99 protein-coding genes and 2 pseudogenes (1 of these 101 running past the window's edge) are annotated in these 114,064 nt (G+C 72.1%); 51 read left to right on the top strand and 50 right to left on the bottom strand.

What is annotated here, in order from left to right; genetic code table 11:
* Positions 1–104 precede the first annotated feature (104 nt).
* The gene (locus J2S55_RS07375) at positions 105–1,568 is read left to right on the top strand and encodes a pentapeptide repeat-containing protein (RefSeq protein WP_306858230.1); all 1,464 of its coding nucleotides are present in this window, start codon (positions 105–107) and stop codon (positions 1,566–1,568) included.
* Positions 1,569–1,620: 52 nt separating this feature from the next.
* Here J2S55_RS07375 and J2S55_RS07370 read toward each other — a convergent pair whose 3' ends face one another.
* Positions 1,621–3,387 carry a DUF2264 domain-containing protein gene (locus J2S55_RS07370; protein ID WP_306858229.1) on the bottom strand — a complete coding sequence of 589 codons (1,767 nt, stop codon included), beginning with the start codon at positions 3,385–3,387 and terminating at the stop codon, positions 1,621–1,623.
* 165 nt (positions 3,388–3,552) lie between these two features.
* On the opposite strand from J2S55_RS07370, the gene J2S55_RS07365 reads away from it, so the two are divergent.
* The 8 genes from J2S55_RS07365 to J2S55_RS07330 all read left to right on the top strand — a co-directional run bounded on the left by J2S55_RS07365 (position 3,553) and on the right by J2S55_RS07330 (position 13,006).
* Positions 3,553–4,692 carry a substrate-binding domain-containing protein gene (locus J2S55_RS07365; RefSeq protein ID WP_306858228.1) on the top strand — a complete coding sequence of 380 codons (1,140 nt, stop codon included), beginning with the start codon at positions 3,553–3,555 and terminating at the stop codon, positions 4,690–4,692.
* Positions 4,693–4,835: 143 nt separating this feature from the next.
* Positions 4,836–6,158 (top strand): ABC transporter substrate-binding protein, encoded by a 1,323-nt coding sequence (locus tag J2S55_RS07360; RefSeq protein ID WP_306858226.1) that lies wholly within the window; start codon positions 4,836–4,838, stop codon positions 6,156–6,158.
* A gap of 134 nt (positions 6,159–6,292) precedes the next feature.
* Positions 6,293–7,255 carry a carbohydrate ABC transporter permease gene (locus J2S55_RS07355; protein ID WP_306858225.1) on the top strand — a complete coding sequence of 321 codons (963 nt, stop codon included), beginning with the start codon at positions 6,293–6,295 and terminating at the stop codon, positions 7,253–7,255.
* A complete protein-coding gene (locus tag J2S55_RS07350) occupies positions 7,252–8,094 on the top strand; it encodes a carbohydrate ABC transporter permease (protein WP_306858224.1) in 843 nt (280 codons plus the stop codon). The genes J2S55_RS07355 and J2S55_RS07350 overlap by 4 nt, the downstream gene beginning before the upstream one ends.
* Before the next feature lie 20 nt (positions 8,095–8,114).
* Entirely contained in the window at positions 8,115–9,125 is a 1,011-nt protein-coding gene (locus J2S55_RS07345) for a hydroxyacid dehydrogenase (RefSeq protein WP_306858223.1), read from the top strand.
* Between the two features lie 89 nt (positions 9,126–9,214).
* Complete coding sequence (locus J2S55_RS07340) at positions 9,215–11,326, top strand: right-handed parallel beta-helix repeat-containing protein (RefSeq protein WP_306858222.1); 2,112 nt, start codon at positions 9,215–9,217, stop codon at positions 11,324–11,326.
* A gap of 1 nt (position 11,327) precedes the next feature.
* The gene (locus tag J2S55_RS07335) at positions 11,328–12,218 is read left to right on the top strand and encodes a hypothetical protein (protein WP_306858221.1); all 891 of its coding nucleotides are present in this window, start codon (positions 11,328–11,330) and stop codon (positions 12,216–12,218) included.
* 104 nt (positions 12,219–12,322) lie between these two features.
* Positions 12,323–13,006, top strand: coding sequence for a permease prefix domain 1-containing protein (locus J2S55_RS07330; RefSeq protein WP_306858220.1), 684 nt, complete (start codon positions 12,323–12,325; stop codon positions 13,004–13,006).
* Here J2S55_RS07330 and J2S55_RS07325 read toward each other — a convergent pair.
* Positions 12,996–13,325, bottom strand: coding sequence for a PadR family transcriptional regulator (locus J2S55_RS07325; protein ID WP_306858219.1), 330 nt, complete (start codon positions 13,323–13,325; stop codon positions 12,996–12,998). The genes J2S55_RS07330 and J2S55_RS07325 overlap by 11 nt on opposite strands.
* A gap of 157 nt (positions 13,326–13,482) precedes the next feature.
* On the opposite strand from J2S55_RS07325, the gene J2S55_RS07320 reads away from it, so the two are divergent.
* From J2S55_RS07320 to cydC, 4 genes are read left to right on the top strand one after another with little or no spacing between them, the layout of a single operon-like run.
* Positions 13,483–14,667: a cytochrome ubiquinol oxidase subunit I gene (locus J2S55_RS07320; protein WP_306858218.1), complete on the top strand. Its 1,185-nt coding sequence runs from the start codon at positions 13,483–13,485 to the stop codon at positions 14,665–14,667.
* Positions 14,668–14,677: 10 nt separating this feature from the next.
* Complete coding sequence (locus J2S55_RS07315) at positions 14,678–15,445, top strand: cytochrome d ubiquinol oxidase subunit II (RefSeq protein ID WP_306858216.1); 768 nt, start codon at positions 14,678–14,680, stop codon at positions 15,443–15,445.
* A gap of 18 nt (positions 15,446–15,463) precedes the next feature.
* A complete protein-coding gene (gene cydD, locus J2S55_RS07310) occupies positions 15,464–17,191 on the top strand; it encodes a thiol reductant ABC exporter subunit CydD (RefSeq protein WP_306858215.1) in 1,728 nt (575 codons plus the stop codon).
* A gap of 5 nt (positions 17,192–17,196) precedes the next feature.
* Complete coding sequence (gene cydC / locus J2S55_RS07305) at positions 17,197–18,867, top strand: thiol reductant ABC exporter subunit CydC (RefSeq protein WP_306858580.1); 1,671 nt, start codon at positions 17,197–17,199, stop codon at positions 18,865–18,867.
* A 315-nt stretch (positions 18,868–19,182) separates the two neighbouring features.
* On the opposite strand, the gene J2S55_RS07300 is transcribed toward cydC, so the two are convergent.
* A complete protein-coding gene (locus tag J2S55_RS07300; RefSeq protein WP_306858213.1) occupies positions 19,183–20,499 on the bottom strand; it encodes a S1C family serine protease in 1,317 nt (438 codons plus the stop codon).
* Between the two features lie 286 nt (positions 20,500–20,785).
* On the opposite strand from J2S55_RS07300, the gene J2S55_RS07295 reads away from it, so the two are divergent.
* Complete coding sequence (locus tag J2S55_RS07295; protein WP_306858212.1) at positions 20,786–20,917, top strand: hypothetical protein; 132 nt, start codon at positions 20,786–20,788, stop codon at positions 20,915–20,917.
* Positions 20,918–21,299: 382 nt separating this feature from the next.
* On the opposite strand, the gene J2S55_RS07290 is transcribed toward J2S55_RS07295, so the two are convergent.
* Together J2S55_RS07290 and J2S55_RS07285 are read right to left on the bottom strand one after the other, a co-directional pair.
* Positions 21,300–22,190 (bottom strand): phosphotransferase family protein, encoded by an 891-nt coding sequence (locus tag J2S55_RS07290; protein ID WP_306858210.1) that lies wholly within the window; start codon positions 22,188–22,190, stop codon positions 21,300–21,302.
* 37 nt (positions 22,191–22,227) lie between these two features.
* Positions 22,228–22,629 carry a glycine-rich domain-containing protein gene (locus J2S55_RS07285; protein WP_503167699.1) on the bottom strand — a complete coding sequence of 134 codons (402 nt, stop codon included), beginning with the start codon at positions 22,627–22,629 and terminating at the stop codon, positions 22,228–22,230.
* Between the two features lie 270 nt (positions 22,630–22,899).
* Between J2S55_RS07285 and J2S55_RS07280 the strand changes: the two genes are divergently transcribed.
* Positions 22,900–24,285 carry an NsdA family TPR-like regulatory protein gene (locus J2S55_RS07280; protein ID WP_306858206.1) on the top strand — a complete coding sequence of 462 codons (1,386 nt, stop codon included), beginning with the start codon at positions 22,900–22,902 and terminating at the stop codon, positions 24,283–24,285.
* A gap of 95 nt (positions 24,286–24,380) precedes the next feature.
* Here the strand turns inward: J2S55_RS07280 and J2S55_RS07275 are convergent, their stop codons facing one another.
* A complete protein-coding gene (locus J2S55_RS07275) occupies positions 24,381–24,614 on the bottom strand; it encodes a GntR family transcriptional regulator (RefSeq protein ID WP_306858205.1) in 234 nt (77 codons plus the stop codon).
* Between the two features lie 324 nt (positions 24,615–24,938).
* Between J2S55_RS07275 and J2S55_RS07270 the strand changes: the two genes are divergently transcribed.
* The 4 genes and pseudogenes from J2S55_RS07270 (at position 24,939) to J2S55_RS07255 (ending at position 28,513) form a co-directional block, all read left to right on the top strand.
* A complete protein-coding gene (locus tag J2S55_RS07270) occupies positions 24,939–25,082 on the top strand; it encodes a hypothetical protein (RefSeq protein ID WP_306858204.1) in 144 nt (47 codons plus the stop codon).
* Between the two features lie 504 nt (positions 25,083–25,586).
* The gene (locus tag J2S55_RS07265) at positions 25,587–26,426 is read left to right on the top strand and encodes an IS5 family transposase (protein WP_306858579.1); all 840 of its coding nucleotides are present in this window, start codon (positions 25,587–25,589) and stop codon (positions 26,424–26,426) included.
* A 283-nt stretch (positions 26,427–26,709) separates the two neighbouring features.
* Entirely contained in the window at positions 26,710–27,549 is an 840-nt protein-coding gene (locus J2S55_RS07260) for an IS5 family transposase (RefSeq protein WP_306858579.1), read from the top strand.
* A gap of 87 nt (positions 27,550–27,636) precedes the next feature.
* Positions 27,637–28,513: pseudogene (locus tag J2S55_RS07255) on the top strand (IS982 family transposase).
* Between the two features lie 339 nt (positions 28,514–28,852).
* Here the strand turns inward: J2S55_RS07255 and J2S55_RS07250 are convergent.
* Positions 28,853–31,342 carry a tetratricopeptide repeat protein gene (locus J2S55_RS07250; RefSeq protein WP_306858203.1) on the bottom strand — a complete coding sequence of 830 codons (2,490 nt, stop codon included), beginning with the start codon at positions 31,340–31,342 and terminating at the stop codon, positions 28,853–28,855.
* 197 nt (positions 31,343–31,539) lie between these two features.
* On the opposite strand from J2S55_RS07250, the gene J2S55_RS07245 reads away from it, so the two are divergent.
* Positions 31,540–31,995: a carboxymuconolactone decarboxylase family protein gene (locus J2S55_RS07245; RefSeq protein ID WP_306858202.1), complete on the top strand. Its 456-nt coding sequence runs from the start codon at positions 31,540–31,542 to the stop codon at positions 31,993–31,995.
* A gap of 160 nt (positions 31,996–32,155) precedes the next feature.
* Positions 32,156–32,632: an iron chaperone gene (locus J2S55_RS07240; RefSeq protein WP_306858200.1), complete on the top strand. Its 477-nt coding sequence runs from the start codon at positions 32,156–32,158 to the stop codon at positions 32,630–32,632.
* A gap of 44 nt (positions 32,633–32,676) precedes the next feature.
* Here the strand turns inward: J2S55_RS07240 and J2S55_RS07235 are convergent, their stop codons facing one another.
* From J2S55_RS07235 to lon, 7 genes are all read right to left on the bottom strand, one after another.
* The gene (locus J2S55_RS07235; RefSeq protein WP_306858198.1) at positions 32,677–32,799 is read right to left on the bottom strand and encodes a hypothetical protein; all 123 of its coding nucleotides are present in this window, start codon (positions 32,797–32,799) and stop codon (positions 32,677–32,679) included.
* 268 nt (positions 32,800–33,067) lie between these two features.
* On the bottom strand, positions 33,068–34,603 hold the full coding sequence (locus J2S55_RS07230; RefSeq protein WP_306858197.1) for an acyl-CoA synthetase: 1,536 nt from the start codon (positions 34,601–34,603) through the stop codon (positions 33,068–33,070).
* A 93-nt stretch (positions 34,604–34,696) separates the two neighbouring features.
* Complete coding sequence (locus J2S55_RS07225) at positions 34,697–35,536, bottom strand: MetQ/NlpA family ABC transporter substrate-binding protein (RefSeq protein ID WP_306858196.1); 840 nt, start codon at positions 35,534–35,536, stop codon at positions 34,697–34,699.
* 70 nt (positions 35,537–35,606) lie between these two features.
* On the bottom strand, positions 35,607–36,263 hold the full coding sequence (locus J2S55_RS07220) for a methionine ABC transporter permease (RefSeq protein ID WP_306858195.1): 657 nt from the start codon (positions 36,261–36,263) through the stop codon (positions 35,607–35,609).
* Between the two features lie 55 nt (positions 36,264–36,318).
* Positions 36,319–37,281 carry a methionine ABC transporter ATP-binding protein gene (locus J2S55_RS07215; RefSeq protein ID WP_306858194.1) on the bottom strand — a complete coding sequence of 321 codons (963 nt, stop codon included), beginning with the start codon at positions 37,279–37,281 and terminating at the stop codon, positions 36,319–36,321.
* A gap of 309 nt (positions 37,282–37,590) precedes the next feature.
* Positions 37,591–37,734 (bottom strand): hypothetical protein, encoded by a 144-nt coding sequence (locus J2S55_RS07210; RefSeq protein WP_306858193.1) that lies wholly within the window; start codon positions 37,732–37,734, stop codon positions 37,591–37,593.
* Positions 37,735–37,858: 124 nt separating this feature from the next.
* Entirely contained in the window at positions 37,859–40,228 is a 2,370-nt protein-coding gene (gene lon / locus J2S55_RS07205; RefSeq protein ID WP_306858192.1) for an endopeptidase La, read from the bottom strand.
* A gap of 179 nt (positions 40,229–40,407) precedes the next feature.
* Between lon and J2S55_RS07200 the strand changes: the two genes are divergently transcribed.
* The 6 genes from J2S55_RS07200 (at position 40,408) to J2S55_RS07175 (ending at position 45,515) form a co-directional block, all read left to right on the top strand.
* Complete coding sequence (locus tag J2S55_RS07200) at positions 40,408–41,775, top strand: sensor histidine kinase (RefSeq protein ID WP_306858191.1); 1,368 nt, start codon at positions 40,408–40,410, stop codon at positions 41,773–41,775.
* A complete protein-coding gene (locus J2S55_RS07195; protein ID WP_306858190.1) occupies positions 41,772–42,428 on the top strand; it encodes a response regulator in 657 nt (218 codons plus the stop codon). Before J2S55_RS07200 ends, J2S55_RS07195 begins: the two co-directional genes overlap by 4 nt.
* A 104-nt stretch (positions 42,429–42,532) precedes the next feature.
* Positions 42,533–43,186, top strand: a complete 654-nt coding sequence (locus J2S55_RS07190) for a biliverdin-producing heme oxygenase (RefSeq protein ID WP_306858189.1) — start codon at positions 42,533–42,535, stop codon at positions 43,184–43,186.
* 95 nt (positions 43,187–43,281) lie between these two features.
* Positions 43,282–43,875, top strand: a complete 594-nt coding sequence (locus J2S55_RS07185) for a TetR/AcrR family transcriptional regulator (protein WP_306858188.1) — start codon at positions 43,282–43,284, stop codon at positions 43,873–43,875.
* Between the two features lie 116 nt (positions 43,876–43,991).
* Positions 43,992–44,318, top strand: coding sequence for a DUF8820 family protein (locus tag J2S55_RS07180; RefSeq protein WP_306858187.1), 327 nt, complete (start codon positions 43,992–43,994; stop codon positions 44,316–44,318).
* 165 nt (positions 44,319–44,483) lie between these two features.
* Positions 44,484–45,515 (top strand): DUF6745 domain-containing protein, encoded by a 1,032-nt coding sequence (locus J2S55_RS07175; protein WP_306858186.1) that lies wholly within the window; start codon positions 44,484–44,486, stop codon positions 45,513–45,515.
* 78 nt (positions 45,516–45,593) lie between these two features.
* Here the strand turns inward: J2S55_RS07175 and J2S55_RS07170 are convergent, their stop codons facing one another.
* The 5 genes from J2S55_RS07170 to J2S55_RS07150 are packed head-to-tail and all read right to left on the bottom strand — an operon-like array spanning position 45,594 to position 50,868.
* Positions 45,594–46,529: an STM4011 family radical SAM protein gene (locus tag J2S55_RS07170; RefSeq protein ID WP_306858185.1), complete on the bottom strand. Its 936-nt coding sequence runs from the start codon at positions 46,527–46,529 to the stop codon at positions 45,594–45,596.
* Positions 46,526–47,962, bottom strand: a complete 1,437-nt coding sequence (locus J2S55_RS07165; RefSeq protein WP_370879600.1) for an STM4012 family radical SAM protein — start codon at positions 47,960–47,962, stop codon at positions 46,526–46,528. The genes J2S55_RS07170 and J2S55_RS07165 overlap by 4 nt, the downstream gene beginning before the upstream one ends.
* Positions 47,959–48,765, bottom strand: a complete 807-nt coding sequence (locus J2S55_RS07160) for an STM4013/SEN3800 family hydrolase (RefSeq protein WP_306858577.1) — start codon at positions 48,763–48,765, stop codon at positions 47,959–47,961. Before J2S55_RS07160 ends, J2S55_RS07165 begins: the two co-directional genes overlap by 4 nt.
* Before the next feature lies 1 nt (position 48,766).
* Complete coding sequence (locus tag J2S55_RS07155) at positions 48,767–49,909, bottom strand: STM4014 family protein (RefSeq protein WP_306858184.1); 1,143 nt, start codon at positions 49,907–49,909, stop codon at positions 48,767–48,769.
* Positions 49,906–50,868 carry an STM4015 family protein gene (locus J2S55_RS07150; protein ID WP_306858183.1) on the bottom strand — a complete coding sequence of 321 codons (963 nt, stop codon included), beginning with the start codon at positions 50,866–50,868 and terminating at the stop codon, positions 49,906–49,908. Before J2S55_RS07150 ends, J2S55_RS07155 begins: the two co-directional genes overlap by 4 nt.
* Positions 50,869–50,981: 113 nt before the next feature.
* On the opposite strand from J2S55_RS07150, the gene J2S55_RS07145 reads away from it, so the two are divergent.
* The gene (locus J2S55_RS07145; protein ID WP_306858182.1) at positions 50,982–52,409 is read left to right on the top strand and encodes an MFS transporter; all 1,428 of its coding nucleotides are present in this window, start codon (positions 50,982–50,984) and stop codon (positions 52,407–52,409) included.
* Positions 52,410–52,474: 65 nt separating this feature from the next.
* Here J2S55_RS07145 and J2S55_RS07140 read toward each other — a convergent pair whose 3' ends face one another.
* Complete coding sequence (locus J2S55_RS07140; protein WP_306858181.1) at positions 52,475–53,389, bottom strand: LysR family transcriptional regulator; 915 nt, start codon at positions 53,387–53,389, stop codon at positions 52,475–52,477.
* A 141-nt stretch (positions 53,390–53,530) separates the two neighbouring features.
* Between J2S55_RS07140 and J2S55_RS07135 the strand changes: the two genes are divergently transcribed.
* The 3 genes from J2S55_RS07135 to J2S55_RS07125 all read left to right on the top strand — a co-directional run bounded on the left by J2S55_RS07135 (position 53,531) and on the right by J2S55_RS07125 (position 55,994).
* The gene (locus J2S55_RS07135) at positions 53,531–54,286 is read left to right on the top strand and encodes an SDR family oxidoreductase (protein ID WP_306858180.1); all 756 of its coding nucleotides are present in this window, start codon (positions 53,531–53,533) and stop codon (positions 54,284–54,286) included.
* A gap of 104 nt (positions 54,287–54,390) precedes the next feature.
* A complete protein-coding gene (locus J2S55_RS07130; protein WP_306858179.1) occupies positions 54,391–55,539 on the top strand; it encodes an MFS transporter in 1,149 nt (382 codons plus the stop codon).
* Between the two features lie 59 nt (positions 55,540–55,598).
* On the top strand, positions 55,599–55,994 hold the full coding sequence (locus J2S55_RS07125; protein ID WP_306858178.1) for a nuclear transport factor 2 family protein: 396 nt from the start codon (positions 55,599–55,601) through the stop codon (positions 55,992–55,994).
* 347 nt (positions 55,995–56,341) lie between these two features.
* On the opposite strand, the gene J2S55_RS07120 is transcribed toward J2S55_RS07125, so the two are convergent.
* Positions 56,342–57,157, bottom strand: a complete 816-nt coding sequence (locus tag J2S55_RS07120) for a TetR/AcrR family transcriptional regulator (RefSeq protein WP_306858177.1) — start codon at positions 57,155–57,157, stop codon at positions 56,342–56,344.
* Positions 57,158–57,242: 85 nt separating this feature from the next.
* On the opposite strand from J2S55_RS07120, the gene J2S55_RS07115 reads away from it, so the two are divergent.
* The 3 genes from J2S55_RS07115 to J2S55_RS07105 are packed head-to-tail and all read left to right on the top strand — an operon-like array spanning position 57,243 to position 60,176.
* Positions 57,243–58,184 (top strand): ATP-binding cassette domain-containing protein, encoded by a 942-nt coding sequence (locus J2S55_RS07115; protein ID WP_306858176.1) that lies wholly within the window; start codon positions 57,243–57,245, stop codon positions 58,182–58,184.
* Positions 58,181–58,999 carry an ABC transporter permease gene (locus J2S55_RS07110; protein WP_306858175.1) on the top strand — a complete coding sequence of 273 codons (819 nt, stop codon included), beginning with the start codon at positions 58,181–58,183 and terminating at the stop codon, positions 58,997–58,999. Before J2S55_RS07115 ends, J2S55_RS07110 begins: the two co-directional genes overlap by 4 nt.
* A 49-nt stretch (positions 59,000–59,048) precedes the next feature.
* The gene (locus J2S55_RS07105) at positions 59,049–60,176 is read left to right on the top strand and encodes a serine hydrolase domain-containing protein (protein ID WP_306858174.1); all 1,128 of its coding nucleotides are present in this window, start codon (positions 59,049–59,051) and stop codon (positions 60,174–60,176) included.
* A 238-nt stretch (positions 60,177–60,414) separates the two neighbouring features.
* Here the strand turns inward: J2S55_RS07105 and J2S55_RS07100 are convergent, their stop codons facing one another.
* Positions 60,415–61,008 carry a CGNR zinc finger domain-containing protein gene (locus J2S55_RS07100; protein ID WP_306858173.1) on the bottom strand — a complete coding sequence of 198 codons (594 nt, stop codon included), beginning with the start codon at positions 61,006–61,008 and terminating at the stop codon, positions 60,415–60,417.
* Between the two features lie 42 nt (positions 61,009–61,050).
* On the opposite strand from J2S55_RS07100, the gene J2S55_RS07095 reads away from it, so the two are divergent.
* The gene (locus J2S55_RS07095; RefSeq protein ID WP_306858172.1) at positions 61,051–61,887 is read left to right on the top strand and encodes an alpha/beta fold hydrolase; all 837 of its coding nucleotides are present in this window, start codon (positions 61,051–61,053) and stop codon (positions 61,885–61,887) included.
* A gap of 7 nt (positions 61,888–61,894) precedes the next feature.
* Here J2S55_RS07095 and J2S55_RS07090 read toward each other — a convergent pair whose 3' ends face one another.
* The gene (locus tag J2S55_RS07090; protein WP_306858171.1) at positions 61,895–62,893 is read right to left on the bottom strand and encodes a helix-turn-helix domain-containing protein; all 999 of its coding nucleotides are present in this window, start codon (positions 62,891–62,893) and stop codon (positions 61,895–61,897) included.
* Positions 62,894–63,048: 155 nt separating this feature from the next.
* Here J2S55_RS07090 and J2S55_RS07085 point away from each other — a divergent pair, with 155 nt between their 5' ends.
* Together J2S55_RS07085 and J2S55_RS07080 are read left to right on the top strand one after the other, a co-directional pair.
* Positions 63,049–65,970 carry a S8 family serine peptidase gene (locus J2S55_RS07085; protein WP_306858170.1) on the top strand — a complete coding sequence of 974 codons (2,922 nt, stop codon included), beginning with the start codon at positions 63,049–63,051 and terminating at the stop codon, positions 65,968–65,970.
* 124 nt (positions 65,971–66,094) lie between these two features.
* On the top strand, positions 66,095–68,527 hold the full coding sequence (locus J2S55_RS07080) for a glycoside hydrolase family 5 protein (protein WP_306858169.1): 2,433 nt from the start codon (positions 66,095–66,097) through the stop codon (positions 68,525–68,527).
* Between the two features lie 103 nt (positions 68,528–68,630).
* Here the strand turns inward: J2S55_RS07080 and rph are convergent, their stop codons facing one another.
* Positions 68,631–71,228: a rifamycin-inactivating phosphotransferase gene (gene rph, locus J2S55_RS07075; RefSeq protein ID WP_306858576.1), complete on the bottom strand. Its 2,598-nt coding sequence runs from the start codon at positions 71,226–71,228 to the stop codon at positions 68,631–68,633.
* A gap of 765 nt (positions 71,229–71,993) precedes the next feature.
* On the opposite strand from rph, the gene J2S55_RS07070 reads away from it, so the two are divergent.
* From J2S55_RS07070 to J2S55_RS07060, 3 genes are all read left to right on the top strand, one after another.
* Positions 71,994–72,545 (top strand): RNA polymerase sigma factor, encoded by a 552-nt coding sequence (locus tag J2S55_RS07070; RefSeq protein ID WP_306858168.1) that lies wholly within the window; start codon positions 71,994–71,996, stop codon positions 72,543–72,545.
* Between the two features lie 20 nt (positions 72,546–72,565).
* Positions 72,566–73,120 carry a hypothetical protein gene (locus J2S55_RS07065; RefSeq protein ID WP_306858167.1) on the top strand — a complete coding sequence of 185 codons (555 nt, stop codon included), beginning with the start codon at positions 72,566–72,568 and terminating at the stop codon, positions 73,118–73,120.
* Between the two features lie 225 nt (positions 73,121–73,345).
* Positions 73,346–76,462, top strand: a complete 3,117-nt coding sequence (locus tag J2S55_RS07060; RefSeq protein ID WP_306858166.1) for a S8 family serine peptidase — start codon at positions 73,346–73,348, stop codon at positions 76,460–76,462.
* Positions 76,463–76,615: 153 nt separating this feature from the next.
* On the opposite strand, the gene J2S55_RS07055 is transcribed toward J2S55_RS07060, so the two are convergent.
* The 3 genes from J2S55_RS07055 to J2S55_RS07045 all read right to left on the bottom strand — a co-directional run bounded on the left by J2S55_RS07055 (position 76,616) and on the right by J2S55_RS07045 (position 79,407).
* Positions 76,616–77,794 (bottom strand): GDSL-type esterase/lipase family protein, encoded by a 1,179-nt coding sequence (locus J2S55_RS07055; protein WP_306858165.1) that lies wholly within the window; start codon positions 77,792–77,794, stop codon positions 76,616–76,618.
* 91 nt (positions 77,795–77,885) lie between these two features.
* Positions 77,886–78,455: a TetR/AcrR family transcriptional regulator gene (locus J2S55_RS07050; RefSeq protein ID WP_306858164.1), complete on the bottom strand. Its 570-nt coding sequence runs from the start codon at positions 78,453–78,455 to the stop codon at positions 77,886–77,888.
* Between the two features lie 313 nt (positions 78,456–78,768).
* Positions 78,769–79,407 carry an NAD(P)-dependent oxidoreductase gene (locus tag J2S55_RS07045; protein WP_306858163.1) on the bottom strand — a complete coding sequence of 213 codons (639 nt, stop codon included), beginning with the start codon at positions 79,405–79,407 and terminating at the stop codon, positions 78,769–78,771.
* Positions 79,408–79,512: 105 nt separating this feature from the next.
* Here J2S55_RS07045 and J2S55_RS07040 point away from each other — a divergent pair, with 105 nt between their 5' ends.
* Entirely contained in the window at positions 79,513–80,091 is a 579-nt protein-coding gene (locus J2S55_RS07040) for a TetR/AcrR family transcriptional regulator (protein ID WP_306858162.1), read from the top strand.
* Between the two features lie 291 nt (positions 80,092–80,382).
* On the top strand, positions 80,383–81,810 hold the full coding sequence (locus J2S55_RS07035; protein ID WP_306858161.1) for an FG-GAP and VCBS repeat-containing protein: 1,428 nt from the start codon (positions 80,383–80,385) through the stop codon (positions 81,808–81,810).
* On the opposite strand, the gene J2S55_RS07030 is transcribed toward J2S55_RS07035, so the two are convergent.
* The 3 genes from J2S55_RS07030 to J2S55_RS07020 form a co-directional block, all read right to left on the bottom strand.
* A complete protein-coding gene (locus J2S55_RS07030; protein WP_306858160.1) occupies positions 81,785–82,318 on the bottom strand; it encodes a hypothetical protein in 534 nt (177 codons plus the stop codon). The genes J2S55_RS07035 and J2S55_RS07030 overlap by 26 nt on opposite strands.
* A 54-nt stretch (positions 82,319–82,372) precedes the next feature.
* Entirely contained in the window at positions 82,373–83,923 is a 1,551-nt protein-coding gene (locus J2S55_RS07025; RefSeq protein WP_306858159.1) for an alkaline phosphatase D family protein, read from the bottom strand.
* 170 nt (positions 83,924–84,093) lie between these two features.
* Positions 84,094–84,927: a hypothetical protein gene (locus J2S55_RS07020; RefSeq protein ID WP_306858158.1), complete on the bottom strand. Its 834-nt coding sequence runs from the start codon at positions 84,925–84,927 to the stop codon at positions 84,094–84,096.
* Positions 84,928–85,107: 180 nt separating this feature from the next.
* Here J2S55_RS07020 and arfB point away from each other — a divergent pair, with 180 nt between their 5' ends.
* The gene (arfB, locus tag J2S55_RS07015) at positions 85,108–85,527 is read left to right on the top strand and encodes an alternative ribosome rescue aminoacyl-tRNA hydrolase ArfB (RefSeq protein WP_306858157.1); all 420 of its coding nucleotides are present in this window, start codon (positions 85,108–85,110) and stop codon (positions 85,525–85,527) included.
* An 89-nt stretch (positions 85,528–85,616) separates the two neighbouring features.
* On the top strand, positions 85,617–86,063 hold the full coding sequence (locus J2S55_RS07010; protein WP_306858156.1) for an NUDIX domain-containing protein: 447 nt from the start codon (positions 85,617–85,619) through the stop codon (positions 86,061–86,063).
* A gap of 38 nt (positions 86,064–86,101) precedes the next feature.
* On the opposite strand, the gene J2S55_RS07005 is transcribed toward J2S55_RS07010, so the two are convergent.
* From J2S55_RS07005 to J2S55_RS06985, 5 genes are all read right to left on the bottom strand, one after another.
* Positions 86,102–86,764, bottom strand: a complete 663-nt coding sequence (locus J2S55_RS07005) for a neutral zinc metallopeptidase (RefSeq protein WP_306858155.1) — start codon at positions 86,762–86,764, stop codon at positions 86,102–86,104.
* 338 nt (positions 86,765–87,102) lie between these two features.
* Complete coding sequence (locus J2S55_RS07000; RefSeq protein ID WP_306858154.1) at positions 87,103–87,735, bottom strand: DsbA family protein; 633 nt, start codon at positions 87,733–87,735, stop codon at positions 87,103–87,105.
* Positions 87,736–87,771: 36 nt separating this feature from the next.
* Complete coding sequence (locus tag J2S55_RS06995; RefSeq protein WP_442480360.1) at positions 87,772–88,563, bottom strand: HAD-IIA family hydrolase; 792 nt, start codon at positions 88,561–88,563, stop codon at positions 87,772–87,774.
* A gap of 211 nt (positions 88,564–88,774) precedes the next feature.
* Entirely contained in the window at positions 88,775–89,206 is a 432-nt protein-coding gene (locus J2S55_RS06990; RefSeq protein ID WP_306858153.1) for a nuclear transport factor 2 family protein, read from the bottom strand.
* A gap of 24 nt (positions 89,207–89,230) precedes the next feature.
* The gene (locus J2S55_RS06985) at positions 89,231–90,130 is read right to left on the bottom strand and encodes a TIGR03619 family F420-dependent LLM class oxidoreductase (protein ID WP_306858152.1); all 900 of its coding nucleotides are present in this window, start codon (positions 90,128–90,130) and stop codon (positions 89,231–89,233) included.
* Between the two features lie 56 nt (positions 90,131–90,186).
* Between J2S55_RS06985 and J2S55_RS06980 the strand changes: the two genes are divergently transcribed.
* The 3 genes and pseudogenes from J2S55_RS06980 (at position 90,187) to J2S55_RS48245 (ending at position 91,405) form a co-directional block, all read left to right on the top strand.
* Positions 90,187–91,083, top strand: a complete 897-nt coding sequence (locus J2S55_RS06980) for a phosphotransferase family protein (protein ID WP_306858151.1) — start codon at positions 90,187–90,189, stop codon at positions 91,081–91,083.
* A gap of 46 nt (positions 91,084–91,129) precedes the next feature.
* Positions 91,130–91,237 (top strand): annotated as a pseudogene (locus J2S55_RS48250) (TFIIB-type zinc ribbon-containing protein); the annotation flags it as partial.
* 15 nt (positions 91,238–91,252) lie between these two features.
* Positions 91,253–91,405, top strand: a complete 153-nt coding sequence (locus tag J2S55_RS48245) for a hypothetical protein (protein WP_370879609.1) — start codon at positions 91,253–91,255, stop codon at positions 91,403–91,405.
* A 103-nt stretch (positions 91,406–91,508) separates the two neighbouring features.
* Here J2S55_RS48245 and J2S55_RS06970 read toward each other — a convergent pair whose 3' ends face one another.
* Positions 91,509–92,483: a hypothetical protein gene (locus tag J2S55_RS06970; protein ID WP_306858149.1), complete on the bottom strand. Its 975-nt coding sequence runs from the start codon at positions 92,481–92,483 to the stop codon at positions 91,509–91,511.
* Between the two features lie 252 nt (positions 92,484–92,735).
* Positions 92,736–94,178 carry a bifunctional phosphatase PAP2/diacylglycerol kinase family protein gene (locus J2S55_RS06965; RefSeq protein ID WP_306858148.1) on the bottom strand — a complete coding sequence of 481 codons (1,443 nt, stop codon included), beginning with the start codon at positions 94,176–94,178 and terminating at the stop codon, positions 92,736–92,738.
* A 135-nt stretch (positions 94,179–94,313) separates the two neighbouring features.
* Here J2S55_RS06965 and J2S55_RS06960 point away from each other — a divergent pair, with 135 nt between their 5' ends.
* Genes J2S55_RS06960 through J2S55_RS06945 form a run of 4 tightly spaced genes read left to right on the top strand, consistent with a single transcriptional unit; the run spans position 94,314 to position 98,869 of the window.
* A complete protein-coding gene (locus J2S55_RS06960) occupies positions 94,314–95,420 on the top strand; it encodes a hypothetical protein (protein WP_306858147.1) in 1,107 nt (368 codons plus the stop codon).
* Position 95,421: 1 nt separating this feature from the next.
* The gene (locus tag J2S55_RS06955) at positions 95,422–96,576 is read left to right on the top strand and encodes a toxic anion resistance protein (RefSeq protein WP_306858145.1); all 1,155 of its coding nucleotides are present in this window, start codon (positions 95,422–95,424) and stop codon (positions 96,574–96,576) included.
* A complete protein-coding gene (locus J2S55_RS06950) occupies positions 96,573–98,195 on the top strand; it encodes a VWA domain-containing protein (protein WP_306858143.1) in 1,623 nt (540 codons plus the stop codon). Before J2S55_RS06955 ends, J2S55_RS06950 begins: the two co-directional genes overlap by 4 nt.
* A gap of 53 nt (positions 98,196–98,248) precedes the next feature.
* The gene (locus tag J2S55_RS06945) at positions 98,249–98,869 is read left to right on the top strand and encodes a hypothetical protein (RefSeq protein WP_306858141.1); all 621 of its coding nucleotides are present in this window, start codon (positions 98,249–98,251) and stop codon (positions 98,867–98,869) included.
* A 27-nt stretch (positions 98,870–98,896) separates the two neighbouring features.
* Here the strand turns inward: J2S55_RS06945 and J2S55_RS06940 are convergent, their stop codons facing one another.
* The 13 genes from J2S55_RS06940 to scpA form a co-directional block, all read right to left on the bottom strand.
* Positions 98,897–99,682, bottom strand: coding sequence for a polyphosphate kinase 2 family protein (locus tag J2S55_RS06940; RefSeq protein ID WP_306858140.1), 786 nt, complete (start codon positions 99,680–99,682; stop codon positions 98,897–98,899).
* A 95-nt stretch (positions 99,683–99,777) separates the two neighbouring features.
* Positions 99,778–100,203 (bottom strand): protease inhibitor I42 family protein, encoded by a 426-nt coding sequence (locus tag J2S55_RS06935; protein ID WP_306858138.1) that lies wholly within the window; start codon positions 100,201–100,203, stop codon positions 99,778–99,780.
* A 34-nt stretch (positions 100,204–100,237) separates the two neighbouring features.
* Positions 100,238–100,831: a maleylpyruvate isomerase N-terminal domain-containing protein gene (locus J2S55_RS06930; protein ID WP_306858137.1), complete on the bottom strand. Its 594-nt coding sequence runs from the start codon at positions 100,829–100,831 to the stop codon at positions 100,238–100,240.
* Positions 100,832–100,892: 61 nt separating this feature from the next.
* A complete protein-coding gene (locus J2S55_RS06925) occupies positions 100,893–102,911 on the bottom strand; it encodes a CehA/McbA family metallohydrolase (protein ID WP_306858135.1) in 2,019 nt (672 codons plus the stop codon).
* 172 nt (positions 102,912–103,083) lie between these two features.
* Positions 103,084–103,707, bottom strand: coding sequence for a GTP-binding protein (locus J2S55_RS06920; RefSeq protein ID WP_306858134.1), 624 nt, complete (start codon positions 103,705–103,707; stop codon positions 103,084–103,086).
* Complete coding sequence (locus tag J2S55_RS06915; RefSeq protein WP_306858132.1) at positions 103,688–104,074, bottom strand: DUF742 domain-containing protein; 387 nt, start codon at positions 104,072–104,074, stop codon at positions 103,688–103,690. The genes J2S55_RS06920 and J2S55_RS06915 overlap by 20 nt, the downstream gene beginning before the upstream one ends.
* Complete coding sequence (locus tag J2S55_RS06910) at positions 104,071–104,499, bottom strand: roadblock/LC7 domain-containing protein (protein WP_306858131.1); 429 nt, start codon at positions 104,497–104,499, stop codon at positions 104,071–104,073. Before J2S55_RS06910 ends, J2S55_RS06915 begins: the two co-directional genes overlap by 4 nt.
* Before the next feature lie 107 nt (positions 104,500–104,606).
* A complete protein-coding gene (locus J2S55_RS06905) occupies positions 104,607–107,066 on the bottom strand; it encodes a sensor histidine kinase (protein WP_306858130.1) in 2,460 nt (819 codons plus the stop codon).
* Positions 107,067–107,297: 231 nt separating this feature from the next.
* A complete protein-coding gene (locus J2S55_RS06900) occupies positions 107,298–108,938 on the bottom strand; it encodes a prenyltransferase/squalene oxidase repeat-containing protein (protein ID WP_306858129.1) in 1,641 nt (546 codons plus the stop codon).
* On the bottom strand, positions 108,935–109,819 hold the full coding sequence (locus J2S55_RS06895; protein ID WP_306858128.1) for a terpene synthase family protein: 885 nt from the start codon (positions 109,817–109,819) through the stop codon (positions 108,935–108,937). Before J2S55_RS06895 ends, J2S55_RS06900 begins: the two co-directional genes overlap by 4 nt.
* Positions 109,816–111,198: a cytochrome P450 gene (locus J2S55_RS06890; RefSeq protein ID WP_306858127.1), complete on the bottom strand. Its 1,383-nt coding sequence runs from the start codon at positions 111,196–111,198 to the stop codon at positions 109,816–109,818. The genes J2S55_RS06895 and J2S55_RS06890 overlap by 4 nt, the downstream gene beginning before the upstream one ends.
* A 545-nt stretch (positions 111,199–111,743) precedes the next feature.
* On the bottom strand, positions 111,744–112,712 hold the full coding sequence (gene meaB, locus J2S55_RS06885; RefSeq protein ID WP_306858126.1) for a methylmalonyl Co-A mutase-associated GTPase MeaB: 969 nt from the start codon (positions 112,710–112,712) through the stop codon (positions 111,744–111,746).
* Positions 112,696–114,064: the 3' portion of a methylmalonyl-CoA mutase gene (gene scpA / locus J2S55_RS06880; protein ID WP_306858125.1), read on the bottom strand. 809 nt of this gene lie beyond the right edge of the window; 1,369 of the gene's 2,178 nt are visible here — the last part of the coding sequence; its start codon lies beyond the right edge, outside the window; its stop codon occupies positions 112,696–112,698. The genes meaB and scpA overlap by 17 nt, the downstream gene beginning before the upstream one ends.

Here is a 114,064-nt window from a genome sequence, read left to right as displayed (position 1 = left end):
TGAAATCGGCAAATCTTGACACTTCATGTCGATCGGACGGCATCAGTTATGGCTTGCCTTGACCTAGATCTCGCTTCGCGGCCGTCTGTGGGTATCACTCGTTCATGACGACTCTCGACGTGGGCTGGGTGACCTGCGCCGCCTTCCCGAAATGTGCCGGTTCGGCGCGACAGCCGTACGGGCGGTGCCTGGCCCACCTCGACGGCGGCGAGCTCGACGAGGTCATCGGGGGCCTGTCCCCCGGCTCCGCGATCGATCTGCGGGGCACCACCGTCGGCGGGCAGTTGCTGGAGCGGATCCTGGCCGCCGCGCACGGCCGCCTGGGCCGGGCCAGGTTCGACCGGGCGATCTTCCCCGAGGAGGTCAGGTTCGGCGGCGTCGTGTTCGACGGGGACGTCTCCTTCGACCACGCCCGCTTCCACCGGCTCGCCTCGTTCCTCGACGCGCGCTTCGCGGGGAACGTCTCCTTCCGGGAGGTCCGCTTCTCCCGTGAGCTGTCCCTGCACGGCGTGAGCGTCCTCGGGCACGCCGCCTTCGACCGGGTCTCCGCCGGCCGGGACGCGCTGTTCGGCGCGGCCCGGTTCGGGCGGACCGTCTCCTTCGAGAGCGCGGAGTTCCACGGCTTCGCCACCTTCGACGGCGCCCGGTTCACCGGCGACGCGACCTTCCGGGGATGCCGGTTCGGCCGTGCGGCCTCCTTCCGCAGGGCCGAGTTCGGCGGGCTCGCCGGATTCGACGTGGCACGGTTCTGGGCGGGCTGCTCCCTGACCCCGGCCGCGGTCGGCCGCCGGCTGAGCCTCACCGGGGCGTGGGCGGGCAGCGGTCTCGACGTGGCGGCCCGCGACTGCGCGGTGGACCTGCGGCGGCTGCGGGTGACCGGCAGGCTGACCGTGCGCCTCGACGGCGCGGACGCCGACCTGGAGGACGCGGCGCTGCGCGGCCCCGCCACGGTCAGTGGGCGGGGCGCGGCGCGGGTGACCTCGCTGCGCGGGGTGGACTCCGAGGAGCTGGAGCTGACCTGCGTGGACCTCAGCGTCTGCGGCTTCACCGGGATCCGCCACCCCGAGCGGCTCCGGCTGACCGGCTGCGCGTTCGCCACCACCCCCCGCGGCGTGCGGTTCGCGCTGCGCTGGCCGCCGCTGCGCTGGTGGACCCGGCGGCGCACCCTCGCCGACGAGCACACCTGGCGCGGCTGGTCGGGGCCCGGCGTCGACGAGCACGCCTGGCACGGCCGACCGGGGCCCGACGCCGACCCGCCGGCCCCGCACCGCCTGGCCGTCCTCTACTCCAGGCTCCGCACCGGGGTCGACGACAAGGCCACGGCCGCCGACTTCGCCTTCGGCGCGATGGAGATGCGCCGGGCCACCAGCCGCTCCTCCGGCCGCTGGCTGCTGTCGCTCCACTGGATCCTGTGCGGGTACGGCCTGCGGATGGGCCGCGTCCTGGGATGGTCGGCCCTGGTCGTGGCCCTCACCGCGGCGAGCCTCCTGATGAGCTCCGCCTCTCACGCCGCCCGCCGCCCGGCCGCTCCCCGGGAGCCCGCCCCGTCGATCCACCTGTCGCCCTGAGCCGTTCCCACGGCGTGCGGCCACCGGCGGCCGCACCGCCTCCGGGGCGGCCTCAGGAGGGGACGACCGCCAGGGAAGGCGACAGGGCGATGCGGTGGACGGCGCCGTCGGGCCAGGTCAGGGTGGCGTGGTCGGCGCGCACGTCCAGGGCGGGCGCGTCCCCCTCCCCCGCCGGGTCCGGGCCGAGGACCGCCGCGCACGCGAGGATGGTGGTCTCGCCGGAGGTCACGGCCTCCAGCACGGGGATGCGGGCCGGGGCGCCGAAGACGGTGCCGGCGGCCGAGACGAGGGGCTCGGCCTCGGCGAAGCCGGCGACGCCGAGCAGGGCGCTGGTCAGGCCGTCGCCGGGGACCACGGCCCAGCCGGTCTGGCGGACGGGGGTCCCGGCCGGGGCGGTGACGCGGTGGACGCGGGCCTCGACCGGGCCGTGGACGACGCTCAGCGACTCGATCAGGGCGCCGGGGGCGGGGCGGTGGGAGGAGGCGGCCCAGTCCGGTCCGGCGCCCAGCGGGGTGAGACGGCCGCGGGAGGTGATCCGGCCGTCGAGGACGAGGCCGACGTGGTTGTCGGGCACGTCGAGGCTGGGGCCGGTCCGGGTGGAGTAGGCGGAGCGGGCGTAGAGGGGGTCGTCGGGGAGCACGTCACCGTCGAGGGGCTGGTGGTCGGTGCCGTGGTTGACCAGCCGGACGACGCCGCCGTGCCGGTGGACCAGCAGGCCGGGACCGGGCAGACCGGCCGCGCCGTCGCCCGGGCCGGGCTCCTCCACCGCCGTCCAGACCGGATGGTCGGCCGGCAGCAGCAGGCCGGCGAACCCCTTGGCGGCCCAGTACGGCGAGGCGGAGCCGGAGTAGTCCTGCAGGGAGGGCCCGTGCGGGCCGTGCCAGCCCAGGGAGAGCAGGCCGTCGGTGAGCGCGCCGTTGTCGAGGAAGTGGCGCAGCGCCCCGCTGGCCAGGCGGCGGGTGGCACCGGGGGCCAGCGGGGAGACGCCGAGCATCGCGCCGAGCCAGAGCGGGGCGGCGGCGGCGAACCGGTAGGTGACGGACCGGCCCTGGTAGACGGGTGAGCCGTTGACGTCGAAGGCGCTGCCGTACCCGGACAGGAACTCCCGCAGGCGCGAGCCGTACGGCTCGGCGGGGACCCCGGTCAGCCAGATGTGCAGGGCGGGGTAGAGGTGCATGGCCCAGCCGTTGTAGTGGTCGAGGTTGCGGGCGGGGCCGTCGGTGTACCAGCCGTCGCCGAGATACCACCGCTCGATCCTGGCCAGGCCGCGCTCGACGGCCGCGCCGGCCGCCTCCTCGTCCCGGCCCGCCGAGCGCAGGAAGTCCCCGACGGCGACGGGGAACAGCCACCAGTTGTTGTCCACCGGCGCGTGCCGCAGCGCGCCGCCGAGCCACCCGGCCACCGAGTCCCGCACGCCCGGGGAGAGCCGCTCCCACAGGTGCTCCCGGGTGAGCTGGAGCCCGATGGCGATCGAGGCCGCCTCGACCATGGGCTGGGTCCGGTCGGCTATCGGCTGCCAGGCCTCCGCGTGCCCGGGGTCGGCACCGGCTGCCATGCCCTCGCCGTAGGGGGCCAGCAGCGCGGGGTCTCCCCCGCCCGCCACCCGGAAGGCCGCGAGCAGGAACGTGCGGGCGAAGCCCTCCAGGCCGTCGCAGTCCGACCAGCTCGCCCGCCCGGGGAGCCTGATCTGGGCCCTCGCCGGGGAGAAGTGGGGACCGACCCCGGCGAGGAGGCCGTCGGCGACCGCCTCCCAGTGGGCGCGGGTCCACCCGGTATGGGGGCTGAGCGCCCGGTCTTCCGGAGGGAGCGGCATGGTCATCTACGGAAACCTCCGGAAAAATGGTCTGCTGTCCGGCAGTGACGCTAGGACGCTCATCCGGTCCCAGTCAAGCACGAAATGATCGAACGATCGAAAGCGTGCAGAAACGAACGCGGGCCATTAGGCTGGATTCCGGGATCACACCGGTTACGAAGGAGACGCCCCATGCTGGCCACGGAGCGGCACGACCTCATCCTGCGCGAGGTCCGGGCGCGGGGACTCGTCCGGCTGGCCGAGCTGGCCGACCGGCTCGGCGTCTCGCCGGTCACCGTGCGGCGGGACGTGGCCGACCTGGAGGATCAGGGCCTGGTCACGCGGGTGCACGGCGGCGTCGCCCCGCCCCGCGGCCACGCCAGGCCCCAGGCGGCCGACGGCGCGGGGGCCGGGACGCCGGACGGCACGCAAACCGCCCCTCGGGCCGGGGGCTCCGCCGCGCCGGGGGCGGGCGAGTCCCTCACGCTGGGCATGCTGGTCCCCTCCGCCACCTACTACTACCCCGAGGTGATCAAGGGGGCCAGGGTGGCCGCCGCGCGGCTGGGGGCCAGGCTGGTGCTCGGCATCTCGCGCTACGAGCCGGCCGAGGAGCGCGCCCAGGTGGAGCAGCTGCTCGCCGGCGGGGTGGACGGGCTGCTCGTCACCCCGTGCCGGGCGCTGGACGCCCCCGAGCAGAACCTCACCTGGCTCGCCGACCTGGACGTGCCGGCCGTGCTGGTGGAGCGGGTGGCCGCCCTCGGCAGCGGCCTGGAGCACCTCGACCACGTCGCGACCGACCACGCCCACGGCGGTTACCTGGCCGTCCGCCACCTGGCCGCCCTCGGCCACCGGGACATCCTCTTCGTGGCCAGGCGCGACAGTCCCACCACCCCGCGGGTGCGGGCCGGATACCAGTCGGGGCTGCGCTCGCTCGGCCTGCTGGGCGGGCCGCCGATGATCGAGACGCTCGCCTTCGAGCACGACCCCGAGGCCTTCGGCGCCTCCATCGACCCGGCGGTCGCCACGATCCTGGAGGGCGGCGCCACGGCCGTCGTCGTCCACAACGACCAGGACGCGCTCGTCCTGGTGCAGAAGCTCAGGTCGAGCGGGCTCCGCCTGCCCGGCGACGTCTCCGTGGTGGCCTACGACGACGAGGTCGCGGCGCTCGCCGACCCCCCGCTGACCGCGGTGGCCCCGCCCAAGCACGCCGTCGGCCGGGCCGCGGTGGAGCTCCTCGTGGCCCGGGTGACCGAGGGCGAGGAGCGCCCGCGCCACCACCTGGACCTGCTCCCCCAGCTCCGCCTGCGCGAGTCCTGTGGGATTCTAGGGTGATCTGACCGGTTTATGCACTTTCGTCCGTGTCGTAGTGTTACGCAATCATTTCGTTACTGATCAATTGAACGCTTCCTCTAGAAATCCGTTCATCGATGAACGAATGATGTCCTATCGATCGAATGAACATGAGGAGCGATCCGATGGAGCGTAAGACGTCTCGGGCCACAGCCGGACTCGCCGGCCTGCTGGCCTCGGTCGCGCTGCTGACCGCCTGCGCGAGCGGGGGCGAGGCGGACAAGGCGACCTCCGGCGACGCCGCGCAGGCCGTCACCGAGGTGACCTTCTGGGGCTGGGCCAAGGGCACCAAGGAGGTCGTGGACGAGTTCAACAAGAGCCACACCGCCATAAAGATCAAGTTTGAGGAGATCCCCTCCGGGGTGGCCGGCGGCTACGCCAAGTTCTCCAACGCCGTCAAGGCGGCCAACGCCCCCGACATCATGTCGATCGAGTACGCGCAGCTCCCCGACTTCGTCAACCAGGGCGCCGTGGAGGACATCTCCGCCGAGGTCGCCGACGTCAAGGCCAAGTATCCGGCGAACGTGCTCAGCATGGTCGAGCTCGGCGGCAAGACCTGGGCGCTGCCGATGGACGCCGCCCCGCAGGTCTTCTACTACCGCAAGGACCTGTTCGAGAAGTGGGGCATCGAGGCCCCCGCGACCTGGGAGGAGTTCCGGGCCGCCGCGGAGAAGGTCAAGAAGGCCGACAAGAAGGCGCGCATCGCGACGTTCTTCCCCGACGACGGGCCGGTCCTGGCCGCGCTCGCCTGGCAGGCGGGCGCCAGGTGGTTCGGCACCGAAGGCGACGCCTGGAAGGTCGCGGTCGACGACGCGGCCGGCAAGAAGGTCGCCGAATACTGGCAGGGCCTGGTCAAGGACGGGCTGGTCCACTCCCACGGCGCCTTCAGCCAGGAGTGGAACGCCTCGCTGGAGAGCGGCGAGACCGTCGGCTACGTCGGCGCCTCCTGGGGCGCGGGCGTCATGAAGGGCAACCACGCCGGGCAGTCCGGCAAGTGGGCCGTCGCGCCCGTCCCGCACTGGGGCACCCCCGCCAGCGGCATGCTCGGCGGCACCAGCTTCGTGGCCGGCAAGGGCACCAAGAAGCTCAAGGCGGCGGCCGAGGTCATCAAGTGGCTGACCACCTCCGAGGCGGCCTGGACCTCCCGCCTGGCCTCCGGCACCTCCAGCGGCTTCCCCGCCGCGCCCGACCTGGTGCCGGTGGCGGCCAAGAGCTTCGACACCGCCTACTACGGCGGCCAGGACATCTACGCGCTGTTCGCGGAGTCCTACAAGACCATCCAGCCCGGCTGGACCTGGGGCCCGAGCATGACCCAGGTGTTCACCTCGATGAAGGACCAGATGGGCAAGGTGCCCAGCGGCGGCACCACGCTGCCGCAGGCCCTCGACGCGGCGCAGGGCGCGACGCTCGCCGAGCTGAAGGGCCGCGGCCTGAACGTGGCGGGCTGACCCGCCCGCCGGCGCCTCGCGGGGCTCCCCCGCGAGGCGCGGCCCGGGCACTTGAGGCGGCCCGGGCACTTGAGAAGGCGTACTCCACACCGGGCTCACCTCCGGAGACCTTGAGAAAGGCGGGAAGGGGCACGATGTCCTCCCTCACCACCCTCGACCGGCCGGCCGCCGGGCCGGCCGGCGGCGGCCGTACCGGCCAGGGGTCCCTGAAACGCGAGGCCCGGCGGCGGCGCGGGGCGATCACGCTGTTCCTGGCGCCCTTCTTCGTGCTGTTCGCGGCGGTGCTGGTCGCGCCGCTGGGGTACGCGGTCTGGCTCAGCCTGTTCAGCGAGAAGTCCTCGGGGCTCGGGTTCGGCGGTTCGCAGACCGTCTTCGCCGGGCTGGACAACTACCTCGACACCCTCGCCGACCCGGCCTTCCGCGACGGCTTCGCGGTCATCGCCGGCTACTGCGCGCTGTACATCCCGCTGATGATCGGCGGCGCGCTGCTGCTGGCCCTGCTGCTGGACTCCGGCCTCGCCCGCGTCCGCCGGTTCTTCCAGCTCGTGCTCTTCCTGCCGCACGTCGTGCCGGGCATCATCGCCGCGCTCATCTGGATGTATCTCTACCTGCCGGGCGTCAGCCCCGTCGTCGGCGCGCTGGAGTCCGGCGGGATCCGGTGGGACTTCCTGTCCTCCGACAAGGTCCTGGGCTCGGTGGTCAACATCGCGCTGTGGGAGTGGATCGGCTACAACATGATCATTTATTTCGCCGCGCTGCAGGCCATCCCGCGCGAGGTGATCGAGGCCTCCACGGTCGACGGCGCCGGGCCGGTCCGCACGGCGCTGCGCGTCAAGCTCCCGATGATCCGGGGCGCGGTCGTGATGACGATGCTGTTCACGATCATCGGGTCGCTCCAGCTGTTCACCGAGCCGATGATCCTGGCCGACGCCAGCGCCGGCGTGGTCAGCACCTGGACCCCCAACATGTTCGCCTACACCGAGGCGTTCTCCAAGAACGACTACGGCCAGGCCGCCGCCGCCTCGCTGCTGCTGGCCGCGCTCGCCGCCGGCCTGTCCTACGCGGTCACCCGGTTCGGCGCGAGGAGGGGCGCGTGACCAGGCCCGCCTCCCTGTCCCGGGGCGTCGTCAACGTCCTGCTGACCGTCGCGACGGTCTACACGCTGCTGCCGCTCACCTGGCTGCTGTTCGCCTCGACCAAGACCCTGAACGACCTCTACTCCAGCCCGGGGTTCGCCTTCGCCGACTTCAACCTCGGCGCGAACCTCTCCGCCGTCGCGGAGGAGGGCGGCGGGATCTTCTTCCGCTGGTATCTCAACAGCGTCCTGTACGCGGGCGGCGGGGCCCTGCTCGGCACGCTCATCAGCGTGATGGCGGGTTACTGCTTCGACAAGTACGGCTTCCGCGGCAAGGAGAAGCTGTTCGGCGCCGTGCTGCTCGGCGTCCTGGTGCCCGGCACCGCCACCGCCCTGCCGCTGTATCTCCTGGCCTCCAAGGTGGGTGTGGTCAACACCTTCTGGGCGGTGTTCGTCCCGGTCCTGGTCAACCCCTTCGGCGTCTATCTCGCCCGGGTGCTCTCCTCCGGCTACGTGCCCGGCGAGGTGCTGGAGGCCGCCAGGTCCGACGGCGCGGGCGACCTGCGCACCTTCGTCTCGATCGCGCTGCCCATGCTGAAGCCCGCCTTCGTGACGATCTTCCTGTTCCAGTTCACGTCGGTGTGGAACAACTTCTTCCTGCCTCTGGTGATGCTCTCCGACCACAACCTGTTCCCGCTCAGCCTGGGCCTGTTCTCGTGGAACAACCAGGGGACCGCCTTCCCCGAGTTCCACACACTGGTGATCACCGGCTCGCTGCTGTCGGTGGTCCCACTGCTGGTCGTGTTCGTCTTCCTGCAGCGTTTCTGGCGGGCGGGCATGACGGCGGGCAGCATCAAGTGATCACAAACTCGGGGGGATCGATGTCTCGTCGGCCGCGGGCCGCCATCGCGATGTCCGCGGACGTCGCCGCGCGGCTGCTGGACGGTCCGGTACGGCGGCGCCTGGCGGAGCTGGCCGAGGTGGACGCCTCGCTGGTGGTCACCGACTTCACCGCGCCCGAGGCGCGCAGCGCGCTGGCCGGGGCCGAGGTCCTCTACACCTGCTGGGGCTGCCCGCCCCTGACCGCCGAGGTGCTCGCCGGCGCGCCGCGGCTGCGGGCCGTCGTGCACGCCGCCGGCTCGGTCAAGCACCACATCACCGACGCCTGCTGGGAGCGTGGCCTGCGCGTCTCCTCGGCGGCGATCGCCAACGCGCTGCCCGTCGCGGAGTTCACCCTCGCCGCGATCCTGTTCGCGGGCAAACGCGTGCTGGAGATCGCCCACCTCTACCGGCGCGACCGCGCCGCGCACGACTGGGACCGGCGCTTCCCGGGCTTCGGCAACTACCGCCGCACGGTCGGGATCGTCGGCGCCTCCACGATCGGCCGCCGGGTGATCGAGCTGCTCCGGCCGTTCGACCTGGACGTCCTGGTCAGCGACCCCTATCTGGACGCGGCCGGGGCGGCCCGGCTGGGCGTGCGGTCCGTCGAGCTGGACGAGCTGGTCGCCGGGAGCGACGTGGTGAGCCTGCACGCCCCCGACCTGCCCTCGACCCGCCACATGATCGACGGCCGCCGCCTGGCGCTGATGCGCGACGGCGCCACGCTGATCAACACCGCCCGGGGCGCGCTGGTCGACCAGGCCGCCCTGACCGGCGAGCTGCTGTCCGGCCGGCTGCACGCGGTCATCGACGTGACCGAACCCGAGGTGCCGCCCGCCTCCTCGCCGCTCTACGACCTGCCCAACGTGCTGCTCACCCCGCACATCGCGGGCTCGCTCGGCGGCGAGCTGCGCCGCATGGCCGACGTGGCGCTCGACGAGCTGGAGCGCTACGCCCACGGCCTGCCGTTCCGCTACGGCGTGGCCCCGGAGGCGCTCACCCGCTCCGCCTGACCCCTCTGCTCTCCCCGATCTCCCCCGGTCCCCCGGGCCGGGGTCCTGCCTGCCTTCTGGTCTCCCCCCAACCGAAAAGGAGCAGTCGAATGCGGTTACTCCGTCCGACCCTGGTCGCCGCGGTGGCCCTGGCCTGCGCCGGCGCACTCGCGCCACCCGCACAGGCTGCGGCCGCGGCCGCGGCCCGCAACTTCTTCGTGGACTGCACGGCGCCGCCCGGCGGCTCGGGGCGCGATGCCGCCGAGCCGCTGACCAGCCTGGCGGAGGTCAACGCCCTCCGGCTGCAGGCCAAGGACAAGGTGAAGTTCAGGGCCGGCACCATCTGCGCCGGCCGCCTGGAGCCGGTGGGATCCGGTGCTCCCGGCCGGCCGATCACCTTCACCTCCTATGGTGAGGGCCCCAAGCCGATCATCCAGGGCGACGGCGGCGAATGGGCCGTCCACCTCGTCGACAACAGCCACATCACCATCGAGAAGCTGCACATCACCAACCCCGCCGCCACCACGGCCAAGCGGACCGGCGTCCAGTACAACTCCACGACGCCCGAGCCCAAGGCCGGGCTGGTCCTGCGTGACCTGGAGATCTCCGACGTCGCCGGCTGGGGTGACAAGACCGGCGCCAACTCCGGCTGGTTCGCCTACTCGGCCGGCATCAGCGTCCAGGCCCTGCCCGAGGGCAAGGTCGGCTACATCGACGGCATCACCATCACCGGCAACCACGTCCACGACACCGGCGGCGGCGGAATCAAGATCAGCCGTAAGGGCACCGACTACCACAGGAACGTCTACATCGCCCGCAACACCATCCGCAGCGTCGGCGGCGACGGCATCGTCGTGCACGCCGCCGACCGCCCGCTGGTGGAGCACAACCTGTTCGACGACGGTGGCGGCGGCAAATACCCCTACGTCAACGGCAACTTCGCCGGGATGTGGCCGATCAACTCCGTCGACCCGGTCTTCCAGTACAACGAGGTCACCCGGCAGCGGCCGACCATCTTCGACTCCACGGCCTGGGACTGCGACGGCGGGATCAAGGGCACCTGCGTCTACCAGTACAACTTCTCCCACGCCAACGCCGGCGGCTTCTATCTCGGCTGCCAGAGCTGCACCGAGTTCCCGAACTACCGGGCGACGGCGATCCTGCGCTTCAACATCGCCCAGGACGACTGCCGCATCGCCGGCAACGCGGCCGGGGACAACAGCAGCCCGCTGTGGATCCACAACAACACCTTCTTCTGCGCGAGCGAGAAGCTGAACGTCGCGGTGCCCAACGGCCCGTCGGCGGGCACGAAGATCGTCAACAACATCTTCCACGCGGCCCAGGGAACGCTGCCCACCGGCCAGAACATCACCTACGACTCCAACGTCTACTACGGCGGCGTCGCCGCGCCCGCCGGTGACGCCGCCGCGATCACCGCCGATCCCGGCCTGGCCGCCCCCGGCACCGCCACCGGGTACGGCGACGCCTCCGGATACCGGCTGCTGGCCGGCTCCCCCGCGCTCGGCACCGGGGCCCTCGTGGAGGGCGTGGGCGGGCGCGACTACTTCGGCAACCCCGTCGGCACGAGCGTCTCCCGCGGCGCCTACTCCGGGCCCGCCGTCGGCCCGGTGGTCCACGGGTCGGTGCGGGCCGCCTACAACAACGTGGGCGTCAGCTCCGACCGCAACCCCAACGTCGGCGGCCTGTCCACCTCCGGCCGCAGCTACTCCGGCCAGGGGCTGGAGGCGGCCGGGCTCCGTCCGGGGCAGACCGTGACCGCCTTCGGCGCCGATCTCACCTGGCACCCCGGCGCCTACGGCACGCTGGACAACGTCAAGGCGGCCGGCCAGACCATCGAGCTCCCCGGCCGGGGGAGCAGACTCGTCCTGCTCGGCACCGGCGTCTTCAAGGTCCGCTCGGGTGTCTTCAAGGTGACCTACACCGACGGCACGGTGGAAGACAAGACCGTCCGCTTCGGGGACTTCTGGGACGCCACCGCCCCGGAGGGGGCCGTCGTGGTCGCCCGGTCGACCTATCACAACATCACCCAGACCGACCACCGCAACCCCGCCAGCGGCCAGACCCGGGAGTCCGGGGTGTCGGTGTTCGCCCACGCCGTCCCGCTGGACCCGGCCCGGACCGTCGCGTCCGTGACTCTGCCCGGCGGCAGCCCCCTCGCCGACGCGGGCCTCCACGTGTTCGACATGAAGATCGCCTCCTGAGATGAGAGGACCCGTCCCGGCCGCCCGCCCGCCCCTCCCCCGGCCGCGGGGAGGGCCCGTCCCGGCCACCCGCTCAGCCCTCGCCCGGCCGCGGGTGTGGGGTGCCGTGATCGGCTGCCTGCTGGCGGCCGGGACGGTCCTCCTCTCCCTCTTCTCCCCGCAGGTCCCCGGCGCGCCGGGGACCGCCGGCCTCTCGGCGTCCGCCGTCCCCGCCCAGGTCCTCGGCCTCACGCCGCGGGAGGTGGTGACGGAGGTGGCGGGTGAGCAGGTGGTCGGCGCCGAGGTCCTGCGGGCCGCCGACGTGCTGCGGGCCGAGGTGATCGCGGAGTTCACCGGCGCCGGCGTCCCGGCCGGGCCGGGATTCTGGGACCGGCCGCGGGCCGGGGCCACGGCCCGCGACCGGCTGCGGGAGCGGGCGCTGGCGGCGGCCGTGCGGGACAAGGCGCGCCGGATCTGGGCCCGGGAGGCGGGGTTGGTCGCCGAGGTGAGCGAGGCGGCGTTCCAGCGGGCGCTCGCGCTGGAGAACGGGCGGCGGGAGGCGGCCCGGCAGGCCGGGCGGCCGCTGCCCGGCGTGCCGGAGTACGACGAGTACACCTACGCCCAGGTGAGCGCCGCCGAGCTCGACCACGCGCTGAGCGAGCGGCTCGCCGGGGAGCTGGAGCTGTCGGAGGAGCGGCTCCGGGCCCACTACGGGAAGCTGGCCCGGCCAGGCGCGCCCTCCTACGCCGACGCCCGCGACAACGTGCGCCGCTCGCTGGTGAGCGAGGAGTACGCCCGGGCCCTGGACCGCAGGGTCACCGCCCTGCTCGGCGGCCCCGCGCCGGGGTCCGGGACGGGCCCGGGGGCCGGCGCCCGCCGTACGGCGCCGCCCGCGGTCGGCGGCGGAGGGTAGCCGAGACTCCGGGTCTTCTCAGGGGAGTCCCCGATGCGCCGGTCTCCCGCCGGGACCAGGATGGGGGGCGACTACCCTGAGGGGACCACGCGACTGGAGAGAACATGGCGAGCACCGGAGTCATCGACGACTACGTGACCGGGCTCAGCCGCACTCTCAAAGGCCCCAGGGGGCCGAAGCTCGACATGGTCACCGAGGCGCGTGACAGCCTGCTCGACACCGCCGACGCGCTGGAGGGCGGCGGGCTGGACCGGGCCGAGGCCGAGCGCGTCGCGGTCGAGGAGTTCGGCTCGATCAGCGAGATCGCACCGGGCTACCAGGAGGAACTGGCCGTCTCGGCGGGCCGCAGGCTGGCCGCCCTGCTCTTCGTCAGCGTGCCGCTGACCGCGCTCATGTGGGCCGTGATCTGGCAGATCTTCCCCGCGGAGGCGACCGACCACATCGTCAGGCCGGGCTGGTTCACACCGGTCGCCCGCGGCCTGGACATCCTCCAGATGCTCACCGGCGTGCTGGGCGGCCTCGCGCTGCTCGCGCTCGGACGGGGGCTGCGCCGGATCCGGCGGCCCCGGATCGTCACCCGGTCGCTGGCCGTGCTCGTCTGGGCCATGCTGCCGGTCACGATCACGCTGAGTATGGCGCTGATGTACGGCGCGCAGGGCCCGGTCGGCTTCTCCGGCTACCCGCCGGGCGTGGCCGTCGCGCTGGTGAGCGACGCGTTCCTGCTCATGCAGCTGTACGGCGCTAGCCGCTGCCTCAGCGTCACCGCCCGCCGGCTGCTCACCGCGTAGAGCGCGGCTCCAGGACGCTGCCGATCACACCGGCGAACTCCCGCCAGGCGGAGCGCTCCCCGGCCAGAGCCGCGCGGCCCGATGAGGTCAGCCGGTAGGTGCGTCGCTTGCGCCCGCCCACCGTGGCCCACTCGCTGGCCAGGTATCCCGCCTGCTCCAGCCGGCGCAGCGCCGGGTAGACCGTGCCGGTCGGCACGTTCAGCGCGCCGCCGCTGCGCTCCTGCAGCGCCTCGATGATCGCGTATCCGTGCAGGGGGTCGTGCTCCAGCACCGACAGCAGCAGGGCGTCCATGTGCCCCCGGAGCGCGTCGGTGTTCACACGGCCTCCCGTGCCGGGCGCGCGGGAGCCGTCCCGCCGGCCCGTTCGCTTCGCTCACTCACGGTGTCACCCTACCTCTCCTATAGACACTCTACATGTAGGTGGCCTACATGTAGAGTGTCTATGTGTAGACAGACATAACAACGGAGGTGACACCATGGACGTGCTCGACCTGGCCCGGACGCAGTTCGCGGTGACGGGGAGTCTCCACTTCCTGTTCGTCGTGCTGACCCTGGGCCTGGCCCCCCTCGTCGCGATCATGCACACCCGCCACACGGTGACCGGCAGGCCCGTCCACGAGCGGGCGACCCGCTTCTGGGGCCAGATCTACGTGATCAACTACGCGCTCGGCATCGTCACCGGACTGGTGATGGAGTTCCAGTTCGGCATGGGCTGGAGCGGCCTGTCCCACTACGCCGGAGACATCTTCGGCGCGCCGCTCGCCATCGAGACGCTCGTGGCCTTCTTCCTGGAGTCCACCTTCCTGGGGCTGTGGATCTTCGGCTGGCACCGGCTGCCCAAGTGGCTCCACCTGGCGTGCATCTGGCTGGTGACGCTGACCGCCTACGCCTCCGCCTTCTGGATCATGGTGGCCAACTCGTTCCTGCAGAACCCGGCCGGGGCCGTGGAGCGGGGCGGCCGGCTGGTGCTGACCGACTTCGGCGCCCTGCTGACCAACCCCACCCTGGTCATGGCGCTCCCCCACGTGCTCGGCGCGGGCCTGTGGGTCGGGGGCTCCGTGCTGACGGGCGCCAGCGCCTACCACCTGTTCAAGCACACCGCCGAGCGGGAGTTCTTCACGGGGTCGCTCCGCCTGGGAGTGGTCACCGCCTTCGTCGGCTCGCTGGTCACCGTCGGCTTCGGCTACGCCCAGTTCGGCGCCATCTCCCAGGTCCAGCCGGGCAAGTTCAGCGATGAGCCGCTGGCCGGGACCGGGCTCAGCATGATGATCATGATCGGGCAGCTGCTCCAGCTCTTCGTCATGTTCGTGCTGCTGCCCACCGTGTACTGGCTGCCGCGCTGGCGCTGGGCACAGCCGATCCTCATGCTCATCACCCCGCTGCCCTTCCTGGCCGCGATCCTCGGCTGGCTGGCCCGCGAGGTCGGCCGCCAGCCGTGGCTGATCAACGGCAGGCTCACCGTCGCCGACGCCATGTCCCCCGGACTCACCAAGGGGATGGTCACCCTCTCGTTCCTCGGCTTCATCGGCGTGCTCGGCCTGCTCGCGGCCGTCGACTACCTCCTGATCGCCCGCACCGTCCAGCGCGGGCCCGCCGCCGCCACCCTCGGCGCGGACGGCCCCGCCGACCTCGCCGAGCGCCCGCACGCGCTCAACCTCTAGGGAGACGACCATGGACATCCTCTGGACGGGCGTGTTCGCCCTCCTGCTGATCGGTTACTCCTCCCTGGAGGGCTTCGACATCGGTCTGGGCATGCTGCTGCCCGTGCTCGGCAGGACCCAGCGGGACCGTGACCGCGTCGTCGCCGCGATGGCGCCGTTCGTCCTGGCCAACGAGGTCTGGCTGGTGGCCGTGGCGGGCGTGCTGTTCGGCGCCTTCCCCTCGGTCGAGGGAGAGGTCCTGTACGGCCTCTACCCGCTGGTCGTCATCCTGCTCGTCTCATGGATCCTGCGCGACGCCGGTCTGTGGTTCCGCCGCCGCCTCGACGGCCCCGCCTGGCGGGCGGGCTGGGACTGGGTGATCTGCGCCGGCTCCTACGGCCTGGCGCTGAGCTGGGGCATGGCGCTGGCCGCGGTGGCCGGCGGCCTGTCCGGGCCGCCGCTCAGCCTGGCCGGCCTCGGCGGGGGGCTGCTGGTCGCCGCGGCGTTCGCCTTCCACGGCTGGACCTTCCTCTCCTGGCGGCTGCCCGGGCAGGTGACCGGGGCGCGCCGGAGCGGCGGGGCGCTGCTGGTCTCGGCCTGCGTCGCGGCCGCGCCCGTCACCGCGCTGCTGGCCGTGCTCACCCCGTGGCTGCTGGAGCACACCGCGCCCGCCTCGACGCTAAGTGTGTTGAGTCTCATGATTGTGCCGTTCGCGCCCCTCATGGTGGGCGCGCAAGTATGGGTATGGCACACGTTCGGTCCCCGGCGTGCGGCCGATCGGATCCCGTCGTTCTTCTGAGGCTTTTCAAAGGTTCGCATGCACAAGGATCTCCTACGGCTCGCCCGGAGCGAACGTGCCGTCCGCCGTCACCTCGCCCTCTGCCTGGCCGCCGCGGTCGTCGCCGGCCTGCTCGTCCTGGTCCAGGCGGAACTGCTGGCGGGTGTGCTGTCCGGGCGGTTCGCGGCCTCGGCCCTGGTCCTCTTGGCGCTGGTCGTCGGCGTCCGGGCGGCGCTGGGCCTGCTGCAGGGCGTCGCCGCCGGCCGTACGACCACCGGCGTGAAGTCCGCGCTGCGTCACCGGCTGCTGTCGCGGCTGCAGGAGCTGGGCCCGGCCCGGCTGGCCTCGCACCGCTCCGGCGAGCTGGTGACGCTGACCGGCCGGGGCCTGGACGCCCTCGACCCCTACCTGTCGGGATACCTCCCGTCGGTCGCGGTCGCGGGAGCCGTGCCGATCGCCGTGCTCGTCCGGCTGTCCGTCGCCGACCTGGCCAGCGCGGTGATCGTGCTGGTCACGCTGCCGCTCATCCCGATCTTCGGCGCGCTGGTCGGCATGCACACCAAGGCCGTCACCGAACGGCAGTGGCGGGCCCTGGCCCGCCTCGGCGGCCACTTCCTCGACGTGGTCCGGGGCCTGCCCACGCTGCGCGCCTTCGGCCGGGCCCACTTCCAGACCGGGGTGATCCGGCAGGTCGCCGACGCCCACCGCACCGCGACGATGCGCACGCTGCGGGTGGCGTTCCTGTCGTCGCTGGTGCTGGAGCTGGCCGCCTCGCTGTCGCTGGCGCTGGTCGCCGTGCCGGTGGGGCTGCGGCTGCTGTCCGGGTCGCTCGACCTGTCGACCGCGCTGCTGGTGCTGCTGCTCGCCCCCGAGGCATACCTACCGCTGCGCAACATGGGCAACAAGTTCCACGCGGCGATGGAGGGGGTCGCGGCGGCCGACCAGGCCTTCGCCGTACTGGACGGGCAGGCGGAGCCCCCGGCGCGGGACGGGCGGACGCCCTCGGCGGGCACGGACCCGGGCACGGACCCGGGTGCCGCGCCGGAGATCCGGCTGGAGAACGTCACCGTGCGCTACCCCGGCCGGGAGGAGGCCGCGCTGGAGGACGTCTCGCTGGTGATCGCGCCCGGCGAGCGGGTCGCGCTGGTCGGCGAGAGCGGCGCGGGCAAGAGCACGCTGCTCCACCTGCTGCTCGGCTTCGTCACCCCCGCCGCCGGCCGGGTCCTGATCGACGGCGTCGAGCTCACCGACCTCGACCGGTGGCGCGGGCGGCTGGCGTTCGTGCCGCAGCGCCCCCACCTGTTCGCCACCTCGGTGGCCGACAACATCGGGCTCGGCGCCCCCGGCGCGACGGCCGGCCAGATCGAGGCGGCGGCACGGGCCGCGCACGCCGACGAGTTCGTGCGGGCGCTGCCGGAGGGATACGACACGGTGCTCGGCGAGCGCGGCGCGGACCTGTCGGCCGGGCAGCGGCAGCGGGTCGCGCTCGCCCGCGCCTTCTGCCGCCCGTCGACCGACGTCCTGCTGCTCGACGAGCCCACCGCCCGGCTCGACGGCCGCAGCGAGGGCGCGGTCGTGACCGCCACCCGCGACCTCGCCGACGGCCGCACCTCCGTGATCGTGGCCCACCGGCCCGCGATGATCGACCTGGCCGACCGGGTGATCCGGATCTCCGACGGCCGTGTGGTGTCCGACCGGGCAGCCGCCCGGGGACCCGGCCCGGCCGGCGGCGCCGTTCCTGCGGAGAAGACCGGGAGGTCCCTGTGAAGCGGATGGATGGACGGCTGGCGCTGGCCGCCGGGGCGGGGGCGGCGGCCGAGCTGGCCGGGCTCGGGCTGATCGGGTCGGCGGCATGGTTGATCACCAGGGCCGCCGAGCAGCCCCCGCTGGCGGCGCTGAGCGTGGCGATCGTCGGGGTCCGGGCGTTCGCGACGAGCAAGGGCGTCTTCCGCTACGGCGAGCGCCTGGCCGGGCACGAGGTGGCGCTGCGCGCCCAGGCCACGACCCGGGAGCGGCTGTATGAGGCGCTCGTCCCGGCCGGTCCGCTGAACCACCGGGGGGCCGACCTGCTCAGCCGGATGGTCGACGACACCGACGCGGCGCAGGACCTGCTGGTCCGCTGCCTGCTGCCGGCGGTCGCGGCGCTGGTCACCGGCGTGGCCGCGGTCGTGATCGCGCTGTTCCTGCTCCCGGCGGCGGCGCTGGCGCTGCTGGCCGGGCTGGTGGTGGCCGGGGTGCTGATCCCGGCCGGCGCGGCCGCCGCCGCCCGGCGCTGGTCGGCGCGGATCGCGCCCGCCCGGGCCGACCTGGCCGCCCGGGTCGCCGACCTGGTGCACGGCTCGGCCGACCTGGCCGCCTACGGGGCCGGCGACCGGGCACTGGCGGCCTGCGCCGAGGCCGACGCCCGGCTGGCCGCGCTGGAGCGCCGGCAGGCCCGGGCGAACGCGGTGGCCACCGCGCTGGGCGCGCTCACCCAGGGCCTGACCGTGCTGGCGGTCGTCCTGGTCGCCCGCGACGCCGGAGCGGGCGCGGTCGCCACGGCGGTGCTCGCGCTGACCTCGCTGGTGTCGTTCGAGCCGGTGCTGCCGATGGCCGCCGCCGGAGAGCGGCTGACCGGGGTGCTGGCCGCCCTCCGCCGGCTGCGGGAGGTCCGCGCGACCCCGCCCGCCGTGACCGAGCCCGCTGCTCCCGCCGCCGTCCCCGACGGCCCGCCGACCGTCGAGGTCGACAACCTGGTGGTCCGGCACGGCCCCGGCCGCGCCCCCGCCCTCAACGGCGTCAGCCTCACCCTCACCCCCGGCCGCCGCGTCGCCCTGGTCGGCCCCAGCGGGGCCGGCAAGAGCACCCTGCTGTCGGCCCTGATGCGCCTGGTCGAGCCCGAGTCCGGCACGATCCGGCTGAGCGGGGTGGAGATCGGGGAGCTGTCGGCCGACGACGCCCGGCGGATGATGACGGGGCTGACCCAGGACCCCTACGTGTTCCAGGCGTCGTTGCGGGACAACCTGCGGCTGGCCGGCCCCGAGGCCGACGAGGACGCGCTGGCGGAGGCCGTACGGCGGGCCCGGCTGGAGCGGTGGGTGGAGCGGACCGGCTGGGACACCGTGCTCGGCGAGGACGGGCGGACGGTGTCCGGGGGGCAGCTGCAGCGGCTGGCCCTGGCCCGAGCCCTGTTGAACGACCCGCCGGTGCTGCTGCTGGACGAGCCCGCCGAGGCGCTGGACGAGGAGACCGCCGACGCGCTCATGGCCGACCTGCTGGACGCCACCCACGGCCACACGACGCTGCTGGTCACCCACCGCCTGCGCGGGCTGGAGCAGGTGGACGAGATCGTGGTGCTGGAGAACGGCTCGGTGGTCCAGCGGGGCACCCACGCGGAGCTGGTGGAGGCCCCCGGCTACTACCGCGACCTGTGGCGCTCGGAGGCGCTGGTGGCCCGGCGGTAGTCCCGGACAGCCGGGAGTCGCGCGACGGCGCGACGGGGTCCGCCGTCCGGGCCAGATGGTCCGGGCAACCGGGCCCCGCCGCGATTCCGAGGAGATCCCGGCGGCGCCGACGGACGGGCGCTCAGCCCCGAGGAGACGCTCCGGCCGATCGAGCAGCGCCGATCGAGCAGCGGGGCTCGGCGGCCGCCGACCGGCTCACGCCCGGCCCGGCCCCGCGCCACGACACGCCACCCGGTCCGAAGGCACGCCACCGGGTCCGAAAAGGATGTGCCGCCGGGTCCGCAGCGACCCCGGCGGCACATCCGTCTGTGAAGACTACTCCCCGGCCTTCTCGACGAGGGTCACCGTGGCGGTCTGGGTCTGGCCGTCGCGGACGTAGGTGACGGTCACCTTCTGCCCCGGCTTGAAGCCGCGGACCGCGCCGACCACGGTGGTGCCGTCCTCGACCACGGTTTCGTTGATCTTGGTGATCAGGTCGCCCTGCTTGATCCCGGCCCGGGCGGCGGGGCTGTCCTCGACCACCTGGCTGACCAGGGCTCCGCCCGCGTCGCCGGTGACGGGGGCGAGGTTCACGCCGAGGAAGGCGTGGGTGACCTTGCCCTTGTCGATGAGCTGCTGGGCGACCTGCTTGGCGGTGTTGATCGGGATGGCGAAGCCGACGCCGATGTTGCCCTCGCCGCCGTTGGTGGCGATGGCGGTGTTGATGCCGACCAGCTCCCCGGAGGCGTTGACCAGCGCGCCGCCGGAGTTGCCCGGGTTGATCGCCGCATCGGTCTGGATGGCGCCGCCGATGGCGGTGGGCGCGCTGCCGCCCTGCTGCCCGCCGCCCCAGCCGGGCGGGAGCTGTTGCTGCTGCTGTCCGCCGACGGTCAGCGTGCGGTTCAGCGCGCTGACGATCCCGGCGGTGACCGAGCCGGACAGGCCGAGCGGGCTGCCGATGGCGAGCACGGAGTCGCCCACCTTGAGCCGGTCGCTGTCGCCGATCGAGGCCGCGGTGAGGCCGGAGACGCCTTCGGCCCGGATGACCGCGAGGTCGGTGGCGGGGTCGGTGCCGACGACCTTGGCGGTGGCCGACTTGCCGTCGCTGAACTTGACGCTCACCTGGGCGCCCTGGCCCAGCCCGCCGGCCTCCACCACGTGGTTGTTGGTCAGGATCAGGCCGTCGGCCGACAGCACCACGCCGGACCCCTCGCCGCCCCCGTTGGCGGTCTTGACCTGGATGGACACCACCGCGGGCTGGACGGCCTTGGCGACGTCGGCGACCGTGGTCACGTTGCTGACCTGGCTGACGACCGGGCTGGTGGAGGAGCCGATCGTGGTGGTGGTGCCGCCGAAGGAGGCCATGGCGAAGGCCCCCGCCACCCCGCCGCCGACGGCCATCGCGGCCAGTGCCAGCCCCGCGCCCAGCTTCTGCGCGGCGGTGAGCGGGAGCCGCTGCGCGGGGATCGCGGGCGGCGCCTCGGCCGCGTACGGTCCCGGCACCGGGTGGATCAGCGTCGGCTCCGGCCCGGCCTCCCCGCCCGGGGCGTACTCTCCCGCACGCGGCGGCACCTTGCCGAACTGAGTCCAGCCGTCGTTGCCGGGGGTCGTCTCGGCCGGGGTGCCGCCCTGCTCATTCTTGTTCGGATCCATGTCTTCCCCCAACTCCTGCGTCCGCCCGTGGGTTGCCGGGCGGCGACCGGTCCTCCCGGTGACTGAAACGATGCCTCAGCGCGCGTAAGCGCAGGTTAAGAGGATGATCTCGGTTGTTCGAATCCTCTGACAGCCCGCTTATAGCGGCTGGTCAAAGCAGGCCGAACAGCCCGGAAACCACTCCATGAGATCTTCCTGCGCTTTGGACGTAGGTGATTGAGCCAATGATCGGCCTCCTCCTGGCAGGTCGCTCGATGGCTGCCGCCCACGACAAGGAGCCCTCCACATGTCCGAAACCAACATCGTCGACATCCACGCCGCCCGCCCCCGGCGCACCCGCAGGGCAGCGAAGCCCGCACCCGCCGCGGGCACTCCCCTGGCCGCGCTCCTGCCGTCTACAACATCCACTCCTCAGTGACTAGCCCGTTCTGGCTGGACGCAACCCGGTCAGCGCCTGTCTCCCACGTCCAGAACAGGCACCTTCTACCGCATCTGGGCTCAGCCGATGGACGCTGTCCACTGCAGCCCAACCTCATCCAGGCGCTCTGCGGTGTCTGCGTCGCCCTCTACCAGGTGGTTGTGTCCACGCTGCAGCGGCGGTGGCCGATCGCCGGCGTGCTGCTCGGCAGCACGAAGGTGCCCGTCTACCGGTCGGGCGCCGGCCAGGGTCTGCACTCTGACCGGCCCTTATCCAGCCTGTAGCCTCACATTGGGCGCATGGGGCGTGCGGAAGCCCGTCGAGCCCCTGCTCGCCTCTTCGGAGGTGGGTGGGGGCTCTTTTCGCGTTGCCTGGCCTTCGCTCAGCCGGTGCGGTACTCCACCCACGCCCGGCCAGCCGCAGCAGCGCGGGCACGGGACGCGCGGATCGGCTCAGGACCGCGGCGGGCGACGAACTCGCGGAACAGCGACCACACAGCCGCCAGGCCGGTCACGACGGGCTCGGGGGCACTCTTCCACGCGGGCACCTGCTCGGCCAGCCGCTCAGCCTCAGCCGGGGTGTGGCCGGCGAGGATCAGCCGGGGGATCAGGAGGGCGGTCTCGACCCAGGCGGCGCCCTGACAAGCAAGCCCCCAGTCGATGAGCCGCACGCCGCTGGTGGTGGCGAGGAGGTTGCCCTCATGAAAATCGGCGTGCAGCAGCGTGTCGCCAGTCAGCCTGTCGAGGTCCAGGCCCGCCCGGGCGGCCCGGTAGGCGGGCAGGCTCTGCAGGTCGGCGGGCGGAGCGGCGAGAAGCGCGTCGGCACGGCGGGCCAGGAACGCCACGTTGTCGGCGACGGGCGGCACCTCGCCGGCCGGGTTCGGGGTGAGCTGCTCGCCCAGAACACGGACGATGTCGATGACGTCGGCCACGTCCTGTGAATCGGGGGAGAGATCGACGTCCCGCTCGGTGTCGACGTGTTTGAAGGCGAGCGCCACCCAGTCTGCGGTGTGCCCGCTCCACAGCATGCGCGGAGCGGGCACACCCTCAGGTAGTACAGCGCCTACGAGGCGCTCGCGCTGGTAGAGCGGCGCGGACGGTGAATCCGCGGGCAGGGCTTTGACGAACACCGGCTCGCGGATCGTGTCCAGGCGGACGGCGGCGCCGGCGGTGAGACCTCCGGGCAGTGAGGTGGTGTGCCGGATCGGGCCGCACTCGGCTGCGATCGCGTCGTGCACCTCGGCGGGGAGGTCGTCCCATCGGTATCCGGTCACGTCTCGCACTGTACGCCGCTCCTACCTGGGTGACCTGCTACTTGACCGGGCTGTCGGTGCAGCCTGCGTGGCACTGGCTGCACTTCTGGCTGGAGCAGTCGGCCTTGGCCGGCCACAGGTCGTTGATGACGGGCAGGCCGAGCTCCCGCATGACGGCGACGGTGGCCGCCGCGGTCGATCCGGTGCTGGGCTGGCCGGGGTCCTCGGGGCGGTGGTGGATGAACCGGCCCGCGACGTGCTCGCAGAACTCGGCGTACTCGCGGGTGTGGAGCACGAACGCATGCCAGCCGAGGTCGACGAGCTCGGACGGGGCGAGGCGGGCGTCCGGCCGAGCGGCGCATGCGGCGAGGAACGCCAGCACCTGCCCCATGATCGGCTCGGCGATGTCCGCGTGCTCGGGGTGGTCGACGCGGATCCGCGCGGCGAGCCGGCCGAACAGCTCGGCGCTGATGAGCGTACGGGGGGGCGGCGGTGGTGGGGCGTTCTGCGGTGATGGTCATCGCGGTCCCTTCTCTGGTGACGACGTGGCCCGGGGGCCACGTCGCTTGCCTGTGCTCTCACGGTGGCCCTGGCCTTGGGGTGCTGTCATTGCCGGAGTGGGGTGCCCGGCATTGAGGGTCGGTGTCAATCACGCTCGGATGGGCTGCACGGTAAGTACTGATGCGGTTACGGTGCTTGTGCTGGCGTTCGCGAGTGCGGAGGTCCCCTCATGGGGCAGATCACCAGATCACGGCGGGCACAGATCCAACGTGAGGCAGCCACCATCCGCATCAAGGGGCAGCGGGACGGGGCATCGCTGGAGCGGATCGTCACCGTCATGCGCAGTACCCTGCCGGAGCTGTCGCCGCTGGAGGCGTGGCGTCTGGCGCTGGGCTGGTCCCGTGGCCAGGCCGTCACCCAAGTCGCCGACCTCTACCTTGCTGACGGGCTGAGACCGCCGGCCCTGTCGGAGGCGATGTTGTGCCGCTTCGAGCACGGCCCCGATCGGCCTGGCCCGGAGTACGCCGGGATGCTCGCCCGCGCCTACGGTGCCGGGTTGGATCAGCTCGGCCTGAGGCCACGCTGCGTGTGCGGGGCCGACCTCGGCGGTTATGGTCAGCAGACGGCCCCGCTGATAGTCCCTGGAGTAGAGATGACCGCAGCAGGACTGCCCGCCGTCCGAGAATCCCTCCGCCTGGCCCTGCTCGACAATCCGTATGGCAGCCCTGCGGTGGTGGAACTGGCCGAGGCTGCTGTCGAGCACTACGCGCTCAACTACTCCCGCCACGTGCCCGCACACCTGTTTGACGAGGTGCACGCCGCCCGCGGCCTGCTCGGCGACGCCCTGGCCGCACCAGTCAACGCCACGATCGGCGCCGAGCTGCGGCGCGCGGCTGGCTGGCTGTCAGCGCTGCTCGGGAACTTGGCTTTCCACCTGGCCGACCACAGCGGCGCCCGCGCTCACCTGGCCGTCGCCGCATCGTTCGGAGAGCATGTCGGCGACGCCCAGCTGATCGCGTGGGCCTACGGCGCGCAGAGCATGGTCGCCCGAGCCCGCGGCGACCTCCCCGCGGCCCTGCGTCACGCTGAGGCCAGCGCCGCTCATGCTGTCGGCCAGCTCGGCCATGCGCAGGCTGCGGGGTGGGCGATGCTGCCAACCCTGGCGCGGCTCGGCCGTGCTGCCGACACCGAGCATGCCTTGACCGAGGCAACGGCTGCGCTGGCGGCTGATCCCGCCGGCGGGGCGCCGGGGCGGTTCGGCTTCGACGCCGCGGAGCTCGCGCTGCATGAGGCGGAGGCGTGGCTGGCGCTCGGCCGCTCCGATCGGGCCCTGGTCCGGGCCAGCTCGTCAGCAGCGTCCTGTGTCGCCTACACGCCAGGCTGGGCGGCGGCCACGCTGGTGGTGGCGCAGGCTGAGGCTGAGGTGCAGCCGGGGGACGCCGCCGCCCGGGCGTTGGATGTCCTGGAGCGGGTTCCGGCCGAGCGGCTCCGCTCTACTGCCCGCGCCCGGCTGGATGCGCTCACAGCAGCCCTGGGGAGTTCTGGCGGTGCGGGGGTGCGGGATCTGCGCGAGCGGGTGCGAGCCCTGCCCCCACCTGCCACTCAGCACGGGTAGGCGCCCTGCCTCCCCTCGCCGGAGGCGGGATCAAGCATGACGAAGCCCCCACCGAACGGCGGGGGCTGTTTCGCGTTGTACGGCTACCGCTCGGACTACTCGCCGTCGCGTTGCAACACGTAGATCCTCATGCCGCTCACCGTCTCAACGAGTGCCTCATCCTTCAATACCTGAACGGCTTTACGGAGGGTGTCGCGCGCCACGCCGTAGGTAGCTTCGAGCTCGACGAGAGAGGGAATGCGTCGGCCGGGTGGGATCACGCCGGACGTGATCTGTTCGCGAATGGCGTTCGCGATTTGCCGGTACGGCGGGACCGGTCCCTCTATCAAGCATGCCCAGAGGCTATGTGACCAGCGTAAACGCGCCATAGCTACCCCAGAGGACAGACGGGGGTAGTACACCTCACGTACGGTGCCGTCAGAGACTACTAAAGGTGACGGGCTCGCCACGATGCTGTGAACGTCGAGACGAGCCCTTGATCAGGAAGCGAGGTCCTGACCCATGACGCAGCCTACGGCCGGTGATACCGCCGACGCCACGCCCCCAACCAGGTATTGGCCGGACGGCACCCAGGTCACGCTCGAAGTTGAAGCCGCGTTGGACCGCATCGTCGCAACGGTCAAGCGGGTCCAGGCCAACCATCGCGATTCCGCATGACCTCGCGAGAGCTGGCCGTCGCCCTCGCTCGCCGCTGGAGACTCACCCGGAAAGACCTTGATCTCGCCGCCGACGTGCTCGGCGTGGCCTGGGTAACCGATGAGGAGTGGGTCGACATCTGCGTCGGCGGCCCGTCATGAACTGGTGCGGCGGCACATCACCCCCTTTCCCTTGCCGTCGCACCTGATCTTCCGGCCAGGCGTGCGCGCTCCCGGCGTCGTTACCCGGGACCTGGTCGGCCGCTCAGGAGGTCCTCGGCCGGATGGCCGCGAGCTCGCCTCATCACTGGTGGCGGGTGCAGTGGGCGCTCACCCGGCACGGCAGCGGCGAGGCCGGCCGCGTGACCTATGAGCCCAGTGCTCCTGGGTGTGAGTGCATCCAGTACTAGACGATTAAGTCCTAAGTGGGTGTTTTATCCCTCTCTATGAGCTATCGCCCCATTTTGCCTCCTCGAGAGGCTGCCAGTCTCGTATGGTTTTCGGTAGATACGCGAGCCAGCGCGTTCGGTTAAGCACCCGCCAGGCGCCGGTCTCGTACCGGAAAATCCTGTCTCATTCCATGACCTGAGGCTTTGTCCTTACCACCCGGTGACGAACATCTCCGAAGGGCTGGGCGGCCGGCGCGCCACACGATACGTCCAGGACATGGCCGAGCAGCGACCGTACCCCAGTGACCTGTCCGACGCCCGCTGGAAGCTCCTCGAACCCGTGCTGACCGCCTGGCGCACCGAACGCAGAGGAAAGGGCCTGGACATCGGACGCCCACCCGAGCACGACCTGCGCGCCATCATGAACGCAATCTTGTACGTCGACCGCACCGGCATCCCCTGGCGCTACCTGCCACACGAGTATCCGCCCTGGCAGACCGTCTACGGATACTTCGCCCACTGGCAGACCGACGGCATCTTCATCCAGCTCAGCGCCCTGCTGCGCCGCCTGGCCCGCACCACAGAAGGTCGCGATCCCGAACCGACGGCCTGCATCATCGACGCCCAAAGCGTCAAAACCTCAGCCAACGTGCCGGCCACCGGCCAGGGCTATGACGCCGGCAAGAAGATCGCCGGCCGCAAGCGCAGTATCGTCACCGACACCCTCGGCCTGCTCCTCGCGGTGCTGGTCACCGCCGCCGGCGTCTCCGACGGCGCCGCCGGCCTGCCCCTGCTGACCCAGGTCGCCGCAGACAACCCGACCATCACCAAAGCCTGGGCCGACAGCGGCTACCGCACCACCGTCATCGAGCACGGCGCCGCCCTCGGCATCGATGTCGAGGTCGTCCGCCGCGATCCCGCCACCAGGGGGTTCACCCCTCTTCCCCGCCGCTGGGTCGTGGAGCGGACCTTCGGCTGGCTGATGCTCCACCGCCGCCTGACCCGTGACTACGAGGCCCTGCCCACCCGCTCCGAAGCCATGATCCACACCGCCATGATCGACCTCATGACCCGCCGACTCACCCGCGAATCCACCCCGACCTGGCGAAACACCTGAAAGCCAAACCAAACGAAAATCACGGGATCAAACACCCACTAAGTGGGTGTTTTATCCCTCTCTATGAGCTATCGCCCCATTTTGCCTCCTCGAGAGGCTGCCAGTCTCGTATGGTTTTCGGTAGATACGCGAGCCAGCGCGTTCGGTTAAGCACCCGCCAGGCGCCGGTCTCGTACCGGAAAATCCCGTCTCATTCCATGACCTGAGGCTTTGTCCTTACCACCCGGTGACGAACATCTCCGAAGGGCTGGGCGGCCGGCGCGCCACACGATACGTCCAGGACATGGCCGAGCAGCGACCGTACCCCAGTGACCTGTCCGACGCCCGCTGGAAGCTCCTCGAACCCGTGCTGACCGCCTGGCGCACCGAACGCAGAGGAAAGGGCCTGGACATCGGACGCCCACCCGAGCACGACCTGCGCGCCATCATGAACGCAATCTTGTACGTCGACCGCACCGGCATCCCCTGGCGCTACCTGCCACACGAGTATCCGCCCTGGCAGACCGTCTACGGATACTTCGCCCACTGGCAGACCGACGGCATCTTCATCCAGCTCAGCGCCCTGCTGCGCCGCCTGGCCCGCACCACAGAAGGTCGCGATCCCGAACCGACGGCCTGCATCATCGACGCCCAAAGCGTCAAAACCTCAGCCAACGTGCCGGCCACCGGCCAGGGCTATGACGCCGGCAAGAAGATCGCCGGCCGCAAGCGCAGTATCGTCACCGACACCCTCGGCCTGCTCCTCGCGGTGCTGGTCACCGCCGCCGGCGTCTCCGACGGCGCCGCCGGCCTGCCCCTGCTGACCCAGGTCGCCGCAGACAACCCGACCATCACCAAAGCCTGGGCCGACAGCGGCTACCGCACCACCGTCATCGAGCACGGCGCCGCCCTCGGCATCGATGTCGAGGTCGTCCGCCGCGATCCCGCCACCAGGGGGTTCACCCCTCTTCCCCGCCGCTGGGTCGTGGAGCGGACCTTCGGCTGGCTGATGCTCCACCGCCGCCTGACCCGTGACTACGAGGCCCTGCCCACCCGCTCCGAAGCCATGATCCACACCGCCATGATCGACCTCATGACCCGCCGACTCACCCGCGAATCCACCCCGACCTGGCGAAACACCTGAAAGCCAAACCAAACGAAACTCACGGGATCAAACACCCACTAAGTCGTTTGGGCTGCGGGAACAGCGAAGGGTGTCGACGATCTGTTTGTGACGACAGACATCAACACCCTTCTCACCGCACTGTACGTGAAGATCGACGACTGGCTCGGCACATCACCCCGCATCGGACGCCCACCGAAGCTGACCGACGCCGAGCTGGTGACCTTGGCCGTGGCCCAGGTCCTGCTCGGTGTACGTTCCGAAGCCCGCTGGTTGCGGTTCGTCCCCCGACATCTACCCGGCGCCTTCCCCTACCTGCCCGGCCAGTCCGGCTACAACAAACGGCTGCGCAACGCCCTACCCTTGCTCCAGCGCGCGATCCGCGTCCTGGCCCGCGACACAGGCCTGTGGACCGATCCGGTCTGGGTCATCGACTCCACCCCGGTCGAATGCGGCCGCTCCCGCCCCACCACACAGCGCTCGGACCTGAGGCTACTGCCGCTCCCACTCGCGCTTCTTCTGGGGCCTGCGGCTACATCTGGTCTGCACTCCGGCCGGGCTGCCGATCACCTGGGCCCTGGCCACTCCGAAGATCGACGAACGGCAGGTGCTGATGGCCATTCTTGATCACGATCCCGACCTGCTCACCGACCGGCCAGGGCTGCTGATCATCGCCGACAAGGGATACGTGTCGGCCGAACTGGACCACTACCTGGCTGAACGAGGCGTGCGGCTGCTGCGGCCTTCCTACCGCAACCGCACACCCCGCCCAGGCGAGCAGTTCCTCAAACCCATCCGTCAGCTCATCGAATCGGTCAACGACACCCTCAAAGGTCAACTCGATCTCGAGCTCCACGGCGGACGCAGCCCCGATGGAGTCGGTGCACGCATCGCCCAACGTATCTTGGCGATGACCGCCGCGATCTGGAACAACCGCGCCACCGGCCAGCCCATCACCCGTTCACTGATCGCGTACGACCACTAACCAGAGATAAGACTTACTCGTCTAGACCACCTGGCTGTCGTAGTCGCTGCGGCGCGGCAGCCAGGTGCACTACCTCCCGGCTGGTGTCGTCCCCGCGTCACCGGGGTCCGGCCGGGCAGCCGGCGCGTCGAACAGCAGCGCGAGCGGTTGACGGCCCTGCTCTTCTGAGGGGTGGAGCAGGGAATGGTGGCCCTCGTCTCGTTGTGAAAGGCGAGACGGGGGCCGTTCGAATCCTCTGACAGCCTGCCTATAGTGGCTGTTCAAAGCAGGCGGAACAGCCCGGAAACCGCTCCATGAGAGCTTCTTTCCGGCTCGCATGGACCGAGGGTTGGAGATGGATCAGCTCCTCCCGGTGCCGGCGAGCTCCTGCAGGACGGCCTGCCCGGCCGCGCGGTGCTCGGCGGCCGCGGGCGGGTCCGTCTCGTCGAGGACGGCGGCGATCCCCTCGTGGGCCAGCGCCTCGGCGTATCGGTATCCCAGTCTCGGGGCCAGCTCCAGCGCCTGCCGGTGCAGTCGCACGGCCTCCTCGGGCAGGCCCGCCAGCCGGCAGGTCTCGGCGTAGCCGTTGAGGAAATGGATCTTCCAGTGCTCCTCGAACAGCTCGTCCAGCAGGGCGAACGCCTGCCGGTGACTGGCGAGCGCCTCTTCGTAGCGGCCCATCTGCCGCAGCGCGACGCCCAGGCAGTTGAGGCACCACGCCTCGTTGTGCTTGTGCCCGTCCTCGCGGGACAGCGCCAGCGCCTGCTCCAGGTGCTCCATCGCCTCGCCGGGTTCGTCCTGGGCGATGGCCACGCCGAGGGTGATCCGGGCCGTCAGCGTGGGGGGCCATGCGGGGTCGGTGTGCGGGATGTCCAGCGCCTCGCGGGCCAGCCGCGCCGCGTCCTCGCGGTGTCCCAGCTGCAGCATCGCCCAGGCCTCGTACGCGGTCGCGTGGGCCGCGCCCATCGGGCAGTCGGCGGCCGCGTACAGTCTGCCCGCCAGCCGGAAGAGCTCGAGCGGCTCCTCGACGCGGCCCTCGTCCCACCGCAGGTAGCCGCGGCGCATGGTCAGTTCGGCTTCCGACCTGGTGTCCCCGACCTGGGACATCAGCGGTGCCGCCGCCTCGTACGCGGCACCCGCCTCCGCCATCCGGCCCGCGTTGTAGCGGGCGAAGCCCAGGTCGCTGTGCGCCTCGGCCAGTTGCAGCGGATCGTCCAGGCGCTGCGCGGCGACCAGCGACCGCTCGAACAGGACGTTGAGGTGCGTCGTGCCGCAGCGCCGCGCGAAGAACGCCCGCATGAAGCGCGGCAGCTCGCACACGTGCAGGTCGGCTCCGGCCGCGGCCGCCGCCTCGAAGACGGCCATCAGGTTGGTGTATTCCGTGACGAACCAGTAGAGGGCCGCGTGCTTGCCGGTGAACTGCGGCAGCTCGGCCGGGGGGCGGCCCGCGGAGACCGCCCGGCTGGGGGACAGGTACGACATCGCGGCGTCGGCCGCCGACGCCGCGTGCACGTAGTAGTCGAACACCCGGCCCAGCGCCTGCTCCAGCTCCGCCGGTGAGTCCTGCTCGTCGGCGGCCCGGCGCGCGTGCTGGCGCACCAGATCGTGCAGCCGGTAGCGGCCGGCCGCCGGCTGCTGGACCAGGTGCGCGTCGAGCAGGTCCTCCAGCATCGTCCGGACGCTGCGCAGCGGCAGCTCTGCCAGTGCGGCCACCACGTATTCGTCGAAGGTCGAGCCGGGCAGCAGGCCCAGCAGCCGGAAGAAGCGGCGCTGGGCCCGGTCCAGCTGCCGCACGGACATGGCGAACGCCGTGTCGAACTCGGTGGCGCCCTCCGCCATCCGCTCGACGAGGATGCCCACGGTCCAGCCCGGCCGGTGCCGCAGCCGGGCCGCGGCCAGCCGCAGGGCCAGCGGCAGATGGCCGCACAGCCGCAGCACCTCGGCGGCGGACTCCGGGTCGCGGGCCAGCCGGCTGTCGGGTCCGCCCGGATCGCCGCTGGCGCGGGCCAGCAGTTCGGCGCTCTCCTGCGGGGTCAGCACGTCCAGCGACACCGGGGGCACCTCCTCCAGGCCCAGCAGCCGGTTACGGCTGGTGATCAGGAAGACGGAGGGGCCGGCGCCGGGCAGCAGCGGGCGGACCTGGTCGGCGTCGGCGGCGTTGTCGAGGACCACGACGGCCCGCCGGTGGGCCAGTTCCGACCGCCAGCAGGCGGCCAGCGGCTCGATGCCGCCCTCCTGCGGGATCTTCTCCGAGGGGACGTCGAGGGCGGCGAGCAGGGCCCGCAGCGCGGGGTCGGGACCGAGCGGTTCCCGCCCGGCGGTGAACCCGTGCAGGTCCACATAGAGCTGGGCGTCGGGGTAGTCGGCGGCGAGCCGGTGCGCGGCGTGCACCGCCAGGCAGGTCTTGCCGACGCCCGCCATGCCGTCGACGGCGACCACCCGGCTGCTGTCCACATTGGCGAGCACGGCGGCGAGCTGGGCTCCGCGTCCGGTGAAGTCGGGCACGTCGCGCGGCAGATCGTTGCGGGGCTGGCGCGGAGCCCCGGCGGGCGGCGACGGGGGCTGGACCTGGCGGCTGGTCTTCGGAGGTGCCGGCAGGGGGTTCGAGGCGCTTTCCCACAGGGGGCGCAGCGGGCGGGGGTCGCGCTTGAGGAGGCGGCAGAGCGCGATCACCGCGGGCCAGGGCGGCACCGTCTGGCCGCTGAGGTAGCGCGACAGCGACGACGAGCTGAGGCCCGCGTCCCGGGCCAGGGCCCGTACGCCGCGCTCCGACAGCTCCTGGAGCAGGCGCAGGCGGGCGGCCAGCTCTTCCTTCGGGTCGGCCTTCGCCGCCCGCTGTTCCACAGCCACCGTTCCCCTGTCTCCCTGTCCCACGTCGGCGGAAACTTCCTGGGGGCGGTCGCCGCTGGCCAGGACCGTTTCAGCTGTCCCAGAGTGTCCCATAGCCGTCGTCATGGCAACTCTCCTTCGGCTGTCATGGAGTCACGCCGCCGAGGGAACGGGGCGCTGACCTAAAAGCCTGAAAGACCTGAAAGAGGAGAAACCCGATGCAGTCTCGTATGCAGAACCCCGCCGTCATCCTGCCCGGCGCGATGCAGCCCATCCAGGAGATCTTCAAGGCCGTGCACTCCGGTGGGGTGGAGGGACAGACGCTGGAGCTGGTGCACCTGCGGGTCAGTCAGATCAACGGTTGCAGCGCCTGTGTCGACGGCGGCGCCAAGACGGCCCGTAAGGCCGGAGTGAGCGACGAGCGGCTGGCCACCGTCTCCGTCTGGCGGGAGACCCCGTACTTCACCGACGCCGAGCGGGCGGCGCTCGCGCTGGCCGAGGCCGCCACCCGGCTGGCCGACCGCGCCGACGCGGTGAACGACGAGGTCTGGGACACCGCCGCCACCTACTTCGACGAGAAGCAGCTGGCCGCGATCGTCCTGATGATCGGCGTCACCAACATGTTCAACCGGCTCAACGCCACCACCCGGCAGATCGCCGGCGCGTGGGGATAGGGTGTGCCGGTCCCCGGGCAGCGTGCACGGACCCGTGGCCCGGGACCGCCCGCCTCATCACCGCGAGATCTCTCAGCGGAGCCGCAGAGGCCGCGGCCACGGCGTCCGCTCCGGCAAGACAGTCCTCCCACCAAGAGTCGTACACAAGGAGATTCCCATCATGAACGGACCGCAGAAGGCCACCGACCGCACCACCGCGGCCGGCAAGAACTTCGACGGGTTCACCGACGACGAGCGGGCCGCGATGAAGGAGCACGCCCAGGAGCTGAAGACGGCCGCGCGTCGCGGTCCGCGCGCCGCCGCGGCGGACGGGGAGCGCGACGTGCTCGCGAAGATCGCCGAGATGACGGAGGCGGACCGGGTCATCGCCGAGCGGCTGCACGAGGTCATCAGGGCCGCCGCGCCGGCCCTGACGCCGAAGCTCTGGTACGGGATGCCCGCCTACGCCAAGGACGGCAAGGTGCTCTGCTTCTTCCAGAGCGCGCAGAAGTTCAAGGCGAGGTACGCGACGCTCGGCTTCAACGATGCGGCGAGCCTCGACGAGGGCGCCATGTGGCCGACCGCCTTCGCCCTGACGGAGTTGACCGCCGACGTCGAGGCGCGGATCGGCGCACTCGTGAGGCAGGCGGCGGGCTGAGGACTCCACCCGCCCCTCCCGCCGTCGTCCCGGACCTACCCCGTCTAGAACGTGAAGCCGTGGTCGGCCTCGCCGCCCTGTACGGTCTCCAGCTCGGCCTCCAGGCCGGGGAGCAGGCGCTGGAGTGCTTCGTGCCATTCACGGTGACGCCCGGGGTGTTCCACCATCGCTCCGCACGTCCTGCACATGGGTGGCTGGGGTTGCGTCATACCGAGATCCCTCCGGTGGGCGATCGACGACACCGATCCGCGACGGGCGGAGCACCTCCCGTCCGACACCACCTGCCCTGACAGACGGATCCGGAACCATGTTTCGCGGACCGGTCTCCCGGTGGCCGGCTCTCCGCCGTCGCGACGTGTCCCGCGGGCCCCACCAGGCCCGCCCGCCTCGCCCGGCACCGCCCCCCTCCCGCCCAGTGGGAAGGGGGCCGGGGGCTCAGGGGACGGCGGGCCAGTATTCGTCGCGCAGGAGGCGCTTGTAGAGCTTTCCCGTGGGGTGGCGGGGCAGTTCCTCACGGAAGTCGACGGACTTGGGGCACTTGTAGGGCGCGAGCCGGGAGCGGCAGTAACCGATCAGCTCGGCCTCCAGCCCAGGGCCGGCCAGGTCCATGGAGCTCGGCTGGACGACGGCCTTGACCTGCTCGCCCATCTCCTCGTCCGGGACGCCGAAGACCGCCACATCCGCCACCTTCGGATGCATGGACAGGACGTTCTCGGCCTCCTGCGGATAGATGTTCACCCCGCCGGAGATGATCATGTATGAGCGGCGGTCGGTGAGGTAGAGGAAGCCCTCCTCGTCGAGGTAGCCGATGTCGCCGAGAGTGGTCCAGCCCCGGCCCAGCGGGTCCTGTGCGGATCTCGTCTTCTCCTCGTCCCCGTGGTAGACGAAGCGCGGACCGTCGGAGAAGTAGACCGTGCCGTGCTCACGCGGCGGCAGCTCGTTGCCGTCCTCGTCGCAGATGTGCACCACGCCGAGCAGCGGACGGCCGACCGTGCCCCTGTGCTTGAGCCAGTCGTCCGGGCCGACGTAGAGGAAACCGTTGCCCTCGGTCCCCGCGTAGTATTCGTGGACGATCGGCCCCCACCATTCGATCATCCGCTCCTTGACCGGGATCGGGCAGGGCGCGGAGGCGTGGATCGCGCACCTCAGCGACGAGAGGTCATACCGCGCCCGGGTCGCCTCCGGCAGCTTGAGCATCTTGATGAACATGGTCGGCACCCACTGCGAGTGCGTGACACCGTACTTGTCGATCAGCGCGAGCGCCTGCTCGGGGTCGAACCTCTCCATCACCACGAGCGTCGCGCCCAGGCGCTGGAAGCTCATGCAGTAGCGCAGCGGGGCGGCGTGGTACAGCGGCGCCGGGGAGAGGTAGACGCTGTCGGCCGACGGCGCGAACAGGAACTGGATGAGCTGCAGCAGCGCTCCCGGCGTGTCCAGCGGAGCCTTGGACAGGGTGGGTTTGACGCCCTTGGGCCGGCCGGTCGTGCCGGAGGAGTAGAGCATGTCCATGCCCTGGCACTCGTCCTCGACGGGCGTGGCGGGCTGGGAGGCCACCGCCTCCTCGTAGGAGGCGAAGCCGGGGGCGACGCCGTCCAGCATGAGTCTGAGCTCGACCTTCGGCGTCGCGGCGGTGATCGAGGTGGCGACCTCCGCCAGCTTGGCGGAGGAGACGAACACCCGCGCCCCGCAGTTGTCCACGATGTAGGCGAGCTCGTCGGGCGTCAGCCGCGAGCTGATGGCCGTGTAGTACAGGCCCGAGCGGTGCGCGGCCCAGGCGACGGCCAGGAACAGCGGATGGTTCTCCAGCATGAAGGCCATGTGGTCGCCGGGCCGGAGCCCGGTGGCGCGGAAGAGGTGGGCGAGCCGGTTGGACTCCTCATCCAGCTCGCGGAAGGTCACGACCCGTCCGGAGTCCGCCATGATCACAGCGGGCTTGTCCGGCGAGACTGCGGCGATGGCTCCCGGGTGCATGAAACCGAACGTTACTCGGTTCGATGTTCGGTGAGAAGGCGTGGCGGGGCCGTGGCTCCCGGCGGCGCGGGGGCCACGGCCCGGTGACCGGCCTCAGGCGGCGGGGGTGACGGCCCCCTTGTAGGTCTGCTCGATGAACTGCTTCACCTCGGGGCCGGCGAGCAGCTTGGCCAGCTTCGCCAAGCGCGGGTCCTGCTCGTCGCCGGCGGCCACGACCAGGCCGTTGGCGTAGGGGTTGCCCTCCGCCTTCTCCAGCACCAGCGCGTTCTCGGCCGGCTTGAGACCGGCCTCCAGCGCGTAGTTGCCGTTGATGACGGCCGCGTCCACGTCCTCCAGCGAGCGGGGGAGCTGGGCGGCCTCCAGCGGCTGGAACGTGAGGTTCTTGGGGTTGCCGGTCACGTCGCGCTCGGTGGCCGCGGTGCCGACCCCCTCCTTGAGGGTGATCAGGCCGTTGTCGGCGAGCAGCTTCAGCGCCCGCCCCAGGTTGGTGGCGTCGTTGGGCACGGCGACGGTCGCGCCCGCGGCCAGCCCGGCCACGTCGGTGACCTTCTTGGAGTAGAGGCCCAGCGGCTCCAGGTGGACCGGCTGGACGAGGCTCAGCTTGGTGCCCTTGGAGGCGTTGAAGTCGTCCAGGTAGGGCCTGTGCTGGAAGTAGTTGGCGTCGAGCTGGCCGTCGTTGAGTTGCACGTTCGGCTGGACGTAGTCGGTGAACTCGACGATCTCCAGGTTCAGGCCCTCCTTGGCGGCGAGCTTGTCCTTGACGAACTTCAGGATCTGCGCGTGCGGGACGGGGCTCGCGCCGACCTTGAACACCTCCGACGCCGACTCCTTGCCCGCGGCGCCCGCGGCGGTGGTGGGCTCGGTCGAGCCGCAGGCCGTCAACGCGACGGCCAGGGCGACGATCGCGGACGCGATCGCAGGGAACTTACGCATGATGCACTCCTTTTGGGCATGGGAGACCACGGGCCGCCGCTCGTGGCGAGGCCCGGGGAAGAGGAAGGGGTCAGTGCCGGGCGAGACGGCGGGCGACGGTGTCGCCCAGGGTCTGCGCGAGCTGGACGATGACGATCAGCACGACGACGGTGACCACCATCAGCGTGGTCTCGAAGCGCTGGTAGCCGTAGCGGATGGCCAGGTCGCCCAGCCCACCGCCGCCGATCGCCCCGGCCATGGCCGAGTAGGAGATCAGCGCGACCACGGTCACGGTGAGCCCCGCGACCAGGCCGGCCATCGCCTCGGGCAGCAGGACCTTGCCGACGATGGTGGCCCCGCCGGCCCCCATGGCCTGGGCCGCCTGCACCTTGTCCCGGCCGACCTCACGCAGCGCGGTCTCCACCAGCCGGGCGAAGAACGGCGCGGCGCCGAGGGTGAGGGGGACCACCGAGGCGACGGTGCCGATGGTCGTCCCCACGATCAGCCGGGTCAGCGGGATCACCGCGATCATCAGGACGATGAACGGCAGCGAACGGCCGATGTTGACCACGAGCCCGAGCACCCGGTTCAGCGTCCAGGACGGGAACAGGCCCTCGCGGTCGGTGACGATCAGCGCCACACCGAGCGGCAGCCCGATCAGCACGGTGAACAGCGTGGACCACAGGACCATCTGGGCGGTCTGCCAGGTCGACTCCCACAGCAGGGGAGCCATCTCGTCCCACGTCATACGTCATCCTCCGTCGGCCGCAGCCTCTTGCCACCGTGTCCGCTCACTCGCCCGCTCACCGGCTCTCCTCCACCAGCAGGCCGCGCCCGGACAGGTAGGCGAGGGCGGCGTCACGCTCGTCACCGGTGAGGCGCACCCGCAGGCGTCCGGCGGAGACGCCGGCCACCTCCTCCAGCGCCCCGCCGAGGATGTTGACGTCCACGTCGAACTTGCGGACCACCTCCGACACCACGGGCTCGTCGGCCTGTCCGGTGAAGGTGATCGTGACGGTGCCGGGGTCCGGCGCGGGGAGGGGGAACAGCTCCGCGGTGAGCCGGGACCCGGGCCTGGCGATCAGCTCCGGGATGGCCCCGGACTCCTCGATCAGGCCGTTGCGCATGATGGCGGCCGAGTCGCAGATCGACTTGACGACGTTCATCTCGTGGGTGATCAGTAGGATGGTCAGGCCGAGCTCCCGGTTCAGGCTCCTGAGCAGGGCCAGGATCGACTGCGTGGTGGCCGGGTCGAGCGCCGAGGTGGCCTCGTCCGACAGCAGCACCGAGGGGCTGCCAGCCAGTGCGCGGGCGATGCCGACCCGCTGCTTCTGCCCGCCGGACAGCTGCGCGGGATGCGCCTTGGCCTTGTCCGCCAGCCCGACCAGCTCCAGCAGCTCGGCGACCCGCCTGGCCCGTTCGGCCTGCCCGACCCCCATGACCTCAAGCGGGAAGGCCACGTTCCCGGCGACGGTGCGGGAGGACAGCAGCGCGAAATGCTGGTGGATCATCCCGATCCGCTGCCGGGCCCTGCGCAGCTCGGCCTGCCCCAGCGTGGTCAGTTCCTGCCCGGCCACGGTGACGGTGCCCTCGGTGGGCCGTTCCAGGAGGTTCACGCAGCGCAGCAGGGTGCTCTTGCCGGCGCCGCTCTGCCCGAGCACGCCGAAGATCTCCCCCTCGCGGACGTGGAGGTCGACGCCGTCGATGGCGACCACCTCACGGCCCCGATCTCGATAGACCTTACGCAGGCCTGACACATCAATCACAACTGTTCCCCACCATCAAGACGGATCGTCGAAAGACCTCAGAGCGGGGGAAGAGCTAGCGCGTGCCGGGGTGGAAGGGGAGATGGCTCAGACGGCGCAGGACGAGGCCGTCCGCGGGGCAGGTCATGGTTCTCAGGGCCTTCGTAGAGGGAACGGGCGAGTGCGGGCTTTCAGTGCATGAGGCACATGCGGCGCATGGCCCGCATGGGAGAGGCCTGACACATGCGCATGCCACGACACACGACCCGGCCCTGCGGGGTCATGTGTTCACGATGCGCCACGTTCACGTGTGCGTCAACGCGGCCCTGCTTACCTTGATTCCCGGTAGGTCATGTGACTTCGATCACGCCGCGCCGGGACCGCCGCGGCCGGTCCCGCCGGGCGCGTCTCGGCCGGCGCGCCGAGCAGCTCGCAGATCACGTACAGCGGCAGCGGCGCGGCGATGTCCGCCACGGAGTCCGCCGGCTCCCGTGGGAGGAGAAGACCTCCGGAGGCCCGGGCCCCACCCTCCGGACAAGGCCCTCCGGAAAGAGCGCGGGCCCGCCCTCCGGAGAGGACGGGCCGTGCGGACGGCGGGTCAGGCCGCGGCGTGCTCGGCGACCTTGGCCGGGGTGAGCGCGATCTCCAGGACCTCCCGCACGTCGCTCACCGTGTGGATGGTGAGCTCGTTGCGGACGGCCTCGGGGACGTCGTCCAGGTCGGGCTCGTTGCGGGCCGGGATCAGCACGGTGGTGATGCCCGCCCGGTGGGCGGCCAGCAGCTTCTGCTTGACCCCGCCGATCGGCAGCACCCGGCCGGTGAGGGAGATCTCACCGGTCATGGCCACGTCGTTCCTGACCGTACGGCCCGACAGCAGCGAGGCCAGGGCCGTGGTCAAGGTGACGCCGGCGGACGGGCCGTCCTTGGGGACCGCGCCCGCGGGGAAGTGGATGTGCACCGAGCGGTCCTTGAGGGAGGCCACCGGCAGCTCCAGCTCCGCGCCGCGCGAGCGCAGGTAGGACAGGGCGATCCTGGCCGACTCCTTCATGACGTCGCCGAGCTGGCCGGTCAGGGTCAGACCGGTGTCGCCGGTCTCCAGGTCGGCCAGCGACGCCTCCACGTAGAGGACGTCGCCGCCGGCGCCGGTGACCGCGAGGCCGGTCGCCACGCCCGGCACCGCCGTACGCTGGCGGGACTCCGGCAGCGAGGACTCCGGCACGTGGCGCGGGCGGCCGAGGTAGGGAACCAGGTCTCCCACCGTCACGGGCAGCTCGCCCTCGCCGAGCGCGACGTTGGCGGTCACCTTGCGCAGGATCCTGGCGATCGAGCGCTCCAGGGACCGGACCCCGGCCTCCCGGGTGTATTCGCCCGCCAGCCTGCGCAGCGCGTCTTCCTCGACGGTGACGTCCTCGGCGGTGAGGCCGGCCTTGTCGAGCTGGCGCGGGAGCAGGTGGTCGCGGGCGATGGCGACCTTCTCGTCCTCGGTGTAGCCGTCGAGCGTGACGATCTCCATGCGGTCCAGCAGCGGGCCGGGGATGGACTCCAGCACGTTGGCGGTCGCCAGGAACAGCACGTCGCTGAGGTCGAGCTCGACCTCCAGGTAGTGGTCGCGGAAGGTGTGGTTCTGCGCCGGGTCGAGCACCTCCAGCAGCGCGGCCGTCGGGTCGCCCCGGTAGTCGGAGCCGACCTTGTCGACCTCGTCGAGCAGCACGACCGGGTTCATCGAACCGGCCTCGCGGATGGCCCGGACGATCCGGCCGGACTGGGCGCCGACGTAGGTGCGCCGGTGGCCGCGGATCTCGGCCTCGTCGCGGACGCCGCCGAGGGCGACGCGGACGAACTTGCGGCCCATCGCGCGGGCGACGGACTCGCCCAGCGAGGTCTTGCCGACTCCGGGAGGGCCGGCCAGCGCGAGCACGGCGCCGCTGCGGCGCCCGCCGACCACGCCGAGGCCCTTCTCGGCCCGGCGCCCGCGGACGGCGAGGTATTCGATGATGCGGTCCTTGACGTCGTCGAGGCCGGTGTGGTCGGCGTCGAGGACGGCGCGGGCCGCGGCGATGTCGTAGGAGTCCTCGGTCCGCTCGTTCCACGGGATGTCGAGGACGGTGTCGAGCCAGGTGCGGATCCAGCCGGTCTCGGGAGACTGGTCGGAGGTCCGCTCCAGCTTGTCGACCTCCTTGAGCGCGGCCTCGCGCACCTTCTCGGGCAGGTCGGCCGCCTCGACGCGGGCGCGGTAGTCCTCCTCCTCGGTCTCCGGCGAGGAGCCGTTGAGCTCCGACAGCTCCTTGCGGACCGCGGCGAGCTGCTGGCGGAGCAGGAACTCCCGCTGCTGCTTCTCCATGCCCTCCTGGACGTCCTTGCGGATCGTCTCGGCCACGTCGAGCTCCGCCAGGTGCTCGCGCGACCACTCGACCAGCTTCTCCAGCCGGTCGGCGGGGTCGGGGGTCTCAAGGATCTCGGCCTTGCGCGGGGTGCTCAGCCAGGGGGCGTAGCCGGAGTTGTCGGCGAGGATCGACGGGTCGTCCATCTGGTTGACCGCGTCGACGACCTGCCACGCGCCCCGCTTCTGCAGGATGGTGGTGGCCAGCGCCTTGTACTCCTTGGCCAGCTCCTCGGCGCGCTCGCCCGCCCGGACGGCCTCGATCAAGGTGGCCTGCACCCAGAGGGCGGCGCCGGGGCCGGTCGTGCCGGAACCCACGCGGACGCGGTCGACGCCGCGCACCACCGCCGCGGGCTCGCCCCCGGGCAGCCGGCCCACCTGCTCGACGACGGCACGGACGCCCACGGAACCGTATCGCCCGTCGATGCGTGGAACGAGCAGCACCTCTGGCTTGTTGTCGTCGAGAGCCTGAGCCGCGTCGATCGCGGCCCGGATCTCGTTCTCCGACAGGTCCAGCGGAACCACCATGCCCGGCAGCACGACCTGGTCGTCGAGCGGAAGAACCGGGAGGATCAAGCTCTCACTCATGCGAACTCCAAAGGTTGAGTTACATCGACTCAATTAATGGGAGCCTTGAAATGTTCCCGAGGTTGAGCGTGTTCGCTGTGAGCGATCGTAATTGTGTAATTGTCCCTCTCGGGAGGGATCGATCCGGATCACCCCGGGGTATGACGCCGGGCCGTACCGGAGCTGTCTACGCTGGGCCGATGCTCTTGCGCGACGGCCTCCTGCGGCTGGCACAGCCGCTCACCCACGCCCTGGTGAGCGGGAGCGCCGGTCCGCCGTTCCCCCGCTCGCGCCGCCTGGGACCGCGCGTGCCCGCCTTCCTGGGCCTGCTGCCGTTCCGGACCGTCGACCTGGTCCTGCTGGCCGACGCCCTGCTCACCTGGCTCCTGTTCAGCAGCGGGTTCTCGGACCTCACGTACGACCAGGAACAGATGGCGCGCGCCGGCGACCTCATGGAGCGGTTCCCCGAGCCGCTGCTCTGGCTCACCGCCGCGGCGTCCTCGTTCCCCCTGCTGCTGCGTAACCGGTGGCCGCTCGCGGCCTGGCGGCTGGCCACGCTGGGCATGCTCCTGGCCGCCCCGGTCGTGCGCGCGCTGACCACCGTGCCCTACTCCACGGCGGGGGTCGTCACCTACCCGCTGATCGTCTACGCCGTCGCGGTCCGCTGCGGACGGACGACCACCCTGGGCGTGTGGATCGTCTCGATGCTCGCCGTGGCGGCCGCCAACCCCGCGAACCACGTGGGGATCCTGACGGCCGCGCTCCTGCTGGGCGTCGCCGCGCTCCTCGGCTACAACGTGCGGGCCAGGCGCCTGGCCACCCACCGCCTGGCGGAGGAGGAACGGCGCAGCAAGCAGGCGCTGGCCTGGCAGGCCGTACTGGAGGAACGGGCCAGGATCGCGCGGGAACTGCACGACGTCGTCGCCCACCACATGTCGGTGATCGCCATCCAGGCGGAGGCCGTACCGCTGCAGGCGGCCGGGGACGCCGGACGTCTGGAGGAGGGGCTGCGGGAGATCCGCGCGCTCTCACTCGCGGCCATGACCGAGATGCGCCGGGTGCTGGGCGTGCTCAGGGACGAGGACGGGCGCACCGACACCGCGCCGCAGCCGGGCCTCGGCCGCCTGGAGGAGCTCGTCGGCACCGCGCGCTCGGCCGGGCTCACCGTGACGCTCAGCCTGGGCGGCGACCTGACCGGGCTGCCCACGGCGGTGAGCCTGTCCGCCTACCGGATCGCGCAGGAGTCGCTGAGCAACGCCATGCGGCACGCGCCGGGCTCGGCCGTCTCCATGAGGATCAACCGGGCCGGCGACGAACTGCACGTCAATGTGACCAACGACGCCGGACGCCATCCCCCCGACGGGCCGGGACAGGCGGGCGGACCGGGACAGCCGGGCGGACAAGGACAGCCGGGCGGACAGTGGCAGGCGGGCGGACAGGGACAGCCGGGGCACGGGCTGATCGGCATGCGGGAACGGGCGTCCATGTTGGGTGGGAGGCTGTGGGCCGGGCCCGTGGGGACGGGCTTCGCGGTCACCGCCATTCTGCCGATCATGGAGAACACATGACGATCCGGGTGCTCATCGCCGACGACCAGAGCATGGTCAGGACCGGCCTCACCGTCTTCCTGGACTCCCAGCCGGACATCGAGGTGGTGGGCGAGGCGGCCGACGGCCGCGAGGCGGTGGACCGGGTGGCCGGGCTCCGGCCGGACGTGGTGCTGATGGACGTGCGGATGCCGGTCATGGACGGGCTGGCCGCGACGCGGGCCATCCTGGAGGGGGACGGCTTCTCGCCCAGGATCCTGATCCTGACGACGTTCGACCTCGACGACTACGTCTACGAGGCGCTGCGGGCCGGGGCCAGCGGGTTCCTGCTCAAGGACGCCTCGGCGCAGCAGCTCGCCGAGGCGGTCCGGGTGGTCGCGGCCGGGGAGGCGCTGCTGGCGCCTTCGGTGACCAGGCGGCTGATCGCGGAGTTCGCGCGGGTCGGGCCGCGCCGCCCGCGCGGCCGGCTGGACGACATCACCGAGCGCGAGACCGAGGTGCTCACCCTCATCGCGCAGGGCCGCTCCAACCAGGAGATCGCCGAGCAGCTCGTGCTGTCGGAGCAGACCGTCAAGACCCACGTGGGCCGGATCCTGGCGAAGCTGAACCTGCGCGACCGGGCCCAGGCGATCGTCCACGCCTACGAGACCGGCCTGGTCCGTCCGGGCGGGTGAGGAGCCGGGAGCGGTTTAATGACAAGGTGTCGTCATCAGCTTGACGGGGGTGCGTGATTTTTGTGACACTGTGTCATGAAAAGCCTCTTCAGCGCGGAGTGATCATGAGTGAGCCAGCGTTCTCCGAAGTCCTCAGGGACGCCACCTGGAGCGACCACGGGGCGGCCGAGGACGAGAGCTACCTCAAGGCCCTGATGGCGGGCCACCTGAGCCGCGAGGCCTACGGCGAGATGGTCGCCCAGCACTACTTCGCCTACGTCGCCCTCGACGGCGCCTCCAGAGCGCTCGCCGACGACCCGGTCGCCGCCCCCTTCGTCTTCCCCGAGCTCTACCGCGAGGAGGCGCTGGCCCGCGACCTGGAGACGATCTACGGCGCCGGCTGGCGGTCCAGGATCGAGCCCTCCCCGCCGACCCGGACGCTGGTCGCCCGCATCGAGCAGGTCGCCACCCGGCCGGACGGCTACATCGCCCATCACTACACCCGCTACATGGGCGACCTGTCCGGCGGGCAGTTCATCCGGATGGAGCTGCAGAAGATCTACGGCTACCAGCCGGGCGGCGGCGTCGACTTCTACCTCTTCGACCGGGTCGGCAGCCTGCCCCGGTTCAAGAACGAATACCGCGCCCGGCTTGACGCGCTGGCCCTGGACGAGGCCGGCAGGCAGCGGATCATCCGCGAGACCAAGCTGGCCTACCTGCTCAACACCGAGGTCCTCGCCGACCTCGGCCGGGTGGCACGCGCCGAGCTCGCCGCCTGAGCTCCCCCGCGCCCCGCCGTACGGCGGCGCTCCGGTACGGAGACCGCACGGCTCACAGCCCGTCCGCGCCGCCCACTCTGTGCGACCATGGGGGCATGCCCCGGATTTCGGCCGCGACGATCGGCGAACATCGCGCCCAGACGCGGGACCGGATCCTGCAGGCGTTCTCGCGGCTCTCCCGCGACCAGGGGATAGACACCATCTCGATGACCGACGTGGCCAGCGAGGCCGGCATCACCCGGACCGTTCTCTACAACTACTTCCCCGACAAGGCCGCGCTGCTGCTGGCCTTCACCGAGCGGGTGACGCACTACTTCATCGAGAGCTACGGGCGGGAGCTGCCCGAGCACGCCTCCCCCGCCGAGCGGCTGCGGGTGTTCGTCCGGCTCCAGCTCGCCGGGCTGCTCGCCCACCCCCACCCCGGCCCCGCCGACCTGTCGGCGGCCCTGGGCCCCGACGCCTACCAGCGTCTGGCCGACCACGTCGCGCCGATGCAGCGCATCCTGACCGGCATCATCGACAGCGGGGTGGCCTCGGGCGACTTCCGGACCCCCGACGTGGCCGCCGCCGCTCGCATGATCATCGCTGTCCTCGGCGCCGAGCGGGTGCCCCTGCTCAGCGGCACGGTGACGCCGCAGGAGGCCGAGGAGACCGTCTGCGGGTTCGTGCTGCGCGGGCTGGGCGCCTGAGGGCGTCCCCCTGGGCTCCGGCACGCCGCACGGCGGCCGCCCGCCGGCGGGCGGCCGGGAAATGTCGGTGGCGGTGGCTACCTTTCGATCGACCCCCGACGCGAGGAGCCTGCCAGATGTACCGCCAGGGAGACATCCTGATCGTGCCCGTCCACGAGGAGGCCGTGCCCGCCCCGGTCCGGACCTCGCCGTCCGCGCCGCGTGACGCCCGCGGCCGGCTGGTGCTGGCCCTGGGTGAGGCCACCGGTCACGCCCACGCGGTGGTCGGCCCCGGCACGCTGGTGCGCGGCCTGCGGCCGATGGACCCCGACTTCCTGAACGTCCCCTCCGGGGGGCGCGTCGTCCACGAGGAGCACGCCGCGATCTCCCTGCCCAAGGGCTGGTACCGCGTGCAGCGCCAGCGCGAATACGTCCCCGGCGCCTTCCGCGTCGTCGCCGACTGACCTCTCCTCCCCTTTTCCCGCCCGACTCCCCTTTTCCCGCCCGACTTTCCCGCCCGACCGGATCTCCCCCACGGGCGCCGCCGGGGCGAGCGGCCCGCCGGCCCGACAGGCCCCGAACCTGACGGCACCGGGGCGGAGCCCGGATCTCCACGCTGGAGGTATTCGATGACCGTCACCACCGAACTGGCCGACGTCCTGACCGCCGCCGCGCTCCGCTGGCAGGAGGCCGCCTTCAGGTCCGGTCCCGCCGACCGGCCCGGCGCCGAGGCGGGAGTACGGCTGGCATACCGGATCGCCGGCCTGGCCGAGCCCGAGAAGATCATCTGGGTCGACTCCCCCGCCGCGGGCGCGCGGGCCATCGCCACGCTCGGCGCCGGCCGGCCGGTGCGCGACGCGGTGCGGACCGGCCCGTGGGAGCGGGCCAGGGCCGAGGCGCACACCTCACTGGGCCCTGTGGACTGGCCGCTGGCCTGGTCGCTGACCGGGGGGCGGCTCTGGGATCCGGTGAACCGGCTGGTCGTCCAGATCCGCCGGGGCATCGCCGCGACGGAGGAGTCGGAGCCCGTCGCGGCCGCGCTGCGCGCCTCCACCCTGGACGCCGTGCTGGGCCAGCAGGACGCGCCGTGGCTGTCGCTGTTCGACGCGCTGGGCAGGCCGGAGGTGGAGGGGCTGGTCCAGGTCGCCCGGTCGGCCGGCTGGTGGTGGCCGTTCGAACGGGTGGCCATCGTGTGCGAGCGCCCCGCCGAGCTGCACCTCGACGAGCTGTCGCGCCTGCACCGCGCCGAGGGCCCGGCGCTGCTGTTCCCCGACGGCTTCGCCGTGCACGCCTGGGGCGGCATGCCGGTCCCGGCCGACTTCGCCGCCTCCATGGCGACGCTGACCCCCGGACGCATCCGTGCCGAGGAGAACGCGGAGCTGCGCCGCGTCATGCTGGAGCACTTCGGCTACGACCGCTACCTCGCCGAGTCCGGCGCGACCCCGCTGCACCGGGACGAGACGGGTGTCCTGTGGCGGATCGACCTGCCCGACGACGAGCCGGTGGTGATGGTCGAGGTGGTCAACTCCACCGCCGAGCCCGACGGCACCTTCCGCAGATACTGGCTGCGGGTGCCCCCGTCCACCCGCACCGCCCGCGAGGGCGTGGCCTGGACCTTCGGCATGTCCGAGGCCGACTACCGGCCGGCCCGGGAGACCTGACGGGCCGGCCCGGGAGACCTGACGGGCCGGCCCGGGAGACCTGACGGGCCGGCCCGGGAGACCTGGCGGGCCGTCCGGTCAGTCCGCGCGGGGGATGCGCTCCAGGATCCCCCCGGCGAAGACGTCGTAGAGGCCGGTCGGCTCCAGGTGGACGTAGCCGATGTGGCAGTCGCACAGGGCGGCCGGGCAGGCCCTGGCCGCCGGACGGAACGTCCCGTCGTAGAGGTTGCCGAGGACCTCCGGGACGAAATGGCAGCGCCGTACGGTGCCCTCGCCGTCCACGGAGATCACGCTGTCCCCCGTACGGCAGGGCTGCCCGGCGCTGCGGTGCGGCGTGCGGCTGTAGCGGAAGAGGCGGTCGATCGCCGTCCAGTCGGCCGCCTCCGCGTCGGTGTAGGGGTGGCCCTCGGCGGCGTTGACCCACAGATAAACCTCGGCGGGCAGGTCGGCCCGGAGCCGCCGCGCGTGGTCCAGGTGCTCGGGCAGCCCGACCACGCCGACGCTGAAGCGGACCCCGCGCCCGGCCAGGTCACGGCACTTGGCGAGGAAGCGCCCGTAGGCGACCTGACCGGGGTGGTAGGTCACCCAGAGCGCGAGCGTGCCCAGGTCGGCCTCGGCCAGCCAGTCGGGACGGCAGCTGAAGTTGGTCTGGATGGCGACCCGCCGGACGTGCGGGAGGTGGCTGAGCCCGATCATCGCCCGCCGGTACCACGACCGCACGAGCCCCTCGCCCCAGGGGGTGAACAGCACCGAGACCGGATGGTCGCGCCCGGCCACCCACGCGGTGAAGCGCTCCAGCGCCGCCCGGTCCCGGCGCAGCCGTCCGGTGTCGTCGCGGCGCTTGGCGAACGGGCAGTAGGGGCAGTCGTAGTCGCAGCTCGCCAGCGGTCCCCGGTAGAGAATGCTCAGGTGGCCGGGGTCCCGCTCCCCCGCGGGCAGGACGGGGACGGGCAGGGCGCGGCCGCCGGTCCCCGGGAGGAGGGGGAGGTCACGGCCCGTCGCGCGCTCGGTCATCGCTCCTGGTATCCCGCCATCAGCTCGCGGACCGGGCCGGAGAACAGCGCCGGGCCGATCGCGTCGGAGTGCGCCAGCCCCTCGGCGGTGAGCCGGAGCCGCCCGGTGGCGGGGTCCGGCGGGCGGACCGGCTCCAGCGGCTCCAGCCAGCCCCGGCCGGCCATGCGCTCCAGCTCCTGGCCGAAGTCGGCCGTCGCCTCCGTGCCGAAGCGCTCCCGGTAGGCGGCGGTGTCGAGCCCCTCGGCCTGCAGCAGCGACTGGATCAGATGACGGCGGCGCCGTTCGTCCTCCCCCAGCCGGAACCCCACGTTGGCGACCGCGAACTCCTCGGGTGCGAGCCGTACGTAGCCGTCGATGATCGCGCGTACCTGGCCGGCGCCCACCGCGTACTCGTAGGAGTAGTGCAGGCCGGAGGTGTAGGACCGGGCCCCGCAGCCGAGCCCGACCATGCCGTCGCTCTGGCAGTCGTAACCGGTCGCGCCGGAGGAGCCCCGCAGCCGGAACATCCGCATCGACACCTGCTCGTACCCGGCGGCCAGCAGGTGGTCGCGGCCCTGCCGGTAGAGGCCGAGCCGGTGGTCGTCCCAGTCGCGGGCGCGGCGGCCGAGGCCGGTGAGCGGGCGGACGTACAGCGGGTAGAGGTAGATCTCCTCGGGCCTCCAGGCGAGCGCGGCCTCCAGCGAGCGGCGCCAGGAGCGCTCGGTCTGCCCGTCGATCCCGTAGATCAGGTCGATGTTGAGCGTCTCGAACCCGGTCTCCCTGATGCGGCCGAGCGCCGCCTCGACCTCCTGCCGTTTCTGCGGGCGCACCGCCGCACGGACCTCGGCGTCGACGAAGCTCTGCACGCCGATGGAGATCCGGGTCGTGCCCCGCTCGGCCAGGACGGCGAGCCGGTCCGCCGTCGCGGTCGCCGGGGAGGTCTCCACCGACAACGGCACGGCCCGCAGGTCGGCGCCCATGATCCGCTCGGTGAGGTCGAACATCCGGGTGAGCTCGGCGGCGCTCAGGTAGGTCGGCGTGCCGCCGCCGACGGCCGCGGTGACGAACCTCGGCTCCTCCAGGGCGTCCCGTACGGCCTCCGCCTGGCGTTCCAGGGCGTCCAGGTAGGCGGCGACGAGCTCCTCGGGGGCGCCGGTCCGGGTGAACAGGTTGCAGAACCCGCAGCGCATCTCGCAGAACGGGATGTGCAGGTAGAGGAAGAGGCTGCCGAGCGGTTCGGCCGCCCACACCTGCCGCAGCGACGGGCGCGGCTCCAGCGGCCGGTATGCCGTCTTGTGCGGGTAGGCGTAAACGTATCCCTGATAGGGGCCCGCATCTGCTCCCTGGTGGGGACCCGCGTCGGCCGGGCCGCCGGGGACCGGCCGCGCCGGGGCGCCCACCGGCCCCGGCTCCGCCGTCTCCGGCACCGGACCCCGGTCGGGACTCGCAGTCACCGCCACCCTCCCTGCTCCATCTCGAACTCCCCGTAGGGCACGGTCCAGACGACCTCGTGGCCGATCCGGTGCCCGGTGTATCCATCTTCGCCGTAGGCGGTGCCGTGGTCGGAACAGACGATCGCGAACCCCGGCCGCCGGCTGCTCATCAGGGCGAACAGCCGGCCGATGTGCCGGTCGACGTACTCCAGCGCGGCGGCGTGGCTCTCCCGGCTGTCACCGTGCTCGCGGGTGGCGCCCGGCAGGTGGTGCCAGTTGGGCTGGTGCAGCGCCGACACGTTGACGAACAGGAACACCGGCCCGTCCGTTCCGGCGACCGCCCGCTCGGCGCACTCGATCTGCGCCTCCAACGAGGTCGGCGAGGTGACCCCGAACTCCGGCTCCCAGTGGCTCTCGGCGAACATCCCCGGCAGCACGGCCCCGAGCGGGGTGAGCTTGTTGAAGAACCCCACCCCGCCGACGCAGATCGTGTGGTAGCCGGCCGCGGTCAGCCCGCCGGGCAGGTCGGGCGCGTCGAAGACCCATGTCCCGCCGCCCGTGGTCTCGCTGCCGGGGAAGGCGGCCGCGAAGAGCCGGGGGTGCGGCCCGGGCTCGGCGGGGGTGGGCAGGAAACCGGCGAGGATCGCGGCGTGCGCGGCGTAGGTGAAGCTCGCCGGGCTGTGCCTGCGCTGCCATCGCCCGCCGGGCAGCGCCCTGGCCAGGGTGGGCAGCCGCCCGGCCCTGATCAGCTCGTCGGCCACGTCGTGGCGGAGGGTGTCGAGGGTCACCAGCAGGAGGTCATGGCTGCCCACGATCCGGTTCATGTCACCCACCGGCGTTCCCTCCCGTGGGCGCCGGTACGGCGGGGTGGTGCGCGGCGGTGTCCGGCGCCGCCGTACGGCGTGCGAGGATGGCCCGGACCTGGGCCTCGTAGGTGTTCAGGTGCTCGGCGCCGCCGCCGGGGAAGCCGGTGAGGCGGGGCAGCAGGTCTCCGAAGGCGTTGACCTCGGCCACGGCGACACTCCGCCAGTCGACGCCGATCATCAGGTCGACCCCGGCGGTCAGACTCCCCGGGAAGCACGACGCCGCCCGGACGCACACCTCGGTGACCCGTTCCCAGCCCTGAGGGCCGAGCCTGGTCCTGACCGCGCCGAGATCACCGCGCTCGCCGCCGAGATGCAGGTTCGTCATGGGGGTACGGCTCGCGCGGACGACGGCGTGGGTCGGCGCGCCGTCCACCACGACCACGCGCAGATCGATCGTCCGCCCGTCGAGGCCCGCCTTGGGGAACCACCGCTCCACGTGGAGCCCGTCCCCGGCGAGCAGGTCGACGATCGCCGCCACGTCGAGCTCGTCCTCGTAGGAGCGCACCCGCAGCGAGTTGTGCAGCCCGTCCGCGGTCAGCTCGGCGGACGTCACCGCCTTGACCCGGTCGCCGGAGGCCTGCATGGCGATGACGCCGGAGGCCGACGAGCCGTGGGCCGGCTTGACGAACACCCGGCCCCACCCGGCCTCGTCCATCCGCCGGCGCAGCTCCACGTAATCGCCGACCGGCCCGGGCAGCGCGGGCGGCACCGGCACCCCGGCCGCCGACAGCCTCGCGTGACACAGCCGCTTGTCGAACATCACCGCGATCTCGTCGGCGTCGGAGAGCAGCACGGCCCCGGGCGTGCGCTCGACGGCCCGGCGGATCCGCGCCGTCCCGGCGGTGAAGGCGGCGTGCCAGGCGGCGCCGCCGCCGACCCGGGACGGCTCGCCCGGCCCGCGCAGCAGCGCGTCGGCCTCGGCGTCCTCTCCGGGCGACTCGATCCGCACCAGCGTCCCCGGCCGCAGCGGGATGTCCCTGCCCCGCAGCACGGAGGTCCACGGCAGGACGGCGGGCTCCCGCAGGCCGTACCGGACGCAGGCGTCGGCGAACATGGTCACCCGGCGCTCCCCCGGCGTGCCGACGACCGTCAGCGAGGTCATTCGGCCACGGCGACGTAGCGCCAGTCCTCGTCCGGCTCCTCCTGCTCGGACAGGTCGACCTCGACGCCGGTGCCGGCGAAGGCCGCCTCGACGTGCTTGACCATCATGTCGGTCAGGTAGTGGTGGTGCAGGTCCAGGCGCCCGAGGTGGGTCAGCGGCTGGCCCGACAGCAGCGCCTCGGCGCCCTCGTCGGTCAGCGTGCCCATCGACAGGGCCAGCGACCCCAGCCCGGCCACCACCGGCGCCGACGCCACGGCCGCGGCGATCTCGTCCTGGATCTCGCTGTCCTGCAGGCCGAGGTGCCGCAGGGCGGGCAGCCGCTCCCCCGACAGGACCGGCGCGAGATCGGCCACCGTGGCGTCCCCTCCGTAGTCGCTCGTGCCGAGCCACATCTCCAGGTATTCGAGCGCGGGCAGGTCGCTCGCGCCGACCGCGCGGACCACCTCGGCCGGCAGCCCGCCCGTCTCGAACCGCAGCACCCTGAGACTGTCGTGCCGGACCGGCCGGAGCAGGAGCCCGGAGCCGCCGCGCACCTCCAGCCGCTCCAGCGACGGGAACGCCTCCAGCAGCGGCGTGACGTCGCTCTGCCTGATCCAGGAGATCTCGCACTCCTCCGACGCGATCGCGCCGAGGAACAGCGAGCGCAGGGCGGGGAAGCGGTCGGCGTGCTCCACGAGAAGACCCACGGCCTGCTCGGAACTGCTCTCGTAGGCGTTTCCCCAGTCGCCGACGATGAGGGCGGACACCTTCGTCGGGTCCACCACAGTGAGGAAGTGCCGGAAGTTCGTCTCGAACCCGTCGCTCCGCCAGCTCCAGGAGACCCGCCAGGCCGCCGACTCGGGGGCCGGCAGCCCTTCCGGAGGCGCGCCGTCGCTTCCGGGGGCCTCGACGACGGGCAGGCCGGCGTAGCTTCCTCGGTTCAGCCTGTTGACCTCGTCGTTGAACTCGCTGTAGTCCATCCTGGCTCCTGTCAGGCGAAACATGACAGATCACGTCCTACCAGAGATCGCCGACACTTCTGGAATCATGAATCCGCATCAGACGGACGAAACGGTCAGCGATGATTAGGGTTATGGATAACGGCCATATTCAGCTCCGCTCGGCTCAGGGGCGCTGGGTCCTGCTCACCACCGTGCTCGGCTCGGGGATCGCGTTGCTGGACGGCACGGTCGTCAACGTGGCGCTCCCCGCGCTCGGTGACAGCCTCGGGGCCGACATGGCGGGACTGCAGTGGACCGTCAACGCCTACACCCTCACCCTCGCGGGCCTGATCCTGCTGGGCGGCTCGCTCGGTGACCGGTACGGCAGGCGGAAGATCTTCCTGGTCGGCGTGGTCTGGTTCGCGCTCGCCTCCGCCCTGTGCGGGCTGGCGCCCAACGTGGAGACGCTGATCGCGGCCCGGGCGCTGCAGGGCGTCGGCGGAGCGCTGCTCACGCCGGGTTCCCTGGCCATCATCCAGGCGTCCTACGTCCGCGAGGACCGGCCCAAGGCGATCGGCGCCTGGTCGGGGCTGGGCGGGACGGCGGCGGCCGTCGGGCCGCTGCTCGGCGGGTGGCTGGTGGAGACGGCCGGGTGGCGCTGGGTGTTCCTGATCAACCTCCCGCTGGCCGCCCTGGTGGTGGCGGTGGCCGTACGGCACGTGCCGGAGAGCAGGGACGTGGAGGCGAGCGGGCGTTTCGACGTGCTCGGCGCGGTGCTGGCCGCACTGGCGCTGGCCGGGGTCACCTACGGCCTGATCGGCCTGCGGCCGGTCCCGATCGCGGCCGGCGTCCTGCTGGGCGCGGCGTTCGTCTGGCTGGAGATCCGGCGCTCGCCCGACGCCCTGGTGCCGGTCGGGGTCTTCTGCTCGAAGGTGTTCACCGCGGTCAACGTCGTCACGTTCGTGATGTACGCCGCGATGAGCGTGGTGTTCTTCCTGCTGGTCGTCCAGCTCCAGGTCTCGGCGGGTTTCTCCCCGACGCTGGCCGGATCGGCGATGATCCCGGTGACGGTCCTGATGCTGCTGCTGTCGTCCTGGGCGGGCGAGCTGGCCAAGCGGATCGGGCCCCGGATCCCGATGACGGCGGGCATCCTGCTCTGCGCCGCCGCGCTGCTGCTGATGTCGAGGATCGGCGCGGGCACGTCCTACCTGGGAGGCGTGCTGGTCCCGGCGGCCGTGTTCGGCCTGGGGCTGTCGGCGGCGGTCGCCCCGCTCACCGCGACCGTGCTGGCCAGCACGGAGGAGCGCTACGCGGGTGTGGCCAGCGGCGTCAACAACGCCGTCGCCCGGACCGGCGGGCTGCTGGCGGTCGCCGCGATCCCCCCTCTGGTCGGCCTGACCGGCGACGCCTTCAACGACCCGGCCGCGTTCACCGCCGGGTTCCACACGACGATGCTGGTCAGCGCGGCGATGATGGCCCTCTCCGCACTGATCACCCTGCTCACCATCCGCGAGAACGTCCTGGCCGACTCCCGGCCGCGGATGAGCTGCCCGGTGGAGGCGCCCCAGCAGGGCCGGTGAGAGCCGGCCGGTGGTCCGCGCTCTCGGAAGCCGGGGCCGTCCCCGATCCCGCGGGGGCAGGCGGGTCAGCCCGGCTGGTCCCCGGACCGGCCGGTCACCTTCCGGACTTCGGCGATCATGGTTGCGACCAGGCGCTGTGAGGCGCGGGCGGTCCATACAAGGGCGAGTTCGGAGGGGGCGGCGTCGGAGACCGGCAGCCAACGGACGTTCGTCACGGGGACCCAGCGGCTCAACGGTTCGGGGGCCAGCCAGACGCCCTTCCCGCGGGCGACCGCCATGAGGCAGTCCTCGACCTTGCCGACCGCGGGCCCGCGGAGGGCCGGGCTGCCGTCCGGCCGGGGCTCGGCCAGCCAGTGGCGCAGGTTCTCCTCGGACAGGAAGATGTCGGGACGGACGACCGGTTCGTCGGCCAGGTCGGCCAAGGTCACCGAGTCCCGCTCAGCCAGCCGGTGACCCGGCGGAAGGGCGACGACGCGAGGATCACTGCGTACGGACGCGTGGTTGAGCCGGCTGTCGCCGACCGGCAGCCACATGAACGCGGCGTCGGCCTCACCGGACAGGAGCAGCGCGAGCTCGTCAGGCGGGGTGGGCACGCTGGTCAGCTCGACCTCGAGACCCGGGACCGCGGCCTCCATCGCGTCGGCGACCTCGGTGGCGAACAGCGCGGTGGCGTAGGGACAGCAGGCCAGCCGCAGCCGGCCGAGCCGTCCCCGGTGCGCGGCCCGTACGCGCTCGGTGAGGTCGCCGAGCTCGGAGACCACGGCGCCGCCGCCGCGTTCCAGCTCGTCGCCCGCGGGTGTGAGCAGGACGCCTCGGGAGGTGCGGACCAGGAGCGTCACCCCTATCGCGCGTTCGAGCTGCTGGATCTGCGTGGACAGCGTCTGCTGGGTGATGTGCAGCCGGGCCGAGGCACGGGTGATGTTGAGCTCCTGGGCCACGACCAGGAACGCCTGCAACTGGCGCATATCCACATCGATCACGCGATAACCGTATACGGGGGATGATTCCGGGCGGCAACAGGGAACGCCGGTGACAGCCATCGCGAACTTCTGTTTCCGCTCGAGGGGTCCGTCACAGCAGGCTGGAGCCACTTCACCGACTCCGCGAAAGGGACGTTCCCGATGACCCCTGTGTACCCGGCACGCGATCTTGAGGGCAAGGTCGCCCTGGTGGTCGGTGGCAGCCGGGGTCAGGGAGCGGTCTGTGCCGAACTCCTCGCGATGGGCGGAGCCACCACGGTGTTCAGCTACGCCCACGGCGAGCACGCCGCGGCGCGGACCCTGACGGCGCTGGACCGGCACGGGGTGACGGCCGAGGCCATCCGCTCGGACGCGACCCGGTCCGCCGACGTGGACATCTTGTTCGAAGGCGTGGTCGCTCGGCACGGCAGGCTCGACATCGTGGTCCACACCGTGGGGGCGGTGCTGGGAAAAGCGCTGGCGGAGCACACCGACGAGGACTTCGACCTGCTGATCGACCGCAACGCCCGCAGTGCGTTCAACACGCTGCGAGCCGCCGCCCGGCATCTGTCCGATCACGGCCGGTACGTGGCCCTGACCGGCGCGCTCCCGTCGATCGGGGTGCATTCGGCGGCCAAGGCCGCAGTGGAGCTGCTGGTACGGGCCGCCGCCCGGGAGCTGGCCACGCGCCAGATCACGGTCAACGCGGTCGCCCCCGGCCCCGTCACCGACTCCTTCCCCTGCGGGCCTCCAGGACGCGGGCGCCTCGGGCAGCCCGAGGACATCGTCTCCGGGTCTTCAGGGCGCGGGCGCCTCGGGCAGCCCGAGGACATCGCCCCGGTGGTCGCCTGGCTGGCCGGCGACGCCGCCGGCTGGGTCTCCGGACAGACGATCAGGGCCGACGGCGCGCCGTCCTGACCCCGGAACAGGCTCAACCCCTCATCTCATCAGCATCTCTCGTAGGAGTGATCGACGTGGCGAGTGCCGCCGGGTCCGTTCCCGTTACCACCCCCTCTGACCGTGTGCCGCTCAGGAGGTGGTTCGCCGTCGCCTCCGTGGCGGTGGGGACCTTCTCCGTCGTGACCGCCGAGCAGTTGCCGGTGGGCCTGCTCACCTCGGTCGGCGGGGCGCTGGAGGTCTCCGAGGGAACGGCGGGTCTGATGGTGACGGTCCCCGGCCTGGTCGCCTCCGCCACCGCCCCGCTCCTTCCGGTGGCGATCGGCCGCCTGGACCGCCGGGGCGTCCTGCTCGGCCTGATCGCCCTGATGGTCGTGGCCAACCTGATGTCCGCCCTGGCCCCGAACTTCGCGGTGCTCCTGGCCTCGCGTCTCCTGGTCGGGATCAGCATCGGCGGGTTCTGGGCACTGGCCGCCGGCATCGCCGTCCGCATGGTGCCCGACCGGTATGTCCCTCAGGCCACCGCCATCGCCTTCGGCGGCGCCACGGCCGCCAACGTGCTCGGCATCCCGGCGGGGACCCTGATCGGCGAACTCACCGACTGGCGCATCGCGTTCGCCGTCCTCGGCGGGCTCGGCCTCCTGGTGGTCGTCGCCCTGCTCCTGCTGCTGCCGCAGATGCCCCCCGCCCAGCCCGTACGGCTGCGCACCCTGGCCGAGCAGTTCCGCAACCCCGTTGTCCGATCCGGTGTGCTCGCCACGTTCCTGCTGGTGAGCGGCCACTTCGCCGCCTTCACCTTCATCAGTCCGATCATGCAGACCGTCTCCGGCGTCGACCAGAGCATGATCGGCCCCGCGCTCCTGGCCTTCGGAGTCGCCGGCATCGCCGGCAACTTCGTCACCGGCGCCGCCGCGGGCCGCGACATCCGAGCGACCCTCATCGCCATCAGCGTCCTGCTCGCCGTCGTTCTGGCCCTCTTCCCGATCGCCGGCGGCAACCCGGTCGGGGGCGTGGCCCTGCTGATCCTGTGGGGGCTGGCCTTCGGCGGCGTGCCGGTGGGCGTCCAGACCTGGATCCTCAAGGCCGCCCCGGGCAGCACGGAGGCCGCCACCGCCCTGAACACCTCCGTGTTCAATCTGGCCATCGCCCTCGGGGCCCTGTTCGGCGGCCTTGTCGCCGACCACGTGGTCCTCACCGCCGTCCTCTGGTTCGGCGCGGCCCTCAGCGTCCTCACCTCCCTGGCCGTACGGAACACCCGGGCCGTCCACCGCTGAACCGCAAGATCCCCAACCCTGCCGGCCAGATCGGCAACCAACTCCAAGGAGACGGTCCCATGTCCAACAGCAAGACGACCTCCGAGGTCATCGACCGGTTCAACCTCGCGTTCACCGAGCACGACCCGGCGCTGCTCGCCGGCCTGGTCGCCGACGACTGCGTGATGGTCACCGTCCAGCCCGCCCCCGACGGCACCCGGTACGAAGGCCACGACGCCTGCCTCGCCTTCTGGCAGGACCTGGCCGCCGACTCCAGCACCCGCTTCGCGCCGGAGGAGGTGTTCGTCTTCGGCGACCGCGCGGTCATCAAGTGGCGAGCCACCTTCCAGCACGGCGAGGCGCACGAGGTGTTCGGCGACGCCCACGTCGAGTCCACTTCCGTGGCCGGCGTCAACCTCATGCACATCCGTGACGGACGCATCGTCGAGGCCCTCGGCTACAGCAAGACCCCGTGACGCACCGGACCCTCATCTGAAAGGAGACGGCATGAGGGCCCCGTCCCCGAGGAGTGCGGGGGCGGCGTCCTCTGCGGTCGAGGCGCCCGCCCGGGGCAGCATCTGAGTGGGCGCCGCACTGTTCAGCACGGCCCGGATGAGCTTGGAGACATTCACCCTGGCGGCTGCCACCGGGGTGATGGCGGCTCTGGGGCCCTCATCCGGAATGGCGGTCGCTGGAGCCGTGTGCCTCGCGGCCGCCCTCGTCGTCCAGCAAGCCGTCCCCTCTCGCGACACATAGTCACGGCCCGGGCACCAGGGGCAGGGAATCCGGCGGTGGCTTCAGGACAAGCCCCTGACGTGGGCGGTTACGCGCTCCCGCTCCGCTGAATCTCGTCTGGACCATGGGGCACCGCAGGTTCCGCTTCCCCCCGCCCCTCTCGATGCGCCGGCATCGGAGACCCGGCCGTTGACGGGAGGGCCGCGGCGATGCAGTCGAGGACGCGCTGGAGCCCGTACCGGAACTGGTCGTCGCGGCTCAGGTGCGGCTGGCGCGCCTCCATCACGATCTTGGTGAAGATCGGGTACTCCCCGCTCTTCACCAGCCGCTCGACGTACGGGTAGCTCCGCGCCATCCACTCCGACTCGCTGAGCCCGCTGCGGCGGAATTCCCTGGCCGAGCTGATCTCCTCGCGGACGGTCCCCTCGACGTAGCTGTTCAGCAAGGTCATGAGGCCGAGGTTCTCGTCGATGGAGACGAGGGCGTCGAGCACTCCCATCAGCCGTTCGATCAAGAGCAGCTGGCTGGGGCCGAAGCTGGGGAGTGACCGCTGCACGGTGGCGATCCACGGGTGCCTCAGCCACATGGCCCGCAGCCCGTCGGCGTAGCGGGTCAGGTCGGCGCGCCAGTCGCCCGAGGGCATGCCCGTGACGTCGATCTCGCCCATCAGCCGGTCGGCCATGAGCTCGACCAGGTTGTCGCGGCTCGGGACGTACCGGTAGAGGGACATCGCGCCGGCGCCGATCTCGGCGGCGATCCGCCGCATGGTGGCGGCCTCCAGCCCCTCGGCGTCGGCGATCCGGACGGCCGCCTCGGTGATCTGGGCGCGGCTGTAGGCCGGCTTGGGCCCGCGGGCGGGGCGCTCGGGCCGCATCCAGATGTTCACGTACTCGGCGTCGGTCACCGCTCCACCTCCTTGTTGCGTACATAGTACCCAGTGGTTTAGCGTGACCACCGTAACCGCGTACAGCGTACCCAGTGGAGGGGTCATGTCTGATCCGATCGTGGTCGCCGAGGGGCTGCACAAGTCCTTCGGCGATGCCCATGCCCTGCGGGGTTTGGACCTGAGCGTCCCGAGAGGAACGGTCTGCGGGGTGCTGGGGCCCAACGGCGCCGGGAAGACGACCCTGGTGCGCATCCTGGCGACCTTGTCCGATCCCGACGCCGGGCACGCCCGCATCGCCGGATACGACGTCGTCCGTGAGGCGGGCGAGGTACGGGCCAGGATCGGGCTCGCGGGCCAGTACGCCGCCGTGGACGAGAAGCTCACCGGCCGCGGCAACCTGCGCATGTTCGGGCGCCTCTCCCACCTGTCCCGGCGCGAGGCGCACCGGCGGGCCGACGAGCTGCTGGAGCGCTTCGGCCTGATGGACGCCGCCGACCGGCCGGTTCTCGGCTACTCCGGCGGCATGCGCCGCCGCCTCGACCTGATCACCTGCCTCATCCTGCGCCCCCAGGTGCTCTTCCTGGACGAGCCCACCACCGGCCTGGACCCGCGCAGCCGCGGCGAGATCTGGGACAGCATCCGCGAGCTGGTGGCCGACGGCACCACGGTGCTGCTCACCACGCAGTACCTGGACGAGGCCGACCAACTGGCCGACGACATCGCCGTCGTCGACCACGGGCAGGTGATCGCCACCGGCACTCCCGACGAGCTGAAGGCCACGATCGGCGACCGCCTCGACGTCGTCCTCGAAGACCCCGCCGCCCTGCGTCCGGCGGCGACCGTCCTGAACACCCTCACCGGCACCGATCCCACGACGACAGGCGCCGACCGGCTCAGCGTCGCCCTGCCCGGCCGCCTCCGGCTCGCCGACATCGTGCGCGAGCTCGACCGCGCCGGAGTCGCCGCCGCCGACGTGAGCCTGCGCCGCCCCACTCTCGACGAGGTGTTCCTGCGCCTCACCGACCGCAAGGAGACCGTGCGATGACCGTCCTCACCTCACCACTGGGCCGCCTGCGCTGGACGCTCACCGACGGGCTGACCCTGGTCGGCCGCGAGCTGGGCCGGCTGCGGCAGGAGCCCGGGCAGATCGTCGTCGCGCTGGTCTTCCCGGCCGTCATGGTGGTGCTGTTCGGGTACGTCTTCGGCAGCGCGATCCAGGTGCCGGGCGGCGGCGACTACCGCGAGTACCTCATGCCCGGCCTGTTCGCGATGGTGACCTTCTCCGCGTGGTTGGGGGTCATGACGCGGATGGCCACCGACGCCTCCCGCGGCGTGATGGACCGGTTCCGCTCCATGCCGATGGCGCGCCTGGCGGTGCCGTTCGGGCAGACCGGCGCCGACCTGCTGACCGGCCTGCTGATGCTGGCCATCATGGTGGGCACGGGCCTGCTGGTGGGCTGGCAGCCGCACCGCGGCCTGATCCCCACGGCCCAGGCGTTCCTGCTGATGATCGTGCTGCGGTACGCGCTGAGCTGGGTGGGCGTCTATGTGGGCCTGGCGGTGAAGAACGACCGGGTCGCCGACGCGATGGTGCCGCTGGGCCTGCCGTTCACGATGCTGTCGAACGCGTTCGTCCCGACCGACGGCATGCCGGGCTGGCTGCGCTTCCTGGCCGACTGGAACCCGGTGAGCGCGCTCACCGCCGCCTCACGGGAGCTGTTCGGCAACCCGGGCGCCCCGTCCGGGAACGTGACCTGGCCACTCGCGCATCCGGTGACCGCCGTCCTGCTCTGGTCGGCCGCACTGCTGATGATCTTCGTCCCGCTGTCGCTCCGCGCCTACATGCGCAGAGGGCGCTGAACACCTCAGGCATCTACAGACCACGTATTCCCCTCTGAAAGGCATCAAAATGGCGCAAAACATCCACGAAGAGGTGCAGCAGGTCCTGGACCGGGCTGTGGCCGAGGACAGCATTCCCGGTATCGTCGCCGAAGTTCACGACGACGACGGAACATGGTTCGGCACCGCGGGAGTGGCCGACCTCGCCACCGGGCATCGGCGTCACCCCGGGGAGCACCTCCACATCGGCAGCTCCGGTAAGGCCTTCACCGCCGCCACCGTGCTGGCCCTGACAGCCGAGGGCAGGCTGAGCCTCGACGACCCGGTGAACACATGGCTGCCCGGCGTCATGGAGACGGGCGGCTACGACGGCGACAAGATCACCATCCGGCACCTGCTCAACCACACCGGCGGCCTGTTCCTCACCGGCCTCGCACCAGAACTGCAGCACAGCATCGCCACCCAGCCGGCCCGCGTCTGGACCACCTCCGAGCTGGTGAAGCTCGCGGTGTCCCAGCCGCCGGTCGGCGAGCCGGGCGAGCGGTTCGTCTACTCCAACGGCGGCTACTACCTGGCCGGCGCGATCATCGAGAAGGTCACCGGCAACACCTACGCCGCCGAGGTCGAACGCACAGTCATCCGGCCGCTCGGCCTGACCCACACCTACGTACGGCCCGCCGACGCCACCGGCTATCCCCACCCGCATCCCACGGGCTACGTCGCCGGCGCCCTCAAGGACGGCGTCGACCCGGCGACACTCACCGCGGAGAACTGGGCGTCGATGATCGACCACGACAAGCCCCCCATCGACGTCACCGCGCTCAACACCTCATGGGGCTGGGCGGCCGGCGGCACCGTCTCCACCACCGAAGACCTGACCCGCTTTCTCAAGGCGATCGCGACCGGCGGCCTACTGCCACCGGCCCAGCATCACGAGATGTGGACCATGGTCGCCGGCGACAGCGTCGTCTGGCTGCCGCACGCCCGCTACGGCCTCGGCGTGATTGAGTTCGACAGCGCGGGGATGGACGGCCTGACCGTGCGCGGCGTCAGCGGCACCCTCCCGGGATCCTTCACCCTCGCGCTGAGCACCGACGACGGCCGGCGAAGCGTCGTCATCCACACCAACGTCGAGCCGAAGACCCTGGACATCCCCATCAAGATCATCAAGGCGATGTACGGCGTCGCCCTCGGCTGACCGGCCGGAGCGGTCCCGCCGCATGCCGCGTCGCGCGGACCCGGCCGGCTCGTGACACCCCGGCGGTTGCCGTCCTCTCGGAAGTGAGGAGTTCTGCCACGCCGCACCGCCCCGCCCGGCCGGGCGCCTGCCCGATCCGGGAATGTTCTCCATGAGCCACCCCAGCCCCAGAGCTCCGGGGTGGCTCACGGTTGCCGTCGGCGGTCGTAACAAGTCGGAGGCGACCGGTTGACCGGGATCATTCGGGCGTGCGCCTGGCGCGGTGCAGACGGACCTTCTCGCGGTTGCCGCAGCGCTTCATCGAGCACCACTGGCGCTTGCCCGCGTTGGACCGGTCGACGAAGCACAGCCCGCACTCGGGACTGGCGCACACGCGCAGCCTCGCCCATTCCTCCCCGCCGATCAGGTCGATCGCGTCGTGCGCGATCTCGGCCAGTGCCGCCTCCACGGGTCGCTCCGGCGCCGGCCGTACCACGGAAAGGTCGGGCGCGAGCTGCAGCACGGTCGCCTTCCGCCGCGCCGCCCAGCCGTTGACCAGCTCGACGTCGCCGGGCGACGGCGTGCCGGAGGCGCATCGGTGAATCGCCTCACGCAGCTCGTGTGCCAGCGCGAGTTGCGTGCTGTCGGTACGCGCCTCGCGGGCCGAGGCGAGCTGATCGCTGTCGGCGTCCGCCTCGACCAGGCCCGCGGCTGCGAGCCATGCGTCCAGGTCTCCGGGAGTACGCAGCAGCTCCCGGCCTCCGGTCTTGCGGTTGCGAAAGGTGTTGACCAGGTCGAGGCTGGGGCGCCCACCATCCCAGGCCCAGTCTCTCGGCGGCAGCGGCTTGTGCATGATGTAACTATATGATGCAGTTACAGCATGACGGAATCACGGATGGCAGATCTCGACGGCCTGCGGATGCACTATCTGATCGCGGGCGAGGGCCCGCTGCTGGTGCTGCTGCACGGATGGCCTCAGACGAGCCACTGCTGGCGGCATCTCATCCCCGAACTGGCCGGCGAGTTCACGGTCGTGGCACCCGACCTGAGGGGATACGGCCTGACCGACAAGCCGCGTTCGGGCTTCGACAAACGCACGATGGCGGCCGACATCCGGGCACTGGTCCACTCGCTGGGCCACACATCGGTGACGCTGATCGGCCACGACCGGGGCGCGCGGGTGGCACACCGCTACGCACTCGACCACCCCGGCGAGGTGGACAGGCTGGCCGTGCTCGACATCATCCCGACACGCGAGATGTGGCGCAGGTTCGACACGCGGACGGGCCTGGCGCTCGGTGCCTGGCACTGGGCCTTCCATCTGCAGCCCGACCTGCCCGAGCGGCTCGCCGGCGCCGACGTGGCGGGCTATCTGGGCCACTTCTTCGAGAAGTGGACGGTACGGCGGGCCGCGCTGGAGGTCGAGGAGTACGTCCGCGCGTTCTCCAGGCCAGGGGCGCTCCGCGCCGGCTTCGACGACTACCGGGCCTCCTTCCCCGACGACGCCGCCCACGACGACGCTGACTGGGACGCGGGCAAGCGGCTGGAGATGCCCGTGCTCGCGCTCTGGGGGTCCAGCGGCCTGCCCGCCGGGGTGCCGGTGCTGGACGTCTGGCGCGACTACGCGCGTGACGTGCGAGGTGCGGAGATTCCCGACTGCGGCCACTTCCTCGCCGAGGAGCAGCCGGACGTGGTGCTGGAGCACCTGCGCGACTTCCTCAAGGCCGGATAGGGGAAGGTCAGAGCCAGCCCCGCACCGTCGCCTCCACGCCTGCCTGGAACCTGGTGGTCACGCCGAGGCGCTCCACAACCGCAGCGATCTTCCTGGTCGCGGTGCGGGTGCTGACGCCCAGGTGCCTGCCGATGGCTCCGTCCTTGAGCCCCGAGTTCAGCAGCCGCAGCACCAGCAGGTCCTCCTCGGCGGGCCTGTCGTCCACCGGTGGGGAGTCGCCGGTGAGCGGCTGGCCGCGCTCCCAGTAGACGTCGAACAGCTCGATGAGCGCGTCCAGCAGCCGAGAGGGGTGCAGCAGCGCGATGTTGTCGTAGACGCCGTCCACCAGGGGCAGCAGCCCGACCCTCCGGTCGGCGATGCGCAGCTTGAACGGCAGGCGCGGCAGGAACCTGGAGCGCTCGCCCTCCCCGGCCAGGCGCAACAGGGTCTCCATGCGGCCCGGCCTGACGAGCGAGCCAGGGCAGTACACCACCCTGATGTCCACACCGCGGGCCAGCAGTTCCCTGGTGTCCTCCAGCTCCGACTCGTTGGTGTCCTGGGAGAAGTCGGGGCGGCCCAGGTACGGCGGGCTGTCGAAGCAGAGCAGCTCGGTGGTGACCGAGCGGGCCAGCTCGGTCATCTGCCGCTTGACGGCATCCTCGCCGGAGAGGATCTCCACCACGCCCGCGGGCTCGGCCCACATCCGACCCGAGTGGTAGAGCTGGGCGAAGGCGCCCGCCATGGTGCGTACCCTGGCCAGGCTCGCCTCCGCCTCCAGGCGGCGCCTGTCCACCAGCCAGCCGAGCGCCGCCTCGGGCGGGACCGGCTCGTAGTCGCCGGGGCCGGTCCTGCGCAGCAGGCCCACCTCGGTCAGCCGGCGCAGCGCGAGCCGCACCCGTGAGGAGGTGACCCCGAGGGCGGCGGCGAGCTCGGCGGCGCGTCGGCCCGGCTGCCTCAGCAGCAGCCGATACACCTGCTCGTCGAACTCCGCGACCCCCACCCCACTGAGAACCGGCTGCTCCTCCACGTATCACCTGACCGGATCGTGTCCCTTTTGGCCATATGGCTGAAAATGTCATAACCATATCTCGACAAGGGATCCTCGCAGGCCGTTGACTGCTCACCGGCCCCTCCGGCGATCTTGGCCGGGCGGGTGGCAGCCTCACCCCCTCAAGAGGAGCAATGTCCCGCAACTCCCGCGTCTACAGCGCCATGGCGCTCGCCGCCGCGCTGGCGGTCACCTCCGCCGCGGCACCGGCGCTCGCCGAACCCGCTGCGCCAGGCACCCCCTCCACCTACATCGTCACCCTCGCAGGGCAGCCGCTCGCCACCTACAGCGGCGGCGTGGACGGCATCGCCGCCACCAAGCCGGGCAAGGGCAAGGGCAGGAAGGTCGACACGGCCAGCGCCGACGCCAAGCGCTACCGCGAGCACCTGACCAATCGCCAGGACGAGGCCGCCCGCAGCGTCGGCGTGACCGCGCAACGGCACAACTCCGTCGCCTCCAACAGCTTCGTCGCCGAGCTCACCCCCGCTCAGGCGCTCAGGCTGCACCGGACGGACGGCGTCGTGTCCGTCGTCCAGGACACCCTGCACAAGGCCCTGGACGACCGCAACTCCAGCGACTTCCTCGGCCTGTCAGGTGACAAGGGCCTGTGGGCCTCGCTCGGCGGCACCGCCAAGGCGGGCAAGGGCATCGTGGTCGGCGTCATCGACACCGGCGTCTGGCCGGAGAACCCCTCCTTCGCCGGCCCCTCGCTCGGCACCGAGGCGCCCACCGCCGCCGACCCCTACCGGCCCTACCGCCAGGGCACGGCCACGGTCATGAAGAAGGCCGACGGCTCCACCTTCACCGGCCTGTGCGAGACCGGCACGGAGTTCACCGCCGATCTGTGCAATCAGAAGCTGGTGAGCGCCAGGTACTTCGGCAAGGCCTGGCTGGGCCACAACGACCCCGCCGCCACCGGCGAGTACGCCTCGCCGCGCGACCGGGGCGGGCACGGCTCCCACACCGCGAGCACCGCCGCGGGCAACCACGCCGTCCCCGCCACCGCCAACGGCATCGACTTCGGCCAGATCTCCGGCGTCGCCCCCGGAGCGGCCGTCTCCGTCTACAAGGCGCTGTGGGAGGGCCCGGACGGAGGCGGCGGCTACACCTCCGACATCATCGAGGCCATCGACCAGGCCGTCGCCGACGGCGTCGACGTGATCAACTACTCTGTCGGCGGTCAGATCGAGTCCTCCACCGACGACCCGGTCCAGCTGGCCTTCCTGGCCGCCGCGGACGCCGGCATCTTCGTCGCCACCGCGGGCGGCAACTCCGGCCCCGACGCCTCCACCCTGGACAACACCGCCCCGTGGACGACCACCGTCGCCGCGAGCACCGTCGCCCCCTACCTGGCCGACGTGCGGTTGGGCGACGGCAGCACCTTCCGCGGCGCCAGCACCACCGTCAGCGCGCCGTTCGGGCCCAAGCCGCTGGCCACCTCGGTGTCGGTGAAGAACGCCGCCGCCTCCGACTCCGACGCCCAGATCTGCGCGGCGGGGTCGCTGGACCCGGCCAAGGCCGCCGGGAAGATCATCTACTGCGTGCGCGGCGTCACCCCGCGCGTGGACAAGTCCGCCGAGGTCAAGCGCGCCGGCGGCGTGGGCATGGTGCTGGGCAACCCCAGCGACCAGGACACCGGCGCCGACGTGCACGCCGTACCGACCGTGCACATCAACACCCCCGACACCGAGAAGGTCCTCGCCTACGCCGCCACCCCCGGCGCGACGGTGACGCTGCTCCCCGCCTCCTCCACCGAGGGCGCCGAATACCCGCAGGTCGCCGGCTTCTCCTCGCGCGGCCCCTCGCTCAGCAACAACGGCGACCTGATCAAGCCCGACATCGCCGCCCCCGGCGTGTCGATCCTCGCCGCCGTCGCGCCTCCCGGGAACCAGGGCAAGGACTTCGACTTCTACTCCGGCACCTCGATGGCCACCCCGCACATCGCCGGTCTGGCCGCCCTGTATCTGAGCACGGACCCGCTCCTGTCGCCCGCCGCCGTCAAGTCGGCGATGATGACCACCGCGTACGACACCAAGACCCCCGACCTCTTCGCGCAGGGCTCAGGTCACGTCGACCCCGCCCGCATGCTGAGGCCCGGCCTGGTCTACGACGCCGCGGCCCAGGACTGGTACGGATACCTGGAGGGGCTGGGCGTCAAGACCGGCACCGGCACCGCGCCCATCGCCACCAGCGACCTGAACTACCCCAGCATCGCGGTCGGCGCCCTGTTCGGCTCAAGGACCCTCACCCGCAAGGTCACGGCGCTGACCCCCGGTGTCTACCACGCGGCCGTCGACCTGCCGGGCGTCAGGACCAAGGTCCAGCCCTCCACCCTGGTCTTCAAGAAGGCGGGTGAGACCAAGGAATTCAGCGTCACCATGGAGATGACGCGCCACACCGGCGCCGGCGCCATCGTCGGCTCGCTGACCTGGCAGGGCAAGAACACCGCCGTCCGCAGCCCCATGATGGTCACCCCGCTGAGCGCCAAGGCGCCCGCCGAGGTCAAGGGCACGGGTCCGGAGGGCTCGCTCACCTTCGACGTGACCCCCGGCGTGTCGAAGTTCCCCGTCAAGGCCTACGGGCCCGTCTCCGCCGACCCGGTGCCCGGCACCGTGAGTCCCAGCGACATCTGGGGCAAGGAAGTCTCCGTGGTCGTGCCCGAAGGCGCCAAGGCCGTCTCCTTCAAGCTCATCCCCGGCGACCCCGGGACGGAGGTCGGCGCCATCCTGGGCTACACCGAGGGCGGCGTGATGCAGGGCCTGGCCTGGGTCACCTCGTGGGAGGACTACCGCGCGGTCCTGGCCAACCCCAGGCCCGGCAAGTACACCCTGTACGTGCTCACCTTCGGGAGCGCCGAGACGCCGTTCAGCACGCAGATCAACGTCGTGGACGCCGGCTCCGGGTCCGGCACGCTGACGGTGACGCCCGACAGGCCGAAGGTCACGCCGGGAACGACGTTCCCGCTGACGGCCACCTGGTCCGGCCAGCCGGACCGGACGGCGACCGGCTACGTCGAGTACCCCAACGAGGCCGGCACGATCGTGACGATCAACTGACCTGAACAGATCCGACGCGGGCCGTTCCCTCCGGGGGCGGCCCGCGTCGCGCGTGTCCCCTTCCGCGCTGTTGTGGATCTAGCTCTTCATTTATGAGCAATGCTCATGTATGGTCGCCGACACTATGAGGAACCACTGGCTGTCGCCGATCGTCGTCGTGGTACTGGCCGCCGTCATCGTGCTGGGAGCGGTGTTCGACCCTTCGGGGCTTGCCGCGCCGTACACATGGACGGGCGCCGACCTGCTGCCCGTCGCCGGACTCTGGCAGGTGGCCGCGCCGGCCGTCTACGTGCCGCTGCTGCTGGCGGGGGTCGGGGTGCTGGCATGGGTGGTCGCGCGCGGGCACGCCCCGCTGCGTACGGCACTGCTGGTGTGGGGCGCGGTGGTGTGGTCGGCGATGGCGGCCAAGCTGGTGATGTCGCTGGTGATGGCCTTCGGCGATGTGGTCTACCTGGCGTGGTCGACCGGTTTCACCGGCGTCAAGGCGGCGGTCTTCGGTCTGCCGGTCCTGGCAGCCGCCTGGCTCACCCAGCTCCTGCGCCGCCGCCCCACCCCGCCCCCTCCGATCTCGGCCTCCCCGCCTTCCCCGGGGCCGGGCGCTGGACCCGCCGCGGCCTCGGGGGCGTTCTTCCCGTCGGGGCCGGGGTGGGTGGCGGCGGGGGTGGCCGTGGTCCTGGGCGCGTCGGTCGGCGGGGTGTGGTGGGGCGGCTCACCCGTCGGGTACGCCATCGGCGACTCCCCGCTGGCCCCGGCGCCCGAGGCGGGACCGCTGGGCTGCCTCGCCGCCGTCACCCTGCTGGGCGTGACGACCTGGGCACTGAACCGCTGGCTCGGTGCCACCACCTCGCCGCCGGCCGTCGTGGCCGGGATCTCCGCGCTGGGAGCGGCCGCGACGCTGGGTCTGGTCGAGGTGGCCATCGGGCTCCCCGGCGACCTGGCGGGCGGCGACACGTTCTGGGCGCCGGCGATCATGCTCCGCCTCGCCCCCGCGCTCTCCTTCGGCGCCCTCCTCGCCCTCGCGACGGCAGCCCTCGGCGCCCTCCTCCCCGCCCTTCTCCCGGCGCGTAAGGGCGCCGCATTCTCCGCGCCGACACGGATGGCGGCCGTCGTGGCCGCCGCGGCGCTCGCCGTACCGCTGGTGCAGCCCGGCACCACCACCGCGCCGCTGCCACGCACCAAGGGCCTGACGCTCTCAGCCGACCGCAGGATCGTCGACGCCGACGGCAACGAGGTGCTGCTGCGCGGCGTGAACGTCAACCAGCTCGAAGACTACTTCCAGAAATTTCCAGACAAGGCGGTGACGCGACCGCTCACCGAGGCCGACTTCGCCGGCATGGAGCAGATGGGCTTCAACGTCATCCGCCTCGCCGTGTCCTGGTCAGCCCTGGAACCCCGGCCCGGCCACTACGACCCGGCCTACCTCGCCAGGATCTCCTGGGCCGTCGAGACCGCGGCCAAGCACGGCCTGCGCACGGTCATCGACATGCATCAGGACGCCTGGGGCAAGGGCGTCAACGCCGCCCCCGGCACCACCTGCGACAACGGTTCCCCGATGCACGGCTGGGACGGCGCCCCCACCTGGGCCGACCGCTTCGACGGCGCCCCCAGGTGCGAGTTCACCGGACGCGACATCTCTCCGGCCGTCGCCCGCGCCTTCACCAACTTCTACCAGGACAGGGACGGCATCCAGACCCGCCTGGTCGCCGCCTGGGGCATGCTGGCGGAGCGGTTCGCGGACGAGCCGATGGTCGCCGGATACGACCTGCTGAACGAGCCCGGCTTCGGCGAGGCCCCGCCGATCACCTCCGGCGTCCTGCTCGGCCGCTACTACGACCGAGCGATCAAGGCCATCAGGGCGGGCGAGAAGCGCGGCTTCCCGCATCTGGTCTTCTTCGAGCCGTCCGTGCTCTGGTCGGGTCTCGGCTTCGAGGTCTCGGTGCCCAAGGACTTCACCGACGACCGGCTGCTCGTCTTCGCCCCCCACCTCTACAACGAGTCGATCACCATCGACCAGGGCACCGGTCTCACCATCACGAGCATCGAGCGCGGTTTCGACCTGGCGAGCCGGGCGGCGGCGTACTACGGCGCCGGGCTCTGGTCGGGGGAATGGGGTTGGTTCGGCGACCCCGCCTCGGCCCCGATCACGAAATACACCGACCAAGAGGATCGGCACCGCATCGGCGGCGCGTTCTGGGTCTGGAAGCAGTCCTGCGGCGACGCCCACGCCGGAGCCGGGGCCAAGACCGGCGGCAACCTCATGATCGAGGACTGTGCCACCGGGAAGGATCTGCCCCCGCCCCCCGAATACGTCGCCGAGCTCTCGCGCCCCTACCCCCGCTCCGCCCCCGGCCGCCTGACCGGCCTCACGTCGGACCGGGCGAGCCTCACGGCCCAGGGTGAGGGCAGCGGGTGCGGCCTCGATGTCTGGTTCCCCGGCGGCGCCCGGCCGGCCGTCCGTGGTACCGGAGTCACGGGCGTCGCCGTCCGGCAGGCACCGGGCGGCTGGCGCATCACCGGCTGCACCCGAGGCGCCTACACCCTGACCGCACACCGCTAGCCCCGCTTCCCGCACCGGGGTCGGGCCGTGGACTCAGGTCCGGTGATCGGGTGCCGAAGACGGCCCACCTCGAGTGCCGGCGTCCCGGGTCCGAGGTGACGGTTCAGGCGAGGATCTGGACGTACCCGTCGGTTCCGTGAACGCGGATCCGCTGCCCGTCCCGGATCAGCCGGGTGGCCTGCTCCACCCCCACAACGGCCGGCAGGCCGTACTCCCGCGCGATCACCGCCCCGTGCGTCATGAGGCCGCCCACCTCCGTCACCAGCCCGGCGACGGTGACGAACAGGGGGGTCCAGCTGGGGTCGGTGTAGGCGGTGACCAGGATGTCGCCCGCCTCGAGGTCGGCCTGCGCCATGTCCATGACGACACGGGCACGGCCCTCGACGGTCCCGGCCGAGACCGGGAGGCCGGCCAGCGCGCCGGGCGGGGCGTCGTCACGCCGATACCGGCCGGTGATGACCTCGCCGTCCGAGGTGAGGACCCGGGGCGGTGTGAGCGCCTCGTACGACCGGAACGCCTCCCGCCTTTCCAGGATGAGTCCGGCGTCCACCTCGTCGGTGCGCACGACTTCTTGCAACTCCGGGAACCGGAGGAAGAAGATGTCTTCTCTCTCGCGCAGGGTGCCGGAGCGGACGAGGCGATCGGCTTCCCGCAGCAGCGCCTGCTTGTAGGCGAAGTAGCGGCTGACCATGCCGTACTTGGGGTACTCCCGGTATCCGGCGAAGGCGCGGACGCGGTCGATCATCCGCTTGGTCTCCTCGGCCTTCCGCTCCCCGTGGGGCAGGGCGCGCAATCGCGTCAGAAGTTCCTGTTCTCTCCGTCGTGACTCCAGGCGTCCTTGTTCGAAGTGCCGTCCGCCGGCGCCCGGCTCGAAATTCTTGATGTTGCCGAGGACGGCAGGCACGAGCGTGGCGGGATGCTCGCTCCAGCGCGTTCTGGTGATGTCGATCTCACCTGCACAGCGCATGCCGTACTCGTCGAGGTAGCCCCGGATGGCGTCACGTGCTTCCCGTCCGCCGGCCAGCCCGGCCAGCTCGTCCAGGAAGCCGTCGCCCTCCCGGCCTTCGTCCACGACGCGGTGCAAGAACGTCACGACGTCCGCGTGCGGCCGGATCGCGTCCGCGACGTCGAGGAGCGCCAGCCCCATCTCCGACGTGACGTTGTGGGGGACGGATTGGGTGAGCGCGTCGGCCGCGTTCTTCTCGCCCAGCCACGCCTCGAGGTGGTCGTTGAGCCACCAGGTCGCCTCCATCCCCGCCATGATCACCTGGAGGCTCCGCGGAGAGAACAGGATGCGCTTCAGCTCTGCGATGTCGGCCAGGATGAAGTCGAGCAGCGCCGGCCCGGACAGAGTCCGGATCTCGCTCCGCAGGGTGGCAACGGACGCCTGACTGTGCTGGATCAGCTGGGTGACAAGGGCCGGGTCGGTCTCGATCGGGGCGGGTGGGTCACCGGCGGGTGCGGCGGTGGAATCCTCGTCCGGAAGTAAGCGGATGAAGTCGCCGCGGTCGAGGACGGTCTGCAGCGCGTCCCGGACCAGCGGATCGGACTTCCCCAGGGTCCCGAGGAGGTTCGCGCGACCCGCGGGCGTCGCCAGGACGGGGGCCACGTCGACGAACAACCGTCCGCCCGCCTCGTGCATCGGCCGTGGGGTCGTCAGCTGCCACAGGGAGAGTCCCAGCGGCTTCATCGCGTCGGTCATCATCTGCTGGTGACCGACGGAGACGTAGACACGGTTCTCCTGGTCATCGGTCCTGGGGATGGGGAACAGGGTGGTGATCGGCCTGCTCTGCACGATGTGGAAGTCATCGCCGACCAGGCACCATTCGATGTCCTGGGGCCTGCCGAAGTGCGCTTCGATGCGCCGGCCCAGCCGCACCAGGCGCACGACTTGCGCATCCGTCAGAGCCGGCTGCGTCTGCCGCCGCGGTTCGACCGGTGCGTCCTGGGTGCCGCCTCCCGGCGACGCCTGGACGGACCGCGGCTTGGTGGCGACCGCTGCGGTGACGACCTGATCGTCGCGCACCGTGTAGACGTCCCCGGCGACCAGACCGGAGACAAGCGCCTCGCCGAGCCCCCAACCGGCTTCCACAGTGGCGATTTTCCGGTTCGAGGTCACGGGGTCCGCGGTGAAGAGGATCCCGGCCGCGTCCGGGAACACCATCTGCTGTACGACCACGGCCATCCGTATCCTGCGGTGGTCAAAGCCGTTACGGCACCGGTAGGTCACCGCCCGCTCGGTGAACAGCGAGGCCCAGCACCTCCGGACGTGCCGGAGGATCTCCGGTAGGCCCACGATGTTCAGGTACGAGTCCTGCTGCCCGGCGAAGGACGCGGTCGGCAGGTCCTCGGCCGTCGCGCTGGAACGCACCGCGTAGGAGGCTTGCTCCCCGAGCCGGGCGAGCGATCCGCTGACCGCCGCCACAAGATCGTCAGGAACCGCGACGCCTTCGACGACCCGGCGGACATCGGCGCTCAGGGTGCGGATCGCCGCGCGGTCGTCCGGTTTCACACGCGCCAGCAGGTCAAGCTGGGCGTCGATCGACGGCGCCTGGGCCACGACCCGCTGGAAGGCGTCTGTCGTGACGCAGAATCCGTCCGGCACGCGGATGCCATTGATTCGCGAGAGCTCGCCCAGGTGCGCCCCCTTTCCGCCGACGTCTGCGATATTCGTCGAGTCGATCTCCTCGAAATCCAGCACGTAACCCAATTCCGTCGCTCCATCGTCTGTCGGGCCGGTTCGCAACGGGCAAGTATGAAGCACTTTCTGACGCCTCATGAGACGCGCGACTCTGATATAAAGTGAAAGTGGCGGGGAGCGGCACGCGCAGCCGCCCCGGACGGTGGATCCCCCTGTCCCTCACCCCGCGCCTGACCCGCAGCCGCCGCCCTGCGCCTATGGCCTACCGACACCCCGCCGGGGCACTCGACGTTCCGCCCGACACCCGGCCGCCGGTTGCCGCAGGCAGTAACCCACAGTTCAGTGACGCCTCGAACAGAGTGGGGTCCCGGCAGTAACGGCGCGGGGGGCAACGGACACACAGATCAGCAGTCCGTCGTCAGATTATCCCCGAAAGGCCTTACCGGGACTTCGACCTGCATATCCATTGGAAATTTCTTCATTGCTACCGGGACCCCCGTTATGCGGGGGGCGGCCGGAATACAGAAGAAACACACCCCGCAGGTCGTCCTCACGCTGCCGCGTGTCGTCCAGACCGGGGCGCCCTGCCGTGGCCGTCCTCAGCGCCGGCGGCTGTCCGCTCGTTACCGGCAAGCATCGCCCAGGTACCCCTTGACCTCGGTGACGTCGGCCACGGTGCCGTTCAGCCGGATCTGCCGTCACCCGCGTCCGTCACCGAGGCAAGGAGCCGCTCCGATATTGCTGCCAAGAAACACGGTCTGTGGATGTAACCCTTTTGCCGGTTCTCACCAAGCAGGGGCGAAATCGACGAAGGGAGCACGACCGGTGCGTCGCAAACAGGCGAAGATCGCCACAGATCCTGTGGCCTTCGAGGCCTTCTACCGGCGGCATGTGGATGCGGTCACCTGCTTCCTCGCCCGCCGGGTCGACGACCCGCACACCGTCGCCGACCTGGTGGCCGAGGTGTTCGTGGCAGTGCTCGACTCGGCCCACACCTACCGGGCCGAGCTGGGTACCGAGATCGCCTGGCTCTACGGCGTCGCCCGCAAGACGATCTCCGCTGAGCGGCGCAGAGCGTACAAGCAGCATCAGCTGACGGGTCGGGTGAGCGGGCGGCGCACGCTCGACGTTGACGACTTCGCCGAACTGGAGGAGCGCATCGACGCGGAGCGGCACACCAGGCAGGCGTTCGAGGCCATGGCCGATCTACCGGAGGGGGAGCGCGCGGTACTGGAGCTGGTCGTCATCGATCAGCTCACGGTCACCGAGGCCGCGCTCGCCCTCGGCATCGGGCACAGCGCCGCCAAGGTGCGTCTGCACCGCGCCCGCAAGAAGCTCCGGAACCTGCCCTTCGTCATGACTGGAGCATCGGGATGAAATACCAGGAGCAACTGCTGATGGAACTCAAAACCGAGATCACCTACCGTACCGAGCGGCGTCGCCGCGTCACCCGCCGGCTGTACGCAGGCGGCGCGGTGGCCCTTCTCGCCGCAGCGGCGGCGTTCATCGTTCCGGTGCTGACCGGGACGGAGGAGCCCGCATACGCGGTGAGCAAGAACGCCGACGGCACGGTCAGGGTGGAGATCAACGAGTTCAGGGACGCCGACCGGCTGGAGCAGGACCTGCGCGACGCGGGCGTCACGGCCGACATCACCTACCTCCCACCGGGCAAGGCATGCAAGGTGGGCAGAGGAGAGACGGTCGGCCGGACGGTGACCCTGGGGCCGGACGCGAACGCGGTCGCCCGGATGCACAACGGCGGGCTGGACATCAACCCTCGGAACATCGGCGAAAACCACACCCTGGTGCTGGAGTTCGCCGGGAACGAGGGCACCCCCGCGGCCGAGAAGCGGGAGGTGTCGTGGCGGCTGACAGGGCATACGATCACCGGCCCGGTCACGCCGTGCGTCACAGTCGATGACCCCGGGTGGGAAACCGGCAACAGCAGCTGACCTCGGCCGTCATCGCCGTTGATTGCCAGTGCGGCCGTCGTCTGGCGGCATGGCGCAGCGGCATGGTGACCCCGCCACCGGCGGCTTCAAGGCTTCGCAGCTCACGGCTTCACGGCCGTGAGCTGCGCTCATCGTCCTCTGCACCCTCACCGAGGGCAGCCCGATCCTCCACACGGAGATCTTGTGTCCGATACAGCATCGTTCCGATCTTTGCTCACAAGGTCGTTGACCGCCGTTCTGGCCGTGTTCCTCGGCGTGCCCCCGGCCCACGCCGAGCCGTCCGCGCCCAGGGGCGACCCTGACGGCGTCACCCTGATCACCGGCGACCGCGTCGTGATCACCGGTTCCGGCCAGCGCATCGAGCCCGGCCCCGGCAGGCAGGTGAGCTTCATCCGGCAGCTGATCGACGGCCATGTGTACGTGATCCCATCCGACGCCCGCCCTTTGCTCGCCCAGGGCCTGTTGGACAGGCGCCTGTTCGACGTCACCCAACTCCTGGCCTGGCGGTACGACGACGACGCCACTGCCGACATCCCCCTGATCATCCAGTCCGAGCGGGCGCCCGCAGGGGCCCGCACCACCCGGAGCCTGACCGGCCTCGGTATGAACGCGCTCAGCGTGCCCAAGGCGAGCGCCGCCCGTACCTGGAAGGACCTGACCGGCGGCGTCCACGCACTCGGCGCGACGAAGACGAAGCTCTGGCTGGACGGCCGCCGCACCTTCGACCTCGATCGCAGCGTCAAGCAGATCGGCGCGCCTCAGGCATGGGAGCGCGGCCTGACCGGCAAGGGCGTCACGGTCGCCGTGCTCGACAGCGGCTACGACGCCGGCCACCCCGACCTGCAGAACGTCGTCGTCCAGGAGCGGAACTTCAGCAACGACCCGGACATGCGTGACACCGTTGGGCACGGCACCCATGTCGCCTCCATCGTCGCCGGGGCCGGCGGACAGTACCGAGGCGTGGCTCCCGGCGCCAGACTCGCGATCGGCAAGGTCGGCAGTGCGTACGTCCGCGACTCCGCCATCCTCGCCGGCATGGAGTGGGCCGCCGTGGAGGTCAGGGCGAAGATCGTCAACATGAGCCTGGGCGGTCCCGACACCCCTGAACTCGACCCCCTCGAGCAGGCGGTGAACACCCTGTCCGAGCGGACGGGAGCCTTGTTCGTGGTGTCCGCGGGCAACCGCCACGACCTGCCCGTCTCCAGTCCCGGCAGCGCCGACGCGGCCCTCACCGTCGGTGCCGTGGACCGGGACGACCGGCTGGCCCGCTTCTCCAGCAAGGGGCCGCGCGAAGGCGACCACGCCGTCAAACCCGACGTCACCGCGCCCGGTGTGGGCATCATGGCCGCGGCCGCCGAGGGCACCGCCGACGGCCCGCACATCGCGCTGAACGGCACGTCGATGGCGGCCCCGCATGTCGCAGGAGCCGCAGCCATCCTCGCCGAGCAGCACCCCGACTGGACCGGCGGGCAGCTCAAGTCCGCGTTGATCGGCAGCGCGCGGCCCATGGACGGCGCGACCCCGTACGAAGGGGGCGCCGGACGCGTGGACGTGCCACGGGTGATCAACCAGCCGATCGTGGCCGACAAGCCCAACGTGTGGGCCGCCTTCTCCTGGGACGATTCCACCCGGACCCAGACCACGACCCTCACGTACGCCAACTCCGGCGACGCTCCCGTCACCCTCAACCTCGCCGCCGACGGCGACACGGTGAAACTGTCCACGCGACGGCTCGACGTGCCCGCCGGGGGCACGGCGTCGGTCACGCTCACCGTCGACGCCGGCGGCAAGGCCCCCGGCGACTACCCGGGGACGATCACCGCCACCTCCGGCGAGATGACGGTCCGCACGCTGGCGGGCGCGTACGTCGAGCCCGAGTCCTACGACGTGCGGCTCACGGCGTACGGCAAGGAGGGAGACGTCACCAACGTCTTCACGCAGATCTACGATCCCGAGACCGGCGAGACACGACAGCTGATCCTCGACAGTGCGACCGGCACGATCCGGCTGCCGAAGGGGCACTGGAAGCTGTACGCCGAGATTTACGACTCCACCCGGAAAATCACCCTCGCCCACACCGATCTGCGCGTGGACGCCGATCGGCAGGTGACCCTGGACGGCCGTCAGGGCAAGCAGGTCCGCTTCTCGATCGACGACCCGGACGTCGTACCCCGCGACGTCGTCGACGTCCAGGTAAGCAACGGAAAGTGGGGGGTGACCTGGGGAGCCGCGCTGGACGTCCGCAGCGATCTCTTCGCCGTTCCCGCGCGGGAGGCCGGGCTGCGTTACATGATCAGGAGCATCTGGGACGGCGAGGATTCCTCCGGGCGCCCCTACCTGTACGACCTCCTCGACCGCCGCACCGGGGGAATCCCCGAAGACCCCGGTTCCCTGGCACGCCGCGACGACCTCGCCGAAGTAACCGCGACTTACCACGCCTCCGGCGTCGCGGCCAAGGGCGCGCCGCGCTTCGCGCCGCGGTCCGACGACGGCGTGCCTCTCTTTCTGCAGTCGCTTCCGGCGGAGGTGAGCCTGCCGGGCAGCGTCACGTATCACCGTACGCCGGGCACCGTCTGGGAGAGCACATTACAGACCGGCACCACGGTGATGTCCGACTCCGGCACGCTCATGAAGCGCGGGCACACCCGGGAAGTGTGGAACGCGGCGGTTGCCGGGCCGTCCCTCGTCACCGTGACCGGCACCCGTACCGGAGACGGCCTGCACTTCAACGCGGGCCCGCTCTTCGCTGACGGCGTCGCGGGCCGTACCGGCACGGACCGGGCGGCCACCGGCACCGCCACACTCAGCACCGGCGGGCAGGTGCTCGCCCAGGCCGAGCTGTCCGGTTGCGACATCGCCGAGCTCCCGACCTGCGTACTGGACGCCGTCCTGCCGCCGGCGCCGACCAGGTACACGCTGGGCGTGTCGATGAGCAGACAGGTTCCGCACACGGCGCTGTCCACGGCGGTGAAGGCCGTGTGGGAGTTCGACTCGGCCCGCACCGCGGATCGACGGCCGCTGCCGCTTGCCGCGATGCGGTACGCCCCGACCGGCCTCGACGCCTACAACCGAGCCAAGCCCGGCACGGTGACCAGGGTGCCCATGTGGGTGGAACGCAACCCCGGCGCCGCCGAGACGAAGGTGAGATCCGTCCGGCTGGAAGCGTCCTTCGACGACGGAGAGACGTGGCGGCCGGTTCCGGTCGTGCCTTCCGGGTCCGGCTGGAAGGCCGCCGTCCAGAACCCACGCACGCAGGGGTTCGTCTCCCTTCGAGTCGCCGTCACCGACGCCGCCGGCGCTTCGCTCACCCAGACCATCACGCGCGCCTACGGCATCGCCTGACTGACCTCGGGCCGACGCGATCTGCCGGCTCTGGCGGGGAAAAGGACTTGTGCGGTCGGCCCGGGGCGCGGTGTCGGTGTTGCCACCGGTCCGTTTCCCCGAGCCTCCGCCCCAGCACGGCGTGCCGGGCAGGCAGGGCTCAGGCTGGTGCGGTCAGCCGGTCCTGGCGGCGAAGGGACCGCCGGCGCCGAACACGAGCCGCGCGAAGTTCTCACCGATACGGCGGTGTCCTGCGGGATCGGGGTGGACCTCGTCGGGCAGCGGGAGTTCGGCGTAGTCCGTCTCGCCGTAAAGGTCACGGCCGTCGAAGAAGTGCAGGTTCGGGTCGTCAGCCGTCCGCTGTTCGACGATGCGGGCGAGTTCGTCGCGGATGACGTTGAGCGTCAGACGCCCGGCGGCGCGTTCGGCTGGATCGCCCGTGGCCTTGAACCGCAAGGTCCCGCCGTCGAAGTCGGGCGCGAGAGGGCCGGGGGTGTCCTCCTGGATCGGGCACAGGATGGGGGACACGACCAGCAGCGGAGTGGTCGGATGCCCCTCGCGGATGGTGTCCAGGAAGCCGTGGACCGCAGGGGTGAAGGCGCGCAGGCGCATCACGTCGCCGTTGACGACATTGATGCCGAGCTTGACGCTGATCAGGTCCGCGGGGGTGTCCCGCATCGCACGGGCGGTGAACGGGTCCAGCAGGGCGCTGCCACCGAACCCCAGGTTGACCAGTTCCACTCCGCTCCGGGCGGCTGCCAGGGCCGGCCAGGTGGCGGTCGGGTGGGCGGCGTTCGAACCGTGGCTGATGGAACTGCCGTGGTGCAGCCATACTCTGCGCCCGCTGTCCCGCGCCGGCTCGACCGGGGCGTCGGTGCGCAAGGCGATCAGCTCGGTGACCTCCGTATGCGGAAGCCAGATCTCGACATCCTTGTCATCCGCCGGCAGATCAGTGAACCGGGCGGTGCCGGCAGGCCCCTCACGCAGTTCGGCGGACTGGGTGACCATGTCGATGATCGTGTGGACTCTGCCGCCGGCCACCGTGGCCTGGGCAGTGAGACGGCCATCGACCAGCAGGTCGTACACGCCGTCCGGCGGGGCAGGGAAACCTCGGTAGATCCGCTTGGTGGGCAACGTGTCCAGTTCGATCACGGTGGCCCGGGTGCGGAAGGCCAACCGCACGCCGGAGGGCTGCGCCTCGGCCATGGCCAGTTGGTTGTCAGGGATCTGCCGGCGTGCCCGAGCGGGCAGCCGATGCGGCAGCAGGCCGTGGGCGGTCGCTTCCAGGTCGAGAAAACCGCGCAATATGTCCGCGGTGATGGGTGTGGTGATCCAGTCGTGCTCAGTATTCATTGTCTCAACTTGTCGATCAGTATTTCCGGAACGCACATGCGCATCGGTGTGCGGCGCGGCGGACCGCCTCCACGGGGCGGCCCGCCGCCGGTCAGGGTGTGGCCCGGTTCCGTAGCAGGGCGTCAAGGGAATCCAGGATCCAGGCCCAGGACTCCTGCGGGTCGACGTCGGTGTGGCTGAAGCCTCCGGCCGTCTCCAGGCTGACGTAGCCGTGGAAGACGCTGCCCAGCATCCGGACCGCGTGCGTCTGGTCCGGCTCCGTCAGGTCGTAGCCACGCAGGATCGCCCGCGTCATCTGTGCGTGCCGGACGCCGGCACTGGCGGCCGCCGTCTCGGGGTCGAGCCGGAGCCGGGCGGCGGCGTAGCGACCGGGGTGCTCCCGGGCGTAGTCGCGGTAGGCGTCCGCGAATGCGGCCAGGGCGTCCCTGCCGGCCCGCCCGGCCAGGGCGGCGGCCACCCGGTCGGCGAGTTCCTCCAGCGCGAACAGGGCGATCCTGGTCTTGAGGTCCTGGGAGTTCTTCAGGTGCGAGTACAGGCTCGCGACCTTGACGTCGACCCGTCGCGCGAGCGCCGAGACGGTCACCTGGTCGAAGCCGACCTCGTCGGCCAGCTCCGCCCCTTCCCGGGCCAGGCGCTGCGGGGTCAACCCTGCTCTGACCATAACCTTCCTCCCATACGGCGACATCCATTATGCATTTGCCTAAAAGCTTTAGGCAAATGCGGTTGGTGCTCAGGGAGGCCACCGGCAGAGCGAGAGATCCGTACCGCGTCCGTGAACCGCACATGAAGGCGAGCGTGTTGTTCGCGGCATGCATGACGACCGAGGTCTCCAGGCCCCGGGTTCGGGATCGGGGACGGTCCTGGCTTCCGGGAACACGCGCCACGCCGGGGAGAGAGCCCGGCTCAGTGCCTCCGAGAACAAGATCGAGCTGCCGGACGGCGGCTGGGGAGCACGGCCGGGAGCAGGGCGCCGGTCAGTATCCCACGCACACCACGGCCTTCACGGTGGCCGGATCGTCGAGGCGGTTCAGGATGCAGTCGGCCAGGTCGGCGCGGGAGAGGGTGAGGCCGCCACGGACGTTGCGGTCGAGTGAGGTGCGGTAGCGGCCCGTGCGGGGGCCGTCGGTCAGCCGTGGCGGGCGGACGACGGTCCAGTCGAGGCCGGTGGCGCGGATCTCCTCCTCCATGGCCCGCGTGTCGTCGAAGGAGTGCCGCAGGACCCGTTGCAGGACGGGCTTGACGAGCAGCCGGGTGGCCGGCCCGTCGCCGCCGTCGATGAACGCGCCGCTGGCACTGACCACGATCAGCCGCCGCGCCCCGGTGTCCGCCATCGCGCGCACGACACCCCGGGCCCCGGCGGCGCAGACGTCGGTGGGGACCCGCCCGCCCGTGTGGCCGAGGGCCGACAGGATCGCGTCCCGGCCGGCGACGGCGGGGCCGATGGCCTCCGGGGAGCGCACGTCGGCGCGGAGCACGCTCAGCCGGGGGTGCTCGGCGAACGGCAGCCGCGACGACTGGCGGGCCACCGCGGTCACCTCGTGCCCGGCGTCGAGCGCCTGCCGGACCAGATGGATGCCCGTCCTGCCGCTCGCCCCGAAGACCGTCAGCTTCATCGACTCGCTCCTGACCTCTGCCCGGAACGCCCGGGACGATGGGTGAGTGTCCGCTCACCCCATATGGTTAGTGAGTACTTACCAACTGTCAAACCAGGAGACACCGTGCAGAGCACCAGGGAGCGGATCGTCGACGCCGCCGCACAGGTCATGCGCGCCCAGGGGCTCGCCCGTGCCACCACCAAGGAGATCGCCAGAACCGCCGGCTGCTCCGAGGCGCTGCTGTACAAGCACTTCCGCGCGAAGGAGGACCTCTTCCTGGCCGTGCTGCAGGAGCGCGTGCCCGGCCGGCTCCCCCGCCTCCTGGCCACCCTGGCGGACGAGGCCGGACAGGGCACGGTCGAGGAGAACCTGGAGCGGGTCGCGCACGCCGCGATCACCTTCTACCAGGACAGCTTCCCCATCGCCGCGTCGATCTTCTCCGAGCTGCGGCTGCTGGAGGGCTACCGCACGGCGATGCGCGAGCGGGGGGCCGGGCCGCAGACCGTCAACACCTGGCTGGCCGCGTATCTCCGGGCCGAGCAGGCCCTGGGACGGGTCCGGCCGGACGCCGACCCGGAGGCGGTGGCCGCACTGCTGCTCGGAGCCTGCCTGCAGCACGCCTTCCTCGGCCACTTCACCGACACCGGGAGCGCCGACGACACCGCGGGCAGGCTCGCCCGCACCCTCGCGGCCGGCCTGTGAGCGGCCGGACCGCGCACCACTGAGCTGCGCACCACTGGGCCGTGCACCACTGGGCCGTGCACCACTGGGCCGTGCACCGCTCAACCGTGCGGCGGCCGGGCGCGCCCGGGAGGCGCCCACGCCGGCCGTGCAAACACCGGCCACACGGACACCGGCCATACGGTCACCGGCCACGCAGGCGCCGAGCGCGTTGCTCACCACGGGTCCCGGCATGTTCTCTACCCGTGCTGGTCATGTGGATTTCATATCCCTGTGGGCCGGATGTCCGGATCCCCGGAGACCATTCGGCATATGAGAGCCGCGCACCTCGCCTCCGCAGTCCTCGCCCCCGCGATCCTCGCCGCCCTCCTCGTCCCCGCCTCCCCCGCCGCCGCCGGGACCTGCTCCGGCGTCCCCTCCGACTTCGACGGCGACGGCCGGGCCGACCTCGCGGTCGCCGCGCCGTACACCGCCGTCGGCGGGCACGCGCGCGCCGGGTCCGTCACCGTCCTGTACGGCACGCGCGCCGGGCGGCGGCTCACCCAGGACAGCCCCGGCGTGCCCGGCGAGGCGGAGACCGGGGACGCGTTCGGCTCGGCGCTGGCGGCCGGGGACTTCGACGGCGACCACTGCGCCGACCTGGCCGTGGGCGTCTCCGAGGAGGACCGCTCCCGGCCGGGCGCCGACGGCCACGGCGCCGTGCAGATCTTCCACGGCTCCCCGGCCGGGCTGCGTCCCGGCGAGATGATCGACGCCGGGGATCTGGGCCGCAGGCGCGGCCCGGACCGGTTCGGCGCCGCGCTGGCCGCCGGGGACCTGGACGGCGACGGGGACGACGAGCTGGCCGTCGGCGTGCCCGGCCTGGGCGGGGGCGGCGTCGGGGTGTACGGCCTCAAGGGCCGCCGGCCGCAGGTGATCGACCAGGACAGCGGCTGGGTCGGGCAGGACGCCAAGGCGACCGACCAGTTCGGGGCGGTGCTGGCGGCCGGGGACTTCGACGGCGACGGCCGCGCCGAGATCGCGGTGGGCGCGCCCGGCGACACGTTCCTGAAGCGGAACGGCCAGGGGTCGGTCACCGTGCTCGACGTCCGCCGCAGGAGGGCGGCCCTGCTCACCCAGGACAGCCCGGGGATCGCCGGCCTCGGCGAGGCGTGGGACGCCTTCGGCGCGGCGCTGGCCACCGGCGACTTCGACGCCGACGGCCACGACGACCTGGCGATCGGGGTGCCGGGCGAGGGGCTGACCGACGACCAGCGGGCGATGGACTACGGCGACGGCACCGTGGACGTGGTCTACGGCTCGCGTTCCGGGCTGCGGACCGCGACCTCCGAGGCCTGGTCGCAACGGTCTCTCAAGGGCGAGCCCCGCTACTTCGACCGGTTCGGCGCCGCGCTGGCCGCCGGGGACCTCAACGGCGACGGGGACGACGAGCTGGCCGTCGGCGTGCCCGGAGAGAACGCCGTCCAGGTGCTCGCCGGCGGCCGCTCCGGCGGCCTGAGCCGGGCGGGCAACGTGCTGGTCACCGGCCAGGGCGGCGACTTCGGCGCCGCCCTGGCCGCAGTCCCGGGCCGGGGTCTGGCCGTGGCCGCCCCGGGCGACGGCAGGCTCACCCTGCTGCGGACGGCGGTGCGCAAGGGCGCGTACACGGGGGTGCGCCCGGCGGCGGCGGAGACCTTGGCCACCGCCGCCGGGGACTCGCTCTTCGGCTACGCGCTCACAGGACCCGCGACCTCGCCTTGATGCCGCCCCGGATGCGCTTCCTCAGCTCGCTGAGGCGGGCGTCCGGATCGTCGGTGACGACCGCGCCGAACTTGGCCGTGGCGGTGCCGCGGCGCGGGCCGACCCACGCGCGGATCGTGACGGTCGTCGAGTCGCCCTTGTCGAGGGAGGCGATCCGGCAGGCCACGGCCGGCCGGTCGACCGAGCACTTGACGCTGCGCGGCTTGCGGACCACCTTGATCGTGCGGAAATGGCTGGAGAAGGTCCCGACGAGCGCCACGTAGTGCTGGCCGCGGGTCTTCCGGTTGTGCACCTTGACGGTGTAGGTGAGGTATCCACCTCGGCGGACGTACTTGGGGAAGTAGACCTCGTAGCGGAAGGCGGCGGTCGCGGTGGCGGGGGCCGCCGCGGGGGCCACCGTGGGGACCGCGGCGGGGGCCGCGGCCGTGGCGGGGCTCTGCAGGAGGAGGGTGCCGCCCAGCGCGGCGGCGAGAGCCGCGGCGGTGAGCCTCGTGGGGAGGTGACTCATATGCCGCATCATCTAACAAATAGCTGAAAATTCCCCGTAGCCAGGTCCCGGCGGTCAGACCAAGGACGACTCCCCGGCCGGGACGGTGAACCGGGCGGAGGTCTTGGCCGGGGCGCCGCGGCGGCTGATGTAGTCCAGCGTGCGGAAGTCGGCCCGCAGCTCGTCGGAGGTCAGACGGCAGACGATGTAGCCGCGCCGCTGGTCGAGATAGGAGATGTGGGGGTTCTCCGCCAGGGTCTCGGCGATCCGGCCCCTGTCCCGGTAGCCGTCGCCGTCGCTGGCGACCGACGAGGTGACCAGCTCCACCGCCACCCGGGGCGAGTCGGGATCGTCGAAGTCCAGTCTGAGGTCGGCCGCGTGGTGCATGTGCGCGTCACCGGTGAGCACGACCGGGTTGGCCGCGCCGGAGTCGCGGAAGCCGGTCAGCAGCCGGGTGCGCTCGGCGGCGTAACCGTCCCAGGAGTCCATGTTGACCTCGGTGCCCGGGCCGACCTTGGAGTCGCGCTGGGCCATCAGGACCTGCTGGCCGACCAGGTTCCACCGGGCGCCGGAGGCGGCCAGCCCGTCGAGCAGCCAGCGCCGCTGGTCCTCCCCCAGCAGGGTGCGCCCGGTGGCGAGCCGGTCGTCGCAGCCGGCCCTGAGCCCGTCCTCGCAGGCCTGATCGTCGCGGAACTGCCGGGTGTCGAGCAGGTGGAAGCGGGCCAGCGGCCCCCAGTCCACCCGGCGGTGGATCCGCATCGAGGCCCCACCGGGCAGACTCGCCCGGCGCAGCGGCATGTTCTCGTAGTAGGCCTGGAAGGCGTGGGCCCTGCGCCGGGCGAAGCCCGCGGCGCCGCTGCTGGAGACCCCGGCGGCCCAGTTGTTCTCGATCTCGTGGTCGTCGAAGGCGACCAGCCAGGGCGCGACCGCGTGCGCGGCCTGCAGGTCGGCGTCGCTCTTGTACTGCGCGTGCCGCATCCGGTAGTCGGCCAGCGTGGCGCACTTGCCTTCGGTGTGCCGGCGGACGCTCCCGCCGAGCGCGGTGTAACCCCGGGGCGCGTACTCGTACATGTAGTCGCCCAGGTGCACGACCAGGTCGGGGTCCTGCTCGGCCAGCCGCCGGTAGGCCGTGTAGTAGCCGTGCTCGTAGTGGGCGCAGGCGGCTATCGCCAGGGTGAGCGGGGACAGGACCGCCGGGGCGGTGCGGGTGCGGCCGACCGGCGACAGGTGGCCGCCGGCGCGGAAGCGGTAGAAGTACTCCCGCCCGGGCTCCAGCCCGTCCAGCTCGACGTGGACGCTGTGCGCCCGCTCCCACCGCGCGGTCTCGGTGCCGGCGCGGACCACCCTGGCGAACCGCTCGTCGGCGGCGAGCTGCCATTCGACGTCCACGTCCCGGGCGGGCATCCCGCCCCGCCCGCCGGGGCCCAGCGGGTCGAGGGCGAGCCTGGTCCACAGCACGAGCCCCTCCCGCGACGGGTCGCCGGAGGCGATCCCGAGGGTGAAGGGGTCGCCGCCCAGGGCTCTGGAGGCCGCGGCCGGGGCGAGACCCGCCCCGGTGAGCAACAGGCCGCCCGCACCCGCGGCGGCGACGGACAGGAACACTCTGCGTGACGGCTTCTGCTCCACGCCGCCAGTGCAACGCCCCCACCTGTCGCCGCCGTGGCCTGCGCGTCAAGGCGGGGTGAACAGCCGTTGCACAGGCGAGCCCCTACCCGCGGCCGTTAACACCGCCCGACCTGCGGGCGACACCGGGACGAAGAGCTCTCCTCGCGCCGGCGACCTCCCGCGGTGCCGGGTCAGCCCAGGTAGGGCCTCAGGTGGTCGTTGAGCGCGCCGCAGCCCAGATATTTCTCCACGGTGTGGAAGTCGAGCCAGTCCAGGTCGACCAGGGCCTCCTGGTCGACCCCGGTGAAGCAGGACCGCAGGCCCGGCGGGATCGCCGCGATGTCGTCCTTGTCGGCGATGTTGATCCAGCGCCTGACCTGCCGGGGCCGTGCCCCCCAGCCGTTGACCGGGGCGGGCAGCAGGCGCTCGAAGATCACGTTACGCATGCCGAGCGGGCTGCCGAGGGTGATCAGCAGCTCCACCTCCAGATCGGGGTTCTCCCAGAGCGTCTCGTAGGTCACCACGCTGCCGAGCGAGTGCGCGATCACCACCTTCGGCCGGTTGCGCCTGATCACCTCCGCCACGGCCGCACGCGAGCGCGACCGGGCCTCGCCCCCGGCGGTCATGTAGGTGGCCACCTCGGGACAGAAGAACTTGGCGAACTCGGCGGCGTTGCCCTGCAGGCGGTCCAGCAGCCAGCCGGTCATCCGGTGCAGCGCGCCGGTCAGCCCCTCCCCCACCGAGTCGAGCTGCCTGGCCCAGGCGACGAAGACCTCCTGGGCGCCGGCGTCCATGCTCTGCACGGCGCGGGGGGAGTCGTCCTTGTGCTCACCCAGCAGGTGGGCGTAGTAGGCGATCTCGGTGATGTAGCGCTCCTGGGCGTAGGGCCTGCCGCCGGTCAGGCCCTTGTGCAGGTAGCGGTCCCACTTGCCGCGCACCGCGGCGGCGGCGCCGTCGATCGAGTTTCCCGCGTCGCGGTAGTAGTGGTATTTGCCTATCCCGTGCACGCCAACGATCTTGTCCACGCGCCCCCGCCTCCTGTCCGCCGTGCTCCACGACTGCCCCGAGTCACTGTGACGGAAGGAGCCGGACGCCACAAGACCACCCCCATTGGCCCGCCCTGAATGGGGCATAAATCGCTTGATATATGGGTTTGCCGTCCAGTTATTCTGAACGCACGCCCCCAGGAGAAGGAGTCACCCGCCATGCCCGGTCCGCTTCAGATCAGCGGTTCGGTCTCCGTCCCCGAGGCCGAGCTCCACTGGCGGTTCTCCCGCTCCTCGGGCCCCGGCGGGCAGGGGGTCAACACCACCGACAGCCGGGTGGAGCTCGGCTTCGACCTCGGCGCGACCGACGCGTTCGGCCCGGTCCTCAAGGCCCGGGCCCTCGAACGCCTCGGTCCCCGCCTGGTGAACGGCGTCATCACCATCGCCGCCTCGGAGTTCCGTTCTCAGCTGCGCAACCGTGAGGCCGCCGAGACGCGCCTGGCCCGGCTGCTGCGCGAGGCGATCGCCCCGCCGCCCAAGAAGCGCCGGCCGACCAAGCCCAGCAGGGGCGCCGTCGAGCGGCGGATCACCGCCAAGAAACAGCGCTCCGACCTCAAGCGCCTGCGCCGCGATATCTGAGGGGCCCCGACCTCCGAATCGACACATCAGTCGGACGGACGGATGGCGGACCGCGGCGGACCCTCAGGACGTGATGACACAATGAGCGGATGCCTCTCGTCCCCAGCGTCCGCGCCGTCCTGCTCGACGACGACGACCGGCTGGTGCTGTTCCGGCGCACGGTCCCCGGCGAGGAACTCTACTGGTCGATCCCCGGAGGCCACGTCGAGCCCGGGGACGCCTCCCTGGAGGACACCCTCCACCGCGAGCTCCTGGAGGAGCTCGGCGCCACCGTCTCCGGCGTCACCCCGCTGACCACGTTGGAGTGCGTCCGCACGGGGGGCGTCAAGACCCAGCACGTCTACGGCTGCCGCCTGGTCTCCATGGATCCGGCCCTGCGCTGCGGCCCCGAGTTCGCCGATCCGGCCCGCGGTCTCTACGAGGTGGTACGGCTACCGCCCGACCCGGCCGAGATCACCGCCATCAACCTGGTCCCCCGGGAGCTCGGCGCCTACCTGACCGGCCACATCAGCCGACTGCCCGAGCTGATCCCGTAGCGCCCCGCCCGGCCGCGCCGGTCCGCCGGACGGCGGCCTCAGCGGGGCAGGCAGCCGGGCACGCCGTACCGCGCGCCCCGTTTGAAGGCGGACATCCGCTGGGCGGCGGTCCCGTGATCGCTGATGTCGGTCCACGGCGTCTCGTCGCCCAGTCTCCGGTGCGCCTCGGCGATCTCCTCCAGGTCCCCCCGCTCGAACCGCAGGATCCCGTCGTCGGCCGCGCCGTACAGGACGGCCCCCGCCAGGCAGTCCGCCTGCAGCTCGTAGGTGCGCAGGACCAGGTCGTCGTGGAGCCGCCGCTGTACGGCGTGCCCCCACTCGTGGGCGATGACCAGATACACCCACGCGTCCCCGGAACGGTAGCCGTCCTCCATGAGGTCGACGTCCCATGCGATGTAGTCGCCGTTGTGGCAGTACCAGGCGTTGTCGTAGTCGAGCCGCTTCGCGCCGCAGAAAGGCGGTTTCCTCCCGCCCCGCTGGTAACCGCCGAAAACGGCCGGAGCGGAGTATCTCCCGGTGAACAACCGCGGCCAGTGGGCCGCCCAGTATCGGTTGACCACGTAAAGAGCCGCGGAGATGTCGTCGTCCATGTCGTCCGCCTGCCGCGCGGACGCGGACGCGGCTCCGCCGCCCGCGCCGACGGTGATCAGGGATGCCAGGGCGAGCACCAGCCAGACCGCTCTCCAACGCCGCACGCTCACGACCGCCTCTCGTCGGCCCCGATCCTGCCTAGACGGTAAACGCGGATTTATCGCCATGGAAGAGAGAATCGTGATCCATAACGAGATCTCACGGAGCGCGGTTAAATTGACGCCCTATGCGGCATAAATCACTTTCATCCCGGAAACACTTTCATCCCGGGCGCCACCCCCGCCGCACGCCATTTTTTCCGGCCGCGATTCACCGGAAAGCGCGCCGCCCTCACGGCGCCGCCGCACCGCCACCCCCCGCACCGCCCTCACCCCGCCACCACCCCCGCGCCGCCCTCACCGCGCCGCCGCCGGGCGCGGGCACGCCGTACCGGCGCCGGCCCGGGGGCTCAGCCGTGGCGGTCCTGCATCTCCCACAGGTGGTCGATGACATGCCAGGCGATCCGGCGGGCGGCGTAGCGGGCGGGCCAGCCGCCGGAGACCACGGGGGCGCCGTCGGAGGGCCTGGCCAGCACCTCTGCGAGCTCCGCGCGCATGGCCGCCAGGCCCGAGGCGTCACGGAAGGGCCGGTGCCGCACCCCGACCTTGCGGGCGTAGGCGCGCTCGGCCTCGACCACGTGGGCGACCATCTTGTCCCGGTCGCGGCCACCGCCGCGCGGCCCCTTCCTCAGCTCCTCCGGCGAGCCGGCCGCGACCTCCTCGAACAGCTCCCACGCCGCCCTGACCAGCGCGACGGTCCGCGCCGCCTCGGCGGCCCCCACCGGCTCCGCGTCCAGCCCGGCGACCGCCTCGATCGCCCCGAAGTCGGTGGTCGAGCCTCCCCGGACCCGCTCCACGACCACCGGGGCACCGGGCTCGAACGTCAACCCGGCCCGCTCGGCGATCACCCGGTAGCGCGGCGCGTAGTCCGCCAGCGCCTCCAGCGCCAGCTCCTCCGACCTGCCGATGCGGCACCATCCCGGCCACTCGACCGAGCAGGCGAAGACCTTCTTCGGGCCGATCTCCAGATAAACGTCCGTCATGCCCCACATCGTCGCAGCGGTGGCTGACACCTCATGTCAGGTATCACCGTCGATCAGGCCGATCAGGTCGGCGACCGAGTCGACCACCCGGGACGGGCGGAACGGGTAGCGGTCGATCTGCCCCCTGTTCATGACACCGCTGAGCACCAGGATCGTGTGCAGCCCCGCCTCCATCCCGGAGACGATGTCGGTGTCCATCCGGTCACCGATCATGGCGGTGCTCTCGCTGTGGCCGTCGATGGCCCGCAGCGCGCTGCGCATCATCATCGGGTTGGGCTTGCCCACGAAGTAGGGCTCCACGCCGGTCGCCTTGGTGATCATCGCCGCGACCGCGCCGCAGGCGGGCAGCGAGCCCTCGTTGGACGGGCCGACCGGGTCGGGGTTGGTGGCGATGAACCGGGCGCCGCCCTCGATCAGCCGGATCGCCCGGGTGATCTGGGTGAAGCTGTAGGTGCGGGTCTCGCCGAGCACCACGTAGTCGGGGTCGATGTCGGTGAGGACGTAGCCCACCTCGTGCAGCGCGGTGGTCAGCCCCGCCTCGCCGATCACGTAGGCGGAGCCGCCGGGACGCTGGCCGTCCAGGAACTTCGCCGTGGCCAGCGCCGACGTCCAGATCGCCTCCGACGGGATCTCCAGGCCGGCCGCGCGCAGCCGTACGGCCAGATCGCGCGGGGTGTAGATGGAGTTGTTGGTCAGCACCAGGAACCGCTTGCCGGACTCACGCAGGCGGCGGATGAACTCCTCGGCCCCTGGCACCGGGTGTCCCTCGTGGACGAGGACCCCGTCCATGTCCGACAACCAGCACTCGATCGGCTTGCGCTCGTCCACCGTTCCCCCGCGTTCCAGGCCAACAGGTACGGAACAAGGATGACAGGTCCGGAGTGGGCGACACGTCATCAGGCCCACGCGGAAGCCCCGGAACGGACCGGCCGCCGGGCGGCCGCCGGCCGGTCCGGGCGCCTACCGGTCCGGTGCCTACTGGTCCGGGTGTTTACCGGTCGGGGCGCCTACCGGTCCGGGTGCCCACCGTCTCGGGTGCCTACTGGATGGTGCGCCAGCCCTGCTCCTCGACCAGTTCCCTGCTGCGCCAGCCGTAGGGCGTGCGGATCATGCGGTGGTGGTACCACCCCCCGCCGTGGATGAGCCCGGGGGCGCCGGCGGCGACCATGTCCCTGGACGGGGCGAGCGTGTCGGTGAAGGAGGCCGTGACCACTGCCTCGTCCCCCTCGAACCTGACGGTCGTCGCCCCGATCAGGTGCTGGCGGCCCGGCCACTGCGGCAGCACCTCGGCCAGCCAGCGCCGGGCCTCCTCCCGGGTGCCCCGGATGCCGCCGGCCGCCGTGTAGTCGATCACCGCGTCCGCGGTGAACACCAGGTCGAGCCGGTCCCAGTCTCCGGTGTCGATGGCGTAGGCGTATTTGGCGAGCAGGTCGCCGATCTCCAGCCGGTCCGCGATCTCCTGTTCCCTCATACCCTTATCCAACCAAACGCTTGGTCAGGGCGCGAGGGCCTCCAGCGCGGCTTCCGCCTTGCGCATCGACTCCTCCGGGTCGGCGTCCGGCGAGCCGATCTCCGGATCGAAGTTGAGGTCGTGGAAGACGTCGGTGACGCCCCTGGCCTCCAGGGCGGCCACGTCCTGCCGGATCTCCTCGAACGAGCCGGTCAGCGGGGCGCGGCCGGCGACTCCGGAGGGACGGACCTGGGTGACGCCGCGGGTGACGAAGCGCAGCGCCTCCGGATCCCGCCCGGCGGCCCGGGCCGCCTCCTTTACTATGTAGATTTTTTCGTCGACGCGGTCGAGGTCCTCACGGCTCGAACTGATCCAGCCGTCGGCCAGGCGCCCCGCGCGGCGCAGCGCCACCTCCGCGCTCCCGCCCAGCAGGATCGGCGGCTGCGTGAGCGGCTTGGGGTCCTGGTGGACGGGCGGCAGTTCGTAGAACTCCCCCTTGTGCTCCACGACCTCCTCCGACCACAGCCGCCGCAGCACATGGACGAACTCCTCCCCGCGCCGCCCGCGCCGCTCGAAGGGCACCCCCGAGGCGGCGAACTCCTCCGGCAGCCAGCCCAGCCCGAGCCCGACGTCCAGCCGGCCGCCGGAGACCGCCTGCAGGCTGGCCAGCTGCTTGGCAAGCAGCGCCGGCGAGGCGAACGGCATGTTGAGCACCGCCACGCCGAGCCGGACCCGGCCGGTCACCCCCGCCAGGTAGGAGAGCGTGACCACCGGGTCGTGCACACTGCGGTAGACCGGCCCCATCGGGTGCCCCTGCGGGTAGAGCAGGCGCTGGAAGGTCCACACCTCGTGGTAGCCGAGCTCCTCGGCCCGGCGTGCGACCCGCACCATGTTGGCGGGCGTCGCCCAGGATCCCGACACCGGCACCGCGAATCCGATCCTCATGCCATGCACCTTATGCGCCCGCACGGCGCGCCGCGGATCAGTGGTTCACTTGCCCGATGAGCGACAGCGACGACCTGATCGAGGAACTGTGCCGGATCGGCGTCCGGTACGGCGACGCGCCCGCCGAGGTGCTGCCGACCAGGCCGGATGTGATCATCGTGCGGGCCGGGTCCGTCGTGGTGAAGGCGCACGCCCCCGGGGCGCCGCGGGCTCCGCTGGCCGAGCGGATGCGGGCCGTGGCGCACCCGGCGCTACGCGGCGTCCTGCTCGAACCGGTGACCGAGGAGGTCACGACCGTCCACGGCCGGCTGGTCACCGTGTGGCCGGCCGGGACGCCGGTGGACCACCGGGATCCCGACGCGGCCCCGTGGGAGGCGGCCGCGCGGCTGCTGGCCCGGCTGCACGCCGTGCCGGCGCGGGCGCTGCCCCCGCTGCCGGCCGCGGGCGGGCCCGCCCGGGTCGCCGCCACGGTCGCCCGCCTGGACGGCGGCTCGGCCGCCGAGCGCGTCGTGCGCCGGGCCCTGGCCTGCCTGCCCCCGCTCGGCGCCGGGCCCGGCTCCCTCGCGCACGGCGACTGGCACATGGGTCAGCTGGTCCGCGTCGGGGACGAGTGGATCCTCATCGACATCGACGACCTGGGGATCGGCGATCCGGCCTGGGACCTGGCCAGGCCGGCCGCCTGGTTCGCGGCCGGCCTGCTGGATCCGGAGGTGTGGTGGCGCTTCCTGGGGGCCTACCGGGCCGCGGGCGGGCGCGCCGCCGGGGCCGACGGCGACCCGTGGGAGCGGCTCGACCTGCCGGCGCAGGCGATGACCGTGCAGCTCACGGCGGCGGCGGTGGCCACGGCGGGACGGGAGGGACGGCCGCTGGACGAGGTCGAGCAGGTGCTGGTCGACACCTGCCAGAGGATTGTTCAGCTCCGGAGCGCCTGTCATAGTGTGCCCACGCAGTAGGTTGTGGTTACTTCAACACAATGCCAAGGACAAGGAGATCAGCCAGATGCAGTGCCCGAAGTGTCGCGGCGCTATGCGCACTTATGAGCGCAATGGCGTCCATATCGACCAGTGTGACGGCTGTCGCGGGATCTTCCTGGACTATGGCGAGCTCGAGACGCTGACTCGCATGGAGAGCCAGTGGTCCCAGTCGCATGCCGCTCCCCCGCCGCCGCCTCCGCCGCCGGTGCACGGCGCCCCCGCGTGGGGCGCGCCGCACCACGGCGGTCACTACGGCCACCACCGCCAGCGCAGCTGGGTGGGGATGCTCTTCTCGACCTGATCCGATCAGGGGGGAGACCCGGACCGCGATCCCGTCAGGGGATCGCGGTCCTCGCGTCCGGGGCGCGCCGGCCGGGCCCACGGCGGGGCCGCGGGCCCGGCGGTCAGCCGGGGAAGTCGCCCGGCTTGATGCGCTTGGGCCGCACGGTGCCTCCCGCGACGGCGTTCAGCGTCATGGTCCAGTTGCTCCAGCGGATCTGGGTCGCGGTGCGGACCGTCCTGAACCGCACGGACTTGCCGAACTGCTCGAAGGCGCACGAGCGGGTGAAGCTGCGGGCCTTGGAGTCCCAGTCGGTGCCGAGGGTGTAATAGACCTTGTACTTGCCGTCCCGCACGCCCCGGATCTTGAATTTCGACTTCTTGCGGACGTAGACGCGGATCGCCTTCTTCTTGCCGCGCACCAGCACCACGACCGCGTCCCGGGTGTTGCCGTTCCTCAGTTCGAGATGGGCGCGCCCGGGGCGGCTCTCGGAGGCGATGTATCTGCCGTTGGGCAGGCGGCGGGACCTCTCCCCGGCGACCTTCACCGGGACGACGTCGGTGCTGTAGTCGCCCAGGTCGGCCAGCGCCTCCGCGCTCTTGCGGACCGGCGACAGCTGCCCGCTCTCGGCCACCCCGGTCAGCACGGCGGGGCCGGTGCAGACGTCCTGCGCCCGCACGTCCTCCTGGGCGGCGCCCAGCGCGCCCACGAGCCGCCGCAGCGCGCCGACGTAGTCACCGTGCTCGGCCCCCACCTCGGGCGGCGGGGTCAGCGCCTCCAGCCCGGCGACCGCCTCCTCCATCGCGGTGACCGTCTGCTCCAGCCGCCTGTCGAGCCCCTTGACGCCGGTGGCGTCGAGCTTCTTGAGCGCCTCCCTGATCGGGCCGCGCGCCCTGCCGAGCGCCGCGCGGTATTCCTCGGTGGTCAGCCCCGCCGGGGTGGGCGTGCCGCTGGAGGGCGCGCCCGTCTCTCCGCCGGTTCCCGCCACGCCGCTCGCGCTGGAAGTGCCGACCACGGGCTCACTGGGGGCGCCGGAGGTGCAGGCGCTCAGGGCCAGCACGGTGATCACGGCGCAGGACAGCAGTCGGGGGGTAGTCACCTGCCCCACTATCGCCGGATCGATCACGACACGTCAATGTGGATCAGCGTTTCTCCGGCGGTGTCCCGTGCGGTCCAGGATCGGCGCACCGGCCGCTCTCACCGGGGCGGATGGGGAATTCACGGACCGCCGCATTTACGTTTCATAATTTATCGGGATATCGAAGACGGCGCCGATGGGCGCCGGTGAAAGCGATTCCCGGAAGGGCCGTCACCGGGACGGGGCGGGATCCGCCTGCTGCCCGGCCGGGTCCTAGCCGACGGGACGGACCACGTACAGGGACCGGGGCCGCTTGGTGAACTCCACCTCCCCGGGGACGACGGCCGTCTCGCCGTCGCGTGCCAGCCGTAGCGCGCCGGAGGAGGAGGAGGAGACCTTCAGCGTGTCGGCCTGCCACTGCTGGTAGTGCCTGGACAGGCCGAGCCCGCCCAGCAGCACGCTGGTGAGGGCGCGCAGCCGGGGCAGCCGGGGGGCCGCGGTCAGCAGCCGGATGTCCAGCAGCCCGTCCTCCAGCCTCCGCCTCAGGCGCGGGGCGGCGCCGCGCGAGTCGTAGCGGCAGTTGCCGACGAACAGCAGCCAGATCCGCCGGGGCACGCCGTCGACGATCACCTCCTCCGGCTCGGCGGTGCGCAGCACGCGGCCCAGGGCCCACAGCAGCGCGGGCCACTTGCCGACACGCTGCTCCAGGGACTCGCGCAGGTCGACGACCTCCGGGTAGACGCCGAGGGCGGCGTTGTTGAGGAAGACCCGGCCGGCCACCTCCCCCACGTCCACCGCGACCACCCCGCCCGAGCGGTAGGCGGTCATCGCGTCCTCGGGACCGCGCAGGCCCAGCGCCCCGGCGAAGTGGTCGAGCGTCCCGCCCGGGATGACCAGCAGCGGCCTGCGGTGCTCCAGCGCGGCCTGCGCCCCGCGGTTGACCGTGCCGTCGCCCCCGGCGACCGCCAGCACCCGGGCCCTGGCCGCGGCCCCGTCCATCAGCTCTCCCAGGTCCGGGCCGTCCGCCTCGACCACCTCTGCCTCGGGCAGCCAGGTCCGCACCGCCGCGGCCGTGACGGGGGCGCCGCCCGCCGTGGGGTTGACCACGGCCACCACGCCCTCACCGGCGGGGTCGTGGCCGGGCACCGGCGGCGCGGTGACGACGCGCGGCGCGCCCGTCACCGCCTCCGGCCAGAGCCGCCGGGTGGCCAGCCCGGTCGCCACGCCGATCGCGGCCCCCACCAGGACGTCGCCCGGGTAGTGCACGCCGGTGTAGACGCGGGAGAAGCAGACCGCCGCCGCCAGCAGCGCGACGGGGGCCGCGACCGCGCCGGGCGCCTCCATGGCCACGGCGGTGGCGAACGCGGCCGCCGAGGCCGAGTGGCCGGACGGGAACGACGCCGAGGCGGGCATCTTGATCATCCGTGCCAGCGGGAGGCCGTCCAGCGACGGCCGGGTCCGGCCGAAGGCCTGCTTGCCGACCAGGTTCACCAGGGGGCTGGCCAGGCTGATCGCCAGCAGTCCGCGGGTCGCGGCGCGGCGCAGCGGTCGCCGCCCGCTGACGGCCAGCGCCCCGGCGAGGCCGGCCCACAGCAGCGAGTTGTCGGCCGCGCGCGACAGGGCGGGCACGAGGCCCTCGAGGCCGGGGAGCCTGGCGTCCGCCACCACGGCGAACAGCCGCCGGTCCAGCCTGCCGAGCCACGACCTCAACCGCATGTGCCCCACCTTTCCGGATGACGGGCGAGTGAACAGGGACTTAATTCTGTCGCATACCCCGATATCCGGCGCACGCCCCATTTCTTGCCCTCCCATAATTCCCAGAAGAGAGGCTATTTGAAGAAATGAGGTGGAATGAAACGGTTGATCGGCGTCGTTCTCGCGCTGCTGCTCGGCGCCGTGGTGGTGACGGCGGTCGTCCTGGGCGACGGAGGCGGCGGACCGGCCACGGTGCGGGGTGTGATCGGCTCGGAGAAGAAGCCGTTCTTCGACGACCCGCGGGTGCGCGCGGCGTTCGAGCGGCACGGGCTGCGGGTGGAGGTGGACACCGCCGGATCCCGGCAGATCGCGACCGAGGTCAGGCTCGACGACTACGCGTTCGCGTTCCCCTCCAGCCTCCCCGCCGCGGAGAAGATCAAGAAGGACCGGCGGGTCTCCACCACCTTCTCCCCCTTCTACTCGCCCATGGCGGTGGCCACGTTCCAGCCGATCGCCGACGTCCTGGCCGGGGCCGGGCTGGTGCGCGACTCCGGCCGGGGCTACCGGGTGCTCGACATCGCCGCGTACCTGGACCTGGTGGCCAAGGGCACCCGGTGGGACCGGCTGCCGGGCAACAGCGCCTATCCGGCGCGCAAGCGGGTGCTGCTGACCACCACCGACATCAGGACCTCCAACTCCGCGGCCATGTATCTGGCGATGACCAGCTACGTCGCCAACGGCGAGGACGTGGTCGCCGCCCCGGCCCGGGTGCCCGCAGTGGCCAGGGCGGTGGCGCCGGTCTTCCTCGACCAGGGCTACTCGCAGTCGTCGACCGAGGCCCCCTTCGACGACTACCTCGCCATGGGGCCGGGCAAGACGCCGATGGTCATGATCTACGAGGCCCAGTACCTGTCCCGCGTGTTCGCCGGCGACGGCTCGATCCGGCCCGAGATGCGGCTGCTCTACCCCGCGCCGACCGTGCTGAGCAAGCACACACTGGTGCCGTTCACCCCGCAGGCGGCCGAGGTCGGGCGGCTGCTGACCGAGGATCCCGAGCTCAGGGGCCTGGCCGCGCGGCACGGCTTCCGCACCGCCGACCCCGCGGCGTTCGCCGGCCTGGTCGCCGAGCACCGGGCGCCGGTGGCGCGCGATCTGGTGGACGTGGTGGAGCCGCCCACCTACGAGCGGCTGGAGGAGCTCGTCTCCGCCGTCGAGCGGCTGTACGCCGGCGGCGCCGGGCCGCGGACCGAAGGAGGGTCCTGACATGACCGACAGCGGACTGACCCTGACCCCTCCCGCCCCGGTGGCCGCCGTGCCCGCCTCGACGGCGGCGGCCATGCTCCCGCTGGCCGACGGCCGCGAGGCCGAACTCACCGCCAGGGCGCAGGGGTTCGCCACGGAACTGGCCGCGATGGACCCCCGGGTGCCGGACTTCACCCGCAAGGTGCGCGACATCTCCTCGATGGGCGACACCGAGATCCGCTCCGCCTCCCAGGTGGCCAACCGGATGCTCAAGCGGCCGGTGGCCGCCCTGGCGGCGGCCCGGGGCGAGGGGGCCGACGCCCAGGGCCGGGTGGCCGACCGGCTGGTCGCGCTCCGCCGTACGGTGGTGGACCTCGACCCCAAGCAGGCGGCGGGCGGTCCCCGCAGGCTGCTGGGGCTGATCCCCTTCGGGGACCGGCTGCGCAACTACTTCGCCAAGTATCACAGCGCCCAGAAGCAGCTGGACGACGTCATCCGGGCGCTGAGGTCCGGCCAGGACGAGCTGCTGAAGGACAACGCCGCGATCGAGGGCGAGAAGGCCGGCCTGTGGGAGACGATGACCCGCCTGCAGGAGTACGCGGTGCTGGCCGCCGCGCTGGACGCCGCCCTGGAGGAGCGCATCCTCCTGCTCGACACGACCGACCCCGACAGGGCCGCCGCGCTCCGCTCCGACGCCCTGTTCGCCATACGGCAGAAGCACCAGGACGTCCTCACCCAGCTGGCGGTCTCGGTCCAGGGCTACCTGGCCCTCGACCTGATCCGCAAGAACAACCTGGAGCTCAGCAAGGGCGTGGACCGGGCCACCACCACGACGGTCGCCGCGCTGCGCACCGCGGTGACCGTGGCCCAGGCGCTGGCCGGCCAGAAGCTGATGCTGGAGCAGATCACCGCGCTCAACTCCACCACCGGCGACCTGATCCTGGCCACCGGCGAGATGCTGCGCACCCAGGCCGGGGCCGTCCAGAACCAGGCCGCCTCCACCACCGTCGACATGGACGTGCTGCGCAGGGCCTTCGACAACGTCTACGCCACCATGGACATGATCGACGGCTTCCGCTCGCAGGCCGTGGAGAGCATGGCCGTCACCGTCGACAGTCTGAGCGCCGAGCTCGCCCACGCCAGGACCTACCTCGACCGCGCCGAGGCCGCCTCATGAGCGGCACACCTCCCCCGCCCTCGCCTTCCGCGCCGGCCGGGCCCTCCTCGCGCCGCCGGGCCGTCCGCTCCGCCGTACGGCGGGCGGCGGCGGCGCTGGCACTGCTGGCACTGGCCACGCCGGTGGCGTGCTCCTCCGGGGACGCGCCCGAGGACGGCCCGGACGTGCTGCGGGTGCTGGCCGGCAGCGAGGTCAAGGACCTGGAGCCGATGCTGCGGCGCTCCGGCGTGCGGGTGAAAATCTCCTACACCGGGACCCTGGACGGCGCCGAGCAGGTGGCCGCCGGCGGCGCGGACGGCTCCTACGACGCGATCTGGTTCTCCTCCAACCGCTACCTGTCGCTGATCGACGGCGCGACGGCCCGGCTGTCCACCGAGACCAAGATCATGTCTTCCCCGGTGGTCCTCGGCCTCACGGACGCCAAGGCGCGGGAGCTGGGCTGGGCGGGCCGGCCGGTCACCTGGGAGCAGATCGCGACCGCCGCGCGGGAGCAGCGGTTCACCTTCGGCATGGCCAACCCCGCCTCCTCCAACTCGGGCTTCTCCGCGCTGGTCGGGGTGGCCGCCGCGCTGTCGGACGCCGGGGAGGCGCTGAGCGGCGAGCAGGTCGCGGCGGTCACGCCCAGGCTCAAGGAGTTCTTCTCCGCCCAGCGGCTGACCTCGGGCTCCTCCGGCTGGCTGGCCGACGCCTACAGCCGGGAGGGCGGGGTGGACGGCATCGTGAACTACGAGTCGGTGCTGCTCGGCCTGGAGGGGCTGAGCCTGATCCACCCGAGCGACGGCGTGGTCACCGCCGACTACCCGCTCACCCTGCTGGCCTCGGCCAGGCCGGAGAAGAAGGAGTTGTACGGCAGGCTGACCGGCTGGCTGCGGCGGCCGGACACGCAGCGGGAGATCATGACCGCCACCCACCGGCGGCCGATCGTCCCGGGCGTCCGGCCCGGACCGGAGTTCGGCACGGCGCCGCTGCTGGAGCTGCCGTTCCCCAACCGCCGGGCCGCCGCCGACGCGTTGATCACCGCCTACCTCGACGAGGCGCGCGTCCCCGCCCGGGCGCTGTTCGTGCTGGACACCTCGGGGTCGATGGACGGCGAGCGGATCGAGGCGCTGCGCCAGGCGCTGATCACGCTCACCGGCGCCGACACCTCGGCCTCCGGCACGTTCTCCCGCTTCCGCAGCAGGGAGGACGTGGTCATGATCCCGTTCAGCGGCTCCGCCGGGCAGCCGCAGCCGTTCGCCCTGCCCGAACGCGACCCGCAGCCGGTCCTGGCGCGGATCAGGGCCTACGCCGAGAACCTCCGGGCGGGCGGCGGGACCGCGATCTTCGACGGGCTGCGCGCCGCCTACGGGCAGGCCGCCGGGGCCGGCCAGGGCCGCTACACCTCGGTCGTGCTGATGACAGACGGCGAGAACACCGACGGCATCTCCTACGACGACTTCGAGCTCTTCTACCGGACGCTCCCCCGGGAGCGGCAGCAGGTCCGGACGTTCGTCGTGCTGTTCGGCGAGAGCGACGTGGAGGAGATGAGGAAGATAGCCAAGCTGACCCGGGGCGCCGTCTTCGACGCCCGCAGCGGGTCGCTGGCCTCGGCGTTCAAGGAGATCCGTGGCTACCAGTGATCGCTGTGCGGGCCGCCCGGCCCGGGCCGCCCGGCCCGGCGACGGAGGCGGCCGTGTCCGCTGAGCGGGTGCTGAGATACCTCGGCTCCACCAGGAACATCGCCGGCTGCGCCCTGGCCCTGCTGGGGGCGCTGGCGCACTTCCTCGGCCTGGCCGGCGCGTTCTGGCCGGTGGTGGTCGCCGGGCTGTACGGCGTGGGCGCGTTGCTGGCCCCGCCGGACCGGATCCGGCTGGCCGTCTCCCACGCCGAGGTCGAGACCGGCCTGCTCCGCGCCGACCTCGACGCCCTGCTGCGCGGGGTGGAGAGCTCCCAGCGCTTCCCCGGCGACGTGCAGGCCAGGCTCGGCGGGCTGGCCGACGTGCTCAGCGGCGTCCTGGGCCGGGCGGAGGTGCTGACCGCCTCCCCCGACCACCTGCACATCGTCTCCCAGACGATCCGCGACTACCTGCCGGCCAGCCTGGAGGCCTACGCCAACCTGCCCCGCGCCTACGCCCTCAGCCGCCGCACGGACCGCGAGCGCAGCGCCCACGAGGAGCTCCTGGCCCAGCTCGACCTGCTGGAGGCCAAGCTGCGCGAGGTGGCCGGGGCCGTGCACCGGGGCGACGAGCAGGCCCTGCGCGACCAGGGCCGTTTCCTGCGGGAGCGGTTCGGCGGCTCCGGCCTTGACCTGTAGCGGAACGGCCGTCCGGCCGCGCTCCGGTCAACGGCGCGTCCGGGCCGGATCGACGGCGGGGTCGTCCAGATCGTACCCCCGGGCCCCCAGCTCCGCCTCGACCGCGGCGCAGACCGTCTCCACGACCGTGACCCGGGCCAGGCGCTTGTCGTCTCCCGCCACCACGTGCCAGGGGGCCTTCGGATGGTCGGTGCGGGCGAGCATGTCCTCCACGGCCGTCTCGTACTGCGGGCGCCTGTCGCGGTTGCGCCAGTCCTCGTCGGTGAGCTTCCACGCCCGCAGCGGGTCGTCCGCCCGGTCCTGGAAGCGCCGGAGCTGCTCCTCCTCGGAGACGTGCATCCAGAACTTGACCATGATCATTCCCTCGGCGGCGAGGGTCCTCTCGAACTCCACGATCTCGCCGTAGGCGCGCGACCACTGCTCCTCGGTGGCGAAACCCTCGACCCGCTCCACCAGCACCCGCCCGTACCAGGACCGGTCGAGCACGGCCATGCCGCCCCAACCGGGCAGGACGGGCCAGAACCGCCACAGGAAGTGGTGCCGCTTCTCGTCGTAGGTCGGTGCCGCGAACTGGGCGACCCGCACGTGCCGCGGGTCGAGCGGGCGCACCAGCCGCTTGATGGCCCCTCCCTTGCCCGAGGCGTCCCAGCCCTCGAACACCACGCAGAGCGGGGGGCCGATGCGCTTGTCCGCGACCTGCCCGCCCAGGATGAGCCGCAGGCGCAGCAGGCGCTCCAGCGCGGCGTCGAGCCGCTCGGCGGCCTCTTTCTTGGCCAGTTTCCGCGACAGGTCGACCTGTGACAACCGATTCATGGACATCAGCCTCGCACCGTCCGCCGGGAGCCTGCCACCCGCCCGGCCCCGCCCGGCACCGGGCGGCGGACGGCGGACGGCGGGCGGCGGGCGGCTCAGGCGACGGTGATCCGGAAGATCGCCTCGCCCGAGGCGCGCCGGCTCTGCTCGTCGGCGGGCGTCCGGCCGGCCGTGCAGCGCCGGCAGTTGGAGATCGTGACGGTGGCCGTGCCGGGGCGCTTGGCGTTGAAGACGAAGTAGCGGACCCCGCCGGCCCCTTCGGCCGCGGGACGGTACTCCTCACTGATGAACGACGCCACCATGACGTCCGGCAGGTCCGCCATCTGCCAGCGGTCTCCGGCGGAGGTGTTCTCCTCCACCGCCAGGGAGAACCGCGCGCCGGGCGTGAGCCGGACGTCCGCCGTCCTGCCGACGCCCCCGTGGACGATCGTTCCCAGGTCGTAGACGGCGGATCCGGTGCCGCACCCCGTGACCAGCGCCACCACCAGCAGCAGGACGGCCAACCCCGTTCGGTGTATCACGCAGCTCACAGTAGTGACCCCGGCCGCCGATGCCTCAGGGGGCCACGCCGTCCCACTCCTCCAGCGGGGCGCAGTGCCAGCGCCAGTCGCTCTGGCGGGGGCGGCCGGGGAGGTCCGCGCGGCCGTTGGCCCACAGCAGCGTCTGCCACGGGTCGCCGTCGCGCGGCGCCCAGGGGAACAGGCGGCGCAGGGTGGCCGCGCTCAGCTCGGCGGGCGGGGTGAACGGCAGCCCCAGCCCCAGGGCGGCGTCGTAGGTGTGCATCAGCATCTCGTCGCAGGCCATGCCCGCGAACCCGGAGGCGTCGGCCATGCCGTACGGGTGCCAGCCGCGCGCCCCCGCCGGGCTGCCCTGGACGACCCGCGCCACGACCGTGGCGAACACCCCGACGGTGGCGGCCAGGTCCGCCGGGGAGCTGTCGGGCCGCACCCGCAGGTCCATCGTGCTGAGCTCGCGTTCGCCGGCGGCGAAGTCGGTGGCGTACCACAGGAGGGTGTCGGAGATGTGCGCGACCACCTGGGCGACCGTCCACTCCATCCCGGGGATCCCGCTCCCCCAGTCGCCGTCGAGCCCCGAGCCGAGGAAGGTCTGACACTCGTCCGCCACGCGGAGAACCGTTTTCGCGTCCATCGGACGATCCTTCCAGAAGGCCCCGACAGCCGAGCCTCCCGGAGGGCCCGGCCGCCGAGCGTCAGCCCAGGCGGGCCCGGTAGACCTCCCTGGCCCGCCCGATCAGCTCCAGGTGGTCGCCGAGCTGCCCGGCGGTCTCGAAGACGCCCTCCTTCCGGAGCAGCGCCTCCATGCCGTCCAGCCATCGCAGGCACCAGCGGACGTCCTGCGCCCTGGCCACGTGGCGGCCGTCGACGTCGAGGTAGACCGGGCTGGTGTGGGCGTGGACGCCGTCGGTGAAGGCGCGCTCGTGCGGTCCGCCGGCGGCCACGGCGACGACGTAGGTGGGGTCGCCGACGGCCAGCTCGGCGGTCAGCTCGCCGGGCGGCCCCTCGGCCAGGACGCCGTCGGCGGTGCGGATCTCCAGCCTCTCCACCTCGGGGCCGACCGATCTCACGGTGACCGTGACCCGGTCCCCCGGCGAGAGGTCCAGGGTGGCGCCGGGCCCGTGACCGCCGACCGACAGCTCCAGCCAGGGGCCGGTGGTGCCGAACGTACGGCCCCGCCGGACGGCCTCGGCGAAGGATCCGGCGGTGAGCGGCCCGTCCACCCGGGCGTAGACACGGGCCCAGCCCGGCGGGCTGGACTGGTTGCCGCGCCGGGCGAAGGAGACCATCGCGTCGGTCCCCGCGGTGACCGCGAGCCGGTTGCCCGCGCCGACCAGGCGCCGGTAGACGGCGGCGGTCGCGGCGATCGAGCTGTGGTTGAGCACGTCGAGGCTGTCCACCAGGCCGAGCGCGGCGTCGGTGACGATCTCCCTGGCGGAGCAGTTGCGCCCCCACGCCAGCACCCTGTCCGGGACGTCGTCGTCGTGGACCGGCGGGTGGAAGGGATGGCTGTAGCCCGTGATCGCGCCGAGGCCGCGCAGCTCCCGGCAGGCCACGCTGTTGGGCGGCCAGTCCGCGGTGCCCAGGAAGCCGGTGTGGAAGCGCGAGGGCGGGGCCGAGACGCCGAAGGCGTAGAGGTGGCCGAGCAGGTCGTTGCGGTATTCGACGCCGACCCTGGCCAGGTGGGTGGCGTCCGACCAGGGCAGGTCCCGGCCGGCCCAGTGCGCCAGCGCCTCGGAGTCGTAGACCCGCTCGGAGGAGACGTTGCCGGCGACCAGGTTGAGCACGTGCAGGTCCTCGCCGTGCTGCATGGCCGCCGCGAGGGCGGGCGTGCCGACCATGTCCCCGGCCCAGTTGAGGTGGACGTGCATGTCCCCGCCGTACCAGCCCGCCGCCGCCGCGTCGTAGAGCCGCTCGGGGGTGAGCTCGACCAGGGTCTCCACGCCGGGGACGGGGCTGAGCGCGACCTCGGCGGAGCCGTACTCCATCCCTCTGGAGACCCGCACGGTCAGCGGCTCCGCCGGGACGTCCAGCACGAGGTCGTCGCCGTGGAAGTAGGGCCGGACGTGGTGGTCGCGCCGGGCGGGGGCGCCCTCGGGGTACCAGCCCTGCCCGTGCTCGCCGTACACGCTCCATCTGCAGGGGAACCCGGCGCGCAGCCGCAGGCGGGCGGCCTCGGCGGGGCGGGTCAGGGGCGCGAGGTCCACCCGCGCGCCGTCGGCGACCACCTCGCTGGCGCTGGTGATCCTGACGAGGCGGGCGCCGCGCGGGCCGACCTCGTGCGGGTGGCCGTCCACCAGCACGGTGACCGGCTCGTCCCGGGCGGAGTCGACCAGCAGCGTCGTGCGCAGCGGCCGGCCGTCCAGTACGGCGTGCGCGTGCGCCTCGACGGTGCGGCCCTCCCCGGTGAGCCGGAGTGCGGCGAGATTGTCGGGCAGGGCGCCCGCCAGGACGTCGCGCACGACCTCGTCCATGTCGAGCTCGGTCAGCCGGTCGCGCAGCTGCCGGGCAGGCGTGTCCGGGTGGCGGGCCCGGAGCGTGCCGTAGCAGACCTCCCAGAAGGTCGTGGTGCCCATCAGGTAGGCGTCGGTGGCCATGGACTTGACGTAGAAGATGGGGTCCTCGCCCCAGGTGACCCCGTGGCCGGCGAGCAGCGCCCCGTACTCCTCCAGCGCCCGCGCCACGGCGGGGGGCACGGCCGGATCGTCGCACATAGATCTCTCCCCGTGATGAGCTCCTCGTGATCGCCGTCATCGTGGCACGCCCGGCACGGGCCCCGGGCGGACCGGAGGAGCGGAAAGAGCTGTTTTATAACTGCCTGGGGGGCACAAATGATCCCCTGACGGTCAGCACTCATCCCCGGGGGAGGCCCCGGGGACGGAGGCGTCAGGTCACCGGCGTCGCGTCCCCGGCGGTCGGCGCCGTGCCCAGGCGCATCCTCATGGCGTGCTCCACGAGAGTGATCAGCACCTTCTTGCCCGACTCCCGCCTGCGGGCGTCGCAGAACACGACCGGGATGTCCTCGTGGAGCGTCAGGCCGAGCCTGACCTCGTCGAGGTCGTAGCGGCGGGCCCCGTCGAAGCAGTTGACCGCGACGACGAAGGGCGTCTCGCGCCGCTCGAAGTAGTCGAGGGAGGGGAAGCAGTCGGCCAGCCGGCGGGTGTCGGCCAGCACGACCGCGCCCAGGGCGCCCAGGGCCAGCTCGTCCCAGAGGAACCAGAACCGCTCCTGCCCCGGGGTGCCGAACAGGTAGAGCCGGTAGGCGTCGCCGATGGTGATGCGGCCGAAGTCCATCGCGACCGTGGTCGTCTGCTTGGTCTCCACCCCGGACAGGTCGTCGATCCCGAGGCCCCGGTTGGTCAGCGTCTCCTCGGTGCGCAGCGGCGCGATCTCGGAGACCGCGCCGACCAGTGTGGTCTTCCCGGCCCCGAAGCCGCCGGCGACCAGGATCTTGATCGCCTTGGGCAGCTTGACCCGCCCGGCGTCACGGCTAGAGTGCACGGAGTCCATCGAGCACCGCCCTGTACAGCCTTTCGTCGTGCATGTCCGTCTCCGTATGAGGCTCTTGCAGGGCGATGAATCCCTGGTCGAGCAGGTCGCTGAGCAGGACACGGATGGTGCCTGCGGGAAGGTTCATGTGCGCGGCGAGCTCCGCGACCGACTGGGGCTGCTGGCAGAACCGCACGATGGCCAGGCACTCCGGGTCGAGGCCCGCCTCCCTCGGGGAGGTGGAGCGGACGGTCACCGCCAGGGTGATGAGGTCGAACCGGCCCTGGGTCGGTTCGGTCCTGCCGCGGGTGAGGACGTACGGCCGGACGATCGGCCCGGCCTCCTCGCCCACCCACTGCGTGTCGGAATGCTCCTCAAGGGGGTTCATCGCGGGACGTCGTCCATGGCGGACCCCGCCGCCCGCGCGGGCGAGGTGAGGTACTGGCCGACCCGGGTGACGAGCATGGCCATCTCGTAGGCCACGAGGCCGACGTCGGCCTCGTGCGTGCAGAGCACCGCCAGGCAGGCTCCCTGGCCAGCGGCGGTCACGACGAGATACGCCGACCGCATCTCGATGATGGTCTGGCGGACCGCACCGCCGTCGACCCGGTCGCTGACCCCCCGTCCCAGGCTCTGGATCGCCGAGCCCACGGCGGCCAGGTGCTCGGCGTCGGCCTGGCCGAACCCCGCCGACGCGGCCAGCAGCAGGCCGTCGGCGGAGAAGACGATCCCGTGCTCGGCCTCCCCCACTCGGGCGACCAGGTCATCCAGCAACCAGGCCAGGTCGGTGAAAGATCCTGTTCCCTGCACCACTCGTTGTCCTCTTTCTGCCGGTTTCCGCCGGCGGGCGTCCGGTCACCGGCCTCCGGCGGCTCGCCGGCGCCGGGCCGGCACGCGCGGATCCGAGATCATCACTGGTGTCACATGTGGGGCTCTCCGCCGTCGGCGGGATCACCGCCCCGCTCCAGCAGCTGCGCCGCGTCGGAGCGGCCGCGGCGCGTGCCGTCCTGGAAGGAGGCCATGGCCGCGCGGATCGTCTCCGGCGAGCGCTCGTCGCCGTCGTCCTCCTCGGGTGAGGGCGTCACCGGCGACGGCTCCTCCTCCTGCAGCGGAGCGGCGAGGTGGGTCTGCGGGACACGGCGCGGCAGGCCGCCCGGCGTGTGGCTGGTGTCGGGCGGGGGCATGACGGGCGGCAGCGAGGAGCCGGGGGCGCCGGACGCGCCGTTGGCCGCGTGCCGGCCTCCGGCCGGCTGGCCCGTCTCCCGCCGCCGGGGCAGCGCCGCCGCGCGGGCGCTCTCCTCGATGGGGCTCTCCTCGATGGCGCTCTCCCTCCTGTCGGACGGCCCGGCGGCCGGGACGCCGCCCGGGCCGGTGCCGCCGGTGATCTCCAGTGGGCCGCCGCCCAGGCCGCGCGGTGCCGGCAGGACCGGCGCGCCGCCGAGCGCCGTGCGGGCCTGCGGCACGCTGACGGCGGGCTCCGGCTCGGCCTGCCCGGGCTGCTCGGTGACCAGCTCCTGCGGGATCAGGACGACGACCGTCGTGCCACCGTACGGCGAGGCCTTGAACGTGACGCGGATCTCGTGCCGCTCGGCCAGGCGGCTGACCACGTACAGGCCCAGGCGGGCGTTGCCCGACAGCTTGAGCTCCGGCGGGTTGGCGATCCGCTCGTTGGCCTCCTTGATGTCCTCCGGGCTCATGCCCAGGCCCCGGTCCTCGATCTCGATGGCATACCCGTGGGCCACGGAGTGCCCGCTGACCTGCACTGTGGTGTAGGGCGGGGAGAAGGAGGCGGCGTTCTCGACCAGCTCGGCGACCAGGTGGATGACGTCGCCCACGGCCCGCCCGTCCAGCGCGGCGTCGCCCAGGGGCAGCACGTCGACACGGGTGTAGTCCTCGATCTCGGCCAGCGAGCCGCGGACCACGTCGATCATCGGGACCGAGTCGCGCCAGGCGCGGCCGGGAGCCGCGCCGGACAGCACGAGGAGGTTCTCGGCGTAGCGGCGCATGCGGGTCGCCAGGTGGTCGAGCCGGAACAGGTCCCGCAGCTCCTGGGGGTCGTTCTCCCGGCGCTCCATGACGTCCAGCACGCTCAGCTGGCGGTGGACCAGCGACTGGGTGCGACGGGCGAGGTTGCGCAGGATGTCGGCGATGTCCCGCCGGAGCTGGGCCTGTTCGGCGGCGACCTTGATCGCGGTCTGCTGGACGGCGTTGAACGCCTGGCCGACGTGGCCGATCTGGTCGTCGCCGAACTTCAGCGGCGGCGCCTCGGCCGCGACGTCCACCTCCTGCCCGTGGCCGATCCGCTCCACCACCGAGGGCAGCCGCTCGTTGGCGAGCTCCCAGGCCGCCAGGCGCAGCTTCTCGAGCTGCTGGATCAGGGCGCGGGCCGTGGTGATGGACAGGACGACGGAGGCGATGACCGCCAGCAGCCCCAGGCCGCCGGCCAGCGAGAGCCGCACGATGACGCCGACCGCGACCGGGGTGGCCCGCTGGACCACGCCGTCGCCGGCCGCCAGCACCACCTCCTGCAGCTGCGCCAGCGCGGGCTGGGTGGCGGAGGTCCACTGCCTGAGGGTGACGGGGTCGGACAGGGATATCGGAGTGCTCCGGACGAGCTGCTCCTCCATGGCGCGCATGCGGGTGAACGGCTCACCGGCGGCCAGGCGCTGGTAGGACTCGCGGTCGGCGGCCGGGAGTTCGGCCACGGTCTCCTCCAGCAGGAACCGCCGGGCGCCGACGACCTGCGCGAACAGGTCGCGTTCGTCGTCGGTGAGCCGGCCCGCCGCCAGCGCGCCCGCCGCCAGGGCGTCCTCCCTGGCCAGGACCTCCCGGGCCCGGCTCAACTGGATGATCGTGCGGGTGTCCTTGGCGATCTCCTTGTCGTCGAGCGTCGCCATCGAGTCGTAGATGCGGTAGAGGGAGTCGATGACCCCGGTGAACGTCGCGGCCGCCGGGATCCGGCCGCTCCGCCCGGCGTCGATGTCCTTGCGGCCGGAGCCGAGGCCGTCCAGCTCCTGGAACACCTCGGTGACGCGCTGTTCGAGGGCCGCGCTCCCCAGCAGCCGCACGTTGCCGCCGGTCGCGAGCCTGCGGAAGTCCGCGCCGGCCGCGTCGGTCCGCCTGCGCTGGGCTTGCAGCAGTCCGCGCTGCTGCCGGGCGGTGCCGGGATCACCCAGGATGACCAGGCTGAGCCTCCGCTCCGCCTGCAACTCCACCAGGAGGCGTTCGCTCGGCTCGGCGATGCCCGAGTCGAGAGTGGCCACTCCGAGCATGTTCAGACCTTCGCGCACCGTCACCCACGCGGTGAACGCCCACAGCGCGATAAGGGACACCAGAAGCGCCGTGACCTTGGTCCGCAAACGCGCGTTGCGCAAGCGCATAGCATCCATCCTGGTGAAAGTTAAAGGAAATCACAGTACGTTTCACGGCAATTAACGCGTGTGAATAATCGGCGCCGCATCATGTGATCGGCGACATCCGCTCCGCACCCGGAGAACCCTAGCAATGTCATCAAATACACTCAAGGCGGCATTGATCTCCCGGACTCATCTGTCCTTTTCCGGACAAAATTACCCGCTGAATTCCGGTTACCCTCCGTCATCGCGGCCGGGTCACCCGGCCGCGTCGGCCCGCGCGGGACGCGCCAGGTGCAGCGCCCCCAGGACGGCCGCCGTGACGATCGCCACCGGCAGATACAGGTCCTTGTCATGCCAGAGCGGCGGCGCGCCGATCGGCGTGCCCCGGTCCCCGACCGAGCCCCGGAGGTAGCGGTACCCCCGTTCCACCGCCTCCGCCCGCTCCCGCCCGTCCGCCGGAGCGGTCAGCAGCAGGGTCTGGAGCGCGTAGGCGGTCTCCTCCGCCGTCCCCTCCCAGCGGCCCCAGGACCCGTCGCCGCGCTGGGTGGCGAGGATCCAGCGCACGGCCCCGTCCACGGCGCCCGCCGACTCCTCGCCGCCGAACTCCTCCAGGGCCAGCGCGCAGCAGGCCGTCGCGTAGTACGGCGAGGCGTGCCAGCGGTCCAGCCAGCTGCCGTCCTCGCGCTGGCAGCCGCGCAGCCACGCCGCCAGCTTGCCGGTGGCCTCCGCGTAGCGCGGCGCGGCCCCGGGGCGGCGGCGCGCGTACTCCCCGAAGGCGTCGAGCACATGCGCGTTGACCGTCGGGGAGGCCCCCTCCTCCCCGCGCCAGGTGCAGAAATGGGTGTCCGTCTCATACACCCGCAGGCCGTCCGGCTCGTGGGGCTCCCCCAGCAGAGCCAGGGCGTAGAGCGCGACCGAGGTGGTGTCGGCGTCCGGCGGCAGCCCCGGCCCCGCCGGGGTGCCCTCCGGGCCGAGCGCCTCCCCCAGGCTCGCCACCAGCTGGGGCGGCACGTCCACGGGGACGCCGGCCCGCCGCAGCCAGCTGAGCACCCATCCGCGTTCGAACACGGTGACGGGCAGGGCGCACGGCACCGGCCCGCCGTACCTGCCCGCGACCGCCTCCAGATACCGCCGCACCGGATCGCCGGGGCCGGGCCCGCCCGCCGGTCCGAGCCACGCGCCGCCGGCCGCGGGCGAGGCCCCGATCGTGCCGACGGCCGTGTCCCGGGCGCCGGCGGCCGTCCCGACCAGGCTGGGGACGATCCCCGGGGCCTGGACCGCCGCCTCGCCCGCGACCTCCAGCGCGTGGACCAGCTTCCGCGGGACCGCCGCCCCCGTCGCCAGCCACGTCCGGATCGCCGACAGCTTGGCGTCGTCCATGCCCGCGGGGAGGGCCAGGCGTCCGGCGCCGTCCCCCTGCGCCAGATGCCCGTTGATCCGCAGGACCAGGGCCGGCACGATGAGCTCGATCGCCGGCATGTCGGGCAGGGCGGGCCAGCGGTCCTCACGTGACCAGCCGCGCAGCAGCTCCAGGCCGCGGTCGGCGGAGCGGCTCACCGCCGCGGGGTCGAGGCCGGGATCGGGGTCGTCGCGCCGCAGCTCGGCGACGAGCGCCTCGGTCGCGCTGAGCGTGGGCACCGGGGCATAGCCGCCGGGGGCGCCCCAGCCGCCGTCCGGCCGCTGGGCGGCCAGCAGGAAGCGGACGCGCTCGGCGTGGCCGGTCAGCCACGGGGCCAGGCTCACCAGCCGCCCGGTCTCGTACACCGAGGCCGAGACCTGGCCGTACGGCTCGGCCACGAGCCCGGCGACCAGCTCGCGCGCCGCGGCGGGCACGTCGATCCCGGCCCGTCCCGCCGGCCGCGCGGTGTCCGGCAGGAGGAGATCGTCGACGCTCACAGGCTGCCCCAGTAGTCGCCGACCCGGTAGAAGCCCGCGCAGAAGTCCATCTGCCGCTCCAGGTAGCCGGCCAGCTCGGGCCGGTCGGCCCGGATCGGGTCGATCAGCTCCCGGCTCAGGGCGGCGAGCCGGGCGGCCTCGCGCTCGACCTCGGCGCGGGTGACGCCGAGCAGCAGGGAGTTGAGATCCCCCCAGCTCAGGTCCCGCCCGTAGGTCCCCATGTCGTTGAGCAGGCGGATCACCCGCTGCACCGCGCGGGCCGCCTGGCGCACACGGTCGAGGTCGGTGACCGCCGCCGTCTCCTCGGTGTGGATCCAGTGGGAGACGAAGGCGAAGCAGAAACCGAGGTTGTCGGCGTTGCCGAGATACTCCCCGAAGCTCGGTGTGGCGCCCTCGCTCTTCCAGCGCCACTCCCGCAGCATCGCCTCCAGCATGAGCCGGAGCTCCTCGCGCCAGACGGGGCCGAGGACGGGGAAGGCGGGCGCGGCGGCGAGTCCGTCCCGGATGTCGGCCAGCAGGCGCGTGAGGTCGTCGCCGGGGACCGGCGGAGCGCCCTCGGCCACCTCCAGGCACCGCCGCGCGACGTCCTCGGCCTCCGCCCGCGAGGTGGCGACGTAATCGACGAGCCAGTCCAGGCCGAACGCCCACAGGCAGACCTTGTTGGCCATCCGCAGCTGTTCGGCGCTGAACCACGGCCCGCTGAAGGCCATGGCCAGCGACAGGGTGCTGTAGAGGGCCTCGTCGAACGGCTTGGCGGAGAACAGGTCCGGATAGGCCAGCGCCCAGCCGCGCATCTCCCGCTGGGACTGCCCGGCCACGGCGCAGACCGTCCCGGAGCCCGCGGCCGCCGGCCAGGCGGCGAGGGCGGGCTGCGCCGTCATCGCACCCGCCCGGGGACGCGCTGGAGGGGGTGGAGGTTCAGCTCGACCTTCTGCCTGGGGCGCAGCGAGGCGGCCGGCGCCGGGGTGAACGGTCCCTGACCGGTGACCGTGGGGCGGAAGCGGCTCAGGATGGCCGCCACCAGCAGCGGCGCCTCGACGTAGAACAGGTGCTGCCCCAGGCACTGGTGCGGCCCTCCGCCGAAAGGGAAGTAGGAGTATTTGTGCCGGCGCTCGTGGCTTCCGGGGGCGAACCGCTCGGGGTCGAACTCCAGCGGGCGCTCCCAGAACTCCTCCAGCCGGTGCGTGGCATAGGGGCTGATCAGCACCTGTGAGCCCGCCCTGACCGGCACGCCGCCGATCTCCCCCGACTCCATGGCCATCCGGGGGAAGATCCAGCCCGCCGGGTACAGCCGCAGGAGTTCTTGCAGGACCATGCGGGTGTAGACCAGTTCGGGCAGGTGCGCCGGGACGGCCGGCCCGGCGCCGACCACGCGGTCGATCTCGTCATAGAGCCTGGCCGCCACCTCGGGGTGGGTCTCCAGCAGCGGCCACAGCCAGGTCAGGGTCATCGCGGTGGACTCCGAGGCCGCGCCGTAGACGCTGACCAGGTCGTCGCGGATCTGCCGGTCGACGGCCTCCCCGCCCTCGTCCCCGCGTGCCCGGCAGAGCGCGGAGATGACGTCGAGACCGCCGTCGGGGTCGGCCCGCGCCTTGCGGATCACCGGGAACACCACGTCGTCGACCGTCCTGACGGCCCTCATGAAGGCCCGGTCACCGGGCACCCGGACGGAGTAGGGCGCGAACGGCATGAGCAGCCTGAAGTTGATCGACGTGGCGGCCGTGTCGTAGGCCGGCGCGAGGCGTTCCCCGTCCGCACGGGTGATCTTGTCGCCGAACAGCACCCTGATGACGGCCTGGTTGACGATGCCGGCCATCTCCTCGGCGGCGTCGATGGGCCGGCCGTCACGGGCGTAGTCGTCCAGCTCCTCGACGCGCGCGGTGATCGTCCGCGCCATCTCCTCGGCCAGCGAGGCGACGTACCGGACGGTGAACAGGGGCTGCAGGATCTTCCTGCTCTCCTCCCAGGGCCGGCCCTCGCCGAGGATGCTGGCGCCGAGGATGCGTTGCAGGGGGCGCCAGAACATCCCCTCGCGCCGGTAGTTCGTCCAGTCGGCCCGCAGCACCTGCTGGACGTGCTCGGGGTGGGTGACCAGATAGGGCCGGAACGGCCCCAGGTTGAGCCGGACGACCTCCCCGCCCGCCTGTCGGCCCAGCTCGGCCAGCGCGTTGACCGGATCCCTCATGAACCGGGGGAGGATGTGGCGGGCGGGAGCGGTCCTGGCCCGCCGTACCCCCCGCGTGCCCGTATCGATCGACATCGTTGAAGCTCCCACTTCGCATGGAACGGATCCACGCAGCGTGACCACCGCCCAGGGCGAGCCGGGGCGGTACGGGCGCAATCCGGGGATCCACCACTCCGTCGTGGCCGGTCCCCACACGGGAAACAGGTCAGGGCCGGTCGACCGGCGACCCTTCTGCGGCCTTCCCACGCCTCGCCATGCGCCTTATCTCACACTCACGTATCCGAAGAGTGCTTTATTGCGACATTCGTAACGCTCGGGACGAAGTATCACATGATCCACTCAGACCATCAACCCGGAAACGGAACAATAGTTTTGTCGACCCACAAATGAATCGTTCCATTAAGTGGCAATTCACATGAAATGGACACAATACACATCAAGCATCTTGACTGAAAGTCACGCAACGTAGTCATGGCCACACGCTCCCGCCCGCCGCGACCGGGCGGCGCGGAGCCGGCGCGGACCGGGCGGCGCGGGACGGGCGGGCCGGCGTCGGGCGGGCCGGCGTCGGGCGGGCCGGCGTCGGAGACCCGCGGGGAGCCGGCCGCGGCACGGGCGGGTCAGTGCGTGAAGACCGCCAGGAGACGGTCGGCGGCCAGGGAGGGCGTCAGGGCCCCGGCCTGGACGTCCCGTTCGATCTCGGCCGTGATGGCGGCGACCTCGGGGTGCTCGCGCAGCCTGGCCAGCAGGCGCTCGGTCACCAGGGACCAGGTCCAGGCGACCTGCTGGTGCCGGCGGCGGGCGGCGAGCTCGCCGGAGGCGGCCATGGTCTCCTGGTGATGGACGAGCTGCCCCCAGAGCTCCTCCAGACCGCTGCCCTCGCGCCCGCTGCAGGTCAGCACCGGCACCGACCGCTCCGAACGGAGCAGCCGCAGCGCCCCCGCCAGCTCCCTGGCCGCCTTCCTGGCCTCCAGCTCGTGCGGGCCGTCGGCCTTGTTGACCGCGATCACGTCGGCGAGCTCCAGCACGCCCTTCTTGATGCCCTGGAGCTGGTCGCCGGTCCTGGCCAGGGCGAGCAGCAGGAAGGTGTCCACCATGTCGGCGACGGCGGTCTCCGACTGGCCGACGCCGACGGTCTCCACCAGCACGACGTCGTATCCGGCCGCCTCCACCACGACCATGGCCTCGCGGGTCGCCCTGGCGACCCCGCCCAGGGTGCCCGAGGTGGGCGAGGGGCGGATGAAGGCCGCCGGGTCGGCGGCCAGACGGGACATCCTGGTCTTGTCGCCGAGGATGCTGCCCCCCGTCCTGGTGGACGAGGGATCGACGGCGAGCACCGCCACCCGGTGCCCCTGCCCGGTCAGGTGCACGCCGAGGGCGTCGATGAAGGTGGACTTGCCGACACCCGGCACGCCGGTGACGCCGATCCGGCGCGCCTTGCCGGCCAGCGGGGTCAGCGCGACCAGCAGCCGCTGGGCCAGCTCCCGGTGGTCGGCCCTGGAGGACTCCACCAGCGTGATCGCCCGCGCGATCCACGCCCTGGAGCCCTCCTTCACCCCCTGCAGATAGTCCTCAAGCGCCCGCGTCATGGCCCAGCCGGGTGAGCAGGTCGCCGAGCAGCCCGCGGGCGGCGTCGGCGATCACGGTGCCGGGCGGGAAGATGGCGGCGGCGCCGGCGGCGCGCAGCTCGTCGAAGTCGCCCGGCGGGATGACGCCGCCGACCACGATCATGATGTCGCCGGCGTCCAGCTCGGCGAGCGCCTCGCGCAGGGCCGGCACCAGCGTCAGGTGCCCGGCCGCCAGCGAGGAGACCCCCACCACGTGCACGTCGGCCTCGACCGCCTGACGGGCGACCTCCTCGGGCGTCTGGAACAGCGGGCCGACGTCGACGTCGAAGCCGAGGTCGGCGAAGGCCGTGGCGATCACCTTCTGGCCCCGGTCATGGCCGTCCTGCCCCATCTTGGCCACCAGGATCCGCGGGCGGCGGCCCTCCAGGCGCTCGAACTCGGCGCACGCCGTACGGACCTCGTCCACGCCCGACCCCACCTCCTCGCGGTACACCCCGGAGATCGTGCGGATCTGACCGGCGTGCCGTCCGAACACCCGCTCCAACGCGTCGGAGATCTCCCCGACCGTGGCCTTGGCCCGGGCCGCCTCGACCGACAGCGCGAGCAGGTTGCCGTCGCCCGCCGCGCCCTTGGCCAGCGCCTCCAGCGCCTGGGCCACCCGGTCGGCGTCGCGCTCCTCGCGCAGGCGGCGGAGCTTGTCCAGCTGCTGGGCCCGGACGGCGGTGTTGTCGACCTTGAGCACGTCGATGACCTCGTCGGCGTCGGGCCGGTACTTGTTGACGCCGATGACCGGCTGGCGGCCGGAGTCGATGCGCGCCTGGGTGCGGGCGGCGGCCTCCTCGATGCGGAGCTTGGGCAGCCCGGCGTCGATCGCCCGCGCCATGCCCCCGGCCGCCTCGACCTCCTCGATGTGCCCCCAGGCCCTGCGCGCCAGCTCGTGGGTGAGCCGCTCGACGTAGTAGGAGCCGCCCCAGGGGTCGATCACCCGGCAGGTGCCGGACTCCTGCTGGAGCAGGAGCTGGGTGTTGCGGGCGATCCGCGCCGAGAAGTCGGTGGGCAGGGCCAGCGCCTCGTCGAGGGCGTTGGTGTGCAGCGACTGGGTGTGGCCCTGCGTGGCGGCCATCGCCTCGACGCAGGTGCGCACGACGTTGTTGAACACGTCCTGGGCGGTGAGCGACCAGCCGGAGGTCTGCGAGTGGGTCCGCAGCGACAGCGACTTGGGATCGGCCGCCCCGAACCCGGACACCAGGCGCGCCCAGAGCAGCCGGGCGGCCCGCAGCTTGGCGACCTCCATGAAGAAGTTCATGCCGATGCACCAGAAGAACGACAGGCGCGGCGCGAACCTGTCGATGTCCAGGCCCGCCCCCACCCCC

Origin of the sequence: Streptosporangium brasiliense (assembly GCF_030811595.1) — a bacterium.
GTDB lineage: Bacteria > Actinomycetota > Actinomycetes > Streptosporangiales > Streptosporangiaceae > Streptosporangium > Streptosporangium brasiliense.
The sequence above is the reverse complement of the archived record's forward strand: the minus strand, read 5'-3'. Positions and strand labels throughout refer to the sequence as shown.

Bases quoted from the DNA above. Each gene is read 5' to 3' on its own strand.
- J2S55_RS07375 (WP_306858230.1), top strand. From the start codon at position 105: ATGACGACTCTCGACGTGGGCTGGGTGACCTGCGCCGCCTTCCCGAAA.
- J2S55_RS07370 (WP_306858229.1), bottom strand. From the start codon at position 3,387: ATGACCATGCCGCTCCCTCCGGAAGACCGGGCGCTCAGCCCCCATACC.
- J2S55_RS07365 (WP_306858228.1), top strand. From the start codon at position 3,553: ATGCTGGCCACGGAGCGGCACGACCTCATCCTGCGCGAGGTCCGGGCG.
- J2S55_RS07360 (WP_306858226.1), top strand. From the start codon at position 4,836: ATGGAGCGTAAGACGTCTCGGGCCACAGCCGGACTCGCCGGCCTGCTG.
- J2S55_RS07355 (WP_306858225.1), top strand. From the start codon at position 6,293: ATGTCCTCCCTCACCACCCTCGACCGGCCGGCCGCCGGGCCGGCCGGC.
- J2S55_RS07345 (WP_306858223.1), top strand. From the start codon at position 8,115: ATGTCTCGTCGGCCGCGGGCCGCCATCGCGATGTCCGCGGACGTCGCC.
- J2S55_RS07340 (WP_306858222.1), top strand. From the start codon at position 9,215: ATGCGGTTACTCCGTCCGACCCTGGTCGCCGCGGTGGCCCTGGCCTGC.
- J2S55_RS07335 (WP_306858221.1), top strand. From the start codon at position 11,328: ATGAGAGGACCCGTCCCGGCCGCCCGCCCGCCCCTCCCCCGGCCGCGG.
- J2S55_RS07330 (WP_306858220.1), top strand. From the start codon at position 12,323: ATGGCGAGCACCGGAGTCATCGACGACTACGTGACCGGGCTCAGCCGC.
- J2S55_RS07320 (WP_306858218.1), top strand. From the start codon at position 13,483: ATGGACGTGCTCGACCTGGCCCGGACGCAGTTCGCGGTGACGGGGAGT.
- J2S55_RS07315 (WP_306858216.1), top strand. From the start codon at position 14,678: ATGGACATCCTCTGGACGGGCGTGTTCGCCCTCCTGCTGATCGGTTAC.
- cydD (WP_306858215.1), top strand. From the start codon at position 15,464: ATGCACAAGGATCTCCTACGGCTCGCCCGGAGCGAACGTGCCGTCCGC.
- cydC (WP_306858580.1), top strand. From the start codon at position 17,197: ATGGATGGACGGCTGGCGCTGGCCGCCGGGGCGGGGGCGGCGGCCGAG.
- J2S55_RS07300 (WP_306858213.1), bottom strand. From the start codon at position 20,499: ATGGATCCGAACAAGAATGAGCAGGGCGGCACCCCGGCCGAGACGACC.
- J2S55_RS07295 (WP_306858212.1), top strand. From the start codon at position 20,786: ATGTCCGAAACCAACATCGTCGACATCCACGCCGCCCGCCCCCGGCGC.
- J2S55_RS07280 (WP_306858206.1), top strand. From the start codon at position 22,900: ATGGGGCAGATCACCAGATCACGGCGGGCACAGATCCAACGTGAGGCA.
- J2S55_RS07270 (WP_306858204.1), top strand. From the start codon at position 24,939: ATGACCTCGCGAGAGCTGGCCGTCGCCCTCGCTCGCCGCTGGAGACTC.
- J2S55_RS07265 (WP_306858579.1), top strand. From the start codon at position 25,587: ATGGCCGAGCAGCGACCGTACCCCAGTGACCTGTCCGACGCCCGCTGG.
- J2S55_RS07260 (WP_306858579.1), top strand. From the start codon at position 26,710: ATGGCCGAGCAGCGACCGTACCCCAGTGACCTGTCCGACGCCCGCTGG.
- J2S55_RS07245 (WP_306858202.1), top strand. From the start codon at position 31,540: ATGCAGTCTCGTATGCAGAACCCCGCCGTCATCCTGCCCGGCGCGATG.
- J2S55_RS07240 (WP_306858200.1), top strand. From the start codon at position 32,156: ATGAACGGACCGCAGAAGGCCACCGACCGCACCACCGCGGCCGGCAAG.
- J2S55_RS07235 (WP_306858198.1), bottom strand. From the start codon at position 32,799: ATGGTGGAACACCCCGGGCGTCACCGTGAATGGCACGAAGCACTCCAG.
- J2S55_RS07230 (WP_306858197.1), bottom strand. From the start codon at position 34,603: ATGCACCCGGGAGCCATCGCCGCAGTCTCGCCGGACAAGCCCGCTGTG.
- J2S55_RS07225 (WP_306858196.1), bottom strand. From the start codon at position 35,536: ATGCGTAAGTTCCCTGCGATCGCGTCCGCGATCGTCGCCCTGGCCGTC.
- J2S55_RS07220 (WP_306858195.1), bottom strand. From the start codon at position 36,263: ATGACGTGGGACGAGATGGCTCCCCTGCTGTGGGAGTCGACCTGGCAG.
- lon (WP_306858192.1), bottom strand. From the start codon at position 40,228: ATGAGTGAGAGCTTGATCCTCCCGGTTCTTCCGCTCGACGACCAGGTC.
- J2S55_RS07200 (WP_306858191.1), top strand. From the start codon at position 40,408: ATGCTCTTGCGCGACGGCCTCCTGCGGCTGGCACAGCCGCTCACCCAC.
- J2S55_RS07195 (WP_306858190.1), top strand. From the start codon at position 41,772: ATGACGATCCGGGTGCTCATCGCCGACGACCAGAGCATGGTCAGGACC.
- J2S55_RS07190 (WP_306858189.1), top strand. From the start codon at position 42,533: ATGAGTGAGCCAGCGTTCTCCGAAGTCCTCAGGGACGCCACCTGGAGC.
- J2S55_RS07185 (WP_306858188.1), top strand. From the start codon at position 43,282: ATGCCCCGGATTTCGGCCGCGACGATCGGCGAACATCGCGCCCAGACG.
- J2S55_RS07180 (WP_306858187.1), top strand. From the start codon at position 43,992: ATGTACCGCCAGGGAGACATCCTGATCGTGCCCGTCCACGAGGAGGCC.
- J2S55_RS07175 (WP_306858186.1), top strand. From the start codon at position 44,484: ATGACCGTCACCACCGAACTGGCCGACGTCCTGACCGCCGCCGCGCTC.
- J2S55_RS07170 (WP_306858185.1), bottom strand. From the start codon at position 46,529: ATGACCGAGCGCGCGACGGGCCGTGACCTCCCCCTCCTCCCGGGGACC.
- J2S55_RS07160 (WP_306858577.1), bottom strand. From the start codon at position 48,765: ATGAACCGGATCGTGGGCAGCCATGACCTCCTGCTGGTGACCCTCGAC.
- J2S55_RS07155 (WP_306858184.1), bottom strand. From the start codon at position 49,909: ATGACCTCGCTGACGGTCGTCGGCACGCCGGGGGAGCGCCGGGTGACC.
- J2S55_RS07150 (WP_306858183.1), bottom strand. From the start codon at position 50,868: ATGGACTACAGCGAGTTCAACGACGAGGTCAACAGGCTGAACCGAGGA.
- J2S55_RS07145 (WP_306858182.1), top strand. From the start codon at position 50,982: ATGGATAACGGCCATATTCAGCTCCGCTCGGCTCAGGGGCGCTGGGTC.
- J2S55_RS07135 (WP_306858180.1), top strand. From the start codon at position 53,531: ATGACCCCTGTGTACCCGGCACGCGATCTTGAGGGCAAGGTCGCCCTG.
- J2S55_RS07125 (WP_306858178.1), top strand. From the start codon at position 55,599: ATGTCCAACAGCAAGACGACCTCCGAGGTCATCGACCGGTTCAACCTC.
- J2S55_RS07115 (WP_306858176.1), top strand. From the start codon at position 57,243: ATGTCTGATCCGATCGTGGTCGCCGAGGGGCTGCACAAGTCCTTCGGC.
- J2S55_RS07110 (WP_306858175.1), top strand. From the start codon at position 58,181: ATGACCGTCCTCACCTCACCACTGGGCCGCCTGCGCTGGACGCTCACC.
- J2S55_RS07105 (WP_306858174.1), top strand. From the start codon at position 59,049: ATGGCGCAAAACATCCACGAAGAGGTGCAGCAGGTCCTGGACCGGGCT.
- J2S55_RS07100 (WP_306858173.1), bottom strand. From the start codon at position 61,008: ATGCACAAGCCGCTGCCGCCGAGAGACTGGGCCTGGGATGGTGGGCGC.
- J2S55_RS07095 (WP_306858172.1), top strand. From the start codon at position 61,051: ATGGCAGATCTCGACGGCCTGCGGATGCACTATCTGATCGCGGGCGAG.
- J2S55_RS07085 (WP_306858170.1), top strand. From the start codon at position 63,049: ATGTCCCGCAACTCCCGCGTCTACAGCGCCATGGCGCTCGCCGCCGCG.
- J2S55_RS07080 (WP_306858169.1), top strand. From the start codon at position 66,095: ATGAGGAACCACTGGCTGTCGCCGATCGTCGTCGTGGTACTGGCCGCC.
- J2S55_RS07065 (WP_306858167.1), top strand. From the start codon at position 72,566: ATGGAACTCAAAACCGAGATCACCTACCGTACCGAGCGGCGTCGCCGC.
- J2S55_RS07055 (WP_306858165.1), bottom strand. From the start codon at position 77,794: ATGAATACTGAGCACGACTGGATCACCACACCCATCACCGCGGACATA.
- J2S55_RS07050 (WP_306858164.1), bottom strand. From the start codon at position 78,455: ATGGTCAGAGCAGGGTTGACCCCGCAGCGCCTGGCCCGGGAAGGGGCG.
- J2S55_RS07045 (WP_306858163.1), bottom strand. From the start codon at position 79,407: ATGAAGCTGACGGTCTTCGGGGCGAGCGGCAGGACGGGCATCCATCTG.
- J2S55_RS07035 (WP_306858161.1), top strand. From the start codon at position 80,383: ATGAGAGCCGCGCACCTCGCCTCCGCAGTCCTCGCCCCCGCGATCCTC.
- J2S55_RS07030 (WP_306858160.1), bottom strand. From the start codon at position 82,318: ATGAGTCACCTCCCCACGAGGCTCACCGCCGCGGCTCTCGCCGCCGCG.
- arfB (WP_306858157.1), top strand. From the start codon at position 85,108: ATGCCCGGTCCGCTTCAGATCAGCGGTTCGGTCTCCGTCCCCGAGGCC.
- J2S55_RS07010 (WP_306858156.1), top strand. From the start codon at position 85,617: ATGCCTCTCGTCCCCAGCGTCCGCGCCGTCCTGCTCGACGACGACGAC.
- J2S55_RS07000 (WP_306858154.1), bottom strand. From the start codon at position 87,735: ATGACGGACGTTTATCTGGAGATCGGCCCGAAGAAGGTCTTCGCCTGC.
- J2S55_RS06990 (WP_306858153.1), bottom strand. From the start codon at position 89,206: ATGAGGGAACAGGAGATCGCGGACCGGCTGGAGATCGGCGACCTGCTC.
- J2S55_RS06985 (WP_306858152.1), bottom strand. From the start codon at position 90,130: ATGAGGATCGGATTCGCGGTGCCGGTGTCGGGATCCTGGGCGACGCCC.
- J2S55_RS06980 (WP_306858151.1), top strand. From the start codon at position 90,187: ATGAGCGACAGCGACGACCTGATCGAGGAACTGTGCCGGATCGGCGTC.
- J2S55_RS48245 (WP_370879609.1), top strand. From the start codon at position 91,253: ATGGAGAGCCAGTGGTCCCAGTCGCATGCCGCTCCCCCGCCGCCGCCT.
- J2S55_RS06965 (WP_306858148.1), bottom strand. From the start codon at position 94,178: ATGCGGTTGAGGTCGTGGCTCGGCAGGCTGGACCGGCGGCTGTTCGCC.
- J2S55_RS06960 (WP_306858147.1), top strand. From the start codon at position 94,314: ATGAAACGGTTGATCGGCGTCGTTCTCGCGCTGCTGCTCGGCGCCGTG.
- J2S55_RS06955 (WP_306858145.1), top strand. From the start codon at position 95,422: ATGACCGACAGCGGACTGACCCTGACCCCTCCCGCCCCGGTGGCCGCC.
- J2S55_RS06950 (WP_306858143.1), top strand. From the start codon at position 96,573: ATGAGCGGCACACCTCCCCCGCCCTCGCCTTCCGCGCCGGCCGGGCCC.
- J2S55_RS06940 (WP_306858140.1), bottom strand. From the start codon at position 99,682: ATGAATCGGTTGTCACAGGTCGACCTGTCGCGGAAACTGGCCAAGAAA.
- J2S55_RS06930 (WP_306858137.1), bottom strand. From the start codon at position 100,831: ATGGACGCGAAAACGGTTCTCCGCGTGGCGGACGAGTGTCAGACCTTC.
- J2S55_RS06925 (WP_306858135.1), bottom strand. From the start codon at position 102,911: ATGTGCGACGATCCGGCCGTGCCCCCCGCCGTGGCGCGGGCGCTGGAG.
- J2S55_RS06920 (WP_306858134.1), bottom strand. From the start codon at position 103,707: ATGGACTCCGTGCACTCTAGCCGTGACGCCGGGCGGGTCAAGCTGCCC.
- J2S55_RS06915 (WP_306858132.1), bottom strand. From the start codon at position 104,074: ATGAACCCCCTTGAGGAGCATTCCGACACGCAGTGGGTGGGCGAGGAG.
- J2S55_RS06905 (WP_306858130.1), bottom strand. From the start codon at position 107,066: ATGCGCTTGCGCAACGCGCGTTTGCGGACCAAGGTCACGGCGCTTCTG.
- J2S55_RS06895 (WP_306858128.1), bottom strand. From the start codon at position 109,819: ATGACGGCGCAGCCCGCCCTCGCCGCCTGGCCGGCGGCCGCGGGCTCC.
- J2S55_RS06890 (WP_306858127.1), bottom strand. From the start codon at position 111,198: ATGTCGATCGATACGGGCACGCGGGGGGTACGGCGGGCCAGGACCGCT.
- meaB (WP_306858126.1), bottom strand. From the start codon at position 112,712: ATGACGCGGGCGCTTGAGGACTATCTGCAGGGGGTGAAGGAGGGCTCC.